This is a genomic window from Streptomyces sp. NPDC102274, assembly GCF_044766385.1.
In the GTDB taxonomy this organism is placed as follows: Bacteria; Actinomycetota; Actinomycetes; order Streptomycetales; family Streptomycetaceae; genus Streptomyces.
Genome location: NZ_JBIWLW010000007.1, coordinates 167,383 through 282,239, shown reverse-complemented (window position 1 = coordinate 282,239; position 114,857 = coordinate 167,383). Strand labels below are relative to the sequence as shown.

The 114,857-nt window shown below is 70.9% G+C and carries 94 protein-coding genes, 4 tRNA genes and 1 pseudogene (2 of these 99 only partly in view); 59 read left to right on the top strand and 40 right to left on the bottom strand.

Annotated features, from left to right (window positions below; translation table 11 throughout):
* A protein-coding gene (locus tag ACIRQP_RS12995) for a glycosyl hydrolase family 95 catalytic domain-containing protein (RefSeq protein ID WP_403887805.1) crosses the window boundary here: on the top strand, positions 1-394 show its end. It extends 1,421 nt beyond the left edge of the window; 394 of the gene's 1,815 nt are visible here — the last part of the coding sequence; its start codon lies beyond the left edge, outside the window; its stop codon occupies positions 392-394.
* 274 nt (positions 395-668) lie between these two features.
* A complete protein-coding gene (locus ACIRQP_RS12990) occupies positions 669-866 on the top strand; it encodes a helix-turn-helix transcriptional regulator (protein WP_403887802.1) in 198 nt (65 codons plus the stop codon).
* 124 nt (positions 867-990) lie between these two features.
* Here the strand turns inward: ACIRQP_RS12990 and ACIRQP_RS12985 are convergent, their stop codons facing one another.
* On the bottom strand, positions 991-3,255 hold the full coding sequence (locus ACIRQP_RS12985; protein WP_403887799.1) for an MMPL family transporter: 2,265 nt from the start codon (positions 3,253-3,255) through the stop codon (positions 991-993).
* A 144-nt stretch (positions 3,256-3,399) separates the two neighbouring features.
* Here ACIRQP_RS12985 and ACIRQP_RS12980 point away from each other — a divergent pair, with 144 nt between their 5' ends.
* Together ACIRQP_RS12980 and ACIRQP_RS12975 are read left to right on the top strand one after the other, a co-directional pair.
* Positions 3,400-4,041, top strand: coding sequence for a TetR/AcrR family transcriptional regulator (locus tag ACIRQP_RS12980; protein ID WP_403887796.1), 642 nt, complete (start codon positions 3,400-3,402; stop codon positions 4,039-4,041).
* A gap of 137 nt (positions 4,042-4,178) precedes the next feature.
* Entirely contained in the window at positions 4,179-4,403 is a 225-nt protein-coding gene (locus ACIRQP_RS12975; RefSeq protein ID WP_403887793.1) for a heavy-metal-associated domain-containing protein, read from the top strand.
* Positions 4,404-4,940: 537 nt separating this feature from the next.
* Here ACIRQP_RS12975 and ACIRQP_RS12970 read toward each other — a convergent pair.
* The 3 genes from ACIRQP_RS12970 to ACIRQP_RS12960 form a co-directional block, all read right to left on the bottom strand.
* A complete protein-coding gene (locus ACIRQP_RS12970; protein ID WP_365748483.1) occupies positions 4,941-6,239 on the bottom strand; it encodes a citrate synthase in 1,299 nt (432 codons plus the stop codon).
* A 133-nt stretch (positions 6,240-6,372) separates the two neighbouring features.
* Positions 6,373-8,622 (bottom strand): ATP-dependent RecD-like DNA helicase, encoded by a 2,250-nt coding sequence (locus tag ACIRQP_RS12965; RefSeq protein WP_403887789.1) that lies wholly within the window; start codon positions 8,620-8,622, stop codon positions 6,373-6,375.
* A gap of 174 nt (positions 8,623-8,796) precedes the next feature.
* Positions 8,797-10,071: an MFS transporter gene (locus ACIRQP_RS12960; RefSeq protein ID WP_403887786.1), complete on the bottom strand. Its 1,275-nt coding sequence runs from the start codon at positions 10,069-10,071 to the stop codon at positions 8,797-8,799.
* 205 nt (positions 10,072-10,276) lie between these two features.
* Here ACIRQP_RS12960 and ACIRQP_RS12955 point away from each other — a divergent pair, with 205 nt between their 5' ends.
* Positions 10,277-11,272: a GlxA family transcriptional regulator gene (locus tag ACIRQP_RS12955; protein WP_403887783.1), complete on the top strand. Its 996-nt coding sequence runs from the start codon at positions 10,277-10,279 to the stop codon at positions 11,270-11,272.
* A gap of 48 nt (positions 11,273-11,320) precedes the next feature.
* On the opposite strand, the gene ACIRQP_RS12950 is transcribed toward ACIRQP_RS12955, so the two are convergent.
* From ACIRQP_RS12950 to ACIRQP_RS12940, 3 genes are read right to left on the bottom strand one after another with little or no spacing between them, the layout of a single operon-like run.
* Positions 11,321-12,145: a sugar phosphate isomerase/epimerase family protein gene (locus tag ACIRQP_RS12950; RefSeq protein ID WP_403887927.1), complete on the bottom strand. Its 825-nt coding sequence runs from the start codon at positions 12,143-12,145 to the stop codon at positions 11,321-11,323.
* Positions 12,146-12,156: 11 nt separating this feature from the next.
* Positions 12,157-13,326 carry a dihydrodipicolinate synthase family protein gene (locus tag ACIRQP_RS12945; RefSeq protein ID WP_403887780.1) on the bottom strand — a complete coding sequence of 390 codons (1,170 nt, stop codon included), beginning with the start codon at positions 13,324-13,326 and terminating at the stop codon, positions 12,157-12,159.
* Positions 13,323-14,474, bottom strand: a complete 1,152-nt coding sequence (locus tag ACIRQP_RS12940; RefSeq protein WP_403887777.1) for a Gfo/Idh/MocA family protein — start codon at positions 14,472-14,474, stop codon at positions 13,323-13,325. The genes ACIRQP_RS12945 and ACIRQP_RS12940 overlap by 4 nt, the downstream gene beginning before the upstream one ends.
* A gap of 148 nt (positions 14,475-14,622) precedes the next feature.
* Between ACIRQP_RS12940 and ACIRQP_RS12935 the strand changes: the two genes are divergently transcribed.
* The 3 genes from ACIRQP_RS12935 (at position 14,623) to ACIRQP_RS12925 (ending at position 17,733) form a co-directional block, all read left to right on the top strand.
* Positions 14,623-15,786 (top strand): LacI family DNA-binding transcriptional regulator, encoded by a 1,164-nt coding sequence (locus tag ACIRQP_RS12935; RefSeq protein WP_403887774.1) that lies wholly within the window; start codon positions 14,623-14,625, stop codon positions 15,784-15,786.
* A 166-nt stretch (positions 15,787-15,952) separates the two neighbouring features.
* Positions 15,953-16,936: a GNAT family N-acetyltransferase gene (locus tag ACIRQP_RS12930; protein WP_403887771.1), complete on the top strand. Its 984-nt coding sequence runs from the start codon at positions 15,953-15,955 to the stop codon at positions 16,934-16,936.
* Positions 16,933-17,733 (top strand): sugar phosphate isomerase/epimerase family protein, encoded by an 801-nt coding sequence (locus ACIRQP_RS12925; RefSeq protein WP_403887924.1) that lies wholly within the window; start codon positions 16,933-16,935, stop codon positions 17,731-17,733. Before ACIRQP_RS12930 ends, ACIRQP_RS12925 begins: the two co-directional genes overlap by 4 nt.
* Before the next feature lie 85 nt (positions 17,734-17,818).
* Here the strand turns inward: ACIRQP_RS12925 and ACIRQP_RS12920 are convergent, their stop codons facing one another.
* Positions 17,819-18,871 (bottom strand): EamA family transporter, encoded by a 1,053-nt coding sequence (locus ACIRQP_RS12920; protein WP_403887768.1) that lies wholly within the window; start codon positions 18,869-18,871, stop codon positions 17,819-17,821.
* Positions 18,872-18,983: 112 nt separating this feature from the next.
* Here ACIRQP_RS12920 and ACIRQP_RS12915 point away from each other — a divergent pair, with 112 nt between their 5' ends.
* Together ACIRQP_RS12915 and ACIRQP_RS12910 are read left to right on the top strand one after the other, a co-directional pair.
* Positions 18,984-19,892: a LysR family transcriptional regulator gene (locus ACIRQP_RS12915; protein ID WP_403887765.1), complete on the top strand. Its 909-nt coding sequence runs from the start codon at positions 18,984-18,986 to the stop codon at positions 19,890-19,892.
* 153 nt (positions 19,893-20,045) lie between these two features.
* Positions 20,046-21,905: a glycoside hydrolase family 3 protein gene (locus ACIRQP_RS12910; RefSeq protein ID WP_403887762.1), complete on the top strand. Its 1,860-nt coding sequence runs from the start codon at positions 20,046-20,048 to the stop codon at positions 21,903-21,905.
* A 99-nt stretch (positions 21,906-22,004) separates the two neighbouring features.
* On the opposite strand, the gene ACIRQP_RS12905 is transcribed toward ACIRQP_RS12910, so the two are convergent.
* The 7 genes from ACIRQP_RS12905 to ACIRQP_RS12875 form a co-directional block, all read right to left on the bottom strand.
* Entirely contained in the window at positions 22,005-23,450 is a 1,446-nt protein-coding gene (locus tag ACIRQP_RS12905; RefSeq protein WP_403887760.1) for a S28 family serine protease, read from the bottom strand.
* Positions 23,451-23,554: 104 nt separating this feature from the next.
* Entirely contained in the window at positions 23,555-23,908 is a 354-nt protein-coding gene (locus ACIRQP_RS12900) for a hypothetical protein (protein WP_403887922.1), read from the bottom strand.
* Positions 23,909-24,115: 207 nt separating this feature from the next.
* Positions 24,116-28,033 carry an ABC transporter ATP-binding protein gene (locus tag ACIRQP_RS12895; RefSeq protein ID WP_403887757.1) on the bottom strand — a complete coding sequence of 1,306 codons (3,918 nt, stop codon included), beginning with the start codon at positions 28,031-28,033 and terminating at the stop codon, positions 24,116-24,118.
* 179 nt (positions 28,034-28,212) lie between these two features.
* Positions 28,213-29,076 (bottom strand): serine hydrolase, encoded by an 864-nt coding sequence (locus ACIRQP_RS12890; protein WP_403887754.1) that lies wholly within the window; start codon positions 29,074-29,076, stop codon positions 28,213-28,215.
* Positions 29,077-29,257: 181 nt separating this feature from the next.
* Positions 29,258-30,943, bottom strand: coding sequence for a thiamine pyrophosphate-binding protein (locus ACIRQP_RS12885; RefSeq protein ID WP_403887751.1), 1,686 nt, complete (start codon positions 30,941-30,943; stop codon positions 29,258-29,260).
* Positions 30,940-31,950 (bottom strand): agmatinase, encoded by a 1,011-nt coding sequence (gene speB, locus ACIRQP_RS12880; protein WP_403887748.1) that lies wholly within the window; start codon positions 31,948-31,950, stop codon positions 30,940-30,942. Before speB ends, ACIRQP_RS12885 begins: the two co-directional genes overlap by 4 nt.
* A gap of 202 nt (positions 31,951-32,152) precedes the next feature.
* Positions 32,153-33,661, bottom strand: a complete 1,509-nt coding sequence (locus ACIRQP_RS12875; protein WP_403887744.1) for a sodium:solute symporter — start codon at positions 33,659-33,661, stop codon at positions 32,153-32,155.
* 127 nt (positions 33,662-33,788) lie between these two features.
* Between ACIRQP_RS12875 and ACIRQP_RS12870 the strand changes: the two genes are divergently transcribed.
* From ACIRQP_RS12870 to ACIRQP_RS12860, 3 genes are all read left to right on the top strand, one after another.
* Positions 33,789-35,264, top strand: coding sequence for a PucR family transcriptional regulator ligand-binding domain-containing protein (locus ACIRQP_RS12870; RefSeq protein ID WP_403887741.1), 1,476 nt, complete (start codon positions 33,789-33,791; stop codon positions 35,262-35,264).
* A gap of 257 nt (positions 35,265-35,521) precedes the next feature.
* Positions 35,522-36,109 carry a DUF1203 domain-containing protein gene (locus ACIRQP_RS12865; RefSeq protein WP_403887739.1) on the top strand — a complete coding sequence of 196 codons (588 nt, stop codon included), beginning with the start codon at positions 35,522-35,524 and terminating at the stop codon, positions 36,107-36,109.
* Between the two features lie 42 nt (positions 36,110-36,151).
* A complete protein-coding gene (locus ACIRQP_RS12860) occupies positions 36,152-37,309 on the top strand; it encodes an acyl-CoA dehydrogenase family protein (RefSeq protein ID WP_403887736.1) in 1,158 nt (385 codons plus the stop codon).
* Between the two features lie 73 nt (positions 37,310-37,382).
* Here ACIRQP_RS12860 and ACIRQP_RS12855 read toward each other — a convergent pair whose 3' ends face one another.
* Together ACIRQP_RS12855 and ACIRQP_RS12850 are read right to left on the bottom strand one after the other, a co-directional pair.
* The gene (locus ACIRQP_RS12855; RefSeq protein WP_403887733.1) at positions 37,383-38,162 is read right to left on the bottom strand and encodes a phosphatase; all 780 of its coding nucleotides are present in this window, start codon (positions 38,160-38,162) and stop codon (positions 37,383-37,385) included.
* A 121-nt stretch (positions 38,163-38,283) separates the two neighbouring features.
* Positions 38,284-38,925, bottom strand: a complete 642-nt coding sequence (locus tag ACIRQP_RS12850; protein ID WP_403887731.1) for a TetR/AcrR family transcriptional regulator — start codon at positions 38,923-38,925, stop codon at positions 38,284-38,286.
* 100 nt (positions 38,926-39,025) lie between these two features.
* Here ACIRQP_RS12850 and ACIRQP_RS12845 point away from each other — a divergent pair, with 100 nt between their 5' ends.
* The 9 genes and pseudogenes from ACIRQP_RS12845 to ACIRQP_RS12805 all read left to right on the top strand — a co-directional run bounded on the left by ACIRQP_RS12845 (position 39,026) and on the right by ACIRQP_RS12805 (position 50,861).
* On the top strand, positions 39,026-40,657 hold the full coding sequence (locus ACIRQP_RS12845; RefSeq protein ID WP_403887729.1) for a carboxyl transferase domain-containing protein: 1,632 nt from the start codon (positions 39,026-39,028) through the stop codon (positions 40,655-40,657).
* An 8-nt stretch (positions 40,658-40,665) separates the two neighbouring features.
* The gene (locus ACIRQP_RS12840) at positions 40,666-42,639 is read left to right on the top strand and encodes a biotin carboxylase N-terminal domain-containing protein (RefSeq protein WP_403887726.1); all 1,974 of its coding nucleotides are present in this window, start codon (positions 40,666-40,668) and stop codon (positions 42,637-42,639) included.
* Positions 42,636-43,583 (top strand): hydroxymethylglutaryl-CoA lyase, encoded by a 948-nt coding sequence (locus tag ACIRQP_RS12835; RefSeq protein ID WP_403887723.1) that lies wholly within the window; start codon positions 42,636-42,638, stop codon positions 43,581-43,583. The genes ACIRQP_RS12840 and ACIRQP_RS12835 overlap by 4 nt, the downstream gene beginning before the upstream one ends.
* A gap of 6 nt (positions 43,584-43,589) precedes the next feature.
* Positions 43,590-44,750 carry an acyl-CoA dehydrogenase family protein gene (locus tag ACIRQP_RS12830; RefSeq protein WP_403887720.1) on the top strand — a complete coding sequence of 387 codons (1,161 nt, stop codon included), beginning with the start codon at positions 43,590-43,592 and terminating at the stop codon, positions 44,748-44,750.
* 116 nt (positions 44,751-44,866) lie between these two features.
* Positions 44,867-45,703, top strand: a complete 837-nt coding sequence (locus tag ACIRQP_RS12825) for a siderophore-interacting protein (protein WP_403887717.1) — start codon at positions 44,867-44,869, stop codon at positions 45,701-45,703.
* Positions 45,704-45,800: 97 nt separating this feature from the next.
* On the top strand, positions 45,801-47,246 hold the full coding sequence (locus ACIRQP_RS12820) for a pyridoxal phosphate-dependent decarboxylase family protein (RefSeq protein ID WP_403887714.1): 1,446 nt from the start codon (positions 45,801-45,803) through the stop codon (positions 47,244-47,246).
* Positions 47,247-47,340: 94 nt separating this feature from the next.
* A pseudogene (locus ACIRQP_RS12815) lies at positions 47,341-48,503 on the top strand (lysine N(6)-hydroxylase/L-ornithine N(5)-oxygenase family protein).
* Complete coding sequence (locus ACIRQP_RS12810; protein WP_403887711.1) at positions 48,500-49,096, top strand: GNAT family N-acetyltransferase; 597 nt, start codon at positions 48,500-48,502, stop codon at positions 49,094-49,096. Before ACIRQP_RS12815 ends, ACIRQP_RS12810 begins: the two are co-directional and overlap by 4 nt.
* A complete protein-coding gene (locus ACIRQP_RS12805) occupies positions 49,083-50,861 on the top strand; it encodes an IucA/IucC family protein (RefSeq protein WP_403887708.1) in 1,779 nt (592 codons plus the stop codon). Before ACIRQP_RS12810 ends, ACIRQP_RS12805 begins: the two co-directional genes overlap by 14 nt.
* Before the next feature lie 70 nt (positions 50,862-50,931).
* On the opposite strand, the gene ACIRQP_RS12800 is transcribed toward ACIRQP_RS12805, so the two are convergent.
* Positions 50,932-52,593: a beta-N-acetylhexosaminidase gene (locus tag ACIRQP_RS12800; RefSeq protein WP_403887704.1), complete on the bottom strand. Its 1,662-nt coding sequence runs from the start codon at positions 52,591-52,593 to the stop codon at positions 50,932-50,934.
* 130 nt (positions 52,594-52,723) lie between these two features.
* Here ACIRQP_RS12800 and ACIRQP_RS12795 point away from each other — a divergent pair, with 130 nt between their 5' ends.
* The 3 genes from ACIRQP_RS12795 (at position 52,724) to glmS (ending at position 56,018) form a co-directional block, all read left to right on the top strand.
* The gene (locus ACIRQP_RS12795) at positions 52,724-53,641 is read left to right on the top strand and encodes a DUF4429 domain-containing protein (RefSeq protein WP_403887701.1); all 918 of its coding nucleotides are present in this window, start codon (positions 52,724-52,726) and stop codon (positions 53,639-53,641) included.
* Between the two features lie 205 nt (positions 53,642-53,846).
* Complete coding sequence (locus ACIRQP_RS12790; RefSeq protein WP_356508494.1) at positions 53,847-54,122, top strand: hypothetical protein; 276 nt, start codon at positions 53,847-53,849, stop codon at positions 54,120-54,122.
* 66 nt (positions 54,123-54,188) lie between these two features.
* The gene (glmS, locus tag ACIRQP_RS12785) at positions 54,189-56,018 is read left to right on the top strand and encodes a glutamine--fructose-6-phosphate transaminase (isomerizing) (RefSeq protein ID WP_403887698.1); all 1,830 of its coding nucleotides are present in this window, start codon (positions 54,189-54,191) and stop codon (positions 56,016-56,018) included.
* Between the two features lie 344 nt (positions 56,019-56,362).
* Here the strand turns inward: glmS and ACIRQP_RS12780 are convergent, their stop codons facing one another.
* Together ACIRQP_RS12780 and ACIRQP_RS12775 are read right to left on the bottom strand one after the other, a co-directional pair.
* A complete protein-coding gene (locus tag ACIRQP_RS12780) occupies positions 56,363-56,941 on the bottom strand; it encodes an acetate uptake transporter (protein WP_403887695.1) in 579 nt (192 codons plus the stop codon).
* Between the two features lie 226 nt (positions 56,942-57,167).
* Positions 57,168-57,689: a universal stress protein gene (locus ACIRQP_RS12775; RefSeq protein WP_403887692.1), complete on the bottom strand. Its 522-nt coding sequence runs from the start codon at positions 57,687-57,689 to the stop codon at positions 57,168-57,170.
* Positions 57,690-58,820: 1,131 nt separating this feature from the next.
* Here ACIRQP_RS12775 and ACIRQP_RS12770 point away from each other — a divergent pair.
* The 7 genes from ACIRQP_RS12770 (at position 58,821) to ACIRQP_RS12740 (ending at position 66,076) form a co-directional block, all read left to right on the top strand.
* Complete coding sequence (locus ACIRQP_RS12770; protein ID WP_403887689.1) at positions 58,821-60,041, top strand: GlxA family transcriptional regulator; 1,221 nt, start codon at positions 58,821-58,823, stop codon at positions 60,039-60,041.
* Between the two features lie 10 nt (positions 60,042-60,051).
* Positions 60,052-60,654: an oligoribonuclease gene (gene orn / locus ACIRQP_RS12765; protein ID WP_403887686.1), complete on the top strand. Its 603-nt coding sequence runs from the start codon at positions 60,052-60,054 to the stop codon at positions 60,652-60,654.
* A 130-nt stretch (positions 60,655-60,784) separates the two neighbouring features.
* Positions 60,785-60,857, top strand: a tRNA-His gene (locus ACIRQP_RS12760).
* A 288-nt stretch (positions 60,858-61,145) separates the two neighbouring features.
* Entirely contained in the window at positions 61,146-62,492 is a 1,347-nt protein-coding gene (locus ACIRQP_RS12755; RefSeq protein ID WP_403887683.1) for an ABC transporter substrate-binding protein, read from the top strand.
* Positions 62,493-62,495: 3 nt separating this feature from the next.
* Complete coding sequence (locus ACIRQP_RS12750; RefSeq protein WP_403887680.1) at positions 62,496-63,584, top strand: carbohydrate ABC transporter permease; 1,089 nt, start codon at positions 62,496-62,498, stop codon at positions 63,582-63,584.
* Positions 63,585-63,594: 10 nt separating this feature from the next.
* Entirely contained in the window at positions 63,595-64,527 is a 933-nt protein-coding gene (locus tag ACIRQP_RS12745) for a carbohydrate ABC transporter permease (RefSeq protein ID WP_403887677.1), read from the top strand.
* Positions 64,528-64,636: 109 nt separating this feature from the next.
* Positions 64,637-66,076 (top strand): glycoside hydrolase family 1 protein, encoded by a 1,440-nt coding sequence (locus ACIRQP_RS12740; RefSeq protein WP_403887674.1) that lies wholly within the window; start codon positions 64,637-64,639, stop codon positions 66,074-66,076.
* A 197-nt stretch (positions 66,077-66,273) separates the two neighbouring features.
* On the opposite strand, the gene ACIRQP_RS12735 is transcribed toward ACIRQP_RS12740, so the two are convergent.
* Entirely contained in the window at positions 66,274-67,668 is a 1,395-nt protein-coding gene (locus ACIRQP_RS12735) for an ATP-binding protein (RefSeq protein ID WP_403887671.1), read from the bottom strand.
* Positions 67,665-68,384 (bottom strand): response regulator transcription factor, encoded by a 720-nt coding sequence (locus ACIRQP_RS12730; RefSeq protein ID WP_403887668.1) that lies wholly within the window; start codon positions 68,382-68,384, stop codon positions 67,665-67,667. Before ACIRQP_RS12730 ends, ACIRQP_RS12735 begins: the two co-directional genes overlap by 4 nt.
* Positions 68,385-68,496: 112 nt before the next feature.
* On the opposite strand from ACIRQP_RS12730, the gene ACIRQP_RS12725 reads away from it, so the two are divergent.
* Positions 68,497-69,093, top strand: a complete 597-nt coding sequence (locus tag ACIRQP_RS12725; protein WP_403887665.1) for a hypothetical protein — start codon at positions 68,497-68,499, stop codon at positions 69,091-69,093.
* A gap of 27 nt (positions 69,094-69,120) precedes the next feature.
* Here the strand turns inward: ACIRQP_RS12725 and ACIRQP_RS12720 are convergent, their stop codons facing one another.
* Both ACIRQP_RS12720 and ACIRQP_RS12715 read right to left on the bottom strand, forming a co-directional pair.
* Positions 69,121-69,981, bottom strand: coding sequence for a spermidine synthase (locus tag ACIRQP_RS12720; RefSeq protein WP_403887662.1), 861 nt, complete (start codon positions 69,979-69,981; stop codon positions 69,121-69,123).
* A gap of 120 nt (positions 69,982-70,101) precedes the next feature.
* A complete protein-coding gene (locus tag ACIRQP_RS12715) occupies positions 70,102-70,533 on the bottom strand; it encodes a hypothetical protein (RefSeq protein WP_403887659.1) in 432 nt (143 codons plus the stop codon).
* 265 nt (positions 70,534-70,798) lie between these two features.
* Here ACIRQP_RS12715 and ACIRQP_RS12710 point away from each other — a divergent pair, with 265 nt between their 5' ends.
* Entirely contained in the window at positions 70,799-72,187 is a 1,389-nt protein-coding gene (locus ACIRQP_RS12710) for a tetratricopeptide repeat protein (protein ID WP_403887656.1), read from the top strand.
* A gap of 70 nt (positions 72,188-72,257) precedes the next feature.
* Here ACIRQP_RS12710 and ACIRQP_RS12705 read toward each other — a convergent pair whose 3' ends face one another.
* Entirely contained in the window at positions 72,258-72,854 is a 597-nt protein-coding gene (locus ACIRQP_RS12705) for a histidine phosphatase family protein (protein ID WP_403887653.1), read from the bottom strand.
* A gap of 229 nt (positions 72,855-73,083) precedes the next feature.
* Between ACIRQP_RS12705 and ACIRQP_RS12700 the strand changes: the two genes are divergently transcribed.
* The 7 genes from ACIRQP_RS12700 (at position 73,084) to ACIRQP_RS12670 (ending at position 79,873) form a co-directional block, all read left to right on the top strand.
* The gene (locus tag ACIRQP_RS12700; RefSeq protein ID WP_403887919.1) at positions 73,084-74,082 is read left to right on the top strand and encodes a phosphatase PAP2 family protein; all 999 of its coding nucleotides are present in this window, start codon (positions 73,084-73,086) and stop codon (positions 74,080-74,082) included.
* Entirely contained in the window at positions 74,000-75,280 is a 1,281-nt protein-coding gene (locus tag ACIRQP_RS12695; RefSeq protein WP_403887650.1) for a hypothetical protein, read from the top strand. The genes ACIRQP_RS12700 and ACIRQP_RS12695 overlap by 83 nt, the downstream gene beginning before the upstream one ends.
* Entirely contained in the window at positions 75,271-76,926 is a 1,656-nt protein-coding gene (locus tag ACIRQP_RS12690; protein WP_403887647.1) for a hypothetical protein, read from the top strand. The genes ACIRQP_RS12695 and ACIRQP_RS12690 overlap by 10 nt, the downstream gene beginning before the upstream one ends.
* Positions 76,927-76,967: 41 nt before the next feature.
* Positions 76,968-78,356: an AAA domain-containing protein gene (locus ACIRQP_RS12685; RefSeq protein WP_403887916.1), complete on the top strand. Its 1,389-nt coding sequence runs from the start codon at positions 76,968-76,970 to the stop codon at positions 78,354-78,356.
* Positions 78,357-78,472: 116 nt separating this feature from the next.
* Positions 78,473-78,820, top strand: coding sequence for a hypothetical protein (locus ACIRQP_RS12680; RefSeq protein ID WP_403887644.1), 348 nt, complete (start codon positions 78,473-78,475; stop codon positions 78,818-78,820).
* A 147-nt stretch (positions 78,821-78,967) separates the two neighbouring features.
* Entirely contained in the window at positions 78,968-79,714 is a 747-nt protein-coding gene (locus tag ACIRQP_RS12675; protein ID WP_403887641.1) for a bifunctional DNA primase/polymerase, read from the top strand.
* Positions 79,715-79,799: 85 nt separating this feature from the next.
* Positions 79,800-79,873, top strand: a tRNA-Lys gene (locus ACIRQP_RS12670).
* Between the two features lie 62 nt (positions 79,874-79,935).
* Here the strand turns inward: ACIRQP_RS12670 and ACIRQP_RS12665 are convergent.
* Positions 79,936-81,216, bottom strand: coding sequence for a M6 family metalloprotease domain-containing protein (locus tag ACIRQP_RS12665; protein WP_403887638.1), 1,281 nt, complete (start codon positions 81,214-81,216; stop codon positions 79,936-79,938).
* Between the two features lie 340 nt (positions 81,217-81,556).
* Between ACIRQP_RS12665 and ACIRQP_RS12660 the strand changes: the two genes are divergently transcribed.
* Positions 81,557-83,446, top strand: coding sequence for a putative bifunctional diguanylate cyclase/phosphodiesterase (locus tag ACIRQP_RS12660; protein WP_403887635.1), 1,890 nt, complete (start codon positions 81,557-81,559; stop codon positions 83,444-83,446).
* Between the two features lie 304 nt (positions 83,447-83,750).
* Positions 83,751-85,025 (top strand): methyltransferase domain-containing protein, encoded by a 1,275-nt coding sequence (locus ACIRQP_RS12655; RefSeq protein WP_403887632.1) that lies wholly within the window; start codon positions 83,751-83,753, stop codon positions 85,023-85,025.
* Positions 85,026-85,064: 39 nt separating this feature from the next.
* Here the strand turns inward: ACIRQP_RS12655 and ACIRQP_RS12650 are convergent, their stop codons facing one another.
* The 3 genes from ACIRQP_RS12650 to ACIRQP_RS12640 form a co-directional block, all read right to left on the bottom strand.
* A complete protein-coding gene (locus ACIRQP_RS12650; RefSeq protein ID WP_403887629.1) occupies positions 85,065-86,147 on the bottom strand; it encodes an LLM class flavin-dependent oxidoreductase in 1,083 nt (360 codons plus the stop codon).
* Between the two features lie 105 nt (positions 86,148-86,252).
* Complete coding sequence (locus tag ACIRQP_RS12645; RefSeq protein WP_403887626.1) at positions 86,253-86,993, bottom strand: decarboxylase; 741 nt, start codon at positions 86,991-86,993, stop codon at positions 86,253-86,255.
* Positions 86,990-87,892, bottom strand: a complete 903-nt coding sequence (locus tag ACIRQP_RS12640) for a decarboxylase (RefSeq protein ID WP_403887623.1) — start codon at positions 87,890-87,892, stop codon at positions 86,990-86,992. Before ACIRQP_RS12640 ends, ACIRQP_RS12645 begins: the two co-directional genes overlap by 4 nt.
* Positions 87,893-88,114: 222 nt before the next feature.
* Between ACIRQP_RS12640 and ACIRQP_RS12635 the strand changes: the two genes are divergently transcribed.
* A complete protein-coding gene (locus tag ACIRQP_RS12635; RefSeq protein WP_403887620.1) occupies positions 88,115-89,065 on the top strand; it encodes a D-2-hydroxyacid dehydrogenase in 951 nt (316 codons plus the stop codon).
* A complete protein-coding gene (locus ACIRQP_RS12630; protein WP_403887617.1) occupies positions 89,058-90,539 on the top strand; it encodes an amidase in 1,482 nt (493 codons plus the stop codon). The genes ACIRQP_RS12635 and ACIRQP_RS12630 overlap by 8 nt, the downstream gene beginning before the upstream one ends.
* On the opposite strand, the gene ACIRQP_RS12625 is transcribed toward ACIRQP_RS12630, so the two are convergent.
* A complete protein-coding gene (locus ACIRQP_RS12625; protein WP_403887614.1) occupies positions 90,520-91,017 on the bottom strand; it encodes a DUF3830 family protein in 498 nt (165 codons plus the stop codon). The genes ACIRQP_RS12630 and ACIRQP_RS12625 overlap by 20 nt on opposite strands.
* Positions 91,018-91,136: 119 nt before the next feature.
* Between ACIRQP_RS12625 and ehuB the strand changes: the two genes are divergently transcribed.
* The 8 genes from ehuB to ACIRQP_RS12585 all read left to right on the top strand — a co-directional run bounded on the left by ehuB (position 91,137) and on the right by ACIRQP_RS12585 (position 96,479).
* Positions 91,137-92,069, top strand: a complete 933-nt coding sequence (ehuB, locus tag ACIRQP_RS12620; RefSeq protein ID WP_403887611.1) for an ectoine/hydroxyectoine ABC transporter substrate-binding protein EhuB — start codon at positions 91,137-91,139, stop codon at positions 92,067-92,069.
* Entirely contained in the window at positions 92,066-92,740 is a 675-nt protein-coding gene (ehuC, locus tag ACIRQP_RS12615; protein ID WP_403887608.1) for an ectoine/hydroxyectoine ABC transporter permease subunit EhuC, read from the top strand. Before ehuB ends, ehuC begins: the two co-directional genes overlap by 4 nt.
* On the top strand, positions 92,737-93,390 hold the full coding sequence (gene ehuD / locus ACIRQP_RS12610; RefSeq protein ID WP_403887605.1) for an ectoine/hydroxyectoine ABC transporter permease subunit EhuD: 654 nt from the start codon (positions 92,737-92,739) through the stop codon (positions 93,388-93,390). Before ehuC ends, ehuD begins: the two co-directional genes overlap by 4 nt.
* Positions 93,380-94,168 carry an ectoine/hydroxyectoine ABC transporter ATP-binding protein EhuA gene (gene ehuA / locus ACIRQP_RS12605; protein ID WP_403887602.1) on the top strand — a complete coding sequence of 263 codons (789 nt, stop codon included), beginning with the start codon at positions 93,380-93,382 and terminating at the stop codon, positions 94,166-94,168. Before ehuD ends, ehuA begins: the two co-directional genes overlap by 11 nt.
* A 165-nt stretch (positions 94,169-94,333) precedes the next feature.
* Positions 94,334-95,092, top strand: coding sequence for an IclR family transcriptional regulator (locus ACIRQP_RS12600; protein ID WP_403887599.1), 759 nt, complete (start codon positions 94,334-94,336; stop codon positions 95,090-95,092).
* Between the two features lie 68 nt (positions 95,093-95,160).
* Positions 95,161-95,234, top strand: a tRNA-Lys gene (locus ACIRQP_RS12595).
* Between the two features lie 128 nt (positions 95,235-95,362).
* Positions 95,363-95,914, top strand: coding sequence for a SigE family RNA polymerase sigma factor (locus ACIRQP_RS12590; protein WP_403887596.1), 552 nt, complete (start codon positions 95,363-95,365; stop codon positions 95,912-95,914).
* The gene (locus tag ACIRQP_RS12585) at positions 95,907-96,479 is read left to right on the top strand and encodes a hypothetical protein (protein ID WP_403887594.1); all 573 of its coding nucleotides are present in this window, start codon (positions 95,907-95,909) and stop codon (positions 96,477-96,479) included. Before ACIRQP_RS12590 ends, ACIRQP_RS12585 begins: the two co-directional genes overlap by 8 nt.
* Positions 96,480-96,501: 22 nt before the next feature.
* Here ACIRQP_RS12585 and ACIRQP_RS12580 read toward each other — a convergent pair whose 3' ends face one another.
* Complete coding sequence (locus tag ACIRQP_RS12580) at positions 96,502-96,948, bottom strand: hypothetical protein (protein ID WP_403887591.1); 447 nt, start codon at positions 96,946-96,948, stop codon at positions 96,502-96,504.
* Between the two features lie 7 nt (positions 96,949-96,955).
* Between ACIRQP_RS12580 and ACIRQP_RS12575 the strand changes: the two genes are divergently transcribed.
* A complete protein-coding gene (locus tag ACIRQP_RS12575; RefSeq protein ID WP_403887589.1) occupies positions 96,956-97,282 on the top strand; it encodes a hypothetical protein in 327 nt (108 codons plus the stop codon).
* A gap of 71 nt (positions 97,283-97,353) precedes the next feature.
* Here the strand turns inward: ACIRQP_RS12575 and ACIRQP_RS12570 are convergent, their stop codons facing one another.
* The 3 genes from ACIRQP_RS12570 to ACIRQP_RS12560 all read right to left on the bottom strand — a co-directional run bounded on the left by ACIRQP_RS12570 (position 97,354) and on the right by ACIRQP_RS12560 (position 100,074).
* A complete protein-coding gene (locus tag ACIRQP_RS12570; protein ID WP_403887586.1) occupies positions 97,354-97,926 on the bottom strand; it encodes a TIGR03086 family protein in 573 nt (190 codons plus the stop codon).
* 111 nt (positions 97,927-98,037) lie between these two features.
* Positions 98,038-98,526, bottom strand: coding sequence for a phospholipase (locus tag ACIRQP_RS12565; protein WP_403887583.1), 489 nt, complete (start codon positions 98,524-98,526; stop codon positions 98,038-98,040).
* Positions 98,527-98,778: 252 nt separating this feature from the next.
* Complete coding sequence (locus tag ACIRQP_RS12560; protein ID WP_403887581.1) at positions 98,779-100,074, bottom strand: sensor histidine kinase; 1,296 nt, start codon at positions 100,072-100,074, stop codon at positions 98,779-98,781.
* Between the two features lie 132 nt (positions 100,075-100,206).
* Here ACIRQP_RS12560 and ACIRQP_RS12555 point away from each other — a divergent pair, with 132 nt between their 5' ends.
* Complete coding sequence (locus ACIRQP_RS12555; RefSeq protein ID WP_403887578.1) at positions 100,207-100,992, top strand: ABC transporter ATP-binding protein; 786 nt, start codon at positions 100,207-100,209, stop codon at positions 100,990-100,992.
* Positions 100,986-103,496 carry an ABC transporter permease gene (locus tag ACIRQP_RS12550; RefSeq protein WP_403887575.1) on the top strand — a complete coding sequence of 837 codons (2,511 nt, stop codon included), beginning with the start codon at positions 100,986-100,988 and terminating at the stop codon, positions 103,494-103,496. Before ACIRQP_RS12555 ends, ACIRQP_RS12550 begins: the two co-directional genes overlap by 7 nt.
* 154 nt (positions 103,497-103,650) lie before the next feature.
* On the opposite strand, the gene ACIRQP_RS12545 is transcribed toward ACIRQP_RS12550, so the two are convergent.
* The 3 genes from ACIRQP_RS12545 to ACIRQP_RS12535 all read right to left on the bottom strand — a co-directional run bounded on the left by ACIRQP_RS12545 (position 103,651) and on the right by ACIRQP_RS12535 (position 107,525).
* Positions 103,651-104,238 (bottom strand): lytic polysaccharide monooxygenase, encoded by a 588-nt coding sequence (locus ACIRQP_RS12545; protein WP_403887572.1) that lies wholly within the window; start codon positions 104,236-104,238, stop codon positions 103,651-103,653.
* A gap of 156 nt (positions 104,239-104,394) precedes the next feature.
* Complete coding sequence (locus tag ACIRQP_RS12540) at positions 104,395-106,116, bottom strand: SPFH domain-containing protein (RefSeq protein ID WP_403887569.1); 1,722 nt, start codon at positions 106,114-106,116, stop codon at positions 104,395-104,397.
* Between the two features lie 11 nt (positions 106,117-106,127).
* The gene (locus tag ACIRQP_RS12535) at positions 106,128-107,525 is read right to left on the bottom strand and encodes a peptidoglycan-binding protein (RefSeq protein ID WP_403887566.1); all 1,398 of its coding nucleotides are present in this window, start codon (positions 107,523-107,525) and stop codon (positions 106,128-106,130) included.
* Positions 107,526-107,708: 183 nt separating this feature from the next.
* Between ACIRQP_RS12535 and ACIRQP_RS12530 the strand changes: the two genes are divergently transcribed.
* The 3 genes from ACIRQP_RS12530 (at position 107,709) to ACIRQP_RS12520 (ending at position 112,315) form a co-directional block, all read left to right on the top strand.
* A tRNA-Lys gene (locus ACIRQP_RS12530) sits at positions 107,709-107,782 on the top strand.
* 589 nt (positions 107,783-108,371) lie between these two features.
* The gene (locus ACIRQP_RS12525) at positions 108,372-110,366 is read left to right on the top strand and encodes a glycosyltransferase (RefSeq protein ID WP_403887563.1); all 1,995 of its coding nucleotides are present in this window, start codon (positions 108,372-108,374) and stop codon (positions 110,364-110,366) included.
* A complete protein-coding gene (locus ACIRQP_RS12520; RefSeq protein ID WP_403887560.1) occupies positions 110,363-112,315 on the top strand; it encodes a galactose oxidase-like domain-containing protein in 1,953 nt (650 codons plus the stop codon). Before ACIRQP_RS12525 ends, ACIRQP_RS12520 begins: the two co-directional genes overlap by 4 nt.
* Before the next feature lie 21 nt (positions 112,316-112,336).
* Here the strand turns inward: ACIRQP_RS12520 and ACIRQP_RS12515 are convergent, their stop codons facing one another.
* From ACIRQP_RS12515 to ACIRQP_RS12505, 3 genes are all read right to left on the bottom strand, one after another.
* The gene (locus ACIRQP_RS12515; RefSeq protein WP_403887557.1) at positions 112,337-113,404 is read right to left on the bottom strand and encodes a glycoside hydrolase family 6 protein; all 1,068 of its coding nucleotides are present in this window, start codon (positions 113,402-113,404) and stop codon (positions 112,337-112,339) included.
* Between the two features lie 126 nt (positions 113,405-113,530).
* The gene (locus ACIRQP_RS12510; RefSeq protein WP_403887554.1) at positions 113,531-114,208 is read right to left on the bottom strand and encodes a class F sortase; all 678 of its coding nucleotides are present in this window, start codon (positions 114,206-114,208) and stop codon (positions 113,531-113,533) included.
* Position 114,209: 1 nt separating this feature from the next.
* On the bottom strand, positions 114,210-114,857 hold the 3' portion of the coding sequence (locus tag ACIRQP_RS12505; protein WP_403887551.1) for a hypothetical protein. It continues 21 nt past the right edge of the window; 648 of the gene's 669 nt are visible here — the last part of the coding sequence; its start codon lies beyond the right edge, outside the window — the gene reads right to left on this strand; the stop codon is at positions 114,210-114,212.

Here is a 114,857-nt window from a genome sequence, read left to right as displayed (position 1 = left end):
GTCACTGCTGGACATGCTGGTCCAGAGCCATGGCGGTACGGTCCGCGTGTTCCCCGCAGTCCCCTCGGGCTGGGCGGACGCCTCGGTCCAACGACTGTGCGCCCAGGGCGCGTTCCTCGTGGACGCGTCACGCTCCGCCGGCCGCACCGACTGGGTGACAGTACAGAGCGAGGCGGGCGCGCCGCTGGTGCTTGAGCACGGCATCGACGGCGCGATCGACGTACGCGACGAGCGCGGCCGGAGGCTGCGGTACCGGGACCATCACCGTCGATCTGCCGAAGGGTCGTACCGCCGTGGTCACCAGAAGGGGAGCGAACCCGGTGCGACGACCTCGCGATGTACGGGCGGACGGCACGTATCCGCGATGGGGGCTGCCCGAGCCGGACTGACGTGATGCAACTGGTGTCACGGAACTGACCTGAGGTATCCGCTCCACATGAGGCATACGCGCCGTACGTACGGCATGTGTCGCATGCGCTACAAAGATCCCTCTACTGTCACGCATATCTCGATTACACGGTCCTTCCGTCACAAGGAGGTGACAAATTCACTCTCCTCATCACTCTGTGTCGCTCAGGGGGCACAGGCTGGGTGATCACCAGCGTCGTGCCGCAGCTCCCCCGACGGCCCACCGGCCTCCCTGCGGCGGACGCGGGGAGGTGCCACTGATGACGGACAAAAGGCTCTGGTCCTACAAGGAGATCGCGGCGCACATCAGCGTGCAGCCGGACACCGTCCGCTCGTACCGCAAACATGGACTGCTTCCGTCGCCCGACCATGTGGAGAACGGAAAGCCCTACTGGTACGCGGACAGCGTCCGTGCCTGGGTGGCCCAGCGTCCCGGTAACAGAAGCAACAGAGGCTGAGCAAGGCACCGGCCGTGGAGCGCCGTGGGTCCGTACCGATCCGGTACGGACCCACGGCCTCCGTTACGTCCCGCTACCCCCCTTTCCGCACGCTCCCGTTCCGCACGCTCCCCTTGCGCCCCGGTCAGACGCTCGCCGTGTCCCGTTCCCAGGCAGAGGGATCCGTCCGCGCCGGATCTCCCGCGTCCCCTCCGGCGGCCAGCTTCGACTCGCCCTCGCTCAGCCCGAACCGGTCATGGAAGCGGCGCAGCGGGCCGGGGGCCCACCAGGTCACCCTTCCCGTCAGCTTCATCACCGCGGGCACCAGCAGACTGCGGACCACCATCGCGTCCATGAGCACGGCGAGCGCGATCCCGAGCCCGAGCATCTTGGTGTTGGTCACCCGGGAGGTGCCTATGCCCACCATGACCACCGCGAGGATCACGGCTGCCGCGGTGATCAGTCCACCGGTGCGCCGGAGACCGAAGGTCACCGCCTGTTCGTGGTCGCCGCCTCGGTCGTACTCCTCCTTGATCCGGGAGAGCAGGAAGACTCCGTAGTCCATGGAGAGCCCGAAGGCGACACAGAACATCAGGACCGGCAGGGTCGTCTCGATGTCGCCGGTGGCGGTGAAGCCGAGCAGCCCGGAGAGATTGCCGTCCTGGAAGACCCAGACCACCGCCCCGAACATCGCTGTGAGACTCAGCGCGTTGAGCACGACCGCTTGGACCGGTATCAGCACACTGCCGGTGAGCAGGAAGACCAGCAGCAGGGTCACCACCACGATGATGGCCACCGCCCAGGGCAGCCGGTCGGCGATCGCTTCCTTGGAGTCGACCAGGACGGCGGCGGTGCCGGTCACCGACGTGTCGAACGCGGCCGGTTCCGCGCGGATGTCCCGGACGAGCTGCTGGGCCTCCTGCCCCACCGCCTCTCCCTCGGCCCGCACCGTGAAGTACCCGTGTTCGCCCGAGGCGACGGGACCGTCCACCCCGAGCGCCCCCGGCAAAGCCGCTATCCGGCTGCGGTAGTCGGCGTATTCGGCGGGCGTGGCAGCGCCCTTCACGAACACCTCCAGGGTCCCGCTCGGGCTGCCGGGGAAGCCGTCCCGTATCTCCTCCTGGACCACCCGGGAATCGGCGCTCGACGGCAGTTGCCGGTAGTCGGCGGTACCGAACGTGGCCCCCAGGAAGGGCAGTCCGAGCACTACCAGCCCGGCGGCCGTGGCGAGGGCGAAGACCGGCGCGCGGCGCATCACCAGCGCTGCGGCACGCCCCCAGCCCGCCCCCGGCTCGGCGGACGCACCCCCGGCTCCCGGCCCGTCCCGCGTCCCGGACTTCCGCCGCCCCCGGCGCAGCAGCACCCGCAGATCCAGCGCGTTGACCCGGTGTCCCAGCAGCATCAGCGCGGCGGGCAGCAGTATCAGCGCGGCCGCCGCCGCCAGCAGCACCACCGCGATGCCGGCGTAGGCGAAGGAGCGCAGGAAGTACTGGGGGAAGACCAGCATGGCCGCCAGCGACACCGCCACGGTCAGCGCGGAGAACAGCACCGTCCGCCCGGCGGTGCGCAGCGTGACGCCCACGGCCTCCCGTACTTCGGCACCCTCGGCCAGCTCCTCGCGGAACCTGCGCACGATGAACAGGGCGTAGTCGACTGCCAGTCCGAGCCCCAGGGCCGTGGTGAGGTTCTGCGCGAAGACCGAGACATCGGTGAGCTCGGTGATCCCGCGCAGTACCGCGTTCGTCCCCAGGATGGCGACAATTCCGAGCCCGAGCGGCAGAAGGGCGGCGACCGCGCTGCCGAAGACCATCACCAGCAGCACCAGCGTCACCGGCAGGGCGATCAGCTCGGCCCGCAGCAGATCCTCCTGGATGATCTCCTGCATCTCGTGCTGTACCGCGACGGGTCCGCCGAGCGAGACCTCCAACGGCCCGTGCGTGCCGCGGAATTCCGGCGCTATCCGGTCCAGGGCCACGGAGGCCGTCTTCTCGTCGCCTTCGATCCTCGCCGCGATCAGCGCTTCCCGGCCGTCCCCGGCGCGCAGCGCGCCCGATCCGGTCTCCCAGTAGGACCCGACCCCGGAGATGCCCGGCTCGGCCGCGAGCCGGTCGGTGAGGCGCTTGGCCTCGGCGGCCACCGCGGGGTCGTCCACGCTCCGGCTGCCGCTGTCCACAAGCAGCAGCAGATTGGGCTGAGAGGCAGGGAACTCGCGCTCCAGCGCCTGGGTCGCGTACGTCGACTCGGCGTCCGGATCCGCCCAGCCGCCGCTTCCCATCCGGTCGGCGACCCCGCTCCCGGCGAAGACGGCCAGAGCCGTGATCACCAGCGCGACCAGCAGAGAGAGCCTCGGGCGCGCGGTGACGAACCGGGTCCATCCCCCAGGACTCGGTCCAGTATTGACTTCGGACATGGTGCGGTGTCCCCTTCACCGTGACCCGTGGCATGGGTCAGCCATCGCCATAGAATAGACAAACACGAGCTATCGCTCGCATTAACCAATAATGCGAGCCGTCACTCGTGTTTGTCAACCGATCCAGGAAAGCCGGGGATTCACATGCCGGAGGCCAAGAACGGCAGCGAGAACGGGACGGGAAAGCCGCGCCGCCGCCAGGCCCGCGGCGAGCGTCGCATCGCCCAACTCCTCGAAGCGGCGGCCAATGTCTTCTGCACCACCGGCTACACCGCGGCGAGCACCAACTCCATCGCCCGCGAGGCCGGCGTCTCCCCAGGCACGCTCTACCAGTTCTTCCCGAACAAGGAAGCCATCGCCGTCGAGCTGGGCGACCACCTGCTGACGCGCTGGCGCGCCACCTACGGCCGGGCGTTCACCCCGACTCATCTCGAACTGCCGCTGGACCAGCTGCTGGACGCCGTCCTCGACCCGTTGATCCAGTTCAACTTCGAGAACCCCGCCTTCGGCGTCCTCATGCACGGCCCCGACCTCCCCGGCCAGGTCACCCGGGAGCACGACGCCCTGCATTCCTCCATGCTGACCCGGGTCGAGGAAGTCCTCGCCGGTTACCTCCCCGCGACACCGGAGCCCGACGTCACCCGGGTCGCACACACGGTCTTCGCCGTGTTCAAGGCGGGCATGGATCTGGTCCTCGCCGCGGAGCCCTCCGAACGGGACGCGTATATCGCCGAGCTGAAGACGGTCCTCTTCCGCTATCTGGATCCGCTCGTCGGGGACCTCTGACCGGCGCCGACCGTCAGCACCGGGTTCGACTTCATACCCCCTAGGGGTAAAGTCGTAAGCGCTGGGAAGTCACGCGGCCCACGCGTGCCCCTGGCGCGTCATCCGCCCCTACGTCAGCCCCGAAGAGGAGAAACGCCATGACCGCCGAGACGAAGAACCAGGTCACCACCGTCTACCAGGTCACCGGTATGACCTGCGGCCACTGCGAGGGGGCCGTCTCCAGCGAGATCTCAGAGATCGCGGGCGTCACGTCCGTGGAGGCCGTGGCCGCCACGGGACGGGTGACCGTCGTTTCCCAGGCCCCGCTGGACGAGGAGGCCGTACGCGCCGCCGTCGACGAGGCCGGTTACGAACTGGCCTGACAGGCTCCGCCCGCACGATCGGAGGCACGAACCCGCCCGCCCCTCCGTTTATGTGGTTAGCACCTTCTATGCGCCTGCGGTCCTTCACATGCACCACAAGACCTTCACAAAGAGATCTAGATCACATAGATTGAGGGGTAACCATTAGGTCGGCTCGCGTGTCTAAGAGGACGATGCCAGAGAACGTCTTGGGGGACGTTCGAAGGAATCGTGTGGGACGTCTTGGGGGACGTCTCATGCACGCGATTGGCCGGGGCACGTGCACCGGGGAGCTTTGAGCGGCCCTCCCGTACGTACCCCGGTCCGACCGCCAGTAGCCGTTGATGGTTACGGCAGACGCCCGGCCCGGATCCCGTGGGGGGAATCCGCTCCGGGGATATGGAAAGCGCCCCGTTCGCCGACCCGTGGGGGGATCGGCGGCGGGGCGCTTTTCGCTGCGTACACCCGGCGTGGACCGGCGTGCGCAGTACAGGCGTGCGCAGTACGAACGGGAACGGGCGCGCCGGGCCGCGGGGGCCCGGGCGCGGGAAGCGTGGGTCAGCGGGACTCGACCGGGACGAAGTCGCGCAGGACCTCGCCGGTGTAGATCTGGCGCGGACGGCCGATACGGGAGCCCGGCTCCTTGATCATCTCGTGCCACTGGGCGATCCAGCCGGGCAGCCGGCCGAGCGCGAAGAGAACCGTGAACATCTCGGTCGGGAAGCCCATGGCCCGGTAGATCAGACCGGTGTAGAAGTCCACGTTCGGGTAGAGCTTCCGCTCGACGAAGTAGTCGTCGGCGAGCGCGTGCTCTTCGAGCTTGAGCGCGATGTCGAGCAGCTCGTCGGACTTGCCGAGAGCCGAGAGGACGTCGTGCGCCGCCGCCTTGATGATCTTCGCCCGGGGGTCGAAGTTCTTGTAGACGCGGTGCCCGAAGCCCATGAGCTTCACGCCGTCTTCCTTGTTCTTCACCTTGCGGATGAAGGAGTCCACATCGCCGCCGGAGGCCTGGATGCCCTCGAGCATCTCCAGCACCGACTGGTTGGCGCCACCGTGCAGCGGGCCCCACAGAGCGCTGATGCCGGCGGAGATCGAGGCGAACATGTTCGCCTGCGAGGAACCGACCAGGCGCACGGTGGAGGTCGAACAGTTCTGCTCGTGGTCCGCGTGCAGGATCAGCAGCTTGTCGAGGGCGGAGACCACGACCGGGTCCGGCACATACTCCTGCGCCGGGACCGAGAAGGTCATCCGCAGGAAGTTCTCGACGTACCCGAGGTCGTTGCGCGGGTAGACGAAGGGGTGGCCGATCGACTTCTTGTACGCGTACGCCGCGATGGTGGGCAGCTTGGCGAGCAGCCGGATCGTGGAGAGATGACGCTGCTTCTCGTCGAACGGGTTGTGGCTGTCCTGGTAGAACGTGGACAGCGCGCTGACCACGGAGGACAGCATCGCCATCGGGTGTGCGTCGCGCGGGAAACCGTCGTAGAACCGCTTGACGTCCTCGTGCAGCAGCGTGTGCTGGGTGATCTCGTTCTTGAACGAGGCCAGCTGGTCGACCGTCGGCAGCTCGCCGTTGATCAGCAGATACGCCACCTCGACGAAGCTGGAACGCTCCGCCAGCTGCTCGATCGGGTAGCCGCGGTAGCGCAGGATGCCCTGTTCGCCGTCGAGATAGGTGATCGCGGACTTGTAGGCGGCGGTATTGCCGTATCCACTGTCCAGCGTCACCAGGCCGGTCTGAGAACGGAGCTTCCCGATGTCGAAGCCCGTATCGCCGACGGTGCTGTTGATCACCGGGTAGGTGTACTCGCCGTCGCCGTACCGCAGTACTACCGCGTTGTCGCGTTTCTCGCTCACGTCATCCCTCACCGACGTAGTGCCTCTTCTTCGAGGTGCCCTGACTGTCTCTACCATCCCCCATTTGGCTCAGGAGAGTGCACTCGGGGTCGACCTTTAGGCCTTTTGGCGGCACTCAGTGCCGCCAACTCGCTCATCCTGCCCCCTTCGCCCCGGTTGTGGGAAGCCGAGGTGCCGAAAGTCCCGTCAACCGGTGGCCGAGGGCGGTGAAGCGTCTGCCCGCGGAGACCGTGCGTACCGCCTGTCCTATGGCCTTGCGGGAGCCGACCAGCACGACGAGCTTCTTGGCGCGGGTGACGGCTGTGTAGAGCAGATTCCGCTGGAGCATCATCCAGGCACCGGTGGTGACCGGAATGACCACGGCCGGATACTCACTGCCTTGGGAGCGGTGGATCGTCACGGCGTAGGCGTGCGCCAGCTCGTCCAGTTCGTCGAAGTCGTACGGCACCTCCTCGTCCTCGTCCGTCAGCACCGTCAGCCGCTGGTCGTCCATGTTGAGCGAGGTGACGACGCCGACCGTGCCGTTGAAGACGCCGTTCTCTCCCTTGTCGTAGTTGTTGCGGATCTGGGTGACCTTGTCGCCGACGCGGAAGACCCGGCCACCGAGCCGCTTCTCGGGAAGATCGGGCCTGGCGGGGGTGATGGCCTGCTGGAGCAGTGCGTTGAGCGCACCCGCGCCGGCCGGGCCACGGTGCATCGGTGCCAGCACCTGCACATCGCGGCGCGGGTCGAGACCGAATTTGGCGGGAATCCGATGGGCCGCCACCTCGACGGTCAGCCGGCCCGCGTCCTCCGTCTCCTCCTCGACGAAGTGGAAGAAGTCGATGAGGCCCTGCGTGATGGGCGGTACCCCGGAGTTGATGCGGTGGGCGTTGGTGACCACCCCCGACTGCTGGGCCTGCCGGAAGATCCGGGTGAGCCGAACGCGCGGCACGGGGCCGTTTTCCGCCAGCAGATCGCGCAGGACCTCGCCGGCCCCGACCGAGGGAAGCTGGTCCACATCCCCGACGAGCAGCAGATGCGCGCCCGGCGCCACGGCCTTGACCAGCTTGTTGGCCAGCAGCAGATCGAGCATCGACGCCTCGTCGACCACCACCAGGTCGGCGTCCAGCGGACGGTCCCGGTCGTATGCCGCGTCTCCGCCCGGCTTGAGCTCCAGCAGCCGGTGGACGGTGGACGCCTCGGCCCCGGTCAGCTCGGCGAGCCGCTTGGCCGCCCGTCCGGTGGGCGCCGCCAGCACCACCTTGGCTTTCTTGGCCCGCGCCAGCTCCACGATCGAGCGGACCGTGAAGGACTTGCCGCAGCCGGGGCCACCGGTCAGAACAGCGACCTTCTCGGTGAGCGCGAGCCGGACCGCCTGCTGCTGCTCGGGGGCCAGCTCGGCGCCCGTACGGCCCGCCAGCCAGGTCAGCGCCCGGTCCCAGACCACGTCCTGGAAGGCCGGCATCCGGTCCTCCCCGGTACGCAGCAGCCGCAGCAACTGGGCGGAGATGGACAGCTCGGCGCGGTGGAAAGGGACCAGATAGACCGCGGTGACCTCCTCCTCGCCGCCGTCCGGCCCCGGCACCCTTTCCCGTACGACCCCCTCGTCCTCGGTGGCCAGCTCGGAGAGGCACTCGATGACCAGGCCCGTGTCGACCTGGAGCAGCTTCACCGCATCCGCGATGAGGCGCTCCTCCGGCAGGAAGCAGTGGCCCTGGTCGGTGGACTGGGACAGGGCGTACTGGAGCCCGGCCTTGACCCGCTCCGGGCTGTCGTGCGGGATACCGACGGCCTGGGCGATCCGGTCGGCAGTGAGGAAGCCGATCCCCCAGACGTCGGCCGCCAGGCGGTACGGCTCGTTCTTGACGACGGAGATCGAGGCGTCCGCGTACTTCTTGTAGATGCGGACGGCGATGGAGGTCGAGACGCCCACCCCCTGGAGGAAGACCATGACCTCCTTGATCGCCTTCTGCTCCTCCCAGGCGGCGGCGATCCGCTTCGTCCGCTTGGGGCCGAGGCCGGGGACTTCCACGAGCCTCTTGGGCTGCTGCTCGATGATGTCGAGGGTGTCCAGGCCGAAGTGCTCAACGATCCGGTCGGCGAACACGGGGCCGATGCCTTTGATCAGACCGGAGCCGAGATAGCGGCGGATGCCCTGGATCGTGGCCGGCAGGATCGTGGTGTAGTTCTCCACCGTGAACTGCTTGCCGTACTGGGGGTGCGAGCCCCAGCGGCCCTCCATGCGCAGTGACTCACCGGGCTGTGCGCCGAGCAACGAGCCGACCACGGTGAGGAGATCGGCGCCACGGCCGGTGTCGACGCGGGCGACCGTATAGCCGTTCTCCTCATTGGCGTACGTGATCCGCTCAAGGACGGCTTCGAGCACAGCGGGATTGGACATGATCCGACGCTACCGCCAGGCTCCGACATCATGGCCGCCCTGTGGACAACTACCCGCCTGTGGACAACTACTAGGGGCCCGGTCCACTGGACCGGGCCCCGCGCGCTCCCCCTCGACAGGGCCTTCCTGATCCCCCCGGATCCCTCCCCCGAAAGCCCTGTTGACGTATACGACTCACGTCACCCCAGAAGGGTTGCACGATTCCTCTGTGTAATTTTCCGGGCTCGGGGCAGGGCGTCCGCGGATCACCGGAGCCAGCAGCGCGGCCATCGCGCAGAGCGCGCCGGAGGCCACCCACACCGGGTCGTACGTCCCGAACGTGTCCCGTATGACGCCGCCCAGACCTGCCATCAGTCCGGCGCCTACCTGGTGGGCCGCGTTGACCCAGCCGAAGACGATCGCGCTGTCCGCGCCGTAGAACTCCCGGCAGAGCGCGATCACCGGCGGGACGGTCGCCACATCGAGCAGCCCGAAGAACACCGCGAACAGCACCAGGGGCAGCCCCGGGGTGGCGGCCATCAGCATCGGCAGCAGGACGAGCGAGATGCCGCGCAGTACGAAACAGCCCGCGAGAAGCCGCCTCGGGTCGTACCGGTCGGTCAGCCAGCCGGAGCCGACAGTACCCGCAACATTGCAGATGCCGATGAGGGCGAGCAGCGAGGACGCGGTGGTCGCGGCCATGCCGTGGTCGTGGGCGGCCGGGGTGAAGTGGCTCCACATGATGCCGTTGGTGGAGGCGCCGCAGACGGCGAAGACGCCCGCGAGCAACCAGAACGGGCCCGTACGCGCGGTGTCGAGCAGTACGCGTACGGTCCGCCGGGCGGCGCCGGGCAAAGGAGCGGGGCGCGGAACGAATTTCGTGCCGCCGTACGGCTTCAGGCCGCCGTCCGCCGGATGGTCCCGCAGCAGCAACCGGACCAGCGGCAGCAGGACGAGCGCGGCGAGCGCCACCGACACCAGGGCCGGGCGCCAGCCGTGCCGTTCGGTGAGCCACGAGAGCACCGGCAGGAAGACGAACTGGCCGAAGACACCGGCGGCGGTGAGCATGCCGGTGACCAGACCGCGTCCGCGTACGAACCAGCGCTGGGTGACGGTCGCCGCGAACGTCATGGCCATGGCGCCGCTGCCGAGGCCGACCAGCAGCCCCCAGAAGAGGATGAACTGCCAGGGCCGGGTCATCACGGTGGTCAGCAGGGCGCCGGAGGCGACGACGGCCAGGGCGGCGAAGGCGGTGCGGCGGATCCCGAACCGGTCCATGAGCGCGGCGGCGAAGGGGGCGGTCAGGCCGTACAGCACCATGTTGACCGAGACCGCGACGCCGATCGTGGCGCGTGACCAGCCGAAGGCGCTGTGGAGCGGAGTGACCAGCACCCCGGACAGAGTGGTGAAGGCGCCGGCCACCACGATCGTCAGAGCCGCCGCGAGGGCGACCCACCAGGCGCGGTGCACACGCGGAGGGCGGGTGCCGGGGGATCCGGGAGCCGCGTCGGCGAGCGCCGTCTCCGCTGTCCGGGGTACCTTCGACGCCTTCGCCGAAGTGGGCGAATGGGGCGATTTCGCTGATCCAGCTGTCCGGTGGGCCATTCCTCGACCGTGCGGCAATCGTTCCGGCCGATCGAGTTGCCCGATGGCCAGGACGGGAAAGGTTCGGGCCATGGCCGCCTTCGTCGCTTCCGACCGCCATCGCGTCGCCGTGTTCGTCCGGCCCGGTCTGCTCCAGATGGAGCTGGGCATCGTGCACCAGCTCTTCGGCCAGGCCGTCTCTGCCACGGGCGATCCGCTCTATACGGTGCTGACCTGCACGCTTGTCCCAGGAGCGGTGCGGACGGACGGCGATGTCACGATCAATGTGGCGCATGGCCCCGAGCTGCTGGCCGAGGCGGACACCGTGATCGTCCCGACCTCGGACGAGGACTACACCCCGGTGGACGGCAGGCTGAGCCCACCGCTCGCCGCCGCACTGGCCCGGATCCGTCCGGGCACCCGGATCGCCTCCATCTGTACGGGCTCGTTCGTCCTGGCCGCCGCCGGGCTGCTCAAGGGGCGGCGCGCGACCACGCACTGGAAGTCCTGCGCCCGGTTCCGCGATCTGCATCCGGATGTACAGCTCGATCCCGACGTGCTCTATACCGAGGACGGAAACGTGCTCACCTCGGCGGGCGTCGCCTCGGGCATCGATCTCTGTCTGCATATGATCCGCGCCGACCACGGCGTGGCGATCGCCAACGCGGTGGCCCGTACGACGGTCGTACCGCCGCACCGGGACGGCGGCCAGGCCCAGTACATCCGCCGTCCGGTCCCCGCCGCGACCGGCTCCTCCACGGGCGCGGCCAGGGCATGGGCACTGGACCACCTCGAAAGCCCGCTGCCCCTGAGGGAGCTGGCCGCGCTGGAATCAATGAGCGTACGGACGTTTACACGCCGCTTCCGTGAGGAGGTCGGGCTCTCCCCCGCGCGGTGGCTGACCCTTCAGCGTGTCGAGCGGGCCAGACAACTGCTGGAGGAGAGCGACCTCCCCGTCGACCGGGTGGCCGCCAACGCGGGATTCGGTACGGCGGTCTCGCTGCGGCACCACCTCCTGGAGGCGACAGGGGTGACGCCGACCGCGTACCGACGGACATTTCGCGGTCCGCACGGAACGCCTCTGTAGAACGCCTTCATGGAACGCCTCTATAGAGAGCGTGCCGTAAGACCGCGTCTATAGAGCGTGTTGTACATACCGTTCGATGACCTCGGTGAGCAGTTCCACACCGTCCCGCGCCCACAGTTCGTCGTTGAACAGCTCCACCTCGATCGGGCCGGTATAGCCCGCCGCGTCGACCCGTTCCCGCCAGGCGCGCATATCGACGGCGCCGTCCCCGATCTGGCCGCGCCCGTTCAGCACCCCGGCCGGAAGCGGCGTCGTCCAGTCGGCCAGTTGGAAGGTGAAGATCCGCGAGGCCGCGCGATCGACGGCCGCGGACGCCCGGTCGTCCCACCAGACGTGGTATGTGTCCACGGCCACTCCCACCTGATCGGCGGGGAACCGTTCTGCCAGGTCAAGCGCCTGGTCGAGAGTGGAGACCACACAGCGGTCGGCGGCGAACATCGGGTGCAGGGGCTCAATGGCGAGCCGCACCCCACGCTCCGCCGCGTAGGGCGCCAGTTCACCCAGGGCGTCGGCGATACGTTCGCGCGCCCCGGCGAGGTCCCGGCTTCCCTCGGGAAGCCCGCCGGAGACCAGGACGAGGGTGTCCGTGCCCAGCGCCGCGGCCTCGTCGATCGCCGCGCGGTTGTCGGCCAGCGCCTCGGCCCGCCGGCCGGGGTCGACGGCGGTGAGGAAGCCGCCGCGGCAGAGCGTGGTGACCGTGAGCCCCGCGTCCCGTACGAGCTTGGCGGTGGCCTCGATCCCGTACGCCTGGACGGGCTCGCGCCACAGCCCGACCCCTGGCACACCGAGATGGACGCACGCCTCGGTCAGCTCGGGGAGTGACAGCTGTTTCACCGTCATCTGGTTGATGCTGAAGCGCTTCAGCTCCGCCATGGGCCGATCGGTCACTGGTCCACTCCGTACACGCTGAGCAGGGATGCCATCCGAGCCTCCGCCACCGCCGGGTCGGGGAACAGACCGAGTCCGTCGGCCAGTTCGTACGCCCGCGCCAGATGCGGCAGCGAGCGGGCCGACTGGAGGCCGCCGACCATCGTGCAATGGTCCTGGTGCCCGGCCAGCCAGGCGAGGAACACCACGCCCGTCTTGTAGAAGCGGGTCGGCGGCCGGAACAGATGCCGGGACAGTTCGACAGTCGGATCGAGGAGTTCCCGGAAGCCCTTCGTGTCGCCCGTGTCCAGGACCCGGACGGCTTCCGCGGCAAGCGGCCCCAGGGGATCGAAGATGCCGAGCAGGGCGTGGCTGAAGCCTCGTTCGTCACCCTCGATCAGCTCGGGGTAGTGGAAATCGTCGCCTGTGTAGCAGCGCACGCCCTTGGGCAGTCTGCGGCGCAGCTCGACCTCGCGCCGGGCGTCCAGGAGGGAGATCTTGACGCCGTCGACCTTGTCCGGGTGCTCGGCGATGACCTGGAGGAACGTCTCGGTGGCCGCGTCGAGGTCCGTACTGCCCCAGTAGCCCTCCAGCGCGGGGTCGAACATCGGGCCGAGCCAGTGCAGAACGACCGGTTCCGCCGCCTGCCGCAGGAGATGCGCGTAGACGGTGAGGTAGTCGTCGGGGCTCTCGGCGGTCGCGGCAAGGGCCCGGGAGGCCATCAGGACGGCCTGGGAGCCGGTCTCCTCGACGAGCGCCAACTGCTCCTCGTAGGCCGCTCGGACTCCGTCCAGGGAACCGGAATCACCCGCTCCGGACGTCAGTTGGTCGGTGCCCACGCCACAGGCGATCCGGCCGCCCACCGCCTTCGCCTCGGTGGCGGAGCGGCGGATCAGCTCGGCCGCGCCCGCCCAGTCCAGGCCCATGCCGCGCTGCGCGGTGTCCATGGCCTCGGCGACACCGAGGCCGTGCGCCCAGAGATGGCGGCGGAAGGCGAGGGTGGCGTCCCAGTCGACGGCGGCGGGCGCGTCAGGGCTGGTGTCGGCGTACGGATCGGCGACGACATGGGCCGCGGAGAAGACCGTACGGGAGGCGAGGGGCGCCCCGCCCGCGGCAAGGCGGGCGGGCTCGGAGCGAGGCGTGTACGTACGCGATCCGCCGCCCGGGGAAGGCAGTCGGAGGGTCACAGCGACAGCTCCGGTACATCGAAGCGGCGCCCCTCCGCCGAGGACCGCAGCCCCAGCGCGGCGAGTTGCACACCGCGCGCGCCCGCGAGCAGATCCCAGTGGTACGCCTCACCGAGCGCCACATGACGCAGGAACAGCTCCCACTGCGCCTTGAAACCGTTGTCGAACTCGGCGTTGTCCGGTACTTCCTGCCACTGGTCGCGGAAGGATTCGGTGGCGGGCAGATCGGGGTTCCAGACGGGCTTGGGGGTGGCGCTGCGGTGCTGGACACGGCAGCGGCGCAGACCCGCGACGGCCGAGCCGTGCGTGCCGTCGACCTGGAACTCGACCAGCTCGTCGCGGTTGACCCGGACCGTCCAGGAGGAGTTGATCTGGGCGACCGCTCCGCCGTCCAGCTCGAAGATGCCGTAGGCGGAGTCGTCGGCGGTCGCGGCGTACGGCTTGCCCTGCTCGTCCCAGCGATGCGGGATGTGTGTGGTGATGTGCGCCTGAACGGTGGTGACCCGGCCGAACAGTTCGTGCAGGACGTACTCCCAGTGCGGGAACATGTCCACGGCGATGCCGCCACCGTCCTCGGCTCGATAGTTCCAGGAGGGGCGCTGGGGGTCCTGCCAGTCGCCTTCGAAGACCCAGTAGCCGAACTCTCCGCGTACGGAGAGGATCTCGCCGAAGAAACCACCGTCGATGAGGCGCTTCAGCTTGAGCAGACCTGGCAGGAAGATCTTGTCCTGGACGACGCCGTGCCTGATCCCGGCGTCACGGGCCAGGCGGGCCAGTTCGAGGGCGCCGTCGAGATCGGCCGCGGTCGGCTTCTCGGTGTAGATGTGCTTGCCGGCGGCGATCGCCTTCTTGATGGCCTCGACCCGGGCAGAGGTGACCTGGGCGTCGAAGTAGATGTCGATCGTGTCGTCCGCGAGAACGGCGCCGAGATCGGTGGACCATTCGGTGAGGCCGTGCCGTTCGGCGATCTCCCTGAGGGCGTGTTCGCGGCGGCCGACGAGTACGGGCTCGGGCCACAGCGCCTCGTCGCCCCCGAGGTCCAGCCCGCCCTGCTCGCGGATCGCGAGGATGGAGCGGAGCAGATGCTGCCGGTACCCCATCCGCCCCGTGACGCCGTTCATGGCGATCCGCACTCTCCTGCGTGTCACGAAGGTCCCTCCATATTGCCGTAGCAAGCGCTTTCTACTGGGTAAGAAGCTAGCCTGCGACAGCGAACCGGACAAGAGCCCGGCGCTGATCCCGCACCGATCTCGCTCCGAACCCCTCTCGATCACCTGTCCCCCTCGGAGGAAAGCGATGACAGTCACCCTGGCGGATGTGGCAGCCCGCGCCCGGGTGTCACCCGCCACCGTCTCCCGCGTACTGAACGGCAACTATCCGGTCGCCGCCGCCACCCGGGAGCGCGTGCTGCGCGCGGTGGACGATCTCGACTACGTGCTCAACGGGCCCGCGAGCTCACTCGCCGCCGCCACCTCCGATCTGGTCGGCATCCTCGTCAACGACATCGCGGACCCGTTCTTCGGGATCATGGCGGGCGCGGCACAGACCGAGATCGGCGGCCAGGAGGGCACCGGCCGGGCGGGCGGCGAGAAGCTCGCCGTCGTCTGCAACACGGGCGGCTCGCCCGAGCGTGAACTCACCTATCTGACCCTGCTCCAGCGCCAGCGGGCCGCGGCCGTCATCCTCACCGGCGGGGCGCTCGAAGACCCGGGCCATATCGCGGCGATGACCACGAAGCTGGCGAAACTCGCGGACGCGGGGACCCGGGTGGTGCTGTGCGGACGCCCGCCACTGCCGGGCAGCGACGCGATCGTGGCTTCGCTGGCCTTCGACAACCGGGGCGGCGCACGTCGGCTGACGGAGCATCTGCTCACGCTGGGGCACCGGAAGATCGGCTATGTCGCGGGCCCGCTGGAGCGGACGACGACCCGGCACCGGCTGGAGGGCCACCAGGCGGCGCTGGCGGCCGCGGGACTGGGGGATCCGCCGTCGGGTGCGGAACCTGGCTCGGAAAGGGGCGAGAGATCCGGCGAAGGCCGAGCGGGGCAGGAGAGGCTGATCATGCACGGTCCCTACAGCCGCCGGTCGGGGTACGAGGCAACGCTGGAGCTGCTGCGCCGCGCACCGGATCTGACCGCCGTGGTCGCCGCCAATGACACGGTGGCGCTGGGGGCGTGCGCGGCGGTACGCGACCAGGGGCTGCGTATTCCGGAGGATGTCTCGGTGGCGGGCTTCGACGATCTGCCGTTCTCGGTCGACGCGACGCCGGCGCTGACGACGGTGCGGCTGCCGCTGTACGAGGCGGGGGCGCGCGCGGGCCGGCTGGCGATGGGCACGGAGACACCACCGCCGGGCGGGATCTCCACGATCACGGCCGAGTTGATGGCACGGGCGTCGACAGCGCCGCCGCGGGCCGACCGGGGGCGGGGACCGACCGGGGCCGCCGGGCCGGCCGACTGACCGGCCGCCGGCCGAACCACTGACCGGCCGCCCGGCCGCGAGTGGCGAAGGCACGTGACCGGAGACGGGTGGCGAGCTGACGCCAATGTGCGGATCGGGCCTTGCCGAGTATCGACGGACCGACGTAGCGTTGACTCAGTCAAAGAAAAAGGCCCGGGGGTGGATCATGGCCGTCCAGGAAATCCGCGCGTTCAACCGCTTCTACACGAATCTCATCGGGGCGCTCGACTACAGCAAGCACCTCTACACCCCGTACACGCTCACCGAGTCACGGGTGCTGTACGAGCTGGCCCACGCGCCGCGTACCGACGCCGCTGATCTGCGGGTCGAGCTGTCGCTCGACGCCGGCTATCTGAGCAGGCTGCTGACGAAGTTCGAGAAGGACGGGCTGGTCGGACGCGCACCGTCCGAGCAGGACTCCCGGCGGCAGCGGATAACGCTCACACCGCAGGGGCGCGAGGCCGCGGCGCTGCTCGACGAGCGGTCACGGGAGGCGGTGGGCTCACTGCTCGCCCGGGTCGAGCCGGCGCAGCGGCCCCGGCTCGCGGACGCGATGCGGACCGTACAGGACATCCTCGGCGCCGACCGCCGGGCGGCGCCCCACCGCGACGAGCCGGTCCTGCGCGATCCGATGCCCGGCGAGCTGGGCTGGATCGTGCAGCGCCACGGCGCCGCGTACGCCGCGGAGTACGGCTGGAACACCGAGTTCGAGGGGCTCGTCGCCCGGATCGTGGCGGACTTCGCGAAGGACCACGACTCCCGGCTGGAGCGGGTCTGGATCGCCGAGCTGGACGGCATCCCGGTGGGCTCCGTGGTGTGTGTACGGGACGACGCGCCGGAGGTACGGGACGAGGCCCCCGTCACCGCGAGGCTGCGCCTGCTGCTGGTCGAGCCCGGCGCCCGGGGACACGGGCTCGGTCAGCGGCTGATCGGGACGGTGGTGGATTTCGCGCGCGAGGCGGGGTATCAGGAACTGACGCTGTGGACCAATGACGTCCTCGCCGCCGCCCGCGCCCTTTACCAGCGGGCCGGATTCACGCTCGTCTCCGAGACACCGCACCACTCGTACGGAGCGGATCTGGTCGGCCAGGACTGGCGGCTCCCTCTCAGGACAGGAGCCACCGCATGCCAGGAAGGGATAACACCGTGAAATTCGCCTTCTCCACCCTCGGAGTACCGGGCCTGCCCATCGCCGATGTCCTCGCGCTCGCCGCGCGGACCGGCTACCAAGGGGTGGAGTTGCGCGCCCACCCGGAGGAGCCGGTCCACCCGGGCATCGGGCCAGACGAACAAGCCGCGGTGGTCGACGAGTTCCAGCGCGCCGGAATCGAGATCCTGACGGTCGCCGGATACGTGCGGGTGGCGCGGGCCGACGCCGACGAAGAGCGGCTGCGCCAGGAACTGGACGAACTGCTGTGGCTGGCACGGGATCTGGGCGCCTCCTTCGTCCGCGTCTTCCCGGGTGGCGGCAACCAGCCCGCGGCCGAGGCCGACGCGACGGCCGCGCGGCGGCTGGCCTCGGCGGCCGAGCTGGCGGCGGACTTCGGTGTACGGATCCTGTTGGAGACGCATGACTCGCACCGCACGGGTACGGCCGCGGCCCGGGTGCTGGGGCCGGTGGGGCACAAACATGTGGGGGCGCTGTGGGATGTGATGCACACCTGGCTGGGCGGCGAGGCACCTGCCACCACGCACGCGGCGCTCGCCCCGTATCTCGGCTACGTCCAGGTGAAGGACATCGCCTCGGCGGAGGACACGACGCCGCTGGCGCTGGGAGCGGGGGTGCTTCCCCTGGGCGAGTGCCTGGCGCTGCTCGATGACGACAACAGTTGGGTGTGCTGGGAGTACGAGAAGCGCTGGTATCCGCGGGTGGACGAGCTGCCGGGGCTGCTGGCGGCGGGGCGGGAGCATCTGGAGGGCCTGATCGCGGAGAGCCGCCACGGCTGACGGAGCCCGGGTGGGGAGGCGGAAGTGAAGGGGGCGGTAGAGGGGAAGGGGACAGCGGCGTCGCTGGGCGTCGGGGGCACCAGCATCAGGTCCGTGTCGGCGAGGACCCCGGCGTCAGGGACCCGGCGGGGCCGTTCGCGGCAGGGGTGGAGGTGGCGGGAGCGGGCTCGGCGAGAACCGGTCCGGCGGGGGCGGACGCGGCAGGTATCGGCTCGACAGGAGCCGGCTCGACAGGGAGCGATGTGGCGGGGAGCGGAGTAGACGGGAGCGGAGTGGCGGGGCTCCCGGTGCGGGACAGTGAGGTGAGGGCCACACCCCCGACCAGCAGCGCCGCCGCGCACCAGCGCAGGGGGCTGACGGACTCGCTCAGCAGTAGCGCCGCCGACGACATCCCGAAGACCGGGACGAGCAAAGAGAAGGGCGCGACGGACGAGGCGGGGTAGCGGCGCAGCAGGAAGCCCCAGGCGCCGAAGCCGAAGACGGTCGTGACCCAGGCAACGTAGAGGATGACGCCGATGCCGGTCCCGTCCAGGGCGCGCAGCGCCGCCAGATCGGCGGTCGGGCCCTCGAACAGCAGCGAGAGACCGAGCAGCGGCAGTACGGGTACGGCCGACACCCACACCATGAAGTTCAGGGCGTCCGGCGGGGACGCCTTGCGGGTGAGCACATTGGAGACGCCCCAGCAGGCCGCGGCGGCGATGAGCAGCGTGAAGGCGAGCAGCGGGCCCGAGGTGCCCTCGTCGACCGCCGCCACAGCGATACCGACCAGCGCGACGGCCATGCCCAGCAGCCGTACGCGGCCGGGCCGTTCACCGAGGGCGACCGCCGCGAACAGGGCCGTGAAGACGGCCTGGATCTGGAGAACGAGCGACGAGAGACCGGCCGGCATGCCCTGGTCCATGCCGACGAAAAGCAGTCCGAACTTGGCCACACCCAGCACCAGTCCGACCCCGATCACCCACTTCCAGGCGACCTTCGGCCGGCCCACGAAGAAGACCGCGGGCAGCGCCGCCGCCAGAAAACGCAGTGCGGAGAAGAGCAGCGGCGGGAAGTGGCCGAGCCCGACCTCGATGACAACGAAGTTCACTCCCCAGACGGCGGTGACGAGAACGGCGAGAGCGATATGAGTGGTGCGCATGCACCGAGGATCACCGAACCGGACTATGTAGCACCAGCGCGGATTTCTTCATGGTGGAATTCAGCGTTGCTTATGATTCACCGAGAACGATTCCCCGAGAAAGGGGGCAACGATGCTCGATCTGGCCAGGCTGCGCGCGCTGCACGCCGTCTCCGTCCACGGTTCCGTGGCCGCGGCGGCCGCCGCTCTCGGCTATACGCCCTCGGCCGTGTCGCAGCAGATCACCAAGTTGGAGCGGGAGACCCGTACGACCCTGCTGGAGCGGCGCGGGCGAGGCGTGGCCCTCACCAACGAGGCGCGCCATCTCGCCTCCACCGCCGAGGAGTTGCTCGGGATAGTGGAGCGCGCCGAGACCACGCTGGAGGAACGCAGAGGGCAGCCGACCGGGCAGCTCGTCGTCGGAGCGTTCGCTTCCTCGGCCCGTGGTCTGCTCCCCGGCGTTCTGGCGGAGCTGGCCGTACGGCACCCCACCCTCGACGTCCGGCTGCGAGAGATCGATCCGCATATCTCCATCGATCTGGTCGCCCGTGGTGCGATCGATCTGGCGGTCGCCCACGACTGGGACATCGCGCCGCTGCCCGCCCCCGAAGGCGTGGAGCAGGCGGTCATCGGGGACGATCTGTGCGATGTGCTCGTACCGGTGACGCATCCGCTGGCGGGGCGGCCGTCCGTACGGCGGGAGGATCTGTCGCGGCAGCGCTGGATCTGCCAGCCGCCCGGGTCGGTCTGCCACGACTGGCTGGTCCGTACGCTGCGCGCGGCTGGATGCGAACCCGATCTCGCGCACCAGGCCGAGGAGAACCACACACAGCTCGCGCTGGTGGCGGCGGGGCTAGGCATCGCCATGATTCCGCGCCTGGGGCGCGGGCCACTGCCCGAGGGGGTACGCGCGGTCCCGCTCGACCCCGTACCGATACGCAGGCTGTACGCGCTCTGGCGGACGGGCGCGGCCAGACGTCCGGCGGTCACGGCGACCGTGGAGACCCTGCGGCGGCACTGGCCGGCGGTCGCCGCCGCCTGAGCCGCGAGCCTCACCCCCGGGCCACGCCCGGCCCTCGTGGCTCGCGGGCGCTGTTCGTGGCGCGTCCCTTGACTGGCAGTTACTTTCCGGATATCCGTAAATCTTGGAAGTTTCCTTCACTTCCCTCGCAGCGCACGGCCGGAAGGAGCACCAGTGCACGACCGGACCATTTCCAGACGCGCCCTCCTCACCGCAACCGCCGTAGCGGCGGCGGCTGTTACGACCGCCACCGTCCCCGTAGCCACCGCCGTTCCCCCGCCCCACGAGCGAGCCCCCGACGGGCTCCTCCTCGACCGCCGCGACGGCCGCGATCGTCTGCGCCGCCTCATCAGCCGTATGAGCCTGGAGGAGAAGGTAGGCCAGCTTTTCGTCATGCGGGTGTACGGCCACTCCGCCACCGCGCCCGACCAGGCCGACATCGACTCCAACCTCGCCGAGATCGGGGTCCGCACGGCCGCCGAGCTGATCTCCACGTACCACGTCGGCGGCATCATCTACTTCGCCTGGGCGCACAACACCCGTGATCCGCACCAGATCGCCGGCCTCTCCAACGGCATCCAGAAGGCCGGCCTGGCCCAGCGCGTCCCCGTGCCCCTGCTCATCGCCACCGACCAGGAGCACGGCATCGTCGCCCGGGTCGGCAAGCCCGCCACGCTGCTGCCGGGCGCTATGGCGATCGGCGCGTCCCGTTCGCACTCCGACGCCCGCGAGGCCGCCCGGATCGCGGGCACGGAGCTGGCCGCGATGGGCATCAACCAGAACTACGCGCCCGACGCGGACGTCAACGTCAACCCGGCCAATCCCGTCATCGGTGTACGGTCCTTCGGCGCCGATCCGCAGGCCGTGGCCGGGATGGTGACCGCCCAGGTCAAGGGGTACCAGAGCGCCGGGATCGCCACCGCCGCCAAGCACTTCCCCGGTCATGGCGACACCAAGGACGACAGCCACTACGCGCTGCCCACCATCCACCACACCCGCGAACAGTGGACGGAGCTGGACGCGCCGCCGTTCCGGGCCGCGATCGCCGCCGGTGTCACCTCGATCATGACCGCGCACATCGTCGTCCCCGCCCTTGACCCGAGTGAGGACCCGGCGACCCTCTCGCACCCCATCGTCACCGGCGTCCTCCGCGAACAGCTCGGCTACGACGGCCTGGTGATCACCGACGCGCTCGGGATGGCGGGCGTACGGCAGAAGTACGGCGACGACCGGGTGCCCGTCCTCGCGCTGAAGGCGGGCGTCGACCAGTTGCTCAATCCGCCGGATCTCCACGTGGCGTGGAACGCCGTCGTGGCCGCGGTCAAGGGCGGCGAGCTCAGCGAGCGGCGCGTCGAGGAGTCGGTCCTGCGCATCCTCGAACTGAAGGACCGGCTGGGACTGTTCCGCGGTGATCCCTATGTCTCGCCCCGGGACGTGGACCGCGAGGTCGGCACCCGGGCGCATCTCACCGCGGCCGACCGGATCGCCGAGTCCACCACCACCCTGCTCGTCAACGAGCGCGGGCTGCTGCCCCTGAGCCGCCGCCGGGAGAGGAATCTGCTGGTCGTGGGCGCCGATCCGGCCTCGCCCTCCGGTACGACGGGGCCGCCGACCACCGTGCTCGCCACCGCCCTGACCGAACTGGGCTTCACCGCCACGGCCCTGTCCACCGGTACGGCGCCCACCGCGGCACGCGTCCAGGAGGCGGTGGAGGCCGCGCGGGGCAAGGACGCGGTGGTCGTGGCCACGTACAACGTCTCGGCCACCAGCACCCAGCGCACTCTGGTGAGCGCGCTGGCCGCGAGCGGCGTGCCCGTCGTCACGGTCGCCATCCGCAATCCGTACGACATCGCGTGGCTGACCGGTGTCACCGCGTCCCTCGCCGCGTACTCATGGACCGATGTCGAACTGCGCGCCGCGGCACGGGTGATCGCGGGCGGGGCGCGGCCCACGGGCCGGCTGCCGGTGCCGGTGCAGCGCGCGGACGATCCGGCGCGGGTGCTGTATCCCATCGGCCATGGACTGGGCTACTGACCGGCTCTATTGCCGGGAGGGGCACTGGAGACAGCGAAGTGCCCGCCGCTCATGGAGCATCGGTCCCATGAACGGCGGGCACCTCGAAAAGGCGACGAGCTACGGCCTCAAGGTCTGCTGCCGCTCCACCTTCTGACGGTCGAGCTTGGAGTCGAACGGAGCCAGCGGCTTCGCCTTCGACTCGTCCTTCTGCACGGCGGCCGGAGCGACGCCCGCCCAGGCCAGGATCCGGGCCGTGGCCTTCGCCTGCTGGTCCGGGACCAGACCCGCGACATTGGCACCGTGGTTGGCGCCCGGCGCCACATACACATAGCTGTCACGCGCGCCACTGCCGAGGCGGAACGGCTCCGCGCCCCACGGGTCGTTCTGGCCGTACACGAACAGCATCTGGTTCGCGTGGTGACGGACCCAGTTGTCGACGTCCGGCATCGTCAGCGGGTTGAACCTCATGGGGATGTCGCGCGGTACGAAGTTCCGCGGCGGCTGGTATCCGTACCGGCTCAGATCGCCCAGGTGCGGCTGCGTGATGTCGGGCGAGCCCAGCTGGGTACCGGCCTGGTAGTAGTACGGCGTGTACGTCGCCAGGCCCTGGTCCGTGTAGGCGGAGAAGCCGGAGATCGTGTCGACGGTGTCGTAGATCTCCTGGTCGGAGACGGTGGCCGCCGGGATGGTCTCGCAGTCGGAGAGCAGGCTGTACTGCCAGAAGCCCCAGACGAAGTCGAGCACGGTGGCCTCGTAGGCCTTGTCGAGCGTGCCGATCGTGTTGAACGTGGCGCTGTTGGCGTCCGCCCACTCCTTGAACTTCTTCTCCAGCGGCTCGCGCCGGACAAGCGCCTCGCGCTGCACGGCGTTGAGCTTGTCGCGGCACTCCTTGGTGCCGACGCGCTCGAAGAACCGGTCGTACGCGGAGTCCTCGTTGTTCCACACGTCGTTGGGCGCGACGTACGCGACGACACCGTCCATGTCGCGCGGGTAGTAGCGCTCGAAGTATGTGGCGGTCATGCCGCCCTTGGAACCGCCCGTGGAGAGCCAGTTCTTGGGGTAGATCTTCTTCAGCGCGGTGAAGATCCGGTGCTGGTCACTGGCCGCCTGCCAAATGTCCAGCTTCGACCAGTCGGCCGGCTGCGGGCGCGACGGGGTGAAGAAGCGGTACTCCATCGACACCTGGTTGCCGTCGATGATCCGGGTCGGCTCACTGCGGCTCGGGGTGGTGGAGACGTTGTAGCCACCGGTGAAGAAGACCGTGGGCCGGCTGGTGTCCTTGTGCAGCAGCGTGATGCGCTGCTGGAACGTGCCCTTGGACGGCTTCCGGTGGTCCACCGGCTGTGTGTAGTTGAGGACGAAGTAGCGGTACCCCTCGTACGGCTTCTCCTGGATCAGGCTCATCCCCGGGATCGCGAGGATTCGGTCCTTGATGTCAGTGGTGTCGGTGGCGGTGGCGGCCTTTTGATCCGCACTCCGATCAGCGGCGGTGGCCGCACCGGCTGTCGCCACCGCGCCTATGACCAGCACGAACGACAACACCCATCTCAGCGCCTTGCGCATTCACACTCCCTGTGTTCATGACAGACGCCGTGAACCTAGCCCGGTCACCGCCCGAACCGCCAGTCCTTGACCGTTTTATCCCGGGCAGGGCCCCCGCGCAATCCTCAGCAGAGGATCCAGCCGGTCGAACCCTTCCTCCCCGAGACGACCCCCGTCGCCCGTACACAGCGGTTCAGCGCGTGCACCGTGACCGGGCCCGCCCGCCGCGTGTAGTCGCCGCTGTCCACGACCGGATTGCCCCCGCGCGGCTGGAGACTGACCGACATCGCGCGCCTGGGCCCCGGCTTCTTGGCGACGGTCACCGCGCAGGCGTAGGCGCGGTTCTTGTAGACCCGCAGCTCACCGGTGGCGAAGCTCACCGTCTTCTGCGCCCGGCCCGAACAGACCGACGCGGCCTCGGCCCTTGACACGGTGGGAGCGGCCAGCGCCGTGGCTCCCGTGGCGATCAGCACCACCAGACAGTGCAGCAGCGTTCTTCTGATGCCGATTCCGCTCCCGGCCGTCCCAGCCGAACCGAACACGAACTGCCCCCTTGGCTACGCGGGTGTACATGCGTACGACGCGTGGGGAGCCGGGACGGTTGCGGAACCGCTCCCCGTGCAAGCGGGCAGTACCGCCGACCGCGCCCCCGGGCACACCCATCCGCCCCTGCGCGTCCCCGCGTCTCACCGCACCGCCGCGGGCTCCTCCTCGCCGATGAAGCTGCTCCACAGCCGGGTGTACCGGCCGTTCAGCGCGAGCAGTTGCTCGTGTGTGCCGTCTTCCACCACCCGGCCGTGGTCCATCACTATCACCCGGTCCGCGCGGGCCGCGGTGGTCAGTCGGTGGGCGACGACCAGGGTGGTACGGCGGCCGGTGAGCCGGTCGGTGGCCTGGTTGACCAGCGCCTCGCTCGCCAGGTCCAGCGCGGCGGTCGCCTCGTCGAGCAGCAGGATGTCCGGGTCGACCAGTTCGGCGCGGGCCAGGGCGATCAACTGGCGCTGTCCGGCGGAGAGATTGCGGCCGCGCTCGGCGACCGCGTGCAGATAGCCGCCGTCCAGCGTGGCGATCATCTCGTGGGCGCCGACCGCGCGGGCCGCGGCTTCCACCTCCGCGTCGGTCGCCTCGGGGCGCCCGTAGGCGATGGCGTCCCGGACCGTACCGGCGAAGAGATACGCCTCCTGCGGTACGACACCGAGGCGGTGCCGGTACGCCGTCATATCCAGCTCGCGCAGGTCCGTACCGTCCGCGGTCACCCGGCCGACGGTCGGGTCGTAGAACCGCGCGACCAGCTTGACCAGCGTGGACTTGCCCGCGCCGGTCTCACCGACGAAGGCGACGGTCTGGCCGGCCGGTATGCGCAGATCCACCCCGGTCAGCGCGGCCTCAGCGCCTCCGCCGCCGGAGAAGCCGCTGCCGGAGTCTCCATCGACGGATACGCCATCAGGGGAGACGCCGTCGGCGCGGGCGCCGTCGACCGGGGCGGCATCGGCGGATTGGCCCCCGTACGAGAACTCGACGCCCTCGAACGCGATCTCACCGCGCAGCGACAGCACGTCCAGCGGCTTCTTCGGGGCCGCCGTCGACGTCCGCTCCCGCAGCAGCTCCTGGATCCGGCCCAGCGAGACGGTCGCCTGCTGGTAGCCGTCGAAGACCTGCGAGAGCTGCTGCACGGGCGCGAAGAACAGATCGATGTAGAGGAGGTACGCGACCAGCGCACCGGTCGTCAGCGTGCCCGCCTCCACCCGCCCCGCGCCCACGATCAGCACGGCGGCCGCGGCCACCGAGGACAGCAACTGGACGAAGGGGAAGTAGACCGATATCAGCCACTGACCCCGTACCCGCGCCGAGCGGTAGTGGTCGCTGCGGGCCGCGAAGCGCTCGCCGCCGTCCTTCTCGCGCCGGAACGCCTGGACGATCCGCAGTCCGGACACGGACTCCTGGAGGTCCGCGTTGACGACGCTGATGCGCTCGCGGGCCAGTTCGTACGCCCGCACGCTCTTGCGGCGGAAGAAGTACGTACCGACTATCAGCACGGGCAGGGTCGCGAAGACCACCAGCGCCAGTTCCACATCGATCACCAGCAGCACGGCCAGGATGCCGAAGAAGGTGACGACGGAGACGAACGCGGTGACGAGCCCGGTCTGCAGGAAGGTCGACAGGGCGTCGACATCGGTCGTCATGCGGGTCATGATGCGGCCCGTCAGCTCACGCTCGTAGTAGTCGAGTCCGAGCCGTTGGAGCTGGGCGAAGATCTTGAGCCGCAGCGCGTAGAGGACACGTTCGCCGGTGCGGCCCGTCTTGCGGGTCTCGCCGATCTGCGCCGCCCACTGGACGAGCACGGTCAGCAGACCGAGCGAGGCGGCCGTCCAGACGGCGCCGAGGGCCAGTTGCTCGACGCCCTGGTCGATGCCGTGCCGGATGAGGACGGGGAGCAGCAGGCCCATGCCCGCGTCCACGGCGACGAACGCCAGGCTGACCAGCAGCGGCAGTCCGAACCCGCGCAGCAGCCGGCGCAGCCCGTACGCGTCCTCGGCGGCCACGGCGCGCGCCTCGTCGATCGCGGGCAGGTCGGTCGCCGGGGGCAGCGCCTCGACCTGCGCGAGCAGTTCGGGTGTGGCGCCGGGCTCCGCGGAGTCGGACGAGCCGCCGGGCGCCTCGTCCCGTTCCCACAGGGCGGGGGTGACACCACGCTCGGCGTCGAACTCCGCGTCGATCTCCGCCTGGAGGGCGCGGGCGTCCTCCACGGACTCCAGCGAATCCAGGGATCCGGCGGACGCCAGGGGGTCGGCGGACACCTCCGACTCGACCGTCCCCGTCTCGCCACCGGCCCCGGCCAGGGACTCGACGGCGACCGGCGTGTGACCGGGCGAGACTCCGCCCAGTTCGTCGGGCTCGGTCAGCAGCCGCCGGTAGAGGGCGGAGCGCCGCTGGAGCTCCTCGTGCGTACCGATGTCGGCGAGCCGGCCACCGTCCAGTACGGCGATACGGTCCGCCAGTCCGAGGGTGGAGCGGCGGTGGGCGATGAGCAGCGTCGTACGGCCGGCCATCACCGCGCGCAGGGCGTCATGGATCTCGTGCTCCACGCGGGCGTCCACGGCGGAGGTGGCGGCGTCGAGGACGAGCAGCCGGGGGTCGGTGAGGATGGCCCGCGCGAGCGCGATGCGCTGGCGCTGTCCGCCGGAGAGCGTGAGGCCCTGCTCGCCCACCTTGGTGTCGTAGCCGCCGGGCAGTTCCGAGATGAAGCCGTGGGCCTGGGCGGCGCGGGTGGCCCGGAGGATCTCCTCCTCGGTGGCGTCCGGCTTGCCGTAGGCGATGTTGGCGCGGACCGTGTCGGAGAAAAGGAAGCTGTCTTCCGGTACGAGCCCGATGGCGGCCCGCAGCGAGTGGAGGGTCAACTCGCGCACGTCATGGCCGCCGACCAGAACCGCGCCGTGCGTCACGTCGTAGAAGCGGGGCAGCAGCAGCGAGACGGTGGATTTGCCGCTGCCGGAGGAGCCGACGACGGCGACGGTCTCCCCGGGCCGCATCTCCAGCGAGAAGCCTTCGAGAACGGTCCGTCCGTCCTCGTACGCGAACGACACGTCGTCGAACTCGACCGACGCCTCGGCGTCCGCCGGCAGTTCCTTCGTGCCGTCCTGAAGGGTCGGTTCCGTGTCGATCAGCTCCAGCACCCGTTCCACCCCGGCCCGTGCCTGCTGCCCGATCGTCAGCACCATGGCGAGCATCCGGACGGGGCCGACGAGCTGGGCGAGATAGGTGGAGAAGGCGACGAACGTGCCGAGGGTGATCTGTCCCCGGGTGGCCAGCCAGCCGCCGAGCGCCAGCATCGCGACCTGCCCGAGCGCGGGGACGGCCTGGAGGGCGGGGGTGTAGCGGGCGTTGAGCCGGATGGTGCGCAGTCGCCCGGCGAAGAGCTTGCGGCCGGCCTCGCGGAGCTTTCCGGTCTCCTGGTCCTCCTGGCCGAACCCCTTGACCACGCGTACGCCGGAGACGGCCCCGTCCACGACCCCGGCGACCGCGGCGGCCTGCGACTGGGCGTACCAGGTGGCGGGGTGCAGCCGGGTGCGGCTGCGGCGGGCGATGAACCAGACGGCGGGGGCGACGGCCAGCGCGATCAGCGTCAGCGGCGGCGACAGCCACGCCATGATCCCCAGGGATATCAGGAACAGCAGCACATTGCCGATGGTCATCGGCAGCATGAAGAGCAGGCCCTGGATGAGCTGGAGGTCGCTGGTGGCGCGGCCGATGACCTGGCCGGTGGAGAGCGTGTCCTGACGCCGCCCGTCGAGCCGGGCGATGGTGTCGTACATCTCCGTACGCAGATCGTGCTGGACGTCGAGGGCGAGCCGTCCGCCGTAGTAGCGGCGGATGAAGGTGGTGACGTAGACGGCGAGGGCCGCGACGATCAGCAGACCGGTCCAGACGAGGAGGGAGCGGTCACCGCCCCCGATGACATCGTCGATGACGACCTTGGTGATCAGCGGGACGAGAGCCATCACCGCCATTCCGGCGAGCGAGGACCCGAGGGCGAGGACCACATTGCGCCGGTACCGCCACGCGTACCCGGTGAGCCGCCGTGCCCAGCCTTGCTCCGCCGCCACTGAGTGCCTCCCGATCGACCTGATCTGCCGGAAGGCACCAACGCGGGCCGTCGCGGATTTCATCCCTCCGTAACAAATACCGGTCCGCGGCCCCAGACGCACGGGCGGAGGTCCTAGGACCTCCGGGTCCCAGGACCTCCGTACCGGGTCCTCCGCTCCAGGGCGTGCTCCAGGGCGTGTCAGGCCCCGGCCTGGGCGAGGTCCTTGTGGACGGCCCTGGCGACGGCCTGGATGGTGTTGATGCCGTCGTCCATCGTCTTGTTGTCGTCGGTGAGCACGGTGATCGTGTAGTCGTGCCCCTTGCCCGTGAACGCGCCGACGCTGTGCACGCGCCAGCCGTGGGTGGACCGCTGGAGCCAGCCGTTCTTGAGCTGGACGGTGGCGGTGGCCGGGGCGCCCGCCGGTACGCCCCAGCGCTGGGGCGTGATGACCTTGCTCATCCGGTCCAGGATGAAGGCGCGCGAGGTGGCGCTGAGCACGGTGTTCTCCGCGGTGATCAGGGACAGCAGCTGCTTCTCGTCCCGCGCGGTGATCTGGGTGAGGCCCCAGGAGCCCTTCGCTCCCGGGACGGTCCGGGTCATCCCCGCGGCCTTGAGGAAGCCCTTGACCTTCGTCGGCCCGAGTTGCTTCCACAGCGCGCTGGTCGACGCGTTGTCCGACTTGGTGATCATGGCCGTGGCGAGATCGGTCTCACGCTCGGTCAGTTCACGGTTCGTCCTCTGCGCGTCCCAGAGCAGGGTCGCGAGGACAGTGACCTTGACCACACTGGCGGAGTCGTATCGCTGCGTGGCACGCAGGGCGCAGACCGTATCGGTCGTGCGGTCGTGGACTTCGAGGGCCGTGGTGGACTTCCGGCCCTGGAGCGACGCGGTGATGTCCTTGGTGAGCTCGGTCCCGAGCCCGGCCTTGTCCGAGGTGCAGTCGACGGCCGGAGCCGCCGCCGCGGCGGGCATCGCTCCCGCGGTCATCGGCACGAGTACACCCACCGCCAGAGCGGCGGCGAGCGGTCCCCGGGCGCGCCGGGGTATTCGCTGGTGCGTCATGGAGGATTCCCGCCCCTGGAGCGTCAACGAGCGCGCTCCGCGCGGCGCGCCCGCTGAACATGATGCACACGTACGAGTGAATGGTTGTACGGCCAGATGGTGTCGCGATTGTCACAACTGTCCCTCTTGCCGCAACCTTCCCCCCGATCCCCACCGGCTCCCCCGGCCGCGCCGGGCGCCGTCAGAGGTGGGTCGGGGCGAACATCCTGAGCAGGGCGGGAAGAACGACCACCGACGGGCCCGGTTCCGCGAGCGCCCCGGCGAGGTCCTCGCGCAGGGACTCCGGGGTGGTACGGACCGCCGGGACCCCGAAGGACTCGGACAGGGCCACGAAGTCCGGGCGGGAGAGCTCCGTACCGGTCGTTTCGCCGAAGGCGTCCGTCAGGTACTCGCGCAGGATCCCGTAGCCGCCGTCGTCCACGATCAGCCAGGTGACCGGCAGGTCGTACTGGCGTGCGGTGGCCAGCTCCGCGAGCGAGTACATCGCGCCGCCGTCGCCCGAGACGGCGAGGACCGGTTTCGTACGGTCGGCCGCCGCCGCGCCCAGGGCGGCGGGGAAGGCGTAGCCGAGGCCGCCCGCGCCCTGGCCGGAGTGCATCGGGCCCGGCCAGGCGGACCAGGCCCAGTAGGCGAGGATCGTCATGTCCCAGAAGCTGGGGGACGCGGCGGGCAGGGCGCCGCGTACGGAGGCGAGCACCCGCTGCTCCAGGGTGCGGTCCTGGGCGGCGATCCTCGCCCGTACCTTCGTCAGGACCGTACGGACCGACTCGGCGCCCGCCGGATCCTGACGCTCGCTCACGGCGTCCAGCAGCGCCGACAGCGCGTTGCGGGCGTCGGCGTGGATGCCGAGGGCGGGATGGTTGGACTCCAGCTTGCCGAGGTCCGCCTCGATCTGGATCACCCGGCCGCGCGGGCGGAACGTGTGGTAGTTCGAGGAGAGTTCGCCGAGCCCGGAGCCGACCACCAGCAGGACGTCCGCGTCTTCGAGGAAGTCCGTGGTGTGGCGATCCTCCAGCCAGGACTGGAGCGAGAGCGGATGCTCCCAGGGGAAGGCGCCCTTGCCGCCGTAGGTGGTGACGACCGGCGCGGACAGCTTCTCGGCGAGCGCGCGGAGCTTGCCGGCCGCGTCGGCGCGGACGACTCCACCGCCCGCGATGATCGCCGGACGGGCGGCGTTCGACAGCGCGTGGGCGGCCACGGCGGTCAGCTCGGGACGGGGCATCAACTCGCGCGGGGTGGCGTCCATGGCGGTGACGACCGGCAAGGACGTCTCGGCGAGGAGGACGTCCTGCGGGATCTCGACCCAGACCGGGCCGTGCGGCGCGGTGAGCGCGGATTCCCAGGCGGCGGCGATCGCGGACGGGATCTGGGAGGCGGCGCGGACGAGGTGCACGGACTTCACGATGTCGCGGAAGGACGCCTGCTGGTCGCGGAGTTCATGCAGATAGCCGTGCCGGCCGCCGCCGAGTCCCGCCGTCGGGATCTGGCTGGAGATCGCGAGGACGGGCGCCGAGGCGGCGGCCGCCTCGTGGAGCGCGGCGAGCGAGGTCAGGGCGCCGGGGCCGGTGGAGAGCAGCAGCGGGGCGACCTCGCCGGTGACCCTGCCGTACGCGTCGGCGGCGAACCCCGCGTTGTTCTCGACGCGGAGGCCGACGTACTGGAGCGAGGACCGGCGCAGGGCGTCGAACATGCCCAGCGCGTGCTGTCCCGGCAGCCCGAACACGGTGGTGGCGCCCAGTCCGTACAGCGTCTCGACGACCAGGTCACCGCCGTTGCGCCCGGCGGGCGGCGCCAGGGCGGCGGCGGTCTGTTCGGGGGTGAGGGGCCGGGGCCCGTGGTCGTGGTCGTGGTCGTGAGTGGGGGTCACTTCGCTGTCCTCCCCGCGGCGATCTGCCGGGACATGATCGTCGTCAGTTCGTACGCCGTGTGGGAGGCGGCGACGGACGTGATCTCGGCGTGGTCGTACGCGGGCGCGACCTCGACGACGTCCGCCGAGACCAGCCGGCAGGAGGCCAGTCCGCGCACTATTTCGAGGAGTTCACGGGAGGTCAGCCCGCCCGCCTCGGGCGTGCCGGTGCCGGGCGCGTGGGCCGGGTCCAGCACATCGATGTCGATGGAGATGTACAGCGGACGGTCCCCGATGCGCTGCCGCAGTTGGTCGGTGATCTCGTCCACGCCCCGGCGCATCACATCGGCGGACGTGACGATCCCGAAGCCCATCTTGGCGTCGTCGTCCAGGTCCCGCTTGCCGTACAGCGGGCCGCGCGTACCGACGTGGGAGAGCGCCTCCGTATCGAGGATGCCCTCCTCGACGGCCCGGCGGAACGGCGTCCCGTGCGTGTACTCGGCGCCGAAGTAGGTGTCCCAGGTGTCCAGATGGGCGTCGAAGTGGAGCAGCGCGACGGGGCCGTGCCGCTTCGCCACCGAGCGCAGCAGCGGGAGGGCGATGGTGTGGTCGCCGCCGAGGGTCATCAGGCGCGCGGCGGTCCCGAGCAGGTCGTCGGCCGCGGCCTCGATGGTGTCGACGGCCTCGTTGATGTCGAACGGGTTGGCGGCGATGTCCCCGGCGTCGGCGACCTGAGCGAGCGCGAACGGGGAGGCGTCCTGGGCCGGGTTGTACGGGCGCAGCAGGCGCGACGCCTCCCGGATCGCGTTTCCGCCGAAGCGGGCGCCGGGGCGGTAGGAGACGCCGGTGTCGAAGGGAACGCCGACGACGGCGACATCGGCGGTGCCGACCTCGTCGAGCCGGGGCAGCCGGGCGAAGGTGGCCGGGCCCGCGTACCTCGGGACGCGGGAGGAGTCGACCGGGCCGCGTGGACCGCCGTCGCGGTCCCCGGCGCCGGGGACCTGGGATTCGTTTCCGTTGCTGCTCATCGTCGGGCCTCTCCGGGTATTGCTCGCGCGGCTCCGCGCTGCCGTGTACTGCTGTGTACTACTGTGTACTGCCGTGTACTGCTGTGCGCTGCCGCGTACCGGTACACGCCGCCGCGTGCTGCTGTGTGGTGCTGTGTGGTGCTCTGTCAAGAATGGACCGGCCCACTGACAGTGGGCCGGTCCGGGTCGTGTGTCCCCGCCCTCAGCCCACGGGAAGGGCTGGTTCGGACGGCGCCTCGGGGCTCTCGTCATCCGCGTCGCCCGCGAGCCGGCGCCGCCACGCGGCCAGCACCGCTTCGTCCGTCGGCCTGGTCACCAGGCTGACGATCAGATAGGCGGCCAGCGAGGACAACAGTCCGTAGTAGACGGGCTCGTTGGCGAGGATGCCGTACGCCGCCATCAGCCCCACCACGGCCCCGCCGCCGACGATCACGCCGGCCAGTGCGCCGTACACCGTCCCGCGTTTCCAGAGCAGACCGCCGAGGATCGGCACCAGCAGTCCGCCGACGAGCAGGTTGTACGCGACGGTGAGCGCCTCGACGACATCGTTCAGCGCGATCGCGATGGCGATCACGCCGATCCCCATGATCAGGATGAACAGCCGGTTGCCCCTGACCTCGTCGTGCTCGGAGCCGTCCGTTCCGCCGCCCGGTCCACCGTCCGCCCCGCCACCCCGGCCGCCGACCCTCCGCAGCCGCGACCAGATGTCGTTGTTCGCGACGGTCGCACAGGCGATCAGCGCGCCCGAGGAGGTGGACATCACGGCCGCGAGGGCGGCTGCCAGCACCAGCCCCCGTACGCCCATGGGCAGTTCGTCCTTGACGATGGTCGCGAACGCGTCGTCCGCGCTGCCCAGGTTCGGGTAGAGCACCTTGGCCGCGGTCCCGATGACCGCTCCGGCCAGCGCGTACAGCAGACAGTACGTACCGGCGACGGTGCCGCCCCAGCGCGCCACCTTGTCACCGCGCGCGGTGAACACCCGCTGCCAGATGTCCTGTCCGATCAGCATGCCGAAGGTGTAGATCAGCACATAGGTGAAGATCGTCTCGCCGCCGATGCCGAACGGCGCGAAGTAGTCGTCCGGCAGCCGCGCCCTCATCTCGCCGAACCCGCCCGCCTTGACCACCGCGATGGGCAGCAGGAGCAGCAGCACCCCGATGGTCTTGACGACGAACTGCACCATGTCGGTGAGCGTGATGGACCACATGCCGCCGAGCGTCGAGTACGCGACGACGATCGTCCCGCCCAGGATGATCGCGACGGTGCGGTTCAGATCGAAGAGGACGTCGAAGATCGTGGCGTACGCGATGGTCGAGGTGACCGCGAGCATCAGCGTGTAGGCCCACATCACGATGCCCGAGATGACCCCGGCCCGGCCGCCGTAGCGCAGATCGAGCATCTCGGAGACGGTGTAGACCTTCAGCCGGGCGATCCGCGCGGAGAAGAAGACCGAGAGCGCGAGCAGCCCCAGGCCGATGGTGAAGACCATCCAGGCGCCGGAGAGACCGTGCTTGTAGCCGAGGCCGACCCCACCGATCGTGGAGGCGCCGCCGAGGACGATCGCGGCCATCGTGCCGGAGTACATCCAGGGCCCCAGCCTGCGGCCCGCGACCAGGAACTCGCTCTTGGACTTGGCGCGGCGCATACCCCACCAGCCCATGGCCAGCATGCCGGCCAGGTAGACGACGATCACCGCGTAATCGACAGCCACGGGCTTCCTCCGTCTCGACTCAACTCTTCGTCCCGCGTTCTTGTGGGTCATGACGGTAGGTGGCCGGAAAGCGGCACTGAAGTGTACGTTTCATCCATTCCGCGTACGACCGATGGATGGAACATCCATGACGGACCCCACCGCGCACCCCACCGCGCACCCCACCGCGCCCTCCACGCCGCGCCCCGCCGCTCCCCCGCCCACCCCGCCGGTCCCGCTGGCCGACCTGCTCGCGGACCGGGATCTCGGGCTGCGCCGGATCGCCGGGCCGCCGGACGACGGCTCCCGGGTGGTGCACTGGGTGCACACCTCGGAGATGGCCGACCCGTACCCGTATCTGCTCGGCGGGGAGTTGCTGCTGACGGCCGGTGTCCAGCTCAGCGACGCGCACGCGGACGAGTACGCGTCGCGGGTGGTCGAGGCGGGCGCGGCGGCGCTCGGTTTCGGGGTGACGCCGGTGTACGACACGGTGCCGCCCGCGCTCGTCGAGGCGTGCGACCGGCACGGTCTGCCGCTGCTCGAAGTACCCCCGCGTACCCCGTTCACCGCCGTCGTACGCGGGGTGTGGCGGCTGATGGCGGAGGCACGCCACCACGAACTGCGCCGGCTGACCCGGGCGCAGCAGGGCCTGGCGGCCGCAGCCGCGCGCCAGGACCCGGTGCCGGCGGTGCTGCGGCAGCTCGCGGTGCGGCTGGGAGGCCGCGCGGTGCTGTTCGCGCCGGACGGCGCGGAGCTGCACAGCACGGGTCGGGCTCCGTCGCCCGGGGCCCGTACGTCCCTCGCGCGGCTGGCCCGGGTGGTACGCGGCGGACCGGCGTCCGCCACCGACACCACCCAGGACGCCCATCTCGCCGCCTACGCGCTCGGCGGCGGTGGCCAGGGTCTCGTCCTCGGCGTGGCCACCGGGGGACGGGAGGCCGGGGACCACACCATCGCCGGCGTCGCCGTCGTCCTGCTGTCGCTACTCACCGCGCCCCACCAGAGCGCGGCCGAGGCGGGCCGCTCGGCGGCGCTCGTACGGCTGCTGCTCGGGGCCACGCCCGCCGAGGCCGCGCCGCTGCTCGGGCCGGGGCCGTGGAGCGTGGTCCACGCGCGCGGCGGCTCCACGCCGTTCGCGGCGGGCGCGCTCGCGGCGGCGCTGGGCAGTGCGCTGGTCGAGACGGACGGCACCACGACCCGGGTCGTCACCGACCGCGAGGTCACCGCGCGGCCCGGCTGGACCCTGGGCGTCAGCGAGCCGGTGGAACCGTCGGAGCTGGCCGCCGCCGACACCCGCGCGGAACGCGCTCTGCGCCGCGCCGAGGCCACCCGTACCCCGCTCGTACGCCACCACGGAGAGGGACTCACCGGCCTGTTCGCGCCCGAGGAGGCCGCCGCCCACGCCCGTACCCGCCTCGCGCCGCTCACCGGCTCCCCGGCCCTGGCCGAGACGCTGCGCGTCTGGCTCTCGCTGCACGGCGGCTGGGACCGTACGGCGGTGGCCCTGACCGTCCACCGCAACACCGTCCGCCAGCGGATCGCCCGCTGCGCGGCCCTGCTGGACGTGGACCTGGACGACGCGGACGTACGGATGGAGCTGTGGTTCGCGCTGCGCTGGGCGTGACGGCGCGGGCCCCGGCCGGACGTAGGGCCTCTCGTTCGGATCATGCCGGGCTGATCCGGACGACAGGCCCTGGGCCGTCGGTCTCCCGACACGGGCTCGTCGCTGACGGCCCCGCCCCGCTCTTCCCGCCGGCCGACCGGTCCCCGTTCGTCACCGCTGTCAAAGACGGCGGCTTCCCTCTCCGAGCACCCCGTCCGACCGAGCACCCCGTCCGAATTCCGCCAGCGCGCCGGAGGCCGGCCGCCGACGCTGGGCTCATGACCACGTACACGCCTCTCCCCATCACTCCCGCCGCGCTCAAGGAACTCCGCGACATCGACGACGCCGGGCGGCCGACGCGGCCGTACACCGCGCGCGAGGACGGCGTTCCCCTCGATTGCGTGGGCAGCCCGCTGCGCTGCTGTCTGCGGGCCATCGAGCCCGGCGACCGGGTCGCCCTCGTCTCTTACGCGCCGCTGCGCCGCTGGGCGTCGGCGACCTGGGCCAAGCCCGGAGCCTACGACGAAGCGGGGCCCGTATTCATCCACGCCGACGCATGCGGAGAGCCACGGGGACTCCAGGGTTACCCCTTCGCGCGACCGGGGGCGCTTCGCACCGTCCGCCGCTACAACGAGGAGGGACACATCGCCGGGGGCCGCCTCTTCGAGATCCCGGACAACGCCGAGGCCGGGTTCGACCGGGTTTTCCAGGAGGCGTTCGCCGACCCGGAGGTGGCACTGGTGCATGTGCGGGCCGTGGAGTACGGCTGCTTCCAGTTCGAGGTTCGGCGACCCCGGGCGCTGGCCGTGCCCAGCGGTCGCGCCGACCGTCCCGGGGCCTGGACACCGGAACGAACCGCCGGGTAACTTGGATGAGCAAGCGCTTAGCCACGAGGGGGAGGAACTCCAGTGCGTCGTACTGTCTACAACGAGGACCATGAGGCGTTCCGGGAGACCATCCGCGCCTTCATCGAGGCCGAGGTCGTGCCCGTCCACGACGAGTGGTACGCGGCGGGGCAGGCGCCCCGCGACTTCTACCACCAACTCGGCGAGCTGGGCATCTTCGGCATCGAGGTGCCCGAGGAGTACGGCGGCGCGGGTGAGGAATCGTTCAAGTTCCAGGCGGTCATCACCGAGGAGTGCGCCCGCGCGGGTGTCTCCTTCGGCGGCTCAGGGGTCCATGTCGCGCTCTGTCTGCCTTACTTGAAGGCGTACGCCACCGACGAGCAGAAGAAGCGCTGGCTGCCGGACTTCGTCAGCGGCCGGGCGATGTACGCCATCGCCATGACCGAGCCGGGCACGGGCTCCGACCTGGCCGGTATGAGGACCACCGCCAGGCTCTCCGAGGACGGCACGCACTACGTCCTGAACGGCGCGAAGACCTTCATCACCGGCGGGGTGCATGCGGACCGCGTCATCGTCTGCGCCCGTACCGCCGCCCCGACCGCCGAGGACCGCCGCCACGGCATCTCGCTGCTGGTCGTGGACACGAAGTCCGAGGGGTACGCGGTCGGCCGCAAGCTCGACAAGCTGGGGCTGCGGATCTCCGACACCGCCGAGCTGTCCTTCACCGACGTCAGGGTCCCGGTCGAGGATCTGCTCGGCGAGGAGAACAAGGGCTTCTCCTACCTCGGCCAGAATCTGCCGCAGGAGCGGCTGGGCATCGCCGTCGGCGCGTACGCGCAGGCCGCCGCCGCGGTCCGGTTCGCGCAGGCGTACGTCCAGGAGCGGACGGTCTTCGGCAAGACCGTCGCGTCGTTCCAGAACACGAAGTTCGAACTGGCCGCGTGCAAGGCCGAGGTGGACGCGGCGGAGGCCGTCGTCGACCGCGCGCTGGAGGCCCATGACCTGGGCGAGCTGTCCGCGGCCGAGGCCGCGTCCGCGAAGCTCTTCACCACCGAGGTCGCGCACCGCGTCATCGACAAGTGCCTCCAGCTGCACGGCGGTTACGGCTATATGAACGAGTACCCGATCGCCCGGCTGTACGCGGACAACCGCGTCAATCGGATCTACGGCGGCACCAGCGAGGTCATGAAGATGATCATCGCCAAGTCGATGGGGCTGTGAGCCAGGTCGACGGGGCCGGCAGAGCCACGTCGACGGGGCTGGAAGAAGGGGGCGGGCCGGCTGGGCCGTACGGTCAGAGCAGGCCCGCCTCGTTCAGCAGGTAGGCGGTCATCGGGTCGTAGAAGCGCGGGTCCGTGACATGGTCGTCCAGCGGGACGGTCACCTCCACCGTGCCTTCCGCCTCGGCGATGAAGAGCGCCGGGTCGTTGCAGTCCGCGTATCCGACCGAGTCCAGTCCGCGCTGGCCCGCGCACCCCGCCCAGCCGTGGTCCGCGACCACCAGATCGGGCTGTGGTCTGCCCTCGCGCTCCAGACCGTCCAGGATCGCCCGCATCGGCTCCGGCGAGTGCGTGTGCCAGAGGGTCGCGCCGCGCTCCAGCATCGCGACATCCGCGAACTGGAAGACCATGCCCTCGTCGGCGGTGAGCCCGCCCGGGATCCGTACGATCTCGCAGCCCGCGGCCCGCAGGGCGTCCGCGGTCTGCCGGTGCACGTCCAGCAGCCCGCCCGGGTGGCCGGTCGCGAACAGCACGCGCTGCTTGCCCGCGGCGGCCTTGCGCAGCCGGGCGGCCAGCCGCTCCAGGCCGCCCACGGTCAGTTCGGGGTCGATGGTGTCCTGGCCGGCCCGGTGCTCGGGGTCGTCGCTGACCCCGCACCGCTCGGCCATCACCGCGAGCACGTCCTGCTCGTCGGTCCAGCGGTCCCCCAGCTCCAGGCCCAGCCAGTAGTGGCGGTCGCCGTTGGCCAGCTTGCGGTAGTGGGAGAGGTTGTTGTCACGGGGGGTGGCGACGTCCCCGGCGATACGCGTTCGGACGAGATGGTCGACAAGGGCGGCACGGCTCGGTATCGGCATGAACCCATTGTGCCGTCCGACCCCCGCGTCGCGCCGGGTGTCCCGGTTCCCGGACGGTCTTCGGCCGGTCTTCGACCAGCCCGGACTCCGGTGGACACCCGACAGCGTGGTGCGCCGGGCCTCACCCGTGACCGGCGGCGGCCCCCGCACCGCCCGCCTCACCCGTCTCGCCCAGCGCCGCGAACGCGCCGTGCGCCAGGCGGCGCAGCAGGGATTCCGTCGCGGCGCGCCCCGGGAGGCCGCCGCCGGGTGAACCGAGGTGCGGTGTCGAGTTCAGCAGGCCGAAGACCGCGTGGACCGCGCCGCGCGCCTGGGATTCCGGGACGGCCGGGTACAGCTCCCGTACGACCGTGACCCACAGCTCCACGTACTGCCGCTGGAGCTGGCGGACCAGCTTGCGGTCGCTGTCCCTCAGCCGGTCCAGCTCGCGGTCGTGGAGGGTGATCAGCGGTCGGTCGTCGAGGGCGAAGTCGATATGCCCGTCGATCAGCGAGGCCAGTACGGCGGCCGGGTCTCCGGCCGCTCCCGCGCCCCGTACGCGCAGCTTCCCGCCGTCCAGCAGCCGTCCGCTGATGCCGACCAGCAGCTCGGCGAGCATCGCGTCCTTGCCCGCGAAATGGCGGTACAGACCGGGTCCGCTGATACCGACGGCCGCCCCTATCTCGTCGACACCGACGCCGTGGAACCCGCGCTCGGCGAAGAGGCGCGCGGCCTCGCTGAGGATCTGCTCGCGGCGGGTCGGGGCCGCGGTCCGGGTGCTCATGGGAAATCATTCTAGACAGGGCCGTTAGCGGTCGTTAACCTGAAGGCATCGCGTTAACGCTCACTAACACTCCATGAACCCAGCGAGGGGGCTACGAGCGATGCGGCAGGCACCAGTGCTCGCGAGCGCCGCCGATCCGGCGTCCGAGGCATGGCAGGCCAACGAGGCGGCCCATCAGGAGCTGGCCGACGGCCTGCGCTCCCGGCTCGTCGCCGCGCGCCTCGGCGGCGGCGAGAAGGCCCGCGCCCGGCACACGGCGCGCGGGAAGCTGCTCCCGCGCGACCGGGTGGACACCCTCCTCGACCCCGGTTCGCCCTTCCTGGAGCTGGCGCCGCTCGCGGCCGAGGGAATGTACGACGGGGCGGCCCCGGCCGCCGGGGTGATCGCCGGGATCGGCCGGGTCAGCGGGCGCGAGGTGGTGATCGTCGCCAATGACGCCACGGTCAAGGGCGGTACGTACTACCCGATGACGGTGAAGAAACACCTCCGCGCCCAGGAGGTGGCCCTGGAGAACCGCCTCCCCTGTCTGTATCTGGTGGACTCGGGCGGCGCCTTCCTGCCGATGCAGGACGAGGTCTTCCCCGACCGCGACCACTTCGGCCGGATCTTCTACAACCAGGCCCGGATGTCCGGCGCCGGCATCCCGCAGATCGCCGCGGTGCTCGGCTCCTGCACGGCGGGCGGCGCGTACGTCCCGGCGATGAGCGACGAGGCCGTGATCGTCCGCGGGCAGGGCACGATCTTCCTGGGCGGCCCGCCGCTGGTGAAGGCGGCGACCGGTGAGGTCGTCACGGCCGAGGAGCTGGGCGGCGGCGAGGTGCACTCCCGGGTCTCGGGCGTCACCGACCATCTCGCCGAGGACGACGCGCACGCGCTGCGCATCGTCCGCACGATCGTCTCCACGCTCCCCGCGCGCGGCCCGCTCCCGTGGTCCGTCGAGCCGGTGGAGGAGCCCAAGGCGGACCCCGCCGGGCTTTATGGCGCGGTGCCGGTGGATTCCCGTACGCCCTACGACGTCCGCGAGGTGATCGCGCGGCTGGTCGACGGCTCGCGGTTCGCCGAGTTCAAGTCCGAGTTCGGTACGACGCTGGTCACCGGCTTCGCGCGGATCCACGGCCATCCGGTCGGCGTCGTCGCCAACAACGGCATCCTGTTCTCCGAGTCCGCCCAGAAGGGCGCGCATTTCATCGAGCTGTGCGACCAGCGCGGTATCCCGCTGCTCTTCCTCCAGAACATCTCGGGCTTCATGGTCGGCCGGGACTACGAGGCGGGCGGGATCGCCAAGCACGGCGCGAAGATGGTGACGGCCGTCGCCTGCGCGCGGGTGCCGAAGCTGACGGTCGTGGTCGGCGGTTCGTACGGTGCGGGCAACTACTCGATGTGCGGCCGGGCCTACTCCCCCCGCTTCCTGTGGATGTGGCCCAACGCCAAGATCTCGGTGATGGGCGGCGAGCAGGCCGCCTCTGTGCTGGCCACCGTCAAGCGCGACCAGATCGAGACGCGCGGAGAGGAGTGGCCGGCCGAGGACGAGGAGTCCTTCAAGGACCCGATCCGCGCGCAGTACGAGGCCCAGGGCAACGCCTACTACGCGACCGCGCGCCTCTGGGACGACGGCGTGATCGACCCGCTGGAGACCCGCCAGGTGGTGGGTCTGGCCCTGACCGCGTGTGCCAACGCCCCACTGCCCCAGAGGGACAGCGCGGCGCCCGGCTTCGGCGTCTTCCGGATGTGAGGGTGGGAATGTTCGACACGGTTCTGATCGCCAACCGCGGCGAGATCGCGGTCCGCGTCATCCGTACCCTGCGGGCCCTGGGCGTGCGCTCGGTCGCGGTGTTCAGCGACGCGGACGCGGACGCCCGGCATGTACGGGAGGCCGACACCGCGGTACGGATCGGGGCCGCCGCCGCGGCCGAGAGCTATCTCCGCGTCGACCGGCTGCTGGAGGCGGCGGCCCGTACCGGCGCGGGGGCGGTCCACCCCGGCTATGGCTTCCTCGCCGAGAACGCCGGCTTCGCGCGCGCCTGCGCGGACGCGGGGCTGGTCTTCGTCGGCCCGCCGGCCCCCGCCATCGCGCTGATGGGCGACAAGATCCGCGCCAAGGAGACCGTACGGGCCGCCGGGGTCCCGGTGGTGCCCGGCTCCTCGGGCGGCGGACTGAGCGATGACCAGCTGGCCGAGGCGGCGCGCGGGATCGGGATGCCGGTGCTGCTGAAGCCCTCGGCGGGCGGCGGCGGCAAGGGCATGCGGCTGGTGCGGTCCGAGGCGGCGCTCGCCGAGGAGATCGCGGCGGCCCGGCGCGAGGCGCGCTCCTCCTTCGGGGACGACACGCTCCTGGTGGAGCGGTGGGTGGACCGCCCGCGCCATATCGAGATCCAGGTCCTGGCGGACACCCACGGGAACGTGGTGCATCTGGGCGAGCGCGAGTGCTCGCTCCAGCGCCGCCACCAGAAGGTCATCGAGGAGGCGCCGTCCGTCCTGCTGGACGAGGCGACGCGCGCGGCGATGGGCGAGGCGGCGGTCCGGGCGGCGCGCTCGTGCGGATACGCGGGCGCGGGGACGGTCGAGTTCATCGTCCCCGGCGGCGACCCGTCGTCGTACTTCTTCATGGAGATGAACACCCGCCTGCAGGTCGAGCACCCGGTGACCGAGCTGGCGGTGTCGGTCGGAGGGAGGCGCGGCCTGGATCTGGTGGAGTGGCAGCTGCGGATCGCCTCCGGTGAGGAACTGCCCTTCGGCCAGGGCGACATCGCGTTCGACGGCCACGCCGTGGAGGCGCGTGTCTGCGCCGAGGATCCGGCCCGCGGCTTCCTGCCCTCCGGCGGTACGGTGCTCGCCCTGCGCGAGCCGGAGGGCGACGGCGTACGGACCGACTCGGGGCTCTTCGAGGGCGCGGAGGTCGGCAGCGCGTACGACCCGATGCTCTCCAAGGTCATCGCGTACGGCCCCGACCGCGCCACGGCCCTGCGCAGACTCCGCGCGGCCCTCGCGGAGACGGTCACGCTCGGCGTCCCGACCAACGCCGGCTTCCTCCGCCGGCTGCTGGCCCACCCCTCGGTGGTCGCGGGCGAGCTGGACACGGGTCTGGTCGAGCGCGAGGCGGCGGGGCTGCTGGCGGAGACGGTCCCGCCCGAGGTGTACGCGGCCGCGGCGGCGGTCCGTCGGGCGGGGCTGCTGCCGCCCGCGACCGCGGGATGGACGGACCCCTTCTCCGTACCGGACGGCTGGCGCCTCGGCGGCGTGCCCCACCCGGTCCGCCATCCGCTGCGGGTGACGGGACTCGAACCCGTGACGCGCGAGGCGCCGCCCGCGGACCGGTCCCGGGTGGAGCCCGGCCGGGTCACGGTCACCGTGGACGGGGTGACCCACACCTTCCACCGCGCGGGCGACTGGCTCGGCAGGGACGGGGACAGCTGGCACGTCCAGGACTTCGACCCCGTGGAGGCCGCCCTGCGCGGGGCCGCCGGGGCGGGCGGTGTGGACGCGCTGACCGCGCCGATGCCCGGGACGGTCACCGTCGTGAAGGTCGCCGTCGGGGACGAGGTGACGGCCGGACAGAGTCTGCTGGTCGTCGAGGCGATGAAGATGGAGCACGTCATCTCCGCCCCGCACGACGGCACGGTCACCGAGCTGGACGTCACCCCCGGCTCCACCGTCGCCATGGATCAAGTGCTGGCCGTCGTCGCGCCGGCCGGCCTTGCCGAGGAGGAGTCATGATCGAAGGACTGCCCATGGCGGTGCCCGCGCAGGGCGTGCCGCCCCGGGTCCGTATCCACGAGGTGGGCGCGCGCGACGGGCTCCAGAACGAGAAGACCGTCGTACCGACCGAGGTCAAGGCGGAGTTCATCCACCGCCTCGCCCACGCCGGACTGACCACCATCGAGGCGACCAGCTTCGTCCGCCCCGAGTGGGTGCCCCAACTGGCCGACGCCGAGCGGCTGTTCCCGATGCTCGCCGACCTCGGCGGCGCCCCCGACATCGAGCTTCCCGTACTCGTGCCGAACGGGCGCGGGCTGGACCGCGCCATGGCGCTGGGCGCCCGCCGTATCGCCGTGTTCGGCAGCGCCACGGAATCCTTCGCCAAGGCCAATCTCAACCGGACGGTCGACGAGTCGCTCGCCATGTTCGAGCCGGTCGTCGCCAGGGCCCGGGAGGACCGGATGTGGGTCCGCGGCTATCTCTCGATGTGCTTCGGCGACCCCTGGGAGGGGCCCGTCCCCATCCATCAGGTCGTCAGGGTCGCCAAGGCCCTCAGGGACATGGGATGCGACGAGCTGAGCCTCGGCGACACCATCGGCGTCGCCACCCCCGGCCATGTGCAGACGCTCCTCGCCGAGCTGAACGAGGAGGGCGTGCCGACCGATGCCCTCGCGGTGCACTTCCACGACACCTACGGCCAGGCGCTCGCCAACACCCTCGCCGCGCTCCAGCACGGAGTGACCACCGTGGACGCCTCCGCGGGCGGCCTCGGCGGCTGCCCGTACGCGAAGAGCGCGACCGGCAATCTCGCCACCGAAGACCTCGTGTGGATGCTCGACGGCCTCGGTATCGAAACCGGCGTCGATCTCGGCCGGCTCGTCGCCACCAGCGACTGGCTGGCCGAACGGCTGGGCCGCCCCAGCCCCTCCCGTACCGTACGCGCCCTCTCCCACAAGGAGTGACCACCGATGTCCCTGGACCACCGGCTCTCCGCCGAGCACGAGGAACTGCGCCGCACCGTCGAGGAGTTCGCCCGCGAGGTCGTCGCGCCCAAGATCGGCGACTTCTACGAGCGGCATGAGTTCCCCTACGAGATCGTCCGTGAGATGGGCCGGATGGGGCTGTTCGGGCTGCCGTTCCCGGAGGAGTACGGCGGCATGGGCGGCGACTATCTCGCGCTCGGTATCGCCCTGGAGGAGCTGGCCCGCGTCGACTCCTCGGTGGCGATCACCCTGGAGGCCGGGGTCTCGCTCGGTGCCATGCCCATCCACCGTTTCGGTACGGAGGAGCAGAAGCGCGAGTGGCTGCCCCGCCTGTGCTCGGGCGAGCTGCTCGGTGCGTTCGGCCTGACGGAACCGGACTGCGGTTCGGACGCGGGCGGCACGCGCACCACCGCCGTGCGCGACGGCGACTCGTGGGTGATCAATGGCACCAAGTGCTTCATCACCAACTCCGGTACGGACATCACGGGCCTGGTCACGGTCACCGCCGTCACCGGCCGCAAAGACGACGGCCGTGCGGAGATCTCCTCGATCATCGTGCCGTCGGGCACCCCCGGTTTCACGGTCGCCGCCCCCTACTCGAAAGTCGGCTGGAACGCGTCGGACACCCGCGAGCTGTCCTTCGCGGACGTCCGCGTCCCGCTGGCCAATCTGCTCGGCGAGGAGGGCCGCGGGTACGCGCAGTTCCTGCGCATCCTCGACGAGGGCAGGATCGCGATCTCCGCGCTGGCGACCGGACTCGCCCAGGGGTGTGTGGACGAGTCGGTGACGTACGCGCGCGAGCGGCACGCGTTCGGCCGGCCGATCGGCGCCAACCAGGCCATCCAGTTCAAGATCGCCGACATGGAGATGCGCGCGCACATGGCGCGGATCGGCTGGCGGGACGCCGCCTCCCGGCTGACGCACGGCGAGCCGTTCAAGAAGGAGGCCGCGCTGGCGAAGCTGTATTCGTCGACGGTCGCCGTCGACAACGCCCGTGAGGCCACCCAGATCCACGGCGGATACGGCTTCATGAACGAGTATCCGGTCGCCAGGATGTGGCGGGATTCGAAGATCCTGGAGATCGGTGAGGGGACGAGCGAGGTCCAGCGGATGCTGATCGCGCGGGAGCTGGGGCTGACGGGCTGAGAGACCGCGCCGGTGCGCGGGCCGGCCGAATCCCCGGAGCGGCAAGTGAGGTTAGGCTAACCTATTTTCGCTTGCCCGTCCGCAGGATCCCGCGCACAGAAGGCCGACCGATGCCCATGAAGACGGCTGAGACCGCCCCGTTCCGTTTCTTCTCCCTCCAGGTCCTGCGGACACGGCGACTCGGCCCGTCCCTGGTCCGTATCACCTTCGGCGGCGAGGACCTGGCCGGCTTCGCCGCGGGCGGCCGCGACCAGAGCCTCTCGCTCTTCCTGCCGCACCCGGGCCAGAGCACGCCCGTCGTCCCGGTCGAGGAGGGCGACGGCTGGTGGGCCGCCTGGCGGGCGCTGCCCGCCGGCATACGGGCCGTGATGCGCTCGTACACCCTGCGGGAGCAGCGCCACGACCCGGACGAGGCCGATATCGACTTCGCGCTGCACGCCGACGGCGGCCCCGCCTGCCGCTGGGCGGAGCGCGCCTCGCCCGGCGACCGGGTGCTGATCCTCGGCCCGGCCGTCGCGGACAACACCGCCGTACGATTCCGACCGCCAGCCGGCACCGACGCCGTACTGATCTGGGCCGACGAGACGGCCCTGCCCGCCGCTTCGGCGATTCTGGAGTGGCTGCCGGCCGGGCTGGCGGCCGACGTCTGGCTCGATGTGCCGTACTCCGGCGACCGCCATCCGCTGCGCACCGCCGCCGACGCCAGGATCACTTGGCTGGTACGGGAGGAGGGCACGCCCACCGCGCTGGAGGCCGTACGCGCCGCCGAGCCGCGCGGCGACGCCCCGTACGCCTGGATCGCCGGGGAGTCGGGGACCGTCAAGGCGCTGCGCCGCCATCTGGTCCACGAGAGGGGGATCGACCGTCGGCACGTCACCTTCGTCGGCTATTGGCGACGAGGCCTGAGCGAGGAGCAGTTGCGGGAGGAGGCGGCCTCCGGGGCGACGTCCTAGGCGGCCTCCGGGGCGGCCTCCGAGGCCACCTCCCGAGGGAACGGAAGTTAGGTTAGGCTAACCTTACTTCCACCCTCACATGTCCGGGAGGACCTTGATGCGTGCGCATCTGCTCAATGACGTGACAGCGGAGCGCTACCGGCGCTCCGTGACCGAGGGAGTCGAGCGGGTGGCGGACCGACTCGCCGCGACGAAAAGGCCGTTCACCGGAGTCACCCCGGACGCACTGGCCCCGGTCGTGTCCGCCGTCGATCTGGACCGGCCCCTGGGAGACGCCTCCGCCGCCCTCGACGAGCTGGAGCACGTGTATCTCAGGGACGCCGTCTACTTCCACCACCCCCGCTATCTCGCCCATCTCAACTGCCCGGTCGTCATCCCCGCGGTGCTCGGCGAGACCGTGCTCTCCGCCGTCAACTCCTCGCTCGACACCTGGGACCAGAGCGCGGGCGGCACGCTGATCGAACGCCGGCTGATCGACTGGACGGCGGGCCGCATCGGCCTCGGCGCGTCCGCCGACGGGGTCTTCACCTCCGGCGGTACGCAGTCCAACCTCCAGGCCCTGCTGCTCGCCCGCGAGGAGGCCAAGGCGGACGCACCGGCGAAACTCCGCGTCTTCGCCTCCGAGTGCGGCCACTTCAGCGTGCGGAAGTCGGCCACCCTGCTCGGGCTCGGCCCCGACGCCGTCGTGTCCATACCCTGCGACCCCGACAAGCGCATGCGGACCGTCGCCCTCGCCGCCGAGCTGGAGCGGTGCCGCGCCGAGGGTCTGACCCCGATGGCCGTCGTCGCGACCGCCGGCACCACCGACTTCGGCTCCATCGACCCGCTGCCCGAGATCGCCGCGCTCTGCGCGCAGTACGGCACCTGGCTGCATGTCGACGCGGCCTACGGCTGCGGGCTGCTGGTCTCCGCCACCCGCCGCCCGCTCCTCGACGGGATCGAGCACGCCGACTCCGTCACCGTCGACTACCACAAGTCCTTCTTCCAGCCCGTGAGTTCCTCGGCCGTGCTGGTACGGGACGGGGCGACGCTGCGCCATGCCACCTACCACGCGGACTATCTCAACCCGCGCAGGACGGTGGAGGAGCGCATCCCCAACCAGGTCGACAAGTCCCTCCAGACCACCCGCCGTTTCGACGCCCTCAAGCTGTGGATGACCCTGCGTGTCATGGGCGCGGACGGGATCGGGCAGCTCTTCGACGAGGTCTGCGAGCTGGCGGCCGAGGGCTGGCGGCTGCTCGCCGCGGACCCGCGCTACGACGTCGTCGTGGAGCCGCGGCTCTCCACGCTCGTCTTCCGCTATGTCCCCGCCCGTATCACCAGTCCCTCGGCGATCGACCGGGCCAATCTCCATGCCCGCACGGCGCTGTTCGCCTCCGGCGAGGCAGTGGTGGCCGGGACGAGCGTCGGCGGCCGTCAGTACCTCAAGTTCACCCTGCTCAACCCCGAGACCTCGATACGGGACATCACGGCCGTACTCGACCTGATCGCCGGCCACGCCGAGCAGTACCTGGGAGGAGAGAACCTTGTCCGCGCCTCGTGAGCCGCACGCCCCGCGGCCCCCGCACTCCTCGCACGCCTCGCACTCCTCGCACGCCTCACCCTCCTCATACCCCTCGCACCCCTCGCACGCCTTCATCGGCATCGGGCTCGGGCCCTTCAACCTCGGTCTCGCCTGTCTGACCGAGCCGATCGCCGAACTCGACGGTGTCTTCCTGGAGTCGAAACCGGACTTCGAGTGGCACTCGGGGATGTTCCTCGAAGGGGCCCATCTCCAGACGCCGTTCCTCTCCGACCTGGTCACCCTGGCGGACCCGACCTCGCCGTACTCCTTCCTCAACTACCTGAAGGAATCCGGCCGACTGTACTCGTTCTACATCCGCGAGAACTTCTATCCGCTGCGGACGGAGTACAACGACTACTGCCGCTGGGCCGCCGCGAAGCTCACCAGCGTGCGCTTCGACCGGACGGTGACCTCGGTCGCCTACGACGACGAGAGCGAGCTGTACGTCGTCCGCTCCTGCACAACTCCCGCTATGTGCAGGGGAAGGCGGCGCTCCAGGCCAAGGAGTCCATCACGCTCATCGGCAGCGGGCAGAGCGCGGCGGAGATCTACTACGACCTGCTCTCCGACATCGATGTCCACGGCTACCAGCTCAACTGGATCACCCGGTCACCGCGCTTCTTCCCGCTCGAATACACCAAGCTCACGCTGGAGATGACCTCCCCGGAGTACATCGACTACTTCCACGCGCTGCCCGAGGCCACCCGCTACCGGCTGGAGGCCGGCCAGAAGGGCCTGTTCAAGGGCATCGACTCGGATCTGATCGACGCGATCTTCGATCTGCTCTACCAGAAGAATCTGAACGGCCCGGTGCCGACGAGGCTGCTCGCCAACACGGCCCTCACCTCGGCCGCCTTCGCCAACAGCACCTACACCCTGGGGCTGCGCCAGGAGGAGCAGGAGCGGGACTTCTCGCTCGCGACCCAGGGCCTGGTCCTCGCCACCGGCTACCGGTACGTCACTCCCGGCTTCCTGGAGCCGGTGGACGACCGGATCCGTCGGGACGGCCACGGCCGCTTCGATGTCGCCCGCAACTACAGCGTCGACATCACCGGGCGCGGGATCTTCCTCCAGAACGCGGGCGTGCACACGCACAGCATCACCTCGCCCGACCTGGGCATGGGCCCGTACCGCAACGCGTACATCATCGGCGAGCTGCTGGGGCGCGCGTACTACCCGGTCGAGAAGGCCATCGCGTTCCAGGAGTTCTCCGCCCCGGAAGGCACCGTCATATGAGCGAGCGGACCACGGACATCGTGTACGCGCGCACCGACGAGCGACTCGGCCGCTTCGAGGTGCGGCCCGTCGACCCGTTCACCGACGCCGGGCTGCTGCACGGCTGGGTCACCCACCCCAAAGCCGCCTACTGGCTGATGGGGGACGCCTCACTCCCGGATGTGGAGCGCGCGTACATGGCGATCGCGGCCGCCGCGCACCATGACGCCTTCATCGGGCTGCACGAGGGGGTCCCGGCCTTTCTGATCGAGCGGTACGACCCCGCCGAGGTGGAGCTGAAAGGGCTGTACGACGCCGCGCCCGGCGACATCGGGATGCACTTCCTGGTCGCGCCGGGCGACGGAGCGCGACAGCTGCACGGCTTCACCCGCGCCGTGATCACGACCGTGATGGAGCTGCTCCTCGACGATCCGTCGGTACGGCGCGTGGTGGTCGAGCCCGATGTACGCAACACCGCCGTGCACGCCCTCAACGAGGCCGTCGGCTTCCGGATCGTGGCGAGGCTCGCGAAGCCGGAGAAGGACGCCTACCTCAGCATCTGTACGCGCGAGATGTTCCGCGCGGCACAAGGAGCCCGCCATGAACGTCACTGACAGCGTCTCCCATCTGACCCCCGCGCTCTGGGAGCGGGCGGGCCGGCTGCTCATCCGCAAAGGGCTGGCGGAGTTCTCCCACGAACGCCTCCTGACCCCCGAGGCGCTGGGCGACGACCGCTACCGCGTCCGCTCGGACGACGGCGCGACGGAGTACCGCTTCACCGCGCGCCGCTTCGCGCTCGACCACTGGCAGATCCCCGCCGAGTCCATCCGGCGCCACCGTGGCGCCACCGAACTGCCCTTGGACGCCCTGGAGTTCTTCATCGAGCTGCGCGAGGCCCTGGGTCTCTCCGCCGCGGTCCTGCCGGTCTATCTGGAGGAGATCTCCGCCACGCTCGCCGGTACGGCGTACAAACTCACCAAGAAGCCCGTCACCTCCGCCGAGCTGGCCCGCGCCGGGTTCCAGGAGATCGAGACGGGCATGACCGAGGGCCATCCCTGTTTCGTCGCCAACAACGGCCGGCTCGGCTTCGGGGTGGACGAGTACCGCGCGTACGCACCCGAGACCGCCAGCCCGGTCCGGCTGATCTGGCTCGCGGCCCGCCGTGACCGCGCCACCTTCACGGCGGGCGCCGGGCTCGACTACTCCTCGCTGATACGGCGGGAGCTGGCGCCGCAGACGCGGGAGCGGTTCGACGGCGTGCTGCGCGGCCAGGGACTCGACCCCGAGGGCTACTTCCTGATCCCGGTACACCCCTGGCAGTGGTGGAACAAACTGTCCGTCACCTTCGCCGCCGAGGTGGCGCGGCGCCATCTGGTCTGCGTCGGCGAGGGCGACGACAGCTATCTGGCCCAGCAGTCGATCCGTACCTTCTTCAATACGAGCGATCCGGCCAGGCACTACGTCAAGACCGCGCTGTCGGTCCTCAACATGGGCTTCACGCGCGGGCTGTCCGCCGCGTACATGGAGGCCACGCCCGCCATCAACGACTGGCTGGCGCGGCTGATCGAGGGCGACGACACGCTGCGGGCCGCGCGGTTCTCGATCATCCGGGAGCGGGCCGCCATCGGCTACCACCACCGCCAGTACGAGGCCGCCACCGCGAAGGGCTCCCCGTATCTGAAGATGCTGGCCGCGCTCTGGCGGGAGAGCCCGGTTCCCTCGCTCCGGGGCCGGGAGCGGCTGGCCACCATGGCGTCGCTGCTGCACACCGACCGGGACGGCGCGTCCTCCGCGGGCGCGCTGATCGCCGAGTCGGGGCGCGCGCCCGCCGACTGGCTGCGCCGCTATCTGGACGCGTATCTGGTGCCGGTGCTGCACTCCTTCTACGCGTACGACCTGGTGTTCATGCCGCACGGCGAGAACGTCATCCTCGTCATCGAGGACGGCACCGTCCAGCGGGCGATCTTCAAGGACATCGCCGAGGAGATCGCGGTGATGGACCCGGACGCGGTGCTGCCCCCCGCGGTCGAGCGCGTTCGCGCCGAGGTGCCGGAGGACATGAAGGCGCTGTCGGTCTTCACCGATGTCTTCGACTGCTTCTTCCGCTTCCTGAACGCGTCGCTCGTCTCCGACGGGGTGCTGGACGAGGAGACGTTCTGGCGGACCGTCGCCGAGTGCGTCCGGGGCTACCAGGAGTCCGTGCCCCGGCTCGCCGACACATTCCGCCAGTACGACCTGTTCACCGGCGAGTTCGCGCTGTCCTGCCTCAACCGGCTCCAGCTGCGCGACAACACACAGATGGTCGACCTCCAGGATCCGGCGGGCGCGCTCCAGCTCGTCGGGACGCTGACGAACCCGCTAGCGCGGTACGCGTCGTAGCGGCCCGCGGACGGGCGGGCGCCGGGGTGTGGCAGAACCCCGGCGCCCGCTCCTTTCCCGCTCCGGCGGCTTATTGACCGGCCGGCCAGTTCACCAGCGGCGAGCGGTAGTAGTCGATCCCGAGCGCCGTCATACGTGGCCCCTGCGCCGCCAGCCGGACCTTGTACGTGTCCCAGTCGTGCGTGGCGGCCGGCGACCAGCCCAGCTCGGCGATACCGGGCAGCCGTGGGAAGGCCATGGACTCCAGCTGGTCGCTCGTCGCGAGGGTCTCGGTCCAGAGCGGCGCCTCGACACCGAGCACCGCGTCCTCGGGCACGCCCGCGTCGGCGAGATAGGTGGCCGGGTTCCAGTCGTACGAGCGGTCCACCTCCGTGTAACCGGCCCAGGACTGGCCCAGCACGGTGGTCCTGTCGTACTTCATGTCGAGGTACACCCGGTCCGCCGGAGAGAGGATCAGCCGGGTGCCCTTCTGGGCCGCCGCCGCGACCTGCGCGCGCTCGGCGGCGCTCGTGGCGTCGTACCCCCAGTACTGGGCGACGGCCCCCTTCACCGGGGTGGCGCCGGTCAGCTGATGCCAGCCGACAACGGTCTTCCCGTACTTGCTGACGACGGCCTGGGTCCGCTCCATGAAGGTCACATAGTCGGCGTGGCTGGTGGAGTGGGCCTCGTCGCCGCCGATGTGGAGATACTTCCCGGGCGTGAGGGCGGCCAGTTCGCGGATCACGTCGTCCACGAAGTCGTACGTCACCTCCTTGGGCGCGCACAGCGAGCTGAAGCCGACCGACGTGCCGGTGTAGAGCGGGGGCGCGACGCCGTCGCAGTTCAGCTCGGCGTACGAGGCGAGCGCGGCGTTGGTGTGGCCCGGCATGTCGATCTCCGGGATCACCTCCAGATGACGGGAGGCCGCATAGCTCACCAGCTCCCGGTACTGGGCCTTGGTGTAGTAGCCGCCGGGACCGCCGCCGACCTGGGTGGAGCCGCCGTAGGTGGCCAGGCGCGGCCAGGAGTCGATGGCGATCCGCCAGCCCTGGTCGTCGGAGAGATGCAGATGCAGTTTGTTGATCTTGTAGAGCGCCAACTGGTCGATATAGAGCCTGACCTGATCGGGCGTCATGAAATGCCGTGAGACATCGAGCATCGCGCCCCGGTAGGCGTAGCGCGGGGTGTCGGTGACGGTGCCGCCCGCGACCGTCCAGGAGCCGCGCTGGGCGGTCCGCTTCTCCACCGAGGCCGGCAGCAGCTGGCGCAGGGTCTGGACGCCGTGGAAGAGCCCGGCGGGCTCCTGAGCGGTGATGGTGACACCGCCGCGGCCGGACTCCAGGCGATAGCCCTCCTCGCCCAGCTCCCGGTCCCGGCCCGCGGCCCGGTCGTCGGAGCCGACGAGCCGCAGCCGGATGCCGCCCTCGCCGCGGCGGTCGGTGACGGGCAGCGCGTAACCGGTCGAGGGCCGCAGCAGACCGGCCAGATACGAGCCGATCCGGCGGGCCTCGCGGGCGTCCTCGTGCGACCGGCCCTCCACCTGGATCCGGCTGCGCGCGGTGAGGGTGTACGCGGCCCCGCCCGCGCTGATCTGGGCGGGAGCGGGCACGATCTGATCGAGGGGGCGCGCGGCGGGCTCATGGACGGGACCCGGAGCGCCGCGCTCCGGCGCGGCTCCGATGCTGGAGATACCGGCCGCCACGACGAGCAGCAGCGAACCGAACAGACGGGCAAACGTGCTGTGCTGTCTCACAAGATTGTCCCTTCGACGGGGCGACGGGGTACTCACCTGCGGTGCCTGGAGCCTGTCCATGGGACCCGCACATCCCACCGGCGGTCAAGGTGTAGACCAATTTCCGCCCACCTGATGGAAGAATCCCCGCATGGCGGAAATCATCCAGAAGGACGGCACGTGGACCTTCGACGGGGACACGGTCCGTATCGTGCCCGGCAAGGACAAGGGCGTGAGCCTGCTCCGCAAGGCTCTCGGTGAAGTCGCCGTGCCCCTGGGCGCGTTGGCGGGGATTTCCTTCGAGGCCGGGCGCAGGTCGGGGCGGCTGCGGCTGCGCCTGCGGGAGGGCGCGGACCCGCTGCTCCAGATCACCGGCGGCCGGCTGGGCGACAGCTCCTACCCCTATCTGCTGACGGTCGACAAGGACCGCTCGGGGGTCGCCGAGTACTTCGTCGACGAGGTACGGAACGCCCTGGTGGTCGAACAGGTGGAGCCCGGTCCCGTCGACCGCTATCTGCTGCCGAGCCCGGCTCTGCCGATCACCGTGAGCGCGGGCGACGCGAGCATCACTTTCGACGGGGAGCGGATCCGGCTGGAGTGGAACTGGAAGACGGAGGAGTCCAAGTCCTCCGGCGGCCCCCGCACCCTCGCGCTCAGCGAGGTGGAGGCGGTGGAGTGGCTGCCGAGCGCCGGTCTGGAGAACGGCTATCTGCGCTTCCTCACCAGCAGGGCGCCCGTGTCCACCCCGCCGAAGTACGACCCGCACGCGGTGGATCTGTACGGGTTCAGGAAGGACCCGCTGATGGCTCTGGTCGGCGCGGCGGTGGTGGCCCGGCTGCCCCATCCGCGCGCCGCGTCCGCCGGGCTCACCGCCGCCCCGGCTGCGGCGCCGGGCCTCATCAAGAGCGCGGCGAGCACCACGGACACGGCGGACACGGCGGCGGCGAGCGGCGACGACCATGACGCCCTGCTGCGCCGGCTGAGGGAGCTGGGCGAGCTGCACCAGGCGGGGATTCTCACCGCAGAGGAGTTCAGCACGGCGAAGCAGGCCATCCTCAAGCGGCTCTGATCCTCCGCCGCGGTCCTCGGCTCCGTATCGCCGCCGGGTATCGCCGCTCTGTATCGCCGCCTGTATCGCCGCTCCGTTTCTCCGCCCCTTATCTTCTCCGCCCCTTATCTTCGCGTTCCCTCTTTTGGCCCACATTCTCAGCGATTCCTGCCCGATTCCGGGCAGGATTCTTGCAAAACTCCTTGATCACCCTCAATATCAACACGTGCTCGAACGCCGCTCGTCGTACGACGACCTCATCGACCATCTGGTCCGCAGCACCGCGCTCCAGCGTGGTGAGGCCGCCCGGGTGGTGCTCGACGTGCTGGCGTACTTCGACGAGACGACCGAGGAGTTCGTCCGCCGCCGTCACCGGGAGATGCAGTCCGGTGGATCCACGAACGCGGAGATCTTCGAGCGGATCGCGGCCGAACTGCCGCATCGGGCGGTGGCGCCCCCGGCGCTCTCGCTGCGGCAGTTGCGCCGCATCGTCTACGGCTGACCGTACGAAGCACCGTGATCGGTCGGCGCGATCCAGGACAGTGCGACTCAGGAGGGGCAAAACCGTATGTGCGGAATCGTCGGATACATCGGAAAGCGTGATGTGGCACCGCTGCTGCTGGAGGGCTTGCAGCGGCTGGAATACCGGGGGTACGACTCGGCCGGGCTGGTCATCACCGGCAAGCCGGCCGCGGGCAGGCCGGCCGCGCTGAAGATGGTCAAGGCCAAGGGCCGGGTCCGCGAGCTGGAGGCCCGCGTACCCAAGCGCTTCTCCGGCACCACTGGGATCGCGCACACCCGCTGGGCCACCCATGGCGCCCCGAGCGACGAGAACGCGCACCCGCACATGGACCCGGAGGGCAAGGTCGCCCTCGTCCACAACGGCATCATCGACAACGCCTCGGAGCTGCGGGTCAAGCTGGAGGCCGACGGTGTGGTGTTCCAGTCCGAGACGGACACCGAGGTGGTGACCCATCTCATCGCCCGCTCCCAGGCCCCGACCCTGGAGGAGAAGGTCCGCCAGGTGCTCCAGCTGATCGAGGGCACGTACGGCATCGCCGTTCTGCACGCCGATTTCGCGGACCGTATCGTCGTCGCCCGCAACGGCTCGCCGGTCGTCCTGGGCATCGGCGAGAAAGAGATGTTCGTCGCCTCCGACGTGGCCGCGCTGGTCTCCCACACCCGCCAGGTCGTGACGCTGGACGACGGCGAGATGGCCACCCTCAAGGCCGACGACTTCCGTACGTACACCACCGAGGGCTCGCGCACCTCGGCGACGCCGACCACCGTGGAGTGGGAGGCCGAGTCGTACGACATGGGTGGCCACGACACCTATATGCACAAGGAGATCTCGGAGCAGGTCGACTCCGTGGACCGGGTGCTGCGCGGCCGGATCGACGACCGCTTCTCCACCGTGCATCTCGGCGGTCTCAATCTGGACGCCCGGGAGGCGCGCGGGGTGCGCCGGATCAAGATCCTCGGCTGTGGCACCTCGTACCACGCCGGGCTCATCGGCGCGCAGCTGATCGAGGAGCTGGCCAGGATCCCGGCGGACGCCGAGCCCGCCTCCGAGTTCCGCTACCGCAATCCGGTCGTGGATCCCGACACCCTCTATGTCGCGGTGTCCCAGTCGGGCGAGACGTACGACGTGCTCGCCGCGGTGCAGGAGCTGAAGCGCAAGGGCGCGCGCGTACTGGGCGTGGTGAATGTCGTGGGCTCGGCGATCGCCCGGGAGACCGACGGCGGGGTGTACGTGCACGCGGGCCCGGAGGTCTGTGTCGTCTCCACCAAGTGCTTCACCAACACCGTGGTCTCGTTCGCGCTGCTCGCGCTGCATCTGGGCCGGATCCGTGATCTGTCGGTCGCGGACGGCAAACGGATCATCGACGGGCTGCGCAGGCTGCCCGCCCAGATCGCCGAGATCCTGGCGACGGAGGACGACATCGCCAAGCTGGCGGCGCAGTACGCGCAGGTCAGTTCCATGATGTTCATCGGCAGGGTGCGGGGCTATCCGGTGGCGCTGGAGGCCTCGCTGAAGCTGAAGGAGATCTCGTACATCCACGCCGAGGCGTATCCGGCCTCGGAGCTGAAGCACGGCCCGCTCGCCCTCATCGAACCCGCGCTGCCGACGGTCGCGATCGTCCCCGACGACGATCTGCTGGAGAAGAACCGGGCGGCACTGGAGGAGATCAAGGCCCGCAGCGGCCCGATCCTGGCGGTGGCGCACCAGCCGCAGGAGAAGGCCGACCACACCATCGTCGTACCGAAGAACGAGACGGAGCTGGACCCGATCCTGCTGGGCATCCCGCTCCAGCTGCTCGCTTACCACACGGCGCTGGCGCTGGGCCGGGACATCGACAAGCCCCGTAACCTCGCGAAGTCCGTGACGGTCGAGTAGCGGCCCGCCCCTCGCCCTTTCGCGAGGCCCTCGCCCTTTCGCGAGGCCCTCGCCCTTTCGCGAGGCCGTCGGTCTTTCGCGGGCCCCTCGGCCTTTCACGTGGCCTTCGCCTTTCGCGGGGCCGTACGGCGAGAGCGCCCCCAGCGCGTGCCACCCATCGCGCCGGGGGCGCTCCCCGAAGGGGCCGGCGCCAGAGCCCGTCGGCGGATCTTCATGGATCAGCCGGACAGGCCCTTGCCCTCGGCGCCGGCCCGCGGCTGCCTCAGAGCCTGTCGGGTGACCTCTGAACGGGCGGCCACGCCCTGGTGCGTGCGCTCTCCGATCGAAGGCCACCCGACAGGCTCTCAGCCGGTGGCCGTCACTCCTCGGCCGGCAGCACGACGGCGCGGCAGGGCGGTCGGCCATTTGGCGAGCGCGGCCGTCGCCGCGTACCAGGAGGCGAGGCCCGCCACGACGGCGAACCAGCCACCGACCTTGGTGAGGCCCGTACTGTCGGCGAACTGGCCGACGGCGAGCAGCAGCAGCCCGACACAGAACAGTCCGTACGCGCTCATCACCAGCGGCCCCGCGCCCGCGCCGCCGACGGCCAGGCTGAATGCCAGGAGTGCCCAGAGGACGAGGAAGAGGCCCGCCGCGTCCGCGGTGACCTGATGGCCGACTCCGGTCCCCCAGGTGAACCAGAAGGCGCCGAGGCCCGCGAAGGCCGTACCGGTGAACGAGTCCCCCGCCCGGAATTCGAGCAGTCCGGCGAGGAAGAGGGCGATGCCGCCGACATAGAGCGCGAGCGAGACGGCGGCGACCGCCGTCACTCCGTCGACGACGCCGGTGTGGCCGATTCCGAAGGCGAGCAGGGTGAGGCCCAGGGCGAGATGGCCCAGAACCTTGGTCGAAGCAGCACTTCCCGCAGAGACGGCGTTGTCCACGGCGGGCTCCCTTCACGATGTGCGTGGTGCTGTGTCCCAGCGGCCGATATGTACCCTTCACAGGCACGCAATCCACCTCTACCTGTGAGTAGATTCACAGTGCGGGCAAGGGAGTTGACATACCGTCAGCATTGGGTTGACGCCAACGCGGCTGATGCACAAAGAGGGTTGCGCACGGGGGGTCGCGAAGGGAGACGGTCGCGCGCGGGGACGGCGGCGCGAGGGGCTACGGGATCACCACGACGGGCCGCTGCGCGCGCCGCGCCAGCCGCCCCGCCACCGAGCCGAAGATCCGCCCGACGATGCCGTGCGTGGATCCGACGACGATCGCGTCGGCGGAGTACTCCTGGCCGACCTCTTCGAGTTCGTGGCAGATGTCGCCGCCGCGCTCGACCAGGATCCACGGCACCTCGGCGAGATAGTCCGCGCAGGCCAGTTCGAGGCCGAGCACTTCGGTGCGATGGTCGGGCACGTCCACGAAGACAGGGGGCTCGCAGCCCGCCCAGACCGTGGTGGGCAGCCGGTTGGCGACATGGACGATGATCAGGCCCGAGCCCAGCCGTCTGGCCATGCCGATGGCGTACGCGAGGGCCCGTTCACTCGACATCGAGCCGTCGAAGCCGACAACGACTCCGTGCCGGAAGGCGGGATCGCAGGAAGCGCGCGTCTGTTCCGCCGCTCGCAGGTCCGACAGTGGGTCGGCTACCTGCTCGCGGTCTGCGGGTTCTGGGATTTCGTGACCGGCCATGAGTGTCTCGGCGAAGAAAGTCCTCTTGAGAAGGATCAACAAGGGGCGTGGCAGGGGGAGCTGTGTCCGGGAATCATCTTCCCAAGCCCATACCCCAAAGGGTACGGCGGCACTCCTCTCCTGCCCAGAGCCCGGCGCCCCGCACGCGGCGTTCCAGGGAGCATGCACGAGGGCGTCCCGGATGGCAATGCCGGATGGTCTCTACAGCCGCCCCCGCGCGGCCCCGGAGTGACCGGAGGGCTCCGCTCCTCGTTGGCCATCGGCCATGCCCCCGGCCCCAGGGAGTCCCCGTGCCCGCCTCACCGACCGCTCAAGCCCCCGCTTTCACCGAGGGGCCCGCACGCCACGGAGCGCGCTCCGGGGCGCATCATGGGGCGCACCGCACGGGGCCGGGCCGGGCGACGCCGGCCTCCGCCGCGCCCGCCGCCCGGCCCGCCGCCGAGCCGCCGGGCCGGCGGGCGACGCGGCCGGCCGGGCGGCGTTCAGCCGTCCGCTGGTCCCGGTGGTCCTCGCGGCGTACGGCGCGTCCTTCGGCGGCTCGGCGGCGGCCGCGCCCGGTCTCGTCGTGGTGACCGCGGTCCGCCGGCCACTGCCGCGCCGGTCCGATCGCGCCGCCGCCCGGCAGTACGCGGAGGAGGCCATGATGTACGTAACGTACGCAACGTCCGGAAGCCGTCACTCCCGGGGCCCCCAAGGGGCGCACCGGGGCTCGCGTGCACACGAAAGGTGTGCGCCGGGATACTGAGTGCATCACACCGACGCACCCATCGCTTTTCAGCCAACTTCGCGCTTGAGTAGACCCCTTGGTGAAATGGCCTGCCAACCCCCTTGCCACCAGGGAAGAAAGGACCGCACCGGTCCTTGGCACCCTACGGGGACGGGCCATGCATGCGAGGCCCACTTCCACTCTCGGCTTCCGAGTGGAACGCTTCGTGATCGAATGCTTCGCGCCAAGTTGCCTTGTCGACATAGCGCCGGTTGGAGAACTTGTCACGCCGGCACCACGGGACACAGTAGATTCGATCATGAGTATCGAAGGCTGGGGACCCGTGCAAAACCGAGGGGAATCGTGCAGGAGCGAGAGGCCCGACAAGAACGGGGAGACGCGAACACCGAAGGGGGCTTAGCACCATGAGCCAGGACTCCATTGCCGCACCGGAGTCAGCACGCAAACTTTCCGGGAGACGTCGCCGGGAAGTCGTCGCTGTGCTGCTCTTCAGCGGTGGCCCCATCTTCGAGAGCTCCATCCCGCTCTCCGTGTTCGGAATCGACCGCCAGGACGCCGGGGTTCCCCGCTATCGCCTGCTCGTCTGCGGCGGGGAGGACGGGCCGCTGCGCACCACCGGCGGCCTCGAACTCACCGCGCCGTACGGCCTGGAGGCGATCAGCAGGGCCGGCACGGTGGTGGTACCGGCCTGGCGGTCGATCACGTCGCCGCCACCGCCGGAGGCACTGGACGCGTTGCGCCGTGCCCATGAAGAGGGCGCGCGGATCGTCGGTCTGTGCACCGGCGCGTTCGTGCTCGCCGCGGCCGGTCTGCTGGACGGCCGGCCGGCCACCACGCACTGGATGTACGCACCGACGCTCGCCAAGCGTTATCCGTCCGTCCATGTGGATCCGAGAGAGCTGTTCGTCGATGACGGCGATGTGCTCACGTCCGCGGGGACAGCGGCCGGAATCGATCTGTGTCTGCACATAGTCCGGACAGATCACGGCGCGGAGGCGGCGGGCGCGCTGGCCCGCAGACTGGTCGTACCCCCACGGCGCAGCGGCGGCCAGGAGCGCTATCTGGACAGGTCTTTACCAGAAGAAATCGGCTCCGACCCGCTCGCCGAGGTCGTGGCCTGGGCGCTGGAGCATCTGCACGAGCAGTTCGACGTGGAGACGCTCGCGGCCCGCGCGTACATGAGCCGCCGTACGTTCGACCGGCGGTTCCGCTCCCTCACCGGAAGCGCGCCGCTGCAGTGGCTGATCACCCAGCGGGTGCTCCAGGCACAACGGCTGCTGGAGACCTCCGACTACTCGGTCGACGAGGTCGCGGGCCGCTGCGGCTTCCGCTCCCCGGTGGCACTGCGCGGCCACTTCCGACGCCAGCTGGGCTCCTCCCCGGCGGCCTACCGGTCCGCCTACCGGGCCCGCAGGCCGCAGGGCGACTCCATGCCCCACGGGGTCATGGAGTCGATGGTCCCCGCCCAGGTGTCCCCGCACTCCAGGCGGGCGGCGGCAGCCGCCAGTACGCCCGGCCAGGCGACGGCGTCGGCGACGGTGGCGGAGCACGGGAAAACGGGTTCCGACATGTACGCGACAGGTCCGGGCCGTCCGAGTCTGCCCGGCCAGCGGAGCGCCCCGTAGGGTAAGGCGCATGAACGATCGAATGGTGTGGATCGACTGCGAGATGACCGGGCTCTCGCTGACGGACGACGCACTCATCGAGGTGGCCGCGCTGGTCACCGACTCGGAGCTGAACGTGCTCGGCGAAGGGGTGGACATCGTGATCCGCCCGCCGGACACGGCGCTGGAGACCATGCCCGAGGTGGTGCGGCAGATGCACACCGCCTCGGGACTCCTCGACGAGCTGGCGGGCGGCACCACGCTCGCCGCCGCCGAGGAGCAGGTCCTCGCATACGTACGCAAGCATGTGAAGGAGCCCGGCAAGGCCCCGCTGTGCGGAAACACGGTCGGCACCGACCGGGGCTTCCTCCTCCGCGACATGCCGACGCTGGAGGGCTACCTCCACTACCGCATCGTCGATGTCTCCTCGATCAAGGAGCTGGCCCGCCGCTGGTACCCGCGGGCCTACTTCAACAGCCCGGAGAAGAGCGGCAACCACCGCGCGCTGGCGGACATCCGCGAGTCCATCGCGGAGCTGCGCTACTACCGCGAAGCGGTCTTCGTACCCCAGCCCGGCCCGGACTCGGACACGGCCAAGCAGATCGCCGCGAAGCACGTGCTCCCCGGGACCTGACCACCCCGGGCCGGCGCCCCGCACCGGCCCGCGGACCGGTCCCCGCCCCGGCCCCGGAATCCGGGCGCGAGCACCCTCGCGGACCCTGTACACTTTTTCTCGGCCGGTAGGGAACGAAGACCGGCCCTTGGTGGGTATAGCTCAGCTGGTAGAGCACCTGGTTGTGGTCCAGGATGTCGCGGGTTCAAGTCCCGTTACTCACCCTTACAAGATCGCCCCCGTGACCTGCGAAAGCAGGGACCGGGGGCGATCTTCGTTCGTCCGGGCCACACAGCGTGGGCCATGGCACTCCGCCTCCCCGATGAATCCGTCCCGCGTCCAGCCCGGTCCCTTGACTCCCTTGCGGGGACCCGCGACGCTTCAACACGTCGTACGTGGGAGCGCTCCCACCACGCCCGACCCGTACCTGCCCCGTACGCTGCTCGACCACGCCCGGAGGGCCGGCCGCTGGGCCGGGAGGGACTGCACGTTCGGTGCACCAGGAGGACGTCATGCGTACAGGCACCCGCTCGTCCCGGGTGGTGGTCCTCGCGGCCGTCGCCGCGCTCGGCGCGGGAGTCATGGCCGGCTGTGCCCAGGACAGCGAAGGCCCCTCCGGCAGCGCCACGAACGGCGGCGGGGACGGCGGCGGGGACGGCGGCAAGAGGAGGACCACGCTCACGGTGGGGGTCTTCGGGGCCTTCGGCCTGAAGGAGGCCGGGCTCTACGACCAGTACATGAAGCTCCACCCCGACATCGCCATCAAACAGACGTCCATCGAGCGCAACGAGAACTACTACCCCCAGCTGCTCACCCACCTCGGCAGCGGCAGCGGGCTCTCCGACATCCAGGCCGTCGAGGTCAACAACATCGCCGAGATCACCGCCACCCAGGCGGACAAACTCGTGGACCTCGGAAAGATCCGCGGCGTACGGCAGGACAGCTTCCTGCCGTGGAAGTGGTCGCAGGCCACCGACAAGGCCGGCCGGACCATGGGGCTCGGCACCGACATCGGGCCCGAGGGCATCTGCTACCGCAAGGATCTCCTCGCCGCGGCGGGGCTCCCCAGCGACCGCGCGTCGGTCGGCGCGCTGTGGGCGGGCGACTGGCGGAAGTATCTGGACGCCGGGAAGAAGTTCAAGGCCAAGGCGCCCGAGGGAACGGCCTTCGTCGACTCGGCGAGCGGTGTCATGGCCGCCATCAGCGGCAGCGAGGCGAACCGGTTCTACGACAAGGACGGCAAGGTCATCTACAAGACCAACCCGGCCGTACGGAACGCGTGGGACATCGCCGCGGAGTTCGCCGGGGCGGGACTGACCGCCCGGCTCCAGCAGTACACGCCGGCCTGGGACCAGGCATACGCGAACGCCGGCTTCGCCACCGTCTCCTGCCCTGCCTGGATGCTCGGCTACATCCAGGACAAGTCCGGCGCCGCGGGCAGGGGCAAGTGGGATGTGGCCGCCGCGCCGAAGCCCGGCAACTGGGGCGGCTCCTTCCTGGTGGTGCCCGAGGCGGGCAGGCACAAGAAGGAGGCCGCCGAACTGGTCGCCTGGCTGACCGCGCCCGAACAGCAGGCCACGTTCTTCGCGAAGCGCGGCAGCTTCCCCAGTTCCCGGGCGGCGTACGCGCTGCCCGCCGTGTCAGGCGCCAGGCACGAGTACTTCGGCAACGCCCCCATCGGGGAGATCTTCTCCGCGGCCGCCCGGGGCGTACCGCTCCAGATCGTCGGCCCGAAGGACCTGATCATCGCGCAGAACCTGGCCGATGTCGGCATGCTCCAGGTCGACCAGAAGGGCACGTCCTCGAAGGACGGCTGGAACGCGGCCGTCAAGGCGATCGACAACGCGCTGGATCAGTGACCGATGGCCAGTAGTGACGCGACCGCCGTCCCGGAGACGGGCGTCGGGAACACGGCGGGCGCCGGGGAAACGGTGCCCGTGGACACGGCGGGCGCCGGGGAAACGGTGCCCGTGGACACGGTGCCCGCCGGGCCGCGGGAGCGGCCGGAACGGCGGGGTGAGGCAGAGGACGACCGGCGCCGGGAGCGGCGCAGCCGCTGGTACCGCCGCGACGTGCGGTGGAGCCCGTACGCCTTCATCGCCCCGTTCTTCGTCTTCTTCCTGGCCTTCGGTCTCTTCCCGCTCCTCTACACCGGCTGGGCCTCGCTCCACCGCGTGGAGCTGACCGCGCCCACCGACATGGAGTGGGTGGGGCTGCGGAACTTCTCCCGGCTGCTGAGCGACGACTTCTTCTGGAACGCGCTGAAGAACACCGTCACCATCGGGGTGCTCTCGACCGTTCCGCAGCTGCTGATCGCGCTGGGGATCGCGCATCTGCTCAACTACCGGCTGCGCGGTTCGATGTTCTTCCGGGTCGCGGTGCTCACTCCGTACGCCACCTCGGTGGCCGCCGCGGCGCTCGTCTTCGTCCTCCTCTTCGGCCGCGACTACGGAATGATCAACTGGGTGCTGGGGCTGGCCGGTGTCGGCCCGGTCGACTGGCAGAACGGCACCTGGACCTCACAGCTCGCGGTCTCCACGATCGTCATCTGGCGCTGGACCGGCTACAACGCGCTGATCTATCTGGCGGCGATGCAGGCCATTCCGGACGATCTGTACGAGTCGGCGGCACTGGACGGGGCCTCGCGATGGCAGCAGTTCCGCCATGTGACCGTCCCTTCGCTGCGGCCGACGATCCTGTTCACGTGTGTGGTCTCGACGATCGGCGCGACCCAGCTCTTCGGTGAGCCGCTGCTGTTCAACGGCGGCGCGGGCGCCACGGGCGGATCGGCTCATCAGTTCCAGACGCTCGGGCTCTATCTGTACGAGCAGGGCTGGGTGAATCTGCATCTCGGCCGGGCCTCGGCGATCGCCTGGGCGATGTTCCTGATCCTGCTGATCATCGGCGCGGTGAACTGGATCATCGCCCGCCGTCTCCGCGAGAGCGCGTAGGGGGAGAGAGATGGCCACGACTTCGCAGACCGGCGACACGATCAGCGGCACGAACAGGAGCCGCGGGAGCAACAGGAGCAGCAGGGACAGCGGGAACGGCAGGAACAGGAAGGGCGCGGGGCGGCAGCTGCACGGCGGGCGCGTCACCCACGCCGTACTGATCCTCTTCACCACCGGCTCGCTCTTCCCCCTGGTGTGGACGGCGGTCGCGGCCTCCCGCGACAACACCCGGCTCGCCCGGACCCCACCGCCCTTCTGGTTCGGCGAAAATCTCTTCAAGAACCTCGAAATCGCCTGGACCGACGCCAATATGGGCGCGGCCCTGTTCCATACGACGATCGTCGCCGGGGCGATCGCGGCGGGCACGGTGGTCTTCTCCACGCTCGCCGGTTTCGCCTTCGCCAAGCTGCGTTTCCGGTTCAAGAATCTGCTTCTGCTGCTGGTGATCGGGACGATGATGGTGCCGCCGCAGCTCAGCGTCGTACCGCTGTACATGCTGATCGCCGAGTTGTCCTGGACCGATCAGCTCCAGTCCGTCATTCTGCCAACCCTGGTCAGCGCGTTCGGTGTGTTCTTCATGCGGCAGTATCTGACCGGGGCGCTGCCCACCGAGCTGATCGAGGCGGCCCGGGTGGACGGCGCGAGCAGCCTGCGGGTGGTGTGGCATGTGGTCTTCCCGGCCGCACGGCCCGCGATGGCCGTGCTCGGGATGCTGACCTTCGTGATGGCCTGGAACGACTTCTTCTGGCCCATGATCGCGCTGACCCAGAACGGCAGCCCCACCGTGCAGGTGGCGCTGACCGGGCTCGGCCGCGGCTATATCCCCGACCAGTCGGTGATCATGGCCGGCGCGCTGCTGGGCACACTGCCGCTGCTGGTCGCCTTCGTGATCTTCGGCAGACATGTCGTCGGCGGCATCATGCAGGGCGCGGTCAAGGGCTGAAGGGCCCGTACGGCCGGTCCCCGTACGGCAGCCCCGATGCCCCCGGCGTCCCTCTCGTACCGCCACATCCCTCCATCCCTCCATTCCTACGGCCAATGGGAGCCAGATCATGTCCGACGCCTTTCCGCCCGGATTCCTGTGGGGCACCGCCACGGCCGCCTACCAGATCGAGGGCGCGGCACGGGAGAACGGCCGTACGCCCTCCATCTGGGACACCTTCAGCCATACGCCCGGCAAGGTCGAGAGGGGAGATACCGGCGACATCGCCGTCGACCACTTCCACCGCAGGGCCGAGGACGTCCGGATGATGGCGGACCTCGGCGTGAACGCGTACCGCTTCTCGGTCTCCTGGCCGCGCGTCCAGCCCACCGGCCGCGGCCCGGCCATACAGCGCGGTCTCGACTTCTACCGCGGTCTGGTCGACGATCTGCTCGCCCATGGCATCGAACCCGTCCTGACGCTCTACCACTGGGACCTGCCCCAGGAGTTGGAGGCCGCGGGCGGCTGGCCCCAGCGCGAGACGGCGTACCGCTTCGCGGAGTACGCGCGGACCGTCGCCGAGGCGCTCGGCGACCGGGTGACGCGCTGGACGACCCTCAACGAGCCCTGGTGCAGCGCCTTTCTGGGGTACGGATCCGGTGTGCACGCGCCCGGCCGTACGGACCCGGTGGCCGCCCTGCGCGCCGCCCACCATCTCAACCTCGGCCACGGACTCGCGGCCCAGGCGCTGCGCTCCGTGCTCCCGGCGGGCGGTCAGGTCTCGGTGAGCCTCAACCCGGCGGCGGTCAGGGCCCGTACGCAGTCCCCCGGGGACCTGGACGCGCGACGCCGTATCGACGCCCTGGCGAACCGGGTCTTCACCGGCCCGATGCTGACGGGCGCGTACCCCGAGGACCTCCTCGCGGACACCGCGCGGCTGACCGACTGGGCGTTCGTCCGCGCCGGCGACGAGGCCGCGAGCAGGCAGCCGCTGGACTCGCTGGGCATCAACTACTACCAGCCCGCGGTGGTCTCCGCCGCCGGCCAGGACGCCGCCCGGGAAGCCGGTCAGGACACCGGCCGCCGGGACCGTCAGGACGGCCACGGCGCGAGCGAGCACTCCCCCTGGCCGGGCGCCGAATCCGTCGCCTTCCACCAGCCGCCCGGCGAACGGACCGAGATGGGCTGGTCGGTGGATCCGAGCGGACTGTACGACCTGCTGCTGCGCTATACGCGCGAGGCACCCGGGCTGCCCCTGATGATCACCGAGAACGGCGCGGCGTACGCCGACAAGCCGGACGCCGACGGCGCGGTCCACGACCCGGACCGGATCCGCTATCTGCACGGTCATCTGTCGGCGGTGCGGCGCGCGATCGCCGACGGGGCCGATGTGCGCGGCTACTTCCTCTGGTCGCTGATGGACAACTTCGAGTGGTCGTACGGCTATGGCAAGCGTTTCGGCGCGGTCCATGTGGACTACGAGACACAGCGCCGCACGCCGAAGTCGAGCGCCCGCTGGTATGCCCGGCTGGCGGGTACGGGGGTACTGCCGGAGGTGCCCGTCGGCTGAAGCGTGTCGAGCGGGGTGTGCGCGCCCCGGCCGGGTGGGGGGTTGCGTACCGGCCGGAGCGCGCGGTCCCGGGTGGGGCGGGACGAGCGGGAGGGAGGCTGATGCCAGCACGTTAGCCGCCCCGATCCGGACGAACGGCCCGTTCCGGGCGGGCGCCGCTGTTCTTAGGGCGCGCTTAAGGGGCGCATCGGAAGCCGTTAAAGGTCCGGGCCCGCGCGGCGTCCGCGCCGCCGCAGCCGGTGGCCCCGGCGCGGCCCGTGCGCGGCGCGCCATCCGTCGAGGCCGATCCAGATCCGTACTTCGGCACCGCCGAGCACCGAGCGTCCGATCCGTACGTCGCCGCCCGTCGACTCGGCCACCCTGCGCACGATGTCCAGGCCCAGCCCGGTCGAGCCCTCCCGGCCGCCGCTGTTGCCCCGGGCGAGGGCGGCCTTCGGGTCGGCGATGCCGGAGCCCGCGTCCGAGACGAGGACGATCACGGCGTCCTCCCCGTTGTGCACATCGACGGAGAAGTCCGTGCCCTCCGGGGTGTGGCGGAAGACATTGCCGAGCAACGCGTCGAGGGCGGCGGCCAGTTCGGCGCGGACGACCGGGATGCGTACGGGACGGCCGATGCCGGCGACCCGTGCCGTACGGCCCTCGTCCTCCGCCAGCGCCGACCAGAAGTCCATCCGCTCCGTGACGACTTCCGAGACGTCGCACCCGCCGGCCGGACCCGCCGCCGCCGTCTGTGGCTTGGCCTCACGGGCGGTACGGATGATCGTGTCGACCTCGCGCTCCAGCTGCGCGACGGCGGCCCTGGTCTGGTCGGCGGCCGGTCCCTCGCCCAGGGACGCGGCGTTGAGACGCAGTACGGTGAGCGGGGTGCGCAGCCGGTGCGAGAGATCGGCCGCGAGTTCCCGCTCGTTGGCGAGGAGCCCGACGACCTGGTCGGCCATGGCGTTGAAGGCGATCGCGGCGGACCTGAGTTCGGCGGGGCCCTCCTCCGGGACCCGCGCGCCGAGTTTTCCCTCGCCCAGCGCGTGCGCGGCGCCCGCGAGCCGCTGGGCGGGCTCGACCATCCGCACGCCGAGCCGGTCGGCCACGGCGACGGACCCGACGATCAGCGCGAATCCCACACCGGCGAGCACCAGCCAGGCGTTGGTGACGCCCTTGGAGACCTCGTTCTGGGGGACAAAGATCTCGACGATCGCGATCTGGCCGGAGCCGAGGGCAGTCGGCTGGAGCAGTACGGAACCGCCCGCGGCCTCGGCCATGGCCACGCGGGGGATCCGCTGGACGGTCCGCAGATCCTTCTCGGCGGCCCGGCCACGCCCGATGTCCAGGCGACCGGTCTCCGCCCCCGCGGCGGCCGGGACATGCACGGCCATCCGCCCGGCGGCACCGGAGTTGGTGGAGGCGAGGGCCCGCTCCAGCTGCTCGCGGTCGGTGGTGATGGAGAGGGTGGGTGCGATGGCGGCGGCCTGCCGCTCGGCGTTGGAGAACGCGCGGTCCCTGGCCATCTCCTTGATGACCAGTCCGAGCGGGACGGCGAAGGCCACGACGACCATGACCGTCACGGCCACGGCCACCTTGACCAGGGCCCACCTCATACGGGCGGCTCCGGGACGGACGCCTCGGGGACGGGCGGCTCCAGCTTCACCCCGACGCCCCGCAGCGTGTGCAGATAGCGCGGCCTCGCCGCCGTCTCGCCGAGTTTCCGCCGCAGCCAGGAGAGATGGACGTCGATGGTCTGGTCGTCGCCGTACGACTGCTGCCACACCTCCGCGAGCAGTTCCTTGCGCGCCACGACCACCCCCGGGCGCCCGGCGAGGAACGTCAGCAGGTCGAACTCCCGCCGGGTCAGATCCAGCCGGGCGCCGTCCAACTCGGCCTGGCGGCGCAACGGATCGATGGAGAGCCCGCCGACCCGGATGACGCGCGGTGGCGTGGCCTCGCCCGCGGTGGCGCGCGAACGGCGCAGTACGGCCGCCATCCTGGCCGCCAGATGCTCCACCGAGAAGGGCTTGGTGAGGTAGTCGTCGGCGCCGTCGTTGAGCAGCCGTACGATCTCCGCCTCGTCGTCCCGCGCGGTGGCGATGATCACCGGTACGTCGGTGATGCCGCGCAGCATCTTCAGGGCCTCCGCGCCGTCCAGATCGGGCAGGCCGAGGTCGAGAATGACGACGTCGAACCGGAAATGGGCCACCTCGCGCAGCGCCTCCAGAGCCGTGCCGACGCTCCGTACGGTGTGGGAGGCCTCGGTCAAGTGCCTGATGAGGGCGGAGCGTACGAACTGGTCGTCCTCGACCACGAGCACACTGGGCATGGGCGGCACCGTACGCCATCCGCGGGGTACGGGAGGGCCGGTCTCCGGGGTCGGCCGTGGCCGGTGTCCCTTCCCGGCGCTCACGGGACAGCCGTGGTGCGGGTGGTGCAGTATGGCCCGGATGCGCATGGGACTCATACACACCCTGGCGTGGTCGCTCGCCACGGGCGCGGCGGTCACGCTGTCGTGGTGGGGCGTCCACTCGGTCATGGCGGGGACGGCGTACGACCCGCCGCGCGCGCTCCCGCTGCCCGTGGACAGCGCGAAGGAACGGGGCGCGAGCCCCCTCGCCTCGTCCACCTGGCGTCCCCCGAGCCCGTCCGCGAAGCCGCCCTCCTCGCCCGCGGCGACACCGAGCGACAGCGGGCGGCCCTCGTCGCGTCCGTCGGCCGAGGAGACCAAGGACAGGGGCGGGAACACGCCCGGGAACGCGGACAAGGGCGCGGGTGCGGGTGCGAGTGCGGAGGCCGAACCGTCCGGCTCCTCCGGCGAGGTGAAGAGCTACGCGGTCGACGGCGGCCGGGTCGTCTTCGACATCGGGAGCGCCTCGGCCGAACTGGTCTCGGCGACGCCCGACGGCGGCTGGCGGATGCAGGTGTGGACACAACCGACCTGGATCCGGGTGACGTTCACCCAGGACGGCCGGGAGGTCTCGGTGTTCTGCACCTGGAACGGGCATCCGCCGATGGTGCAGTTCGACTCCCGCTGAGCCTTCCCGCCGTACCAGCCGCCGGGCCTACTTGAACGCGTCGGCCGGGGGCGGCGGCGACGCCTTGGCGCTCGCGTCGGTCACCACGGCCGCGCCGCCGGTGAAGTCGGTCAGCGCCCGGCCGTGTTCCACCCGTCCCGGATGCGGATCGCTCGCGACCCGGCGGGTCAGTTCGGCGACGGGCAGCTCACGGTCCGAGGCGAGCAGTACGGCGTTCCCGAAGCGGCGGCCCCGGAACACCGCCGGATCGGCGGCGAGCGCGAGCCGCCCGAAGACGGTGGCGGCGGTGGCGATCTGGCCGCGCAGATGCGCGAGCGGCGGACCGTCCGCGAGATTGGCCGCGTAATGGCCGTCCGGCCGCAGGGCCCGGCGCACGTCGCCCAGGAACTCGGCGCTGGTCAGATGCGCGGGGGTGCGGGCGCCGCTGAACACATCCGCGATCACCAGATCGGCCCACCCGTCCGGCACTTTCGCGAGCCCGGCCCGCGCATCGGTGGTGCGGACGCGGATACGGGCGTTCGGGTCCAGCGGCAGCCGCTCGCGTACGAAGTGGACGAGGGGACCGTCCACTTCGACGATCTGCTGGGTGGAGCGGGGGCGGGTGGCGGCGATGTAACGGGCCAGGGTGAAGGCCCCGCCGCCGAGGTGCACGACACGCAACGGCCGGCCCGCGGGCGCCACGAGATCGGCGACATGGCCGAGCCTGCGCTGATACGCGAAGGAGAGATGGGTGGGGTCGTCGAGATCGACATGGGACTGCGGAGCCCCGTCGATCAGCAACGACCAGGCCCGCGCCCGCTCCCGGTCGGGCACCAGCTCGGCGCGACCGCCGTCGACATCCTCTGCCGTGACCGTCGCGGACGGGGCCCGGCGCTTGTTCTTTGCCACGTCCTCATTTTGAGGGCTCGGTTCGCCTCCGGTGCGCCTTATGCCGCCGTCGACGGTCGTGTGCAACCCGGGGCAGGCCTTTCAGGCGGTTGACGTGCACGGCCGGAGGGATGAGTCCGGCTATCTGCATCGGTCGGCGGCCTCAAGGAGCCGCGCCGCCTCGCCCAGCGCCTCCCTCAGCAGCCCCGGATCCGTGACCGGGCCCGTCGTATCGGGGTGGAGCAGCCAGTCCGAGCCGATGACCGGGGGGTCTGCGGGGATACGGAAACCTCGGCCGTTCGTCTGCGTACAGGCGCTGCCCGGCATGTCCCAGCCCGCGGCCGTACCCGGCGGGACCAGAAAACCGAGGGTGTCGCACGGACCGTCGTGGAGCACGGGCCCCACCTTGGGAGTGGCGCCTCCCCGGCGCAGGATGTCCACCGCTTCGAGGCCCTGCCGGGCCGGCACCGTCACCAGGTCGCAGGGCTCCCCGGCGTCCTCCCCGGGACGCGCGCCGCACTCCTGGCCGGGCACGCGCCGAGCAGTCGTCCGCGAGCCACCACTGGTGTCCATACCGACCTCCACATTGAGCGTCTCCCACCGGGTTCAACGCATGGCGGCGTCAACAGCTACGGCGGCGCACCGTCGAAAAAGATGGCAGTTCATGGCAGATCATGGGCGAGAAATCCGCTTTGTGGGCAAACTCTATGTGTCACGACCGTCACAGCCGGTACGTTCTGCCCGTCGGAACAACTGGAGTTGGGCACCGCGCCACATCGCACCGCACGCTCCGGGTGACCCGCGGGCACCAACGGCTGTACGAGGAGAGGGCTCGGCCATGGCGTCGTCTCGGGCAGTTCCCAACCTCGCCTTCCGCCGGCTGCGCGGGCGGCGCTCGCCGGGGGAGTTCGCCGCCGCCGTGCGCAGGGCCGCCCGGGAGATCGGTGAACAAGTCGCCTGTGACGCACGCTATATCGGCCGGGTGGAGGCGGGCGAGATCCGCTGCCCCAACTACGCGTACGAACGGGTCTTCCTCCATATGTTCCCCGGGCTGGCTCTGAAGGACCTGGGCTTCTGTCCGCGCGAGCACGTACGCGGCAGAGCGGCGCGGGCCACGGCGACCACCACGGTCAGAGAGAACAGAGCGAACAGGGTGGACACCGCCAACAGCCGGAGCGACACCAGCGATACCAACGAGGAGAGCGACGTGCTGCGTCGCGCGTTCATGACGAGCGGCCCCGTCACGGTGGTGGCCGCCTCCCTCGGTCTCGGCGGTACGGCCGCCGTGGCCGTACCGCCGCCGCGGCGGTCACCTCGCCCGGCCGGAGACGCCGAGGTGATCGCCGTCGAGGCGGCGGTGCGGCGGATCCGGCTGCTGGACGACCGGCACGGCGCCGACGGGATCTACCGGCAGGCGGCCCAGCCGCTGCGCGCCGCCCACGCACTGCTCGACTCCGGCACGCCCGCCCGCCGGTCCACCGCGGACCGGCTCTACGCGGGCGCCGGCGAGCTGTCGATCTCGGTGGGCTGGCTCGCCCATGATTCCGGCCGCTTCGACGACGCGCGCTCGCACTACGCGGAGGCGCTGGCGACCGCGCGGATGGCGAACGATCCCGGGGTGGAGGCGCACGCCTTCGCCAACACCTCGTTCCTGGCGAAGGATTCGGGCCGGTACCGGGAAGCGGTACGGACCGCGCAGGCGGGCCGGCGCGCCGCCAGGCATCTGGCCTCGCCGCGGCTGCTGTCGCTGCTCTGTCTGCGCGAGGCGGCCGGCTGGGCCAAGCTGGGCGACCGTACGAACTGCGAGCAGTCGCTGTGCCGGGCCCACGGCCTCTTCGACCGCGGCCCCTCGGACGCCGACCCCGAGTGGATGTCCTTCTTCGGCGAGCCCGAGCTGGAGTCGCAGGAGGCGCTGTGTCACGCGGCGTTGGGCGACTGGTCGCGCGCGGCCCGGCACGCCCACCGTGCGACGGCGCTCCAGGATCCGCACTTCGCCCGCAATCTGGCGCTCTACCGGGTGGAGCTGGCCACGGACCTGGCCCGCGCCGGCGCGCCGGACGAGGCGGCGGCGGCCGGCCAGCAGGTGCTGGACGCGCTGGATGTCGTCCAGTCCTCCCGTATCCATACGAGACTCGCGGCCACGGCGCGGGTCCTGCTGCCGCAGCGGCGGCTGCCGGAGGTGGGCGCCTTCCTGGACCGCCACGCCTCGACGAACGTCCGGGCTTGAGGAGAACATCCGGGCTTGAGGACCGGAGCCCGGAACCCCGGGGCCCAAGCCCCAGGCCCGGAGCCCCGAATCAGGGCGTCAGATGCGCCGTGTCGTTCCAGACCTGGATCGCCGGCAGGTCGTACGCCCAGCTCAGCACCGACACCGACGTCGGGTCGAGCCGGATGCGCGCCGCGAACGAGATGTCCTCGCCCAGCCAGCGCGCGCCGATCGCGCGCAGGATGTGGCCATGGCCGAAGACCAGGACGTCACGGTCCGCCGTGCGCGCCCAGGAGACGACCTCGTCGGCGCGGGCGGAGACCTGCTCCAGGGTCTCGCCGTCCGGGACTCCGTCGCGCCAGATGAACCAGTCGGGCCGGTCCGCCTTTATCTGTGCCGGGGTCATGCCCTCGTACGCGCCGTAGTCGAACTCCATCAGCGCGTCCCACTCCTCGGCCCGGTCGCCGAAGCCGGCGAGCGCGCAGGTCTCGGCGGCGCGCGCCAGCGGGCTGGTGCGGATCGCCACGCCGGGCAGCCCCGACCAGGGCGCCTGATGGAGCCGTTCGCCCAGCAGCTTGGCGCCGCGCCGGCCCTCGTCGAGCAGCGGGATGTCCGTCCTGCCCGTGTGTTGGCCGGACAGCGACCAGGCCGTCTGACCGTGCCGGGCGAGCAGGATGCGCGGTGCCATGAAGGTGCTCCCTGAGGTTCACAACTGGTGCCGTTCCATCATCGCGTACCTGAACGGAGGGAGACCTCCAGGGGCAACCTCCCGGAAGATCCCCGCGTCCCTCTCTCCGTCGAGGTGATGTTGTCGAACATTTTTCCGGAGATACACCCGATCGAAGGACTCAACGACCTGCACCGTACGGTTGAACGTCGGCCGACAGCCGCATGAAAATATGATGGAGATCGCCCGGATGCCGTACAGCGCCAGCGCGCCGCAGAGCCCTGGGACGACACGCCCCGGCCCCCGGCCCCGCTGGTGGACCGAGCTGACGCTGCTCGTCCTGGTCTACACGGCGTACTCACTGGGCCGGCTGCTCGCCCGGGGCGATGTGTCGACCGCGGTCGACCACGGACTGGCGATCCTCCGGGTGGAGAAAGCGCTTCTCCTCAACGCCGAGCACCCGCTCAACCGGCTCTTCACCAGCACCCCGGCCCTCGGCATACCCGCCGACTTCGCCTACGCCTCACTGCACTACCTGGTCACCCCGGCCGTCCTCGTCTGGCTCTTCCGCCGCCGCCCCGCCCGGTACCGGGCCGCCCGTACCTGGCTGATGCTCTCCACCGTCCTCGGCCTGGCCGGCTTCACCCTTCTGCCCACCTGCCCGCCCCGGCTGCTGGAGAGCGGACACGGCTTCGTCGACACCATGGCGCAGTACAGCTCGTACGGCTGGTGGGGCGACGAGGCGAGCGCGCCGCGCGGTCTCGGCGGGATGACCAACCAGTACGCGGCGATGCCGAGCCTGCATGTCGGGTGGGCCGTGTGGTGCGGGGTGCTGCTGTGGCGGCACGCCCGTACCCCGCTGATGAAGTGGGTCGGCGCCGGCTATCCGCTGCTCGTCACCGTGGTGGTGATGGGGACCGCGAACCACTACTTCCTCGACGCGGTCGCGGGCGCGGCGGTGATGGGTCTCGGGGCGCTGCTGACCCGGCCGGCGCTGCGCGCGGCCGAGCGACTGCGGGTCGCGGCGAGGGCACGCTTCGGGCGGTCGCCGACGCGGGCCGGTGCGTCCCCCGCCGATTCGTCACCCCGTACGTCGTCCCGTACGTCAACCCGTACATGGCCCCGTGAAGGCCCGGTTGTCAGCGGCGGATGCGAGACTTCCGCGGGTGAGCGATTCCCTGGGCAGCGGACCCGCACCAGCACCACCGGCACCACCTCCGCAGACGACACTCCGGCGACGGCTCGCTGAGCTGCGCGGCCCCGCCGTCGCGCCGCATCCGCTCGACGCCCGCGCGCTGGCGGCCCTCGCGGCCAACCCCGGCTGCCGGCGGCGCGCCCTGCTGGACGGGGCCGGGGTCGACAAGGCGGCGCTCGCGTCGGCGCTCGGCTCGCCCGCCCCGTTCGGCCAGTCGCAGTTCGCGTTCATGCGCGGCAACGCCTTCGAGGCCAAGGTCAAGGCCGACGGCGGTACGGAGCTGATGCGGCTGCTGTCCGAACGGCTCGGCGGCCAGTCACCTCCGCCCGCCCCCGATGAGGTCCTCGTCCCCGATCTGTCGGCGGCCGGTCCCGAGGGGCGTACGGCCCGTACGGCGCTGGCCCTGCGCGAGGCCACGGAGGCGCGGGCGTGGGCGCTGCTCGACCATCCGCTGCTGGCCCTTGAGGTGGCGGGCTCCCCCGCGTATCTGGAGCCGGACGCGGTGGTGGTGCGTCCTGACGGCCGATGGACGGTCGTGGAGATCAAGTCCTTCCCGATGATCGACGGTTCGGCGGACGCGGCGAAGGTGGGCGCGGCGGCGCGGCAGGCCGCGGTGTATGTACTGGCGCTGGAGCGGGTCGCCCTCCACACGGCGGGCGCGGAGGTGGCGGACCGCGTCCTGCTGGTCTGCCCCAAGGACTTCTCCAATCTGCCGGCCGCGTCGGTCGTGGACGTACGCAAGCAACTGTCGGTGACGCGCCGTCAGCTGGCCAGGCTGACCCGGATCGAGGACATCGCGGCCGGGCTGCCCGAGGGCACCACCTTCGATCCGGACCACTGCTCGGGCGAGGAGCTGACGGCCGCGGTCGAATCGGTCCCGGCGGCCTACGCGCCCGAATGCCTGTCGGCGTGCGAACTGGCCTTCCACTGCCGCCACCGGGCCCGCGCGGAGGGCGCGGTGGAGGCGCTGGGCCGTGGCGTACGGGGCGAGCTGGGCGGTCTGACCACGGTCGGCGCGGTGCTGGCCGCGGCGCACGGCGGGGCGGGCGACCCGGCGGACCCGACGGTCATCGCGCTGCGCAGGGCGGCCGCGCTGCGGGCGGAGGCGCTGCGGGCGGAGGCGCTGCGGGCGGAGGCGCTGCGGGCGGAGGCGCTGGCGACAGCCGGGGCTTCCCGGGCGGCGGCCGACGGCGGGGACGACGGAGCCGGGCCGGCTGTCGGGGCCGCGAATGAGGCGGTCACATGTCGCTGATCAGTACGCTCGCGCGGCTGGAGGCCATGGAGAGCGGACGTGCCCGGCCGCTGGCCACCGTCCGGCACCGCAGGATCTCGGACGAGCCGCTGGTGCTCGTACCGCTCACCACGGCGGGCGAGGCCGGTGCGCCGCTCGGCGCGCTGGTCGGGACGGACCGGGACGCGCCGCGGCTGCTGACCGTCGCGCAGCCTCGCGACCGTGATCTGCGGTTCGCGTTCCTCGGCGAGCTGGCCGAGGCCGTACTGCCGTATCTCGACGCGTACGCCGATGTGATCGAGCCCGCCGAGCGCAGCGAGACGGACCCGGAGACGGGCAAGCGGGTCAAGGTCGAGGCCGAGCTGTGCGTGGACGCGCCGCAGTTGATCGTGCCGAGCCGGCCGGGCATCGACTTCGTACGGCTGCTGGGGCGGTCGATGCGGTTCCGGCGCACGGCCGAGGACGACCCGGACACGCCGTATCCCGCGCCGCCGCGCGTGCCGTTGCTCGGCCGCTGGCTGACGCACTACGGCGAGCGCGCCCGGGTCCCGGGGTCCTCGCTGCTGCTCGCGGCGACGGATCTGCTGAACCGTCACTGGGCGACCGGGCAGTCCAGCCTGGAGGACCAGCATCTCGGCGCGCTGCTCGCCTGGATCGATCCGCCCGAGGGCGCCTCGGGCGCCGAGGCGGCGCTCCGGGCCGAGCTGGACCGGGACCGCGGCGGACAGTTGCGCTGCCCCCCGGCGGGGCCCGCCACCGACCCGGCGTTCGACAACAGGCTGCTGGCACCCGCCATCGAGGGGTACGACCGGGCGCGCCAGGAGCTCGCGGCGGCCGAGGACGGGCCCGGCGCGGAGGAGCAGCTGACCCGGCTGACCACGGCGGAGCGGGAGATCCGCGAACTGCTCGCGCGTGTCATGCGGCCGACCTGGGACGCGGTGTGGCGCGGTCTCGACCTGGTGCGCGCGCTGCCGGAGGGGGAGCGCGTCGCCGATCGCTGGACGCGCGACCGCTGGTCGTTCACCGGCCATCGCGACCGGGTGCGCGCCGGGGAGCCGCCGCAGCCGCGGCGGGACGACGCGGTGACGGCGGCGCGGAAGCTCGCCTCGCGGGAGACCGCGCAGGGGCAGCTGGAGGCCCAGGAGGCGCTGGACGATCCGCTGGTGTTCGCGGGGCGCAGACTGTCGGGCGAGGCGTTCCTGAGCGAGGTGACGGAGGTGGTGATGGCGTACAGCGAGAGCAAACGGCCGAGCCCGCGCCCGCTGGTCACCGTCCGCACCGACGACCGGCCGCATCTGGAGGCGGGTACGAAGGTGTTCCGCTCGCTGGACGGCAAGCCCCAGTCGGCGGAGTTCGTACAGTCGTCAACGGACGGCGCGGACGGGACCGACGGCGCCGACGGCGTGCTGGTGCTGCGGCTGACGGACCGTATGGGCCGCGGCAAGGAGCCCGCTCCCGGTTCCGTGCCGGAGAAGGGCGACCGGATCGCCTGGACGCTCTTCGAGCACGACCAGCGAGGCGGCCCGAAACTGCCGGACCAGGAGGAGACCCCGTGGACCCACGGCGGGCCTCCGGGCGCGGAGGACGCGCCCCCGGCCCGAGCCCAGGACGAGGCCGGGCCCCGGGCCGAGGCTCCGGACCCGGTCACCGAGGAGGACTTCCTGTGACGGACACCGCCGCATCGGCTCCCGCCGCATCGGGTCCGGCCATGTCAGGTCCCGCTACGTCGGGTCCCGCCGCATCCGACACCGCCACCTCCACCGGCCGGGCGGCCTTCGATCCGGGCGCCGCCGCCGCGCGTGCCACCGACGCGATCCTGCGCGACACGCTGCACGGCACCCACCGCGGCGTGGTCGTCGACTCACCGCCCGGCGCGGGCAAGTCGACGCTCGTCGTACGGGCCGCCCGCGAACTGGCCGCCGCCGGGCGACCGTTGATGGTCGTCGCGCAGACCAACGCGCAGGTGGACGACCTGGTCGCGCGGCTCGCCGAGAAGGATCCCGAGCTGCCGGTCGGCCGGCTGCACAGCAATGACCCCGACCCGTACGACAAGGCCCTGGACGCGCTGCCGAATGTCCGCAAGTCCGCGAAGGCGGCGGATCTGGCGGGGCTCGACGTGGTGATCTCGACGGCGGCGAAGTGGGCGCATGTGCAGGGCGTCGAGCCGTGGCGGCACGCCATCGTGGACGAGGCGTACCAGATGCGTTCGGACGCGCTGCTCGCCGTCGCCGGGCTCTTCGAACGCGCGCTGTTCGTCGGTGACCCCGGCCAGCTCGACCCGTTCAGCGTGGTGGGCGCCGACCAGTGGGCGGGGCTGTCGTACGACCCGTCCGCGAGCGCGGTCTCCACGCTCCTCGCGCACAACCCCGAGCTGCCCCAGCACCGGCTGCCCGTGTCATGGCGGCTGCCCGCGTCCGCGGCGCCGCTCGTGTCGGACGCGTTCTATCCGTACACGCCGTTCCGCAGCGGTACGGGCCACGGCGACCGGGCGCTCGCGTTCGGGGTGCCGTCCGACGGCTCGGGTCCCGACCGGGTGCTCGACGAGGCGGCCGAGTCCGGCTGGGGCCTCCTGGAGCTGCCCGCCCGGCGTACGCCCCGTACCGACCCGGAGGCGGTACGGGCCGTGGCGCTGGTCGTGCGCAGGATGCTGGACCGCGGCGGCGCGGCCACCAGCGAGCGCTCCCCCGATCCGGTGCCGGTGACGGCCGACCGGATCGCGGTCGGCACCGCCCACCGCGACCAGGCGGCGGCGGTCCGCGCGGCCCTCGCGGACCTGGGGGTGAGCGGGGTGGCGGTGGACACCGCGAACCGGCTCCAGGGCCGTGAGTTCGATGTCACGGTGGTGCTCCACCCGCTCTCCGGCCGGCCGGACGCCACCGCGTTCCATCTGGAGACGGGCCGGCTGTGCGTGCTCGCGTCCCGGCATCGGCACGCCTGTGTCGTGGTGTGCCGCGCGGGCGTGGCGGAGCTGCTGGACGAGCACCCCTCGACGGAGCCTGTGCGGCTGGGAGTGACGGTGAAGTTCCCGGACGGCTGGGAGGCGAACCACTCGGTCCTGGCCAAGCTCTCGGAGCATCGGGTGAGCTGGCAGCCCTGAGGACACCGGGTGAGCCGGCAGCCCTGAGAAAGGGCACCGTACGAGGCCCCCTTGCGCCGGGCGGGACAATGGACGGTGGCCGAAAGGCCCTACACGCACGAGCAGGAGGAGAACCGATGGCGGATCCCGAGCGGAGCGAGCGGCGGCTGCGGCCGGCACCGCTGCTCTTCGAGCCCTCGGAGGCGGTCGCCGACCCCGAGCACTTCTTCGACCTCGAATCCATCGACGACCCCGCCGACCTGCTGACCAGAGCGACGGAGCTGACTCTCGCGTTCCGGGCGGCGACCGACCGGGCCGTCGAGTTCCAGGCGATCGCCGCCGCGCAGCTCGCCGATCCCCGCCGCTTCGACCGGCTGACGACGGCGGACATCGCGCTGCGCGCGCAGTGGACCGAGGACTACGCGAAGAAGATGGTCGAGTTCGGCCGGGACCTGCTGAGCGGCGAGGGCCTGGCGAACCAGTGAGGCCAGGGGGGCGGTGGGGAACCGGCGGGCCCGGTGAGTCACCCGTGTGGCATATGCGACGCGCAGGTTACGCCTCCCGCGCCGCCCTGTCCCGTATTTCACGAACTCTCGGGAACGGGCTCGTTACTCCCGGTAGATCTGACTGTCATGAGCGCATGGCTACGAGATGAATCTCCGCTGAGTCCCGGTATGAGCGACGACGAACGCCGCACCGACGTCTTCGGCCTTCTCCGTGACGAGGGCCGGCATCACACCGCGCGGGTCACCCCGGCCGGCGCGGAGTGGCTCGCCTCCGCCGGACCGTACCCCCGCTCCACGCTCGCCCTCTGGGCCGCCCGTCCGACCTCTCCGGCGGTGCTGCCCTGCGGCTCCGTCTTCGATGTGGTGAACGCCCCCGCGATCTTCGGCCGGCGCATGCTGGACCGGCTGTGGGCGGACGGCCCCGGCTCCGGGCCGGTCGCCACGTACCGCGGCCGTACGCTCCTCTTCGCCGCGCCGGGCACCGCCCAGCGGCTGCCGTCCCTGCTCTCCTGGGAGGAGTGGGGCGGCTCGGGCACCGGCGGGCGGGAGACGGCCCCGCCGCCCCTGCTCTGCCACGGCACCGGCGACGCGGTGACCGTACCGCCGCTGTCGCCGGGCCCCGCGTCGGGGCCGCGCTGGATGGTCGCCCCCGACACCCGCCACCCCTGGCTGCCGGGGCCCGATGTGCTGCTCTGGGCCTGTGTACGGGCGGCCCGCGACCAGGCGGCGGCCGGGACGGGCTCCGTACCGCGCCCGCGGACGGCGCCGGAACCGTCGGTGGCGGCGGTGGCGGCGGTGGCGGTAGCAACAGCGGGGGCGGTGCGGGAAGCGTCGGCGGGAGCGGCCGCCCGGCTGCCCCGGTCACGCTCCTGACCATGGGAAACGCCTCCTGGAGGGGCCTGCGTATATCGATTTTTCTTCGCGCCGATCCGGGTGCTAAGGTCTACGACGTCAGCAGGCGCCGCTAGCTCAGTTGGTTAGAGCAGCTGACTCTTAATCAGCGGGTCCGGGGTTCGAGTCCCTGGCGGCGCACAGACATGAAGGAGCCCCTCGCGCAGGCGAGGGGCTCCTTCGTTTTCCGGCCTCTCAAGGCCCTAGCGAGTGACCTCCGGGGTGATCTTGACGGTCCAGGCCCCCGTGGGTGTACGGTCCGCCACCTCCACCCGCGTCCGCTCCTTCTCCACCGTGAAGGTCTCGCCGACCCCCAGCGGCGCGTCCGCCAGCGGCGGATAGACCGACCGGTCCCAGCAGCCCTCACCGTCCGGATGGGTGTCCACCACCTCGACCGGACCACCGCCCGACGCCGTCTCGCCGCGTACCCGGTAGATCAGCACCCCCTCGGTACAGGTGTGCAGATCATTTCCGGTCGCCGAGCGTGCCTCGATGGCCAGCGCGGAGTTGCGGCCGGTCCTGACGACCGCGAGCCGGGTCCCGGCGCTCCCGCCGGGGGTGGGCGCCGCCGCGACCGGCTCCAGGGTGAGCAGGCTCGTGCCCGTGGGCGGCACGCACCGTACCTGGCGCTGGTCCAGCCAGCCGAGCTTCCACTTGTGCCAGCCGAAGAGATCCGGCGCCATCCCGAACTGGCTTCCCATCACATCCCAGTCACCGACATAGGTGTCCCAGTCGCCCTTGCCGTCCGTGGGCCGGTGGTAGAGGTCCGCCAGATCGAAGACATGCCCGGTCTCGTGGGCCAGCACATTGCGGTCCGGCGGGTGCCGCTCGAAGACGGTGACGATACGCCGGATGTCCGTGCCGTCCGCCCGCATCGGCCGGTCGAAGTTGACCACTTTCGTGGCATCGGAGTCGACACCGGGCGCATCAGGATCGGCGACCAGGTACACGACGTCGTAGCGCGAGAAGTCGACCGCCGGATCGGCCGCGGCCAGCGCGTCCCGCAGATAGGCCGTGCGCCGGGCGGGCTCCCAGTCGCGCCGTATCCCGTAGTCCGTGGAGGAGTGCGGCATCGGGAACCACTGGAGCTGGGGGTGGGCGCGCAGCGCGAACTTCCCGTACGACGCCTCTTCGTAGAAGTGACTGGTGGCCGGGAAGTGGTCGGCCGCCAGGTCGGCCGGGTCGGCCAGCGGCGCCGAGTCGGGAAAGGAGAGAAAGATCATGACCGCGTCGAGCACGCGGTCCGGCCGCGGATAGGAGGCGTTCCAGGTGTCGAGGCCGAGGGAGTGATGGGCGGCGGTGCGCGGCAGGGCACAGGGCCCCTCGGGCGCCGAGGCCCCGGCGGGCCCGGCGATCAGCGATGTGGCGGCGAGCGCCACGAGGGAGGTCACGGCGGCCGCGGTCCTGCGCAGGCGGGGCCGTTCCACTCCCCCGGGTGGCTGCGGACGCTCCACATCGACCTCCGGCTCCGGATTGGGGGGCACCACTCCCACCCTGGGTCGGTTTGTACGACTATGCCCTGTTCCGCTGCACCACACGGGTGAGGGGGGGTTCCGCTGCGCCACGGTGAGGGGCTCGTGTTCACGGCGTCGACAACCCGACACCCTGGAACGTCACGGAAAGTCACAGGTGATCACGGCAGGCTTCTGCGGTGCCACAGACGTGCAGAAACGATCGCGCGGTGGCACGCCGGCGGGATTCCGCGGCCTCTTCGCCGTCCAGGAGCTGGAATGGCCGCCCGGCCTGCCTCTATGATCGGCACACTTTCCCTGGCCGACCGTCCCGACCACTCTGTACGACACGACTGCACCGCGGGAGCGAGCCGTGAGCGGAACCTCCGAAGGGCCGCGTCCAGCGGCGGTCGCGGCGGCCGGCATCCCACGGCCACCCGTCACGGAGCGTCATACCTTCGGCAGAACAGCCGCTGGGCCGCCGGACGGGCCTGACGCACAGGACTTCCGCGGCGCCTTCCGGGCCGCCGGATTCGCCATGGCCGTGATCGACCGGGAGGGCACGGTCGTCAGCGCCAACGACGCGCTCGCCGTGCTCCTCGACACCGGGCCCGCCGCGCTCACCGGCCAGGCCGCGGCCGATCTCGTCGACCTCGCCTCCGACAGCCGCACCTGGGACGCCTATCACGCGGTGCTGGAGCGCCGGCGCGCCCGCTTCCGCTGCACCCGCCGGCTGAAGCACCCCGACGGACGGACCCTCTGGGCCGAGGTCACCGTCGTCCCCGTACCGGAGGGCCGCGGCGCGCTGCTGTCGATCGCGGACATCAGCGACCGGCGCGAGCTCCAGGCGCGGCTGCGCCATCTCCAGATGCACGACCCGGTGACCCGGCTGCCCAACCGCACCCTGTTCTTCGAGCGGCTCGCCTCCGCGCTGGAGGCCTCGTCGCACGACGGCGTGGCGTACGGCGTGTCCCCGGCCTATCCGGACCGCCGGTCGTACGGCGATGGCAGAACAGGGCGGATCGGGCTGTGCTACCTCGATCTCGACGGCTTCAAGGCCGTCAACGACACGCTCGGCCACCGCACCGGCGACCGGCTGCTCGCCGCCGTGGCGACCCGGCTCACCGAATGCGCCGACCACGACGGCTACACCCGCAGCGGCGGCCATCTGGTCGCCCGGCTCGGCGGGGACGAGTTCGCGATCCTCGTCGAGGACTCCACCGGTACGGAACAACTCGCCGATCTGGCCCGCTCCGTACTCACCGCGCTCCAGCGCCCCTTCGAACTGGCCGGGCAGCGGCTCTCCGTCTCGGCGTCGATCGGGGTCGTGGAGCGGGCCGCGGAAGGCACCACCCCGACCGGGCTGATGCAGGCCGCCGACACCACGCTGTACTGGGCGAAGGCCGACGGCAAGGCCCGCTGGACCCTCTTCGACCCGGAGCGCAACGCCCACCGGATGACCCGGCAGGCGCTGACCTCGACGCTGCGGCCGGCCGTGGAGCGCGAGGAGTTCGTGCTCCAGTACCAGCCGCTGGTGGGGATGGCCGACGGGGTCGTGCGGGGAGTGGAGGCACTGGTCCGCTGGAACCACCCGCAGTTCGGGACTCTGGCGCCGAATCGGTTCATCGGGATCGCCGAGGAGGACGGCTCGATCGTGCAGCTCGGCCGCTGGGTGCTGCGTACGGCGTGCCGCCAGGCGAGACGGTGGCAGCTGGACCACCCGCAGACCCGGCCGCTCTTCGTCAGCGTCAATGTCGCCGTACGCCAGGTCTGGGACTCCGATCTGGTCGCGGACGTGGCGGAAATCCTCGCGGAGACCGGACTCGCGCCGCAATTGCTGCAACTGGAGCTGACGGAGTCGGCGGTGATGGGCTCGGCGGGCCGGCCCCTCCAGGCGCTCCAGGCGCTGAGCGACATGGGCGTACGGATCGCGATCGACGACTTCGGGACGGGGTACTCGAACCTCGCGTATCTCAGCAGGCTGCCCGTCTCGGTCCTCAAGCTGGACGGCTCGTTCGTCCGTGGTTTCCGCTACGACGAGGGCGTCCACCCGAGCCCGGCCGACGAGACGATCGTGGAGGCCCTGATCCAGCTCGCGCACCGGCTGGGGCTGACGGTCACCGCGGAGTGCGTGGAGACCTCGGGTCAGGCGGCGCGGCTCCAGCGGATCGGCTGTGACACGGGGCAGGGCTGGCTCTTCTCCCGTCCGGTGGCGCCGGAACGGATCGCGGAGATGGTCGCGATCGGCCCGAGGGGCGCCTGACACCCGTTCCCGACCGGGATGTGACGGCCGCTCACACCCTTACGTGGCGCCCGTACCCGAACGGATGGCCCCTTGGCTGGCGGGGACTCGCCATTCGTCCGGGCGGCCTTGCCGGTGATCCGTGCGCTGGGTGATCGTGGAAGGGCGTCCCGGCGTCTGTCCCGCTGGGACGCTGGACCACGACGGCGGAGACGGCGGGGGGCACCAGGCATGAGCTGGGGGACGGGCGAGACCGGCGGCGAGGGCAAGCACGCGGGGGACACGGCTCAGCCCAAGTCCGGTCCGGAGCACGGCAAGTGACGCGATGACGGATGCCGGGCCGGGCGCGTTCCGTACAGGCGCCGCCGAGCGGGCCGCCATGAGGGGCTTGCTCGACGGGCTGCGCGGTGCCCTGGCCGGGCCGCTCGCGCCGGAGTGGGAGCGTGCCTTCTGGGCGGTTCCGCGGCATCGCTTCCTGCCGGAGAGGGTCTGGGTCGATGACGATCTGACGGCCTGCACCCGCGGCGCGGCGCCGGACCACTGGCTCCGCGCCGCGTACACCAACGGTCCGGTGGTGACGAAGATCAATGACGGGATCAACGACGGAGGCGATGACGGGTGCGATGACGGAATCGACGAAGGAATCGACGACGGCCGGGATCCGGGCAACGGCGGGCGCCGGGTCTCGTCCTCGGCGTCGGCCCCGGCGATCGTCTTCCGTATGCTGCGCCTGCTGGCGGTGGAGGACGGTCACCGTGTGCTGGAGATCGGCACGGGTACCGGCTGGAACGCCGGGCTGCTGGCGCATCGGCTGGGCGGCGAGCGCGTGACCACCGTCGAGCTGGATCCCCGGCTCAGCGCGCAGGCCGCGCGCCGTCTGCGGAGGGCCGGTCTGGAGCCCCGGATCGTCACCGGGGACGGCGCGGCGGGGTACGCGCCCGGCGCCCCGTACGACCGGGTCGTCGCCACCTGTTCCGTACGGCGGGTGCCGCGTGCCTGGCTGGAGCAGACCCGGCCGGGCGGGGTGATCCTGACGCCCTGGGACTCGCCCTGGTTCCGCTTCGGGCTGCTGCGGCTCACCGTCCGGGACGACGGCAGCGCGTCCGGCCGGTTCTCCCCGCACTCCGCGTTCGTGCTCATCCGCGACCAGCGCACGGACCTGCGGATCTACCGCGATGTCGTGGAGGACGACCAGATGCCGGAGCGGTCCGCCACGGAGCTGTGCCCCTGGGCGGTGGCGGGTGACGACCCGGCCGCGCGGTTCGCCATCGGCCTGCGGCTCCCGGACATCTGGCGGGCCTGGCACGACAACCCGGATGTGCACGGCGTGGCGTCCCGGCTCTGGCTCGCCACCACGGACACCACGTCCTGGGCGGCCGTCGACTGGGACGGCCGGACGGACAAGCGGCTCACGGTCTGGCAGTACGGCCCCCGCCGGCTGTGGGACGAGGTCGAGGCGACGTACCGGTGGTGGCTCGGGGCCGGCAGTCCCGGTCCGGAGCGCTTCGGTCTGACCGTCACCCCCGACGGCCGGCAGACACCGTGGCTCCACACCCCGGCGGGGGTTCTCACGACCGTGGCGGACGGGCCGGGGCAGTGACTCTTGGCCGCCGATGGCCCTCGGCCCGCCCCGGGAGCGTCAGGCGGGCAGGCCGTACGCGTCCGCGATCAGCTCGTAGCTGCGCAGCCGCTCCTCGCCGCTGTGCGCGTGGGTCGTGATCATCAACTCGTCGGCGCCCGTGCGCTTCTGAAGGTCGTTGAGGCCGTCGCGGACCGCGTCCTGGGTGCCGTGCACGATATTGACGAGCCAGTTGTCCACGAACTCCTGCTCCATCGGGCTGAACCGGTACGCCTCGGCCTCTTCCGGCGTCGGGACGAGCCCCGGCCGGCCGGTGCGCAGCTGGACCATGGAGAGGGCGCCCGTCATCACCTGGCGGCGGGCCTCGCGCTCGCTGCCGGAGGCCAGGGCCGAGACGCCGATCAGCGCGTACGGGGCGTCGAGGACCTCGGAGGGGCGGAACGACTCGCGGTAGAGGTCGAGCGCCGGGACGGTGTTCTGCGCCGAGAAGTGGTGGGCGAAGGCGAAGGGCAGCCCCAGCACCCCGGCCAGCCGGGCGCTGAAGCCGGAGGAGCCGAGCAGCCAGATCGGCGGCCGGCCCGCGGGGCCCTGGACCGGGCCCGGTACCGCGTGGATACGGGAGTAGGGGTGGCCGTCGGGGAAGTCGTCGTCCAGGAACCGGGTCAGCTCGGCGAGCTGCTGCGGGAAGTCGTCGGCGCCCTCGTTCAGCCGGTCGGAGCGGCGCAGCGCCGCGGCCGTCGCCCCGTCGGTGCCGGGCGCGCGGCCCAGGCCCAGATCGACCCGGCCCGGTGCGAGCGCCTCCACCGTGCCGAACTGCTCGGCTATCACCAGCGGGGCGTGGTTGGGCAGCATCACACCGCCCGAGCCGAGCCGGATGCGCTCGGTGTGCGCGGCGAGATGGGCGAGGATCACGGCCGGGGAGGACGAGGCGACGCCCGGCATGGAGTGGTGCTCGGCGACCCAGTGCCGGTGGTATCCCCTGCGCTCGGCGAGCTTCGCGAGCGCGACGCTCGTCCGGAGCGACCGGGTGGCCGTGGAACCGCTGCCCACGGTGACCAGGTCCAGTACCGAGAGGGGTACGGGTGCGGTGCCGTGCACCGTGCCCCTGATGCCGTCCGTCGTGCCTCGGCTCGCGTCGTCCACCGGTCAGACCCTCCTGCGTATCGAATACGTACGAAGGGCGAGAACGGGAGGGTCTCTCCGTTTATTCCCGGACCGGGACCGGGAATATTCCCGTATTCCGCGCTGTCAGCGCCGGACCTCGGCCTCGTACTCCCGGCCTTCGAACAGCTTCCCCAGCCGGTGCCCCCACGCCCTGCGCCCCGCGAGCCGCAGCCCCTCCCAGACCGTCACCTGGTTCGCGGTGAGGACGGGCTTGCCGAGGGTCTCCTCCAGCTCCGGCAGATACGCGATCGTGTGCAGGGCCGTGTCCGGGATAAGGACGATCTCCGCGTCCGGATGGTCGCCCGCGCGGGCCAGTTCGAGGACCTGGTCCCGCTCCCAGCTGCCGACCTCGGCCGCCGTGATGATGCCGGAGGCCCGGTCCGAGACGACCTCGATCTTCGCCGCCTTGAGGAAAGCGGCGAAGTACGCGGTGACATCCGCCGGATAGGTGGCGGCCACGGCGACCCGTTTGGCGCCCAGCGCGTGTACGGCGTGGGCGAAGGCGAACGAGGTGCTCGACGCCGGCAGCCCCGCGGCGGCGGCCAGGGCGCGCGTCTGCTTGTGGGCGCCCTCCCACCCGTAGACGAAGCTGCCGCTGGTACAGGCCCAGACCACGGACTCGGCACCGGCGAGGCGCAGCTCCCCCACCCCCTCGGCAAGCCGTTCGTCCGCCCCCATCCGGAGCAGCGCGTCGACGCGGTGGGCATCCTCGCCGATATCGGTATGGACGACGGGCAGCCGGATGTCGCTGCCGAACATCATTTCGATGCGGGGATAGTCGTCCTCGGCCGAATGCCCGGGGTAGAGGAGTCCGACGGTGGTCATGTCCATCCTTCCGTATCTTCCGGCAGCGGCTCCGCCGGCAGGGCGGCCTGCCCCGGCGGGGCTACCCCGACCGGGCCGACCGGCCCGATCGGTGCGGCCGGTGAGACGGGCGCGATCGGCGGCAGTGGCTCCACCGGCGGCATGGCCGGCACCGCGTGCGTCGACGGCCGATCGAGCAGCAGCGCCTGGTACGGACCGACGGCCTGTGCGCCGAGCCTGCGCAGAGCCGCCCACATCGTCACCTGGTTGGCGGACAGGACGGGCATCCGCAGCTCCGCCTCCAGCTGTGGAATCGCGTCGTACGTCGGCAGATTCGTACAGCTGATGAAGAGCGCGTCGGCCGCCCCTACGACGGCCTGCCGCGCCATGTCCACGACCGAGCGGTACGGCACCTTCCAGATGTGCCGGGTCAGTCCCAGAAAAGCGCGACCCGTCACAGTTACCCCGACCTCGCCCAGATAGTCCTCCAGCGATTGGGTGACCGACTCCGTATAGGGCGTGACCAGCGCGATACGGCCGGCGCCCAGCTCCTCCAGCGCCTCGGCGAGAGCTCCGGAGGTGGTGAGCGAGGGCACCTCACCCGCGCGGTTCATCGCCTCGCACATGGCACGCTCGCCGGCCGCGCCGCCGACGAAACTGCCGGAGGTGCAGGCATAGGCGATGACCTCGGGCTCCGAGGCGCCGAGCGCCCTGACCGCCTCGCCCAGCGTCTCGTGCTCGCTGACCAGCCGGGCCAGGTCGAGGGAGACCTCGACCGGCACGTACGGCGTACGCGTCACGCGCAGGGAAATATCGTCGGGCACCCACCGCCACAGTTCACGGTCGAGTGCGAAATCAAAGGGAGCGACCACGCCGACACCACGCTGCGGCTCGGGACCCCCCAGAAAGGAGACTTCCATTGCACGCTCCCTTATCAGGCTCTTGTTGACGACGGTAGGAGCCAGATGCGAGCGTGGTCAATCCGCCCATCTCAGACGTTGCACGGAATTTTCCCGAGGGAAATCCCGAGGGAATCCGCCCGGCCCGATCATCGGCAGACTTCCGCCTGGTAGACGGCGGATTCCCGCCCGGCGGACGGCGGCCCCGCCGACGGTCCGGCCCCGGCAGAAGGGCTCCTCCTCATGCCAGCACCCACCCTCCTCGTTCTGGAGGCGGACCCTCCGCCACGGCTGGGCCGGCTCACCGGAAAGGCGCGGATCCGCTCCGTCGACGAAGCCGGCCTCGCGGCCGAACTCCCGCACGCGGACGCCCTGCTGGTCTGGGACTTCACCTCCGACGCGGTACGGGACGCCTGGCCGGGCGAGGGGCCGCGGCCCGGCTGGGTGCACACCGCGAGCGCCGGGGTGGACCAGCTGCTCTGCTCCGAGCTGGTCGCCTCCGACACGGTCGTGACCAATGCCCGGGGCATCTTCGAGGCGCCGATCGCCGAGTATGTGGCCGGGCTGGTGCTCGCCATGGCGAAGGATCTCCCCGGCACGCTGGAGCTCCAGCGCCGGCGTCGCTGGCGCCACCGCGAGGGCCTTCAGGTCGCGGGCAGCCGGGCGGTCGTGATCGGCGCGGGCCCGATCGGCCGGGCCGTGGCCGGGACGCTGCGGGCGCTGGGCGTGACGGTGGCCGTCACCGGCCGTACGGCGCGCCCCGGCGTGCACGCCGCCGACCAGCTGGACCGGCTGCTGATCCGGGCCGACTGGGTGATCTCCGCGGCCCCTCTCACGGACGCGACACGCGGGATGTTCGACGAACGGCTCTTCGGCCTGATGCAGCCCTCCGCCCGGTTCATCAACGTGGGGCGCGGTCAGCTCGTGGTGGAGGACGATCTCGTCGCGGCGGTGTCCAAGCGGTGGATCGCGGGCGCGGCGCTCGATGTCTTCACACAGGAACCGCTGGACGCGCGCAGCAGGCTCTGGGACGTCCCCGGCCTGATCATCTCCCCGCACATGAGCGGGGACACGGTCGGCTGGCGCGACCGGCTGGGCGAACAGTTCGTGGATCTTTATGAACTTTGGGCAGCCGGAAAGCCCCTGCCGAACGTGGTGGACAAGAAACGTGGGTACGTCCCCATGCATGACTGATGACACGAGCTACCCCACGCGCCTCACCGACCTCACCGCGCGGCAGCTCCTGGCCGGCTACGAGAGGGGCGACTTCTCGCCGCTCGACGCGACCCGCGCCGTACTGGACCGGATCGAGGTGGTGCAGCCGCTGGTCAACGCCTTCGTACGGGTGGACGCCGAGGCCGCGCTCGCGCAGGCGGAGGCGTCCACCGCCCGCTGGCGCGGGAGGGAGCCGCGGGGGCTGCTCGACGGGGTGCCGGTCTCGGTGAAGGACATCTTCCTCCAGCGCGGCAGCCCCACCCTGCGCGGCTCCCGGACCGTACGGGCCGAGGGCGCCTGGGACGAGGACGCGCCGGCGGTGGCACGGCTGCGGGCACACGGCGCGGTCCTCGTCGGCAAGACCACCACGCCGGAGTTCGGCTGGAAGGGCGTCACCGACTCCCCGCTGAACGGCGTGACCCGCAATCCGTACGATCCGTCCCGGACGTCGGGCGGGTCCAGCGGCGGCAGCGCGGCGGCCGTGGCGCTGGGCGCGGGCCCGCTCTCCATCGGTACGGACGGCGGCGGCTCGGTCCGTATCCCGGCCTCCTTCTGCGGGATCTTCGGGTTCAAGCCGACGTACGGCCGGGTGCCGCTCTATCCGTCCAGCCCGTTCGGCACGCTCGCGCACGCCGGGCCGATGACCCGGGACGTGGCGGACGCCGCGCTGCTGATGGATGTGATCAGCGGCTCCGACTGGCGGGACTGGTCACAGCTCGCCCCGGCGCCGAGCCTCTCCGCCGCGCTGATGGAGGGCTCTGCGGGCGCGGGGAGCGTGGGGGGCTCGGCGGGCGCGAGCGGCGTCAAGGGGCTGCGGATCGCCTACTCCGCCACCTTCGGCAATCAGGTCGCGGTGCGCCCGGAGGTGGCCTCGGCCGTACGGCGCGCGGTGGGCCGGCTCGCCGAGCTGGGGGCGTATATCGAGGAGGCCGATCCGGACATCACGGATCCGGTGGAGGCCTTCCACACCCTGTGGTTCAGCGGCGCGGCCCGGCTGGTGCAGCCGTTCGGCGCGGAGCAGCGCGAGCTGCTCGATCCGGGGCTGCGGGAGATCGTCGCGGCCGGTGAGCGCTACAGCGCGCTGGACTATCTGGCCGCGGTCGACGCGCGGATGGAGCTGGGCCGGCGGTTCGGCCGGTTCCACGAGTCGTACGACCTGCTGGTCACGCCGACGCTGCCGATCACCGCGTTCGAGGCGGGCCGGGAGACGCCGCGGGGCTCGGGCCAGCGGCGCTGGACGGGGTGGACGCCGTTCACGTACCCGTTCAATCTGACGCAGCAGCCCGCCGCGAGCGTGCCGTGCGGGGTGGACGGGGACGGGCTGCCGATCGGCGTGCAGCTGGTCGCCGCCCGGCACGCGGACGCGCTGGTGCTGCGCGCCGCGCACGCGCTGTACGAGTCGGGCGCGGCGACCGGCCTTCCCGCGCCGGTGCCTACTCGCGCCGGAAGCTGAGCGTCTCGCCGACGGCGCCCGCGCGCCACAGGTCCTGACAGGCCTCGGCCATCCGGTCGAGGCCGTCCACCACCGTTCCCCAGACGATGCCGGGGATCCAGCCCATGTCCCCGTTGATCAGGAGATTGTTGCGCTCGTAGAAGAGGGCCAGGTCCACGACGGTGCGCCGGCCGCGCACCGCCTTCTCGTCGTAGCCGTACGACGACGTGCCCAGCTCCGTGTCGGAGAAGGTGAAGTAGCACAGATCCCCGGGGATGGGGGTCACGGTCGGATTCTCCAGTGGTGGTTCCTCGGCGGCGAAGGCCGGAAACAGCGCGTAGATCTCATTGCGCGCGTACTTGGCGTGATACACGTCCGAGCCCAGCGGCAGCGCCTCCCACACCGCCGCGCAGGTGACCGGAGCCCGGTCGTCCAGGAGTTTCGCGGTGCAGCGCACCCCGCGCTTGTCGAGCGACACAGTCACAAATCGGTCGGCCATGTCCTCATGGTCCTCATCTGATCCACCGAGTCAAGGGCACCCGACCGGGCGCGGGACGGTCTCAAGATCGGCTCAAATCGATGTGCATAACCCGTATGGAGTCGGGTAGCCGCGCGCCCATGGCTTCACCACCAGAGCACGACAAGGAAAGAACCGCAAAACGGCACAAAGGCTTCCGATCGCCGGGGCCGCGGCCCCTGGGCCGCCGGTCCCTTCTGCTGGGCACGGCGGCGTTTGGCGCCGCGGGGGCACTCGGCGCCGCGGGTTGCAGCAGGATTCCGTCCGGTGACACGCTCGCCCGGCTGAAATCGCAGCGCACGGTCCGGCTCGGTATCGCGGGCGAGGCACCGTACGGATTCATCGACGACCAGGGCGATTTCACCGGTGAGGCGGTGGAGCTGGCGAAGGTGATCTTCAAGCGGCTCGGTATCGGCGCCGTGCAGCCCGTGGCCACCGATTTCTCCTCGCTGATTCCCGGCCTCAACTCGCAGCAGTTCGATGTCGTCTCGGCCGGGATGTACATCAACAAGGAGCGCTGCGCGCAGGTCATCTTCGCCGATCCCGAGTACCAGATGCTCGACTCGTTCATCGTGCGCAAGGGCAACCCCAAAGGGCTGCACTCGTATCAGGACGTGGTGCGGACCAAGGCGAAGATCGCCACCGGCACCGGCTACGCGGAAATCGACTACGCGATATCCGCCGGAGTCCCGGAGAAGGAGCTCGTCATCCTCCAGGACCCCGTCGCGGGGCTGAACGCGGTCGAGTCCGGCCGGGTCGACGTATTCGCCGGTACCGCCCTCACCGGCCGCGACGTGGTGAAGAAGAGCAGCAAGGCCGAGACCACGAAGCCGTTCGCGCCGATCGTGGACGGCGAGAAGAAGATCGACGGCGGCGGATTCGCCTTCCGCCCCACCGATTCCGAACTCCGGGACGCCTTCAATGTCGAGATCCACAAAATGAAGAAGAGCGGTGAGCTGTTCCGCATCCTCAAGCCGTTCGGCTTCACGGAAGCGGAGATGACCACCCTGACCGCAGAGGAGCTGTGCGCATGACAGCCGGCCTCTGGACCCACTGGGTGCTGCCCGGTATCTGGATCACGATTCAGCTCACCCTGTACAGCGCCGCGCTCGCCGCCGTCGTGGCCTTCGCCGTCGGTACGGCCCGTACGCACAGCTCGCGCTTCGTCCGCTTCCTCGCGGGCCTCTACACCGAGATCTTCCGCGGCACCTCGGCGCTGGTGCTGATGTTCTGGCTGTTCTTCGTCATGCCGAGCCTGTTCGGCTGGGCCCTGGTGCCGATGTGGGCCGCCGTGCTGGCGCTGGGGCTGTCGTACGGGGCGTACGGCGCCGAGGTCGTACGCGGCGCCCTGAACTCCGTGGCACCCGCGCAGCGCGAGGCCGGCATCGCCCTGAACTTCTCCCCCTGGCAGCGCATGCGGCTGATCCTGCTGCCCCAGGCGATCCCGGAGATGATCCCGCCGTTCAGCAACCTCCTGATCGAGTTGCTGAAGGGCACCGCGCTGGTCTCCCTGCTCGGCGTCGCCGATGTGTCGTTCGCCGCCTATCTGGTGCGGCTGGCCACCCAGGAGAGCGCGCAGATCTACTCGGTGACGCTGGTGATCTATTTCGTGCTCGCGTTCGTCCTCGCCCGTGGAATGCGGGCGCTTGAGCGCAAAACCAAGGCCGGAATCGGCATCACGGCGACACCGGGAGGTACCCGATGAACAATTGGGACTGGTCCGCCGTCGCGGACTTCATGCCACGTTTCTGGGACGGCCTGCTCCTCACCCTTCAGGTGCTGGTGCTCGGCTCACTGCTCTCCTTCACGCTCGGTCTGGTCTGGGCGATCGGATTCCGGGCGCCGACACGTTTCGTCCGGTGGCCGGTCAATGTCATCACCGAGTTCATCAGAAACACCCCGCTGCTCGTTCAGCTGTTTTTCTTCTTCTTCGTCCTGCCCGAGTGGGGCGTGCAGTTCTCCGGGCTGACCACCGGCACGATCGCGATCGGTCTGCACTATTCGACCTACACCGCGCAGGTCTACCGGGCCGGTATCGACGCGGTGCCGGCCGGGCAGTGGGAGGCGGCCACCGCGCTCAGCCTGCCCGTCGGCCGTACGTGGCTGGTGGTGATCCTGCCGCAGGCGATCCGGCGGATCGTGCCCGCGCTGGGCAATTACGTCATCTCGATGCTGAAGGACACGCCCCTGCTCGCCGGAATCAGCGTGCTGGAAATGCTCCAGCAGTCCCGGCTGGAGAGCGCGACCACCTTCCAGTACACCGAACCGCTGACCGTGGTCGGTGTCGCCTTCATTCTCATCGCCTACCCGGCTTCTCTTCTCATGCGAGCCCTGGAGCGTCGTCTTGTCCGCTGACACCACCCCCGAAATCACCGATCCCGACACCACCGGTCGGGCGGGCGAGCTGATCCGTTTCGACAATGTCACCAAGCGGTTCGGCAAGAACACCGTGCTGGACAATCTCTGTTTCTCCGTGCGGCCCGGAAAGCATGTGACCCTGATCGGCCCGTCCGGCTCCGGGAAGACGACGATCCTGCGGCTGCTGATGACCCTGGTGAAACCGGACGAAGGCGTCATCACCATCAATGGCGACAGACTTTTCCCCGCCGACAACAAGCATGTCCGTGAAGTACGCAAGAACATCGGCATGGTCTTCCAGCAGTTCAATCTCTTCCCCAACATGAACGTGCTGCGCAATGTCACCGAGGCCCCGGTCAAGGTGCTGGGGCTGAGCAAGGACGAGGCGGAGGAGCGCGGCCGTGAGCTGCTCGATCTGGTCGGCCTCGGCGACCGCTGCGAGGCGAAGCCGACCCAGCTCTCGGGCGGCCAGCAGCAGCGGGTGGCGATCGCCCGCGCGCTCGCGATGCGCCCGAAGATCCTGCTGCTCGACGAGGTCACCTCGGCCCTCGACCCCGAGCTGGTCGCGGGCGTACTCGATGTGCTCCGGGACATCGCCCGCACCACGGACATCACGATGCTCTGTGTGACCCACGAGATGAACTTCGCCAGGGACATCTCCGACGACGTCCTGATGTTCGACGCCGGCAAGGTCATCGAATCGGGGCCGCCGGAGAAGATCTTCTCCGAGCCGGAGCACGAACGTACGCGCGAGTTCCTCGGCGCGGTGCTCTGACCTCACATCTCCCTGGGCAAGTATTCCTCTGGCATATGCCAGAGCGATACGTCCCAGCCCAGGGCGCCGACCCGTCCACTCCTTGTGAGCAACCGCCGCCCCGGCAAAGGCCCTTGACGGCTATCGTGGTGTGCGAGCTTGCGGTCACGACCTGCTGGGGGAACCGTGGTGCTGAAGCCGGAGCCGACCGCCCCGTTCCATTCGGTGCGGTACGTGCTGCGCGTCCTGGAGACCGTGTCCAAGTACGGCGGCGGGGTGACCGAGGCCCGGATAGCCCGGGAGAGCGGGCTGCCGGCCGGTCATCTGGCTCCCCTGCTCTCCATGCTGCGGCGCGAGGGATACGTGGAGCAGGTCACGGACGGCGCGTATGTGATCGGCGAGTCGCTGGCGCTGCTCGGCTCCGGCACGGCCCGGCAGCAGGCCCTGGAGGACAGGCTGCGGAGCGCGCTGGACGAGCTGCGCGACTCGGTCGGGGCGGCCGTCTACCTCAGCCGCTACATCGACGGTGAGATCAAGGTCACCCAGGTCGCCGACGGCCCGCTGACGCCCGCCGTCAATGAGTACGTGGACTTCCGCGCCACGGCCCACGCCAGCGCGATCGGCAAGTGTCTGCTGACCCAGCTGGACGGGGACGGCCGCCGGGACCATCTGGACCGCCACAAGATCGCCCGGTTCACCTCCCGGACGATCACCAGCGAGCGGCTGCTGTTCTCCCGGCTGGACAGCCAGGCGCCGACGGTGCCGGTGCTCGATCTCCAGGAATACGCGCTGGGGACCGTCTGCGCCGCGGTCCCGCTGACGGCGGGCTCCACGGTGGGCTGTCTGGCGCTGTCGCTCCCGGTCGAGCACGCCCACCGGCTGCGGATGGCGGCGGAGACCCTGAACCGCAGGGCGGCGCCGCTGGCCCTCTCGCTGACGATCTAGGGCCGGAGGGTGTCCCGCCGGTGGTCCCGAGCACCCCGGACCACCGGGTATTATTTTCGAGTCAGCAGGCGCCGCTAGCTCAGTTGGTTAGAGCAGCTGACTCTTAATCAGCGGGTCCGGGGTTCGAGTCCCTGGCGGCGCACTCGCGATCATGTCGCTGACTTGGGCGTTCTCGGTTTCCGGGAGCGCCCTTCAGCGTTGGTGATCGCACATGCGACGCCAGGTCGCTGTGGTGGCCGGTACCCACCGGCGCACGGTCCAGGAAAAGGTATGGGACTGCCAGGGAATCCACCGGGGCGCGATGCGGACGAGCGTGAGTTCGACGCCTTCTACACCGCGAGCGTCGGCCGCCTCATCGGCCAGCTGTACGCGATGACCGGCGACCTGGCGGAGTCACAGGACGTGGTGCAGGAAGCCTTCGCCCGCGCCTGGGAACGCCGGGCCGAGCTGGACCTGGACGGCGCGCCCGAGGCATGGGTGCGCACGGTCGCCTGGCGGCTGGCGGTCAGCCGGTGGAGGCGGGTACGGAGCGCGCTGGCCCTCGCCCGGAGGCAGGGCCCCGCCCCCGCCGTGCCGCCGCCGGAACCGCACCATGTGCTGCTGGTCGAGGCGCTGCGGCGGATTCCCGAAGCGCAACGACGGGCCGTGGTCCTGCATCATCTGTGTGATCTGTCGGTGGAACAGGTGGCCGCCGAGACGGGCTGTCCGGTCGGTACGGTCAAGGCGCACCTGAGTCGCGGGCGGGCGGCACTCGCACGTCTGCTGGCCGATACGGACCTGGATCCCCGAACGGACCGGCTGCCGGAGGCGAAGCATGGCTGACGAGACCGAGCTGGGGCGGAACCTCGCCGAACTCGCCGAGTCGGGCCGGCGCCAGGCCGTGCCGACCGCCGCGTACCGGGTGCGGGCCCGCGGCGAGCAGCGGCTGCGCCGCAGGCGGACAGCCCTGGCGTCCGGCGGTGCGTTGCTGGCCGCCACGCTCTTGGTGGGCGGACTGTCGCTGGCCCTGTCCGCCGGGGTACCGGAGCCGCCCGCGGTCACCCCGGTGCCGGCCCCTTCTCCCTTCGTACGACCGTCGCCCGCCCCGGGCGAGGAGTACGCCAGCGAACTGGGCCATGTCTACGGTGCGGTGGCCCAGGGCGACACCGTACGCGTCACCGTCCGGCAGCTCCGCGCGGTCCGGGGCACCGAGACGCCCACCGGCGTCGTGCACACGCTGACGCTGCCGCGCGCGACTCCGGTCGAAGCGCGCCGGCTCTCCGGGGGGCGTCCCGCGGACATTCAACTGGGCCAGTTGGTGGACCGGCTGGCCGGCGGTCCGCGGTGGATGTTCGAGATCGACTATGACGGCGAGGGGCGCGTGGTGTCCCTGCGGGAGGCCGGGTAGTCCACGGTGAGCTGTTACGGGTTCATGACATTCGAGGTGTAACCCACAGGGCGGGGTGGCGCGTAGAGGTCGTGTACCTCGACCGCACCCGATCCGACGGGACGCTGACCATGTTCATCTCTCGCCGCAGGGCCGCCGCCGCGGCTCCTGCTCTCGTCCTCACCGCCCTTTCCCTCACCGCCTGTTCCGGCGACGGTGACGGCGGGCAGCCGAACTCCTCCGTCTCCGCTCCGGCGTCCGCCTCGGCCTCCGTGTCGGCGCCCGCGTCTGCCTCCGCCTCTGCGTCGGCGCCCGCATCGGCGTCGGCATCGGCGTCGGCCTCCGCCCCGCCGTCCAGCCGGGCCCCCGTGACGAGCCCGGCCACCGCGTCGGCGGGCAGCACGGCACAGGTGAGCACGGCGCGGGGGAGCACATCCGCTCCCAGCAGCACGGCGGCGCCGGCCGGCGCGGCGCGCTGGGCCGGCAGCAAGCAGTTCGTGCAGATCCGCAGTGCGTGGCTCAGCAAGGGACGGACCTACCTGTCGGTACGAGCCGCCCGGAAGGAGGCCGCCACCGGTCCGATCGAGGCATGGGACATCACGCCCGGCCAGGGGCCCTACGCCACCGTACTCATGACCGCGGACAGCCGGATACTGCTGTCGGTCCCCCTGGGGGACGACTCCCGGCCCCAGCCCTACTCCCCGGACGAGTTCGTCGGGCGGTTGATGGCCGAGTCGCCGTCGGCCCGGCCGGCGCTGGGCTTCGACCTCAGTTTCGACGCGAACGGGCAGGTGACCAGGGTGCAGTCGCTGTACACCCCCTGATACGGGCGGTGGCGGAGCACACGATCCGGATCGTGTGCTCCGCCAGGGCACGCGCGGTGCCTTCCGGCTCGTCAGGGCTCGCGGCCGATGAAGGCGAGCAGGCGAGTCCGGACGTCGGCGCTCTCCGGCACCTCGACCCGCGGTCCGTACTGCCCGCTCGCCCGGAGCACGTCGTCGAGCGGCAGCATCCCGTCGAGCAACTGGGCGCATTTGGCGGGATCGAGGTGTTCGTCCTGACCGGTGGCCCGCGCCAGGTCCCAGGTGTGCATGAAGACATCGGTGGTGTGGAACCGGTCGACCGCCCGGTCCAGTGGGATCTCTCCGATATGCGGGTTCGTCAGCAGAGCGTGCGCGGTGGCCGGATCGTCGAGGAGGGCCTGCACCCCGTCGCGGTGCGCCGTCCAGGCGGCCACCGGGTCGTCGTCCACCGATGGGCCTTTCGGCAGTCCGACTCCGGCGCCGGCTTTCAGAAAGTCGGGGAACCACTCGACGAGGTGACGGACGACGTCCCGGGCGACACATACGTCCGCGCGGTACCGGGCTCGGGCCTGGTACCGCGCGGACGACGGGCGGCTGACGGTTTCAGGGCTTTGTGAATCGCCGCCCTGCGAGGGGCCGAAGAACGCGATCTCGGCGATGGCCACCTGCTTCTTCCCCCCGGTGTCGTAGGCGGTGCGGTGCCCAGGGTGAAGCTGGGTGTTGCAACGACCGCTGGAACCTGAGTTCCGCGAGGGGCCTTGCCCCTTTCAAGATCCTCAGGCCACAGACCTCGAACCGTCCACCATCGGGCTCACACCGAAGATGTCGACCGCGTGGTAGTACGTCCACGCCAGACCGTCGCAGGACGTCTTCGTGGCGCCGGAGTACTGCGAGCACACCCGCTTCAGGTCCGCGTAGAACGCGGAGTCCAGCCGCGCCTTGTTCGCCGCGAACTGACCGGCCGCCTTGTAGTTGCGGTACCCGAAGTCATGGCGGGCGCAGGCGGTCTGGAACGGGAAGCCGAAGGGGTTGTCCGGCGAGGACGAGCAGTAGTCCGTGGACCAGTCGAAGCCATAGGCCGACCACGCGCCCTGGTTCCCCCGGGCCGAGACCCAGGAGTTGTAGCTGGCGGCGGACTCCTGGGTCCAGCCGCTGAGGACCTGCGGCTTGTCGGCCGGGGCCGCGGCGGCCTGAGAGGCCGTCACCAGGGAGGCGGCGAGGGCGAGTACGGCTGAGGCGAGCGGAAGTGCCAGACGACGACGCATGACGGTGATCCTCCGGGCGAGGTATGGGGGGACATGGGGGGACAGGCGCTCCGCACCGGGTGGGCACGGAGCGTCCATAGAGTGAGCGGCGCGGCTGTCGCATGGGTCTACGCGCGATGACCGACGCGGGAATGGTCCCCCAAATCCCGGCGTCGGCAAACCCCTCGGGCGCCGAACTCCCTTCGGGCGGCGTCCAGTTGACGCATCCGTCCCCAGTTGACCGATCTGTGTCCGGCCGCCGGGACGCGCGACCTACTCGTCAACTCCCCTGGGCACGCAGGGCATCTCGACCCGCAGAACGGTCGGGCCTCCGGCCGGGCTGGACAGCGAGAGCCTGCCGTCCAGTACGGAGACGCGGTCGGCCAGTCCGATCAGCCCGCTTCCCGCGTCCGCGCGGGCGCCGCCGTCGCCGTCGTCCGCCACCTCCAGCACCAGCCGCCCGTCGCCGTACCGGCCGGAGACGGTGACGCGGCTCGCCCCGCTGTGCCTCCCCGCGTTCGCCAGCGCCTCGCACACCACGAAGTACGCGGTGGCCTCCACCGCGTCGGAGAACCGCCCCACCGTTTCTATTCGTACGTCCACCGGCAGCGCCGAGCGGTCCGCCACATCCGCGACGGCCGCCGCGAGTCCGTAGTCGGTGAGGACCTTGGGGTGGATGCCCCGGATCAGTTCGCGCAGCTCCGCCAGCGCCTCGCCGGCCTCCCGGTGCGCCGCGTCGATACGGTCGGCGACCGGTCCCGGCGAGGCGTCGAGCCGGGCCAGGCCGAGCGTCATGGTCAGCGCGACCAGTCGCTGCTGGGCGCCGTCGTGCAGATCCCGTTCGATCCGGCGGCGCTCCGCCTCGAAGGCGTCCACCAACCGCACCCGGGAGCGGCTCAGTTCGGTCACCCGCCGGCCCAGCGCGGTCTCCCGGGGCGCGATCAGGATCCGGGTCAGTTCGGCGCGCGCGCCGGCCAGCACGCCGAGCGCGTAGCAGCAGACCGCGAGGAAGAGCAGTCCGAGCACGGCGAACGCGCACGCCATGGGCCAGGAGGTGACCGTCCACACCCTGACGACCTTCACCTCCTCCCCCTCCCCCACGGTGGCCAGCAGGACCGGTGTGGCGACCATGGCGAGCGGCAGCAGCAGACAGAGCGTGACGGCGATCGCGTCGAGCGGCCAGAGCACCAGCGCGAAGAGCGCCGCGTACCCCAGTTCCCGCCAGGTCGACCGCTCCTGGAAGCGGGTCCGCAGCCAGGGCCACAGCCCCGGTTCGGCAGGGCGCCGGTGCGGATCGGCGGCGGGCCGCTCATCGATCAGCCGCGTCCTGAACCGCTCGAACCGGGCCACCGGCAGCCCGCCGAGCGCCGAGACGACAAGGAGCGGCAGCCCGACCAGTACGAGGGAGAGCACCCCGCCGACGGCGATGACGGCCACCGCCACCACCAGCACGGCGGCCCCGGCCGGTACGCCGCTGAGCAGATACGCCGCCGCGCGCCACGGCCAGGGCGAGAGCGGGAAGTCCGGCCGGGCCAGGGCCTGCCACACGGTACGGGAGCGGGAGCGCATGGGAGGACCGTAGAAGGCGAACCGGACGACGGGCCATCCACGCAGGCGGAGTGTCCGGGGTAGTGCCTGCCCCACCCCAGGACTAGGCCCTGTACTGGTGCGCCGCGCGGGGCGCGACGGTGGACTGATCCCATGACCCACGACGCATCCCGCAACGGGCACGGCGACACGCACGGCGAGGCTCACGGCGCGACGATTCAACTGCGCTCCGTAAGAAGGATCCATGGTTCGGGGGACGGTGCCGTCGCCGCCCTCGACGACGTCTCCCTCTCCTTCCCCCGCGCCACCTTCACCGCCGTGATGGGCCCCTCCGGCTCCGGCAAGTCGACCCTGCTCCAGTGCGCGGCCGGTCTCGACCGGCCCACCTCGGGGTCCGTGTCCATCGGCGGGACCGAACTGACGGAGCTGACCGAGCGAGGGCTGACCCTGCTGCGCCGCGACCGGGTCGGCTTCGTCTTCCAGTCCTTCAATCTGCTCCCCGCGCTGACGGCCGAGCAGAATGTGGCGCTGCCGCTGCGGCTCGCCGGGCGCCGGATTTCGCGGGCCCGGGTGCGGGACGTACTGGACCGGGTCGGTCTGGCCGACCGCGGGAGGCACCGGCCCACCGAGCTGTCGGGCGGCCAGCAGCAGCGGGTCGCACTCGCCCGCGCTCTGATCACCCGCCCCGAGGTGCTGTTCGCCGACGAGCCGACCGGGGCGCTGGACACAGGGACCGGCCGCGAGGTGCTGGCCATGCTGCGCTCCCTGGCCGACCGGGACGGCTCGACGATCGTGATGGTCACCCATGACCCGGTCGCCGCCTCGTACGCCGACCGCGTCGTGTTCCTGGTCGACGGACGGGTCGGCGGCGCGCTGTCGGCGCCGTCCGCCGAGAAGATCGCGGCCCGGATGACCACGCTGGAGGCCGTGCCGTGCTGAGCGTCGCCCTGCGTACGCTGCGCAGCCGCTGGACCACCTTCGCCGGCAGTTTCGTCGCGCTCTCCCTGGGGGTCGGGCTGATCGCCACCATGGGGCTCGCGCTGGCCGCGAGCCTGGACGCGCCCGCGCGCCACCCCGAGCGGTTCGCGGAGGCGTCGGTCGTGGTGAAGGGCGCCGACACCCTGCGCGTGCCGACCCGGATCGGGGACCGGGTCGCGAAGCTGGAGAGTCCGCGTCCCGTACCGCCTTCCCTGGCAAGGGAGTTGGCCGCGCTGGGCCGTACGGTCGAGGACCGTACGTTCGCGGTACGGGCCGAGGGCGGCCCGGCCGGGCTGGTGGGTCACCCCTGGTCCACGGCCGCTTTCGCGCCGTACCGCGTCGCATCGGGCCGGGCGCCGAGGGCGGCGGACGAGGCCGTGGCCACCGGCGACTGGACCGCGCCGGGCCGGCGGATACCTACCGACCGGGGGACGGTGACGATCGTCGGTACGGTCCGGGATCTCGGCTTCGAGCAGGCGCTCTTCCACACCGACGACCGGGCGGCCCGACTCTCCCCGCGTGTGGATCAGTTGGTGGTGGACGCCGATCCACGCGCGGTACGGAAGAAGGTGGCGGGCTCGGCGGACGCGGCGGGCGTGCGGGTGCTCACGGGCGCCGGCAGGAAGGACGCGGACGCCGATCCGGAGCGCGACAGCGAGGCGTTGGTCACGGTGAACGCGATGCTCGGCACGGCCGCCGGGGTCACCGGTTTCGTCTCGGTCTTCGTGGTCGCGTCGACCTTCGCCTTCGCGGTGGCACAGCGGCGCCGGGAGTTCGGGCTGCTGCGCACGGCGGGCGCCACCCCGGGCCAGATCCGGCGCATGGTGCTGGCCGAGGCGATGGTGGTGGGGGTGGGTGCCTCGGCGGCGGGCTGCGCGCTGGGCGCGCGGGGAGCGCCCGTGCTGGCGGCGTGGCTGGTGGACGACGGGCTCGCACCGCACTGGTTCGCCATCGGGACGTACACCTGGCCGTACCAACTGGCCTTCTGGACCGGGTTGTTCGTGGCGCTCTCGGGCGCGGTGGCCGCTTCCCGGCGGGCCGGGAGGACGGGGCCCGTGGAGGCGCTGCGTGACGCGGCGGTGGACACCGGGACCATGACCCGCGGCCGGTGGTTCTTCGGCGCGGGGCTGCTGCTGGCGGGGATCGGGCTGCCGGTCCACGCCCTGCTGACCGAGCCGGGCGGGCTGCTGGGCCGCAAGTCGTACACGAGCGGGCCGATGCCGCTGATCGTCGCGTGCGCGCTGCTCGCGCCGGTCCTGGTGCCCCCGCTCGCCCGGCTGCTCGCCTGGCTGCCCGCCCGGCTGCCGGGCGCGACCGGCCTGTTGGTACGGGAGAACACGGCGGCCGAGGTTCGGCGCACCGCGGCCGTCGCCGCGCCCGTGCTGGTGACGGTCGCGCTGACGGGCTCCCTGCTCGGGGCCACGGCGACGATCGACGGGGCGAAGGCCGGCGAGATCCGGCAGCGGACCACGGCGGATTTCGTGATCTCCGGGCCGGGCGGGGCGGGCGCGGCCGAGGAAGGATCGGGAGGATCGGGAGCGGGCGGACCGGGCTTCGACGCCGCGACGGTGGAGCGCATACGGCGGGTTCCCGGCGCCGTGGTCTCCCCCACCGCCGCGAGCGCCGTCCACGTACTGGAGGACGGGGTCGCGCTCATCCGGTCCGACGCCCGCGCGGCCGATCCGGCGGCGCTCGCCGCGACGGCCCGACTGCCGCTCGCCGCCGGCCGGGTGACCGATCTGGATGACCGCTCGATCATCGTCACCGAGGAGTGGGAGCGGCATACGGTCGGCGAGTCCGTGGACGTATGGCTGTCGGACGGTACGCGGACCTCGCTGCGGATCGCCGCCGTCATGCGCATCGGGACCGGCGGCAACGGGGTGTACGTGACGCCGCGCAACGCCCCGGGCGCGCCCGTCGACCGGATCGAGGTGAGTCTCGCGGAAGGCGCCGACGCGAGCGCCGTGGCGGCCGGTCTGCGCGCGGCGGCCGAACGCTCGGGCGGGCAGGTGTTCGCCAAGGACGCGTGGGTGTCGGCCAGTTACCCCGAGACCGACGGCAGAACGCGGACGGGGTTCCTGCTGGTCCTGGGCATCGCACTGCTCTACACCGGGATCTCCCTGGCGAACACCCTGGTCATGGCGGGTTCCGACCGGGTGCGGGAGCTGGCCGCCCTCCGGCTCGCGGGCGCCACCGCGCCCCAGGTGCTACGGCTTGTCGCGGCGGAGGCGCTGCTGGTCGTGGCGGTCGGGGCGGTGCTCGGCACGCTGGTCGCCGGGGTCGGACTGGCCGGGCTGTGGGGCGCGCTGGGCATCCTCCACGCGGGATCCACGCTCGTACTGCCGTGGGGCGCGCTCGGCGCGGCGGCGGGCGCGTGCGCGGTGCTCGCCACGGTCTCGGCGGTGGTCCCGGCCGCGCTCTCCCTGCGCCTGCGGCCGGTGGAGTTCGCGGGCACACGTGAGTGACGCCGGACCTCGGGGGTGAGACGGGCCGCGTGAGTGACACCGGCCTCGGGGGTGAGTCGAGCGTCGGGAGCCACTCGCCTCGGGGAGCGCGGACCGCACGGCGGCGGACCGGGAAGAGCCGCGCCCCCCGAGGTTCCTACTGTCGAGACATACCTCAGAACTGGACGTCGGAGCAGGCGTAGAACGCGTTCGACGTGTCAGCGATCGTCCATACAGCCACGATCAGGTGCCGGCCCGACTTCGAGGGCAACGTGCCCGAGTGCGACAGCGTCGCGGGCGGCTGCTGGTTGTTGTACGGCACCGTCAGGAACGGCTGGGAGTCGAGGGCCGCCCGGGTGACCGGTGCGTTCGAGTTCCATCCGTTCTTGGTGATGTAGTACTTGAAGTCGGTCGTGGCGTGCCGGGCGGTGAACTGCCAGCGGAAGTTGTAGCTCTGGCCGCTCGATACCTTCGTGGTGGGCCAGGCACCGCCGCGCGGGTCGTCGAGCTGCGCGAACTGGCCGAGGCCGCCGGAGCAGATCCTGCCGTCGGCGGGACCGCCGGCCGGGAAGCCCTTGGGCCCCTCGACGCTCTGCGGCTCCCACTGGATGTTGCCGCAGTTGGTCACTGTGCCGCTGGCACAGAGCTTCTGACGGCTGATGGGTGAGTCGGTGTAGCCGTGGCTGCTGGCGCTGCCGGTGGCGAGCAAGGAGACGCCCGCGACCGCGAGGCCGACCACGGCCGCGCCAATCTTCTTTCGCATGCTTCGCTCCAGAGAACGTGGGGAGTTCGGTGAGCCGTGCTGCGCGCGTGCAGGGTGAGCTAATCTGCGGTCTAGACCAAGTCCTAGAGTATGGACAGAACTTGACCGTGTCCATAACAAGTACGAACCAGGTCCAGACCAATCACCACCGACCGGTCACCATTTCTCCGTGGTCCCCTGACGACCCGTGTAGAACGCGACGGTGAGGTCCTTGACCAACGCCTTGCGCTCATAGTCGTCCAGCTCCACCAGTCCCCGCGAGGTGAGCCGGTTCACGGTGTCGTCCACCGCGTCGACCACCGAGGTCAGCACGGTGTCCCGGTGCTTGGCGTCGATCGCCGCGATCCGGCTGCGCTGCATCGCCGCCGCGATCTCCGGCGCGTACTCGATCCGGGTCGGCTGCGCCGAGAAGACCTCGACGCCGACCGGCCGGCACTCCGCCGACAGCATTCTGGTCAGAGAGTCGCCGACGGCCTCGGCGTTGCGCAGCGTCGGCGCCTCGTCGTGGAACGCGTCGGCCGGCAGCTGCGAGAGGACCCGCGCCATCGCGGCCTCCACCTGCTCGCGCAGATACTCCTCGTAGTCGGGGACGCCGAGCGCCGCGCGTACGGTGTCCCGCACCCGCCAGACCACCAGCACGACGACCCGCAGCGCGGTGCCGTTCGAGTCGACCGCGGGCATCGGCTCGCTGCGCCAGTGCCGCAGCCGTACGTCCACCCTGCGGCGGAGCAGCAGCGGGCTCACCCACAGCAGCCCCGTACGGCGCACGCTGCCCCGGTAGTCACCGAAGAGTGTCAGCACCCACGCCTGGCCGACCCGGCCCCGGCCGAGCCCGCCGAAGGCGAAGAGCGTGACCGTCACCCCCAGCACGAGCAGGGCCCACTGACCGAGTCCGATGCCCTGGTACGGGCGCCAGGGCAGCCCGAGAACCTTGGACACCTCGTCCGGTACGACTCCGGTCGACCACACCACCGCCGCGCAGGCGATGACCGTCAGGCCGCCGACGAGGGCGGCGGCCCAGCCGGGCAGCGCCGGCCCCGGCCGCTCGGCGAGCCTGGGGTCCACGGGCGGTGACGCGCGCGTCGGCACGACGGGCATGGGCGCGGGCCCCGGCACCCGGCCGACCCGGGGCTGCTCCCCGGTCCCCCACCGGCGTCCGACGACGGTGGGCCTGACGGGGTGTCCGGCGGGATGCCCGACGGGATGTCCGGCAGGGTGCCCGGTGGTTTCGAGCGCGTCGGCCTCGTCGCGGAAGAGCAGATGGACGGGGATCTCCTGGGTGCTCTCGCCCACGATGAGCGGGCTCCACCGGGGAACCCCCGCGGTACGTACGAACGGAGCGGCCCCCGCGCCGGGCGCCTGGGCACCGAAGGCGGCGAGGACCGGGCGGCCGGCGTGGGTGTCGTCGCCGACGACGGGACCAGCGGCGGGAGCGGGATCGCGGTGTACGGGATCATCCTTCCCGAAGAAGACCGGCTCCGGGCGGCGAGCGGGATCGCCGCCCGCGCCCGCACTCCCGCTGTCGCCTCCGGCGTCGTCGGGGGCCGGGGATGAGGACAGGGGCTCCGGTGCCTCCGGACCCCCTTCCTTACCTTCTCGCTTTCCCTCATCCCTTCCCTCTTCCCGTCGCGTCGCGCCCTCCGGTACGAGCTCCGCCGTGTCCTCGACCGTCGGATCGACCGTCGGTTCAGGGGCCCGGTCCGGCACCCGCTCGGACTCGGGCCTGGGACGGGGTCCGGGATCCGGCTGGTTCAGGTTCTGGGGTTCTGGCTCGGGCTCGGGCTCGGGGATGTGTTCCACCGGGGGCGGTGTGCGCCGTACCGTGAACACGCCCCTCAGCTCGTCCTCGTCGCCATTCGGCCGCCGCGTCGTCGTCATCCTTGCCTCCGTCATGCGAAGAGTCGCCGCCAGGTTTCCGGACCGGGGTAGCCGTTGGCCGCGCCGCCGCTCCAGCCCTGGGCGCGCTGGAACGCCTCGGTGTTGCGCCGGTCGGCCTCGGTCCAGACCCGGCCGGGACCCGAGGTGTAGTGCTTGCCGAAGCCCTTCCTCACCAGTTGCCCGCCGAGCTGCTGGACGTAGACGCTGGACCGGCCGGGCCGGAAGAACCCGGCGCCCGGGAAGGCCCCCGCCTTCCCCGTACCGCTCCCGTTCCCGCTCCCGTTCCCGCCACCGTCGGCGGAACCACCCCCGCCGACGGAGCCGCCGGGGCGCCCGCCCCCGGCCACCGCCGGGATGTTCTTGCCCAGGCCCTTCACCAGCAGGCGCCAGGTCCCGGGCCCCGGCCGGCCGTCCGCCTCCGCGCCGCGCCAGCCCTGCGCGAGCTGGAACGCCCGCGTGGCCCGCCGGTCCGCCTCGCCCCACTGGGGTCCCGGGCCATGGCTGTAGAACCGCTTGCCGCCCCGCTGGATCAGCAGCCGGCCGAGCCGGGTGACGTTCGCGTTGCGGGCGCCGGGCCCGAAGGAGCGCGCCCCCGGGTACGTCGCCGAGGCCCCGGCCCCGTTGCCCGTGGCCGAGTTCGCCCCCTTGCCTTCCGATACCTCGGTCAGTCCCTTGTAGCGGTACGGCACATAGCGGTCGGAGTTGCTCCAGTACCCCAGCGGCGTGGACCCCGTACGCGCATGCGGCTTGGTCTGCTCGTAGGCCACGTAGTAGGAGTGCGTGTAGTCGGTCCAGCCGCCGAAGAGCGTGACGTGCGACCCCTTGTTGGGATCGGCCGGATTATGGAAGAGCAGCATGTCCCCGGGCTCCAGCTCGTCCCGCGAGATCCGTACGCCGAACTCCGCCAGGCTGCCCGTCCACTCGTTGTCGAAGAGGTTCCAGGCCATCGACACATAGCCGGAGCAGTCCTGGCGGTACCCGTCCGACCAGTACTTCTCCATGCTGTACGGCACCTGCGACTGCACCCACCGCTTGGCGCGGTTGATGATGTCGGCCCGGGTGGTCGCGCGCAGCTCGCCCGGCGGCTTGCTCGACCCGGCGCCGGGCAGCGGCCGCCCGTGCAGGGGGCCGCTGCCGCCCTGGGGGCTGACCGGATTCGGATCGACGGAGGTTCCGTTCGCCATACCCGGTGGCGGGGCGGCCCGTGCCGTGCCGGCGGCCGCACCCGTCGCACCCAGCGCGACCCCCGCGGCGGTCACCAGCACCACCGCGCGCCGGGCACCGTGCGCGGCCGGATGACCACCGGCCCGTACCGCCAGCCCTCTGGCCAGATCGCGCCGGTGCTCGGCGCATCCCGCACAGGGGCAGTCGGAAGCGGGCTCGTACTCCTCGAAGACCGGGACGGTCATGCGATCCCCTCCACACTCATCAAGATCTTTGGGCGCGGCCGCACAAGCGCCGACGCGCCAACTGTCCGGACAAATCGCATTTTGACGGATCAACGGGAAGAAAGGACAATCCGACAGGCCGCAACACCCATCAAATGGTCGGGGCCACCCAAGCCGATCGGGTAGAGTTGGCCAGGTCAGCAGGCGCCGCTAGCTCAGTTGGTTAGAGCAGCTGACTCTTAATCAGCGGGTCCGGGGTTCGAGTCCCTGGCGGCGCACGCACAGTCGAGGCCCTCTCACTTCACGTGAGGGGGCCTCGCTCGTTGTTTCCCCCACCCATTGACGCGCCCTCTCGGGCGCCGCTTCCGCATGCGTCCACGCACCGGCGAATTCGGACTGGTGGCCGGTCAACTGCACAGTGTCTTCACGTCGCGCACCGCCGGACCCTCGGGACACGGGCACCCCACGAAGCAGTGGAGGAGCCGGTGAAGTACCGCCCGAGCTGCGAAGTTTCGCGAAACAATGCGGTGACACCCCCCGCCGCGCCGCTCACGATACGATTCCTCCGGGGCGGATGCCCCAGGGTTCTTCACACGATCAGACTGAGCTTGTGAACGCCAATGGGGCATGCGACCCGAACAGTTGGTCGCGGTACGAGGGGATGCCCCAGCGGTGGGTCCGGCGGGGGCGGGGGCCCCGTCCGTGCCCGGCGGCCGTGGCCGCCGTCACGCAACCGGACGGCCGCTGTTTCCCCTCCATGGGGACGGGGACCGCAATTCACGCGTCCGGGGCGATGGTCGAGGGGGACCATTCCGGATGAATCGATCGACCGATCACGCGACAAGCGTGCGTGCGGGGGGATGGCTCATGACGTCGACGCCAGACGGCGACCAGCGGAACGACGACGCTTCCCGGACCACCCAGCTCCGGATCCCCTCGCATCTCAGAAGGAGCGGAAACCGGCAACGGCAGAAGCAGGACGTCCTGCCGAAGTACGACTACGAGCACTACAGCCGGCTCGCCGGGCCCCTCACCAGGCCCGACCCGACCAAGCCGTACCGGGTCCAGTACCGTTCGCTGCTCTCCCAGGAGCCGCACCGTATCCGCGCCGCCCTGCTGCTCGGCGCGGCGCCGCTGCTCTCGCTCGGTCTCTTCGTCTGGCTGATGCAGCCGCAGCACTGGACGGAGCGTGACCCGAACCTCAAGAACGATCTCCTGCTCGTCCTCGACATCGTGATGCTCGTCTCGATCGGACTGATCGAGCTGTTCCGTACGATGAACGTCCTCTCGAACGCGCACGCGACGCTGGTGGCGCGCGACCCGGTCCCGGTCGTGCCCGAGGCCAATACCCGCGTGGCCTTCCTCACCTCCTTCGTACCGGGCAAGGAGCCCCTGGCGATGGTGACGAAGACGCTGGAGGCCGCCGTGAAGATCCGGCACCGCGGGCCGATGCACGTATGGCTGCTGGACGAGGGCGACGACCCGGCCGTCAAGGAGGTCTGCGCCCGCCTCGGCGTGTACCACTTCTCCCGCAAGGGCGTGGCGAAGTGGAACCAGGCCAAGGGCGCGCACCGCGCGAAGACCAAGCACGGCAACTACAACGCCTGGCTGGACGCGCACGGCGACGACTACGAGTTCTTCGCCTCCGTCGACACCGACCATGTACCGATGCCCAACTACCTGGAGCGGATGCTCGGTTACTTCCGCGACCCGGATGTCGGCTTCGTCATCGGCCCGCAGGTCTACGGCAACTACGACACGTTCGTCACCAAGGCCGCCGAGTCGCAGCAGTTCCTCTTCCACGCGCTGATCCAGCGCGCGGGCAACCGCTACGGCGCCCCCATGTTCGTCGGGACGAGCAACGCCGTCCGGATCAGGGCGCTCAAGCAGATCGGCGGTCTGTACGACTCGATCACCGAGGACATGGCGACGGGCTTCGAGATGCACCGCGCCAGGAATCCGCGGACCGGCAAGAAATGGCGCTCGGTCTACACGCCGGACGTACTGGCCGTGGGCGAGGGCCCGACCGCTTGGACCGACTTCTTCACCCAGCAGCTGCGCTGGTCCCGGGGTACGTACGAGACGATCCTCAAGCAGTACTGGCGCGGGTACGGCACGCTGCCGCCCGGCAAGCTCTTCAACTACACCATGATGATCATCTTCTACCCGATGTCGGCGCTCAACTGGATCCTGGCGGCGCTGAGTTGCGCGCTGTTCCTGGGGATGGGCGCCTCGGGTGTGCAGATCGACCCGGCGATCTGGATGATGCTGTACGGCAACGCCTCCGCCCTCCAGATCGGCCTCTACATCTGGAACCGCCGGCACAATGTCTCGCCGCACGAGCCCGAGGGCTCCGGCGGGCTGGCCGGTATGGCCATGTCCGCGATGTCCGCGCCGCTGTACGCCCGGTCCCTGATGGACGCGGTCCTGCGGCGCAAGAGCAGCTTCGTGGTGACGCCCAAGGGCGACTCGTCCAGCCCGGACACGCTCTTCGGCACGTTCCGGATCCATCTCTTCTTCATCCTGATCTTCGGCGGATCGCTGGTCTCCTCCTTCTTCTTCGGACATGACCATCCGGCGATGATCACCTGGGCGACGCTGGCCATGCTGATCACGGCGGCGCCGATCATCGCCTGGCGCTGCGGCATGCGCGAGGAGCAGAAGAAGCGACGGGGACAGCGGGGTGCGCACCGTGGTGGCGGCGGCCACGCGCGGCCGGCGGGCGAGGCGCCACCGGCCATGCCGCGGCCGACCGTGCCGCAGTGGGCCGTCACGCACCCGCCCGCTCCGGATCCGGCGCTCGGGCAGACCGCGGCCACCGATCAGACCGTACGGATTTCCCTTGGGGGACATCAGAAATGAGCGCGATTCCCGTCCGGCACAACCACCGCAAGAACCGTGCCCGTCGCATAGCGATAGGCGCCGCGGTGATCGTCGCGGTGGCTGGCTTCAACGGACCCGCGCTCTACCGTTTCGGCTCCGAGCAGTACCACGAGTACAAGATCAACCGCCCCGAGTACAAGGCGGAGAACGGCCACTGGGACTTCCTGGACGTACCGGCCGACTTCAAGATCAATTCGATCCACGCCTCCCTGCTGCACACCGGCAAGGTGCTGCTGATAGCGGGCTCCGGGAACAACCAGAAGAACTTCGACACGGGCAAGTTCGAGTCGGTGCTCTGGGACCCGGAGACCAACAAGTACAAGATGATCCCGACGCCCAAGGACATGTTCTGCTCCGGGCACACCCAGCTGCCCGACGGGAACCTGCTGGTGGCGGGCGGCACGAAGCGGTACGAGAAGCTCAAGGGCGATGTCACCAAGGCCGGCGGCCTGATGATCGTCCACAACGAGGACCCGGACAAGCCGATCACGCTGCCCGCCGGCACGGTCTTCACCGGCAAGGAGAACGGCAAGACGTTCGTCTCCAAGGACCCCGTCCTGGTCGAGAAGGCGACGAAGGTCTTCGACAAGGAGACGGGCGCGTTCCTGCGGACCGAGCCGGGTCTGGGCCGTATCTACGTCGAGGCGCGTGAATCCGGCAAGAAGTACGAGACCGGCACCGAGGACAACTACCGCGTGCACGGCATGAAGGGCTCCGACGCCCGCAATGTCTATGGCATCGCGCAGAAGCTCGCGCTCGACAAGAAGGACTTCCAGGGCATCAGGGAGGCGTTCGAGTTCGATCCGGTCGCGGAGAAGTACATCAAGGTCGACCCGATGAACGAGGCCCGCTGGTACCCGACGCTGACCACGCTCAAGGACGGCAAGGTGCTGGCGATGTCCGGCCTGGACGAGATCGGCCAGATCGTCCCGGGCAAGGACGAGATCTACGACCCGAAGACCAGGAGCTGGGAGTACACCGGGATCATCAGAAAGTTCCCCACCTACCCGGCGGTCTTCCTGATGGACAACGGCAAGCTCTTCTACAGCGGCTCCAACGCGGGTTACGGGCCGGCCGATGTCGGCCGCGCCCCCGGGATCTGGGATCTGGAGACGAACAAGTTCGACAAGATCCCGGGGCTGAGCGACCCGGACCGGATGGAGACCTCGGCGACGGTCATGCTGCCGCCCGCGCAGGACCAGAAGTTCATGGTCATCGGCGGTGGCGGGGTCGGTGAGTCCGACAAGTCCAGCGACAAGTCCCGGCTGGTCGATCTGAAGGACCCCGACCCCCGCTTCACGGACGGCCCGACGCTGGAGAAGGGCACCCGCTACCCGAGCGCCTCGCTGCTGCCCGACGACAGCGTGCTGGTCACCGGCGGTTCGGAGGACTACCGGGGGCGCGGCGGCTCGGACGTCCTCCAGGCCCGGATGTACGACCCGAAGTCGTCCACGTACACGCGGGTGGCCGACCCGGCGGTGGGCCGCAACTACCACTCGGGCTCGGTCCTGCTGCCCGACGGCCGCGTCATGATCTTCGGCTCGGACTCGCTCTACGCCGACAAGGCCAACACCAAGCCGGGCGTCTTCGAGCAGCGGATCGAGATCTACACCCCGCCGTACCTCTTCCGCGACTCACGTCCCACGCTCTCGGGCGGCCCCAAGACCGTCGAGCGCGGCGGCACGGCGGCCTTCAGGACGAAGGACCCGGCGTCGGTCAGGACGGCGAAACTGATGCGACCGAGCGCGGTCACCCATGTCACCGACGTCGAACAGCGGTCGGTGGCCCTGGACATGAAGAAGACGGCGGACGGTATCGAGGTCACGGTCCCGAAGAACAGCGCACTGGTCCCACCGGGCTGGTACATGCTGTTCGTCACGGACGAGGAGGGAACGCCGTCGGAGGGCGTGTGGGTGGAGATCCCGTAGGAGCCCGTCGGATCGACGTTGTCAGCGCGTGCCGCTGTTGCGCGCGAGATCCAGGGCGTAATCCGGGTACCAGTCCCCCGCCTTGGGGCCGCCCTTGCAGTCGCCGTCCGACTCTCCCGGGCGCTTGATCCACAGATATGCCTTGACCAGCGGGTCGCCGGTCTTGGTGGTCGGCTGTTCGCCGAGCGCCCGGCCGGGTGGGTTGCACCAGTTCTCGCCCGGATCGCCCTGCGTGTACGGGCCGTTGCCGTTGCGGCTGGTGTCGATCACGAAGGGCTTGTCGCCGACCTTCGCGGAGAGCCGCTTGCCGAAGTCCTTGCTCGCCTCGGTCGGGTAGAAGTTGGACACGTTGACCGAGAAACCGTCCGCCTCGGCGATACCCGCCCGCTGGAGCGGTTCGAAGAGCGCGTCGGGTGTCTGCCAGCCGGAGTTGCCCGCGTCCAGATAGACCGAGGCCGCGGGCTGCTGCTTGAGCCGCTGGATGGCGCCCCTGAGCAGGTCGTACCGCTCCTCGTGGAACTCGCCGGGCGTGCAGCCGTCCACCAGGTGCAGTACCGCGTCGGGCTCCAGGATCACGGTCGCCCGGCGGTCGCCGATGCCCTTCGCGACCTGGTCGACCCACGCGCGGTACGCGTCGCCGTCCGAGGCGCCGCCCTTGGAGAACTGGCCGCAGTCGCGGTGCGGGATGTTGTAGAGGACGAGCAGGGCGTCGCGGTCGGCCTCCGTCGCCGCTTCCGTGAAGCCCTTGGCCTGTTCCTCGGGGGTGTCGGGGCCGATCCACTCGGCGACCGGCTGTTCGGCGATCTTCCGGATCAGCGCGGCGTTCCCGGTGTCGCCCGCGCTGTCGTACTCCGCGGCCTGGCGGGCCGCCCTGCCGTCGGGGTTGACCCAGTACGGTGCGTCCGCCTTGGGCTGCTGGCTGATCGGCGCCGGCTTCGTACTGCCGCCGTCACCGCCATCACCGCCGTCACCTTCGCCGTCGGACGACGAACAGCCCGCGAGCAGCAGCACCGCTCCCGCCGCCGCCACACCGGCCCGTACGCGTCCGGCCCCGGCGCCACGGCCGCGGCCGGAATAACTGCCGTACATCCACTCCCCCTTGGTGCGCCGTCACTGTGTCCGGGGTCCGGGGCCGCCCTGCCCCGGCCGCCCCGACCGAGCTCGCCCGGTCGTCGCCAATCCTGGCATACCGGTACCGGGCCGGCCCGGTACCTGTCAGCTGTCACGCGGCTCGCTCACTCCCGTCAGGTACGCCGAGACCACCACATTCGCCGTGTAGGCGCCCGCCTGACGGTCGAAGGTCCCGCCGCAGGTGATCAGCCGCAGCTCCGCACGGGACTTCCTGTGCGGCCCATAGACCTTGTGCGCGTCGAAGCGGTCCCTGCCGAAGACCCGCACATCGTCGATGGTGAACTCGGCGGTCTTCCCGTCCGCCCTGGTCACCCGGATCTTCGCGCCGGGCCGGGCCGCGCTCAGCCCGTGGAACACCGCCGGTTTCGTCTCGGTGTCGGCGTGGCCGACGAAGAGCGCGGCGCCCTCCGCGCCCGGCTGGACCCCGCTGCCGTACCAGCCGACCGCGTGCGGTGTCCCGTACGGCGGCGGATCGATCGCGCCGGTGTCGTCGAGCCCGCGGGCCACGACCGGCGCGTCGATCCCTATCGACGGCACCTCCACCCGGCGCGGCTCCGCCGGGTCCAGCGGCGTATGGGCCGGTGGCCGCGACACCCCCGGCGGGCGGCCGACCGCCGCCACATCGCCGGTGGTGAGCGCGGACCACCCGCCGGGTCCTTCGCCGACGTCACGGCCCCAGAGCCAGAGGCCCAGCAGCAGGACGGCCCAGGCCACTCCGGCCAGCAGTCTGCCGATGCCCGGGGGCGCGCTCCGGCCGGACATATCAGTCCGAGTCCCGGTCGGAGTGGCGCGAGCGCCGTGCGCTCCTGAGGGCCACGGCGACCGCCGCGACGCCCGCCAGGACCAGGCCGATCACCGCGTGCGGGGTCCCGGGCCCGGTCGCCTCGGCGACCGTCCGCGTATCCGCATGCCCTTCCGTATGCCTATCGGAATGTACGTCACGAGGTACGTCACGCACGTCGCGTACCTCGTGTACGTCACGTACCGCGCGCACGTCTCCCCCGTCCGCGGCCAGGGGCGCCGTACCACCGCCGCCCGCCCTGACCGGTGCGACGGGACTGGCGTGGTGCTCGGGCCGGTCACGCCCGGCATGGGCGACGACCTCGAAGCTGCCCGCGCCCGCGTGACCATGGCCGTCACAGCGCACGTCGATCTCGTATCTGCCCTCCTTGGCGGAGGATCCGATCAACGCGCCGGCGACGCCCCCTCTCAGCTCCGCCCCGGTGACGAAGACCCGCGACGCGGCGGCTCCCGAGCCGCTCTTGCAGCCCTCGGCCCTGATCTCGATCTCACCGCCCGGGGCGACGGCGGACGGGGTGACCGTGACCCGTACGGAGTCATGGGCCCGCGCGGCGGCGGCGCCGAGGAGGGGTGTGGCCACCAGTACGGCGACCGCCCCCGCGGCACGGAG

What these genes read in the sequence shown, in the direction of transcription:
- ACIRQP_RS12990 (WP_403887802.1), top strand. Translation starts at nt 669, where the DNA reads ATGACGGACAAAAGGCTCTGGTCCTACAAGGAGATCGCGGCGCACATC.
- ACIRQP_RS12985 (WP_403887799.1), bottom strand. Translation starts at nt 3,255, where the DNA reads ATGTCCGAAGTCAATACTGGACCGAGTCCTGGGGGATGGACCCGGTTC.
- ACIRQP_RS12980 (WP_403887796.1), top strand. Translation starts at nt 3,400, where the DNA reads ATGCCGGAGGCCAAGAACGGCAGCGAGAACGGGACGGGAAAGCCGCGC.
- ACIRQP_RS12975 (WP_403887793.1), top strand. Translation starts at nt 4,179, where the DNA reads ATGACCGCCGAGACGAAGAACCAGGTCACCACCGTCTACCAGGTCACC.
- ACIRQP_RS12965 (WP_403887789.1), bottom strand. Translation starts at nt 8,622, where the DNA reads ATGTCCAATCCCGCTGTGCTCGAAGCCGTCCTTGAGCGGATCACGTAC.
- ACIRQP_RS12955 (WP_403887783.1), top strand. Translation starts at nt 10,277, where the DNA reads ATGGCCGCCTTCGTCGCTTCCGACCGCCATCGCGTCGCCGTGTTCGTC.
- ACIRQP_RS12950 (WP_403887927.1), bottom strand. Translation starts at nt 12,145, where the DNA reads ATGGCGGAGCTGAAGCGCTTCAGCATCAACCAGATGACGGTGAAACAG.
- ACIRQP_RS12935 (WP_403887774.1), top strand. Translation starts at nt 14,623, where the DNA reads ATGACAGTCACCCTGGCGGATGTGGCAGCCCGCGCCCGGGTGTCACCC.
- ACIRQP_RS12930 (WP_403887771.1), top strand. Translation starts at nt 15,953, where the DNA reads ATGGCCGTCCAGGAAATCCGCGCGTTCAACCGCTTCTACACGAATCTC.
- ACIRQP_RS12920 (WP_403887768.1), bottom strand. Translation starts at nt 18,871, where the DNA reads ATGCGCACCACTCATATCGCTCTCGCCGTTCTCGTCACCGCCGTCTGG.
- ACIRQP_RS12915 (WP_403887765.1), top strand. Translation starts at nt 18,984, where the DNA reads ATGCTCGATCTGGCCAGGCTGCGCGCGCTGCACGCCGTCTCCGTCCAC.
- ACIRQP_RS12905 (WP_403887760.1), bottom strand. Translation starts at nt 23,450, where the DNA reads ATGCGCAAGGCGCTGAGATGGGTGTTGTCGTTCGTGCTGGTCATAGGC.
- ACIRQP_RS12890 (WP_403887754.1), bottom strand. Translation starts at nt 29,076, where the DNA reads ATGACGCACCAGCGAATACCCCGGCGCGCCCGGGGACCGCTCGCCGCC.
- speB (WP_403887748.1), bottom strand. Translation starts at nt 31,950, where the DNA reads ATGAGCAGCAACGGAAACGAATCCCAGGTCCCCGGCGCCGGGGACCGC.
- ACIRQP_RS12870 (WP_403887741.1), top strand. Translation starts at nt 33,789, where the DNA reads ATGACGGACCCCACCGCGCACCCCACCGCGCACCCCACCGCGCCCTCC.
- ACIRQP_RS12865 (WP_403887739.1), top strand. Translation starts at nt 35,522, where the DNA reads ATGACCACGTACACGCCTCTCCCCATCACTCCCGCCGCGCTCAAGGAA.
- ACIRQP_RS12855 (WP_403887733.1), bottom strand. Translation starts at nt 38,162, where the DNA reads ATGCCGATACCGAGCCGTGCCGCCCTTGTCGACCATCTCGTCCGAACG.
- ACIRQP_RS12850 (WP_403887731.1), bottom strand. Translation starts at nt 38,925, where the DNA reads ATGAGCACCCGGACCGCGGCCCCGACCCGCCGCGAGCAGATCCTCAGC.
- ACIRQP_RS12845 (WP_403887729.1), top strand. Translation starts at nt 39,026, where the DNA reads ATGCGGCAGGCACCAGTGCTCGCGAGCGCCGCCGATCCGGCGTCCGAG.
- ACIRQP_RS12840 (WP_403887726.1), top strand. Translation starts at nt 40,666, where the DNA reads ATGTTCGACACGGTTCTGATCGCCAACCGCGGCGAGATCGCGGTCCGC.
- ACIRQP_RS12835 (WP_403887723.1), top strand. Translation starts at nt 42,636, where the DNA reads ATGATCGAAGGACTGCCCATGGCGGTGCCCGCGCAGGGCGTGCCGCCC.
- ACIRQP_RS12830 (WP_403887720.1), top strand. Translation starts at nt 43,590, where the DNA reads ATGTCCCTGGACCACCGGCTCTCCGCCGAGCACGAGGAACTGCGCCGC.
- ACIRQP_RS12825 (WP_403887717.1), top strand. Translation starts at nt 44,867, where the DNA reads ATGAAGACGGCTGAGACCGCCCCGTTCCGTTTCTTCTCCCTCCAGGTC.
- ACIRQP_RS12820 (WP_403887714.1), top strand. Translation starts at nt 45,801, where the DNA reads ATGCGTGCGCATCTGCTCAATGACGTGACAGCGGAGCGCTACCGGCGC.
- ACIRQP_RS12810 (WP_403887711.1), top strand. Translation starts at nt 48,500, where the DNA reads ATGAGCGAGCGGACCACGGACATCGTGTACGCGCGCACCGACGAGCGA.
- ACIRQP_RS12805 (WP_403887708.1), top strand. Translation starts at nt 49,083, where the DNA reads ATGAACGTCACTGACAGCGTCTCCCATCTGACCCCCGCGCTCTGGGAG.
- ACIRQP_RS12795 (WP_403887701.1), top strand. Translation starts at nt 52,724, where the DNA reads ATGGCGGAAATCATCCAGAAGGACGGCACGTGGACCTTCGACGGGGAC.
- glmS (WP_403887698.1), top strand. Translation starts at nt 54,189, where the DNA reads ATGTGCGGAATCGTCGGATACATCGGAAAGCGTGATGTGGCACCGCTG.
- ACIRQP_RS12775 (WP_403887692.1), bottom strand. Translation starts at nt 57,689, where the DNA reads ATGGCCGGTCACGAAATCCCAGAACCCGCAGACCGCGAGCAGGTAGCC.
- ACIRQP_RS12770 (WP_403887689.1), top strand. Translation starts at nt 58,821, where the DNA reads ATGAGCCAGGACTCCATTGCCGCACCGGAGTCAGCACGCAAACTTTCC.
- orn (WP_403887686.1), top strand. Translation starts at nt 60,052, where the DNA reads ATGAACGATCGAATGGTGTGGATCGACTGCGAGATGACCGGGCTCTCG.
- ACIRQP_RS12755 (WP_403887683.1), top strand. Translation starts at nt 61,146, where the DNA reads ATGCGTACAGGCACCCGCTCGTCCCGGGTGGTGGTCCTCGCGGCCGTC.
- ACIRQP_RS12750 (WP_403887680.1), top strand. Translation starts at nt 62,496, where the DNA reads ATGGCCAGTAGTGACGCGACCGCCGTCCCGGAGACGGGCGTCGGGAAC.
- ACIRQP_RS12745 (WP_403887677.1), top strand. Translation starts at nt 63,595, where the DNA reads ATGGCCACGACTTCGCAGACCGGCGACACGATCAGCGGCACGAACAGG.
- ACIRQP_RS12740 (WP_403887674.1), top strand. Translation starts at nt 64,637, where the DNA reads ATGTCCGACGCCTTTCCGCCCGGATTCCTGTGGGGCACCGCCACGGCC.
- ACIRQP_RS12735 (WP_403887671.1), bottom strand. Translation starts at nt 67,668, where the DNA reads ATGAGGTGGGCCCTGGTCAAGGTGGCCGTGGCCGTGACGGTCATGGTC.
- ACIRQP_RS12730 (WP_403887668.1), bottom strand. Translation starts at nt 68,384, where the DNA reads ATGCCCAGTGTGCTCGTGGTCGAGGACGACCAGTTCGTACGCTCCGCC.
- ACIRQP_RS12725 (WP_403887665.1), top strand. Translation starts at nt 68,497, where the DNA reads ATGGCCCGGATGCGCATGGGACTCATACACACCCTGGCGTGGTCGCTC.
- ACIRQP_RS12715 (WP_403887659.1), bottom strand. Translation starts at nt 70,533, where the DNA reads ATGGACACCAGTGGTGGCTCGCGGACGACTGCTCGGCGCGTGCCCGGC.
- ACIRQP_RS12710 (WP_403887656.1), top strand. Translation starts at nt 70,799, where the DNA reads ATGGCGTCGTCTCGGGCAGTTCCCAACCTCGCCTTCCGCCGGCTGCGC.
- ACIRQP_RS12705 (WP_403887653.1), bottom strand. Translation starts at nt 72,854, where the DNA reads ATGGCACCGCGCATCCTGCTCGCCCGGCACGGTCAGACGGCCTGGTCG.
- ACIRQP_RS12700 (WP_403887919.1), top strand. Translation starts at nt 73,084, where the DNA reads ATGCCGTACAGCGCCAGCGCGCCGCAGAGCCCTGGGACGACACGCCCC.
- ACIRQP_RS12690 (WP_403887647.1), top strand. Translation starts at nt 75,271, where the DNA reads ATGTCGCTGATCAGTACGCTCGCGCGGCTGGAGGCCATGGAGAGCGGA.
- ACIRQP_RS12685 (WP_403887916.1), top strand. Translation starts at nt 76,968, where the DNA reads ATGTCAGGTCCCGCTACGTCGGGTCCCGCCGCATCCGACACCGCCACC.
- ACIRQP_RS12680 (WP_403887644.1), top strand. Translation starts at nt 78,473, where the DNA reads ATGGCGGATCCCGAGCGGAGCGAGCGGCGGCTGCGGCCGGCACCGCTG.
- ACIRQP_RS12675 (WP_403887641.1), top strand. Translation starts at nt 78,968, where the DNA reads ATGAGCGCATGGCTACGAGATGAATCTCCGCTGAGTCCCGGTATGAGC.
- ACIRQP_RS12655 (WP_403887632.1), top strand. Translation starts at nt 83,751, where the DNA reads ATGACGGATGCCGGGCCGGGCGCGTTCCGTACAGGCGCCGCCGAGCGG.
- ACIRQP_RS12645 (WP_403887626.1), bottom strand. Translation starts at nt 86,993, where the DNA reads ATGACCACCGTCGGACTCCTCTACCCCGGGCATTCGGCCGAGGACGAC.
- ACIRQP_RS12640 (WP_403887623.1), bottom strand. Translation starts at nt 87,892, where the DNA reads ATGGAAGTCTCCTTTCTGGGGGGTCCCGAGCCGCAGCGTGGTGTCGGC.
- ACIRQP_RS12635 (WP_403887620.1), top strand. Translation starts at nt 88,115, where the DNA reads ATGCCAGCACCCACCCTCCTCGTTCTGGAGGCGGACCCTCCGCCACGG.
- ACIRQP_RS12630 (WP_403887617.1), top strand. Translation starts at nt 89,058, where the DNA reads ATGACTGATGACACGAGCTACCCCACGCGCCTCACCGACCTCACCGCG.
- ACIRQP_RS12625 (WP_403887614.1), bottom strand. Translation starts at nt 91,017, where the DNA reads ATGGCCGACCGATTTGTGACTGTGTCGCTCGACAAGCGCGGGGTGCGC.
- ehuB (WP_403887611.1), top strand. Translation starts at nt 91,137, where the DNA reads ATGGCTTCACCACCAGAGCACGACAAGGAAAGAACCGCAAAACGGCAC.
- ehuC (WP_403887608.1), top strand. Translation starts at nt 92,066, where the DNA reads ATGACAGCCGGCCTCTGGACCCACTGGGTGCTGCCCGGTATCTGGATC.
- ehuD (WP_403887605.1), top strand. Translation starts at nt 92,737, where the DNA reads ATGAACAATTGGGACTGGTCCGCCGTCGCGGACTTCATGCCACGTTTC.
- ACIRQP_RS12590 (WP_403887596.1), top strand. Translation starts at nt 95,363, where the DNA reads ATGGGACTGCCAGGGAATCCACCGGGGCGCGATGCGGACGAGCGTGAG.
- ACIRQP_RS12585 (WP_403887594.1), top strand. Translation starts at nt 95,907, where the DNA reads ATGGCTGACGAGACCGAGCTGGGGCGGAACCTCGCCGAACTCGCCGAG.
- ACIRQP_RS12565 (WP_403887583.1), bottom strand. Translation starts at nt 98,526, where the DNA reads ATGCGTCGTCGTCTGGCACTTCCGCTCGCCTCAGCCGTACTCGCCCTC.
- ACIRQP_RS12560 (WP_403887581.1), bottom strand. Translation starts at nt 100,074, where the DNA reads ATGCGCTCCCGCTCCCGTACCGTGTGGCAGGCCCTGGCCCGGCCGGAC.
- ACIRQP_RS12555 (WP_403887578.1), top strand. Translation starts at nt 100,207, where the DNA reads ATGACCCACGACGCATCCCGCAACGGGCACGGCGACACGCACGGCGAG.
- ACIRQP_RS12545 (WP_403887572.1), bottom strand. Translation starts at nt 104,238, where the DNA reads ATGCGAAAGAAGATTGGCGCGGCCGTGGTCGGCCTCGCGGTCGCGGGC.
- ACIRQP_RS12540 (WP_403887569.1), bottom strand. Translation starts at nt 106,116, where the DNA reads ATGACGACGACGCGGCGGCCGAATGGCGACGAGGACGAGCTGAGGGGC.
- ACIRQP_RS12535 (WP_403887566.1), bottom strand. Translation starts at nt 107,525, where the DNA reads ATGACCGTCCCGGTCTTCGAGGAGTACGAGCCCGCTTCCGACTGCCCC.
- ACIRQP_RS12525 (WP_403887563.1), top strand. Translation starts at nt 108,372, where the DNA reads ATGACGTCGACGCCAGACGGCGACCAGCGGAACGACGACGCTTCCCGG.
- ACIRQP_RS12520 (WP_403887560.1), top strand. Translation starts at nt 110,363, where the DNA reads ATGAGCGCGATTCCCGTCCGGCACAACCACCGCAAGAACCGTGCCCGT.
- ACIRQP_RS12515 (WP_403887557.1), bottom strand. Translation starts at nt 113,404, where the DNA reads ATGTACGGCAGTTATTCCGGCCGCGGCCGTGGCGCCGGGGCCGGACGC.
- ACIRQP_RS12510 (WP_403887554.1), bottom strand. Translation starts at nt 114,208, where the DNA reads ATGTCCGGCCGGAGCGCGCCCCCGGGCATCGGCAGACTGCTGGCCGGA.